The sequence below is a fragment of the Agrobacterium tumefaciens genome (assembly GCF_013337285.1).
Classification (GTDB): Bacteria; Pseudomonadota; Alphaproteobacteria; order Rhizobiales; family Rhizobiaceae; genus Agrobacterium; species Agrobacterium burrii.
In genome coordinates, this window is the sequence record NZ_SUPW01000008.1 from 57672 (window position 1) to 173014 (window position 115343).

100 protein-coding genes (2 of these 100 cut by a window edge) are annotated in these 115343 nt (G+C 60.4%); 52 read left to right on the forward strand and 48 right to left on the reverse strand.

The genetic code is table 11. The features are described 5' to 3' along the window. The 5 genes from FCH38_RS19365 to FCH38_RS19385 all read left to right on the forward strand — a co-directional run. Positions 1–1250, forward strand: partial view of an ABC transporter substrate-binding protein gene (locus FCH38_RS19365; protein ID WP_174374805.1) — the 3' portion only. It extends 277 nt beyond the left edge of the window; 1250 of the gene's 1527 nt are visible here — the last part of the coding sequence; the start codon falls outside the window, past its left edge; its stop codon occupies positions 1248–1250. A 105-nt stretch (positions 1251–1355) separates the two neighbouring features. Continuing rightward, complete coding sequence (locus FCH38_RS19370) at positions 1356–2297, forward strand: ABC transporter permease (protein WP_174009818.1); 942 nt, start codon at positions 1356–1358, stop codon at positions 2295–2297. Then, positions 2297–3172 carry an ABC transporter permease gene (locus FCH38_RS19375; RefSeq protein WP_149899135.1) on the forward strand — a complete coding sequence of 292 codons (876 nt, stop codon included), beginning with the start codon at positions 2297–2299 and terminating at the stop codon, positions 3170–3172. Before FCH38_RS19370 ends, FCH38_RS19375 begins: the two co-directional genes overlap by 1 nt. 1 nt (position 3173) lies before the next feature. Beyond that, positions 3174–4397, forward strand: coding sequence for an amidohydrolase/deacetylase family metallohydrolase (locus tag FCH38_RS19380; protein WP_174374806.1), 1224 nt, complete (start codon positions 3174–3176; stop codon positions 4395–4397). A gap of 81 nt (positions 4398–4478) precedes the next feature. After that, the gene (locus FCH38_RS19385; protein ID WP_020011822.1) at positions 4479–4973 is read left to right on the forward strand and encodes a RidA family protein; all 495 of its coding nucleotides are present in this window, start codon (positions 4479–4481) and stop codon (positions 4971–4973) included. Positions 4974–4979: 6 nt separating this feature from the next. Here the strand turns inward: FCH38_RS19385 and FCH38_RS19390 are convergent, their stop codons facing one another. Beyond that, complete coding sequence (locus tag FCH38_RS19390) at positions 4980–5816, reverse strand: IclR family transcriptional regulator (RefSeq protein WP_174374807.1); 837 nt, start codon at positions 5814–5816, stop codon at positions 4980–4982. Between the two features lie 88 nt (positions 5817–5904). Here FCH38_RS19390 and FCH38_RS19395 point away from each other — a divergent pair, with 88 nt between their 5' ends. Continuing rightward, positions 5905–7101: an aminotransferase class V-fold PLP-dependent enzyme gene (locus FCH38_RS19395; protein WP_174374808.1), complete on the forward strand. Its 1197-nt coding sequence runs from the start codon at positions 5905–5907 to the stop codon at positions 7099–7101. Positions 7102–7304: 203 nt separating this feature from the next. Then, on the forward strand, positions 7305–9140 hold the full coding sequence (locus FCH38_RS19400; protein WP_174374809.1) for a dipeptide ABC transporter ATP-binding protein: 1836 nt from the start codon (positions 7305–7307) through the stop codon (positions 9138–9140). Here the strand turns inward: FCH38_RS19400 and FCH38_RS19405 are convergent. Continuing rightward, positions 9137–9766 (reverse strand): glutathione S-transferase family protein, encoded by a 630-nt coding sequence (locus tag FCH38_RS19405; RefSeq protein ID WP_174374810.1) that lies wholly within the window; start codon positions 9764–9766, stop codon positions 9137–9139. The genes FCH38_RS19400 and FCH38_RS19405 overlap by 4 nt on opposite strands. Position 9767: 1 nt before the next feature. Further along, complete coding sequence (locus FCH38_RS19410) at positions 9768–10133, reverse strand: ArsR/SmtB family transcription factor (protein ID WP_065117652.1); 366 nt, start codon at positions 10131–10133, stop codon at positions 9768–9770. Positions 10134–10344: 211 nt separating this feature from the next. Between FCH38_RS19410 and FCH38_RS19415 the strand changes: the two genes are divergently transcribed. The 4 genes from FCH38_RS19415 to FCH38_RS19430 are packed head-to-tail and all read left to right on the forward strand — an operon-like array spanning position 10345 to position 15211. Further along, complete coding sequence (locus FCH38_RS19415; RefSeq protein ID WP_174374811.1) at positions 10345–11211, forward strand: ABC transporter substrate-binding protein; 867 nt, start codon at positions 10345–10347, stop codon at positions 11209–11211. After that, positions 11208–12335 (forward strand): LLM class flavin-dependent oxidoreductase, encoded by a 1128-nt coding sequence (locus FCH38_RS19420; RefSeq protein ID WP_174374812.1) that lies wholly within the window; start codon positions 11208–11210, stop codon positions 12333–12335. The genes FCH38_RS19415 and FCH38_RS19420 overlap by 4 nt, the downstream gene beginning before the upstream one ends. A 28-nt stretch (positions 12336–12363) precedes the next feature. Further along, positions 12364–14196 (forward strand): TRAP transporter large permease subunit, encoded by a 1833-nt coding sequence (locus FCH38_RS19425; protein WP_174374813.1) that lies wholly within the window; start codon positions 12364–12366, stop codon positions 14194–14196. A 16-nt stretch (positions 14197–14212) separates the two neighbouring features. After that, positions 14213–15211 (forward strand): TRAP transporter substrate-binding protein, encoded by a 999-nt coding sequence (locus tag FCH38_RS19430; RefSeq protein WP_153516623.1) that lies wholly within the window; start codon positions 14213–14215, stop codon positions 15209–15211. Between the two features lie 69 nt (positions 15212–15280). Here the strand turns inward: FCH38_RS19430 and aztD are convergent, their stop codons facing one another. Further along, positions 15281–16531 carry a zinc metallochaperone AztD gene (gene aztD / locus FCH38_RS19435; protein WP_153516622.1) on the reverse strand — a complete coding sequence of 417 codons (1251 nt, stop codon included), beginning with the start codon at positions 16529–16531 and terminating at the stop codon, positions 15281–15283. 287 nt (positions 16532–16818) lie between these two features. Further along, complete coding sequence (locus tag FCH38_RS19440; RefSeq protein WP_153516621.1) at positions 16819–18330, reverse strand: aldehyde dehydrogenase (NADP(+)); 1512 nt, start codon at positions 18328–18330, stop codon at positions 16819–16821. Positions 18331–18576: 246 nt separating this feature from the next. On the opposite strand from FCH38_RS19440, the gene FCH38_RS19445 reads away from it, so the two are divergent. Further along, positions 18577–18927 carry an antibiotic resistance protein VanZ gene (locus FCH38_RS19445; RefSeq protein ID WP_236776658.1) on the forward strand — a complete coding sequence of 117 codons (351 nt, stop codon included), beginning with the start codon at positions 18577–18579 and terminating at the stop codon, positions 18925–18927. Positions 18928–18955: 28 nt separating this feature from the next. Here FCH38_RS19445 and uxuA read toward each other — a convergent pair whose 3' ends face one another. The 6 genes from uxuA to FCH38_RS19475 all read right to left on the reverse strand — a co-directional run bounded on the left by uxuA (position 18956) and on the right by FCH38_RS19475 (position 25110). Continuing rightward, positions 18956–20164 (reverse strand): mannonate dehydratase, encoded by a 1209-nt coding sequence (gene uxuA / locus FCH38_RS19450; RefSeq protein ID WP_174374814.1) that lies wholly within the window; start codon positions 20162–20164, stop codon positions 18956–18958. 16 nt (positions 20165–20180) lie between these two features. Further along, a complete protein-coding gene (locus FCH38_RS19455; RefSeq protein WP_174374815.1) occupies positions 20181–21227 on the reverse strand; it encodes an L-idonate 5-dehydrogenase in 1047 nt (348 codons plus the stop codon). Between the two features lie 70 nt (positions 21228–21297). Then, complete coding sequence (locus FCH38_RS19460; RefSeq protein ID WP_149899119.1) at positions 21298–22704, reverse strand: TRAP transporter large permease; 1407 nt, start codon at positions 22702–22704, stop codon at positions 21298–21300. 3 nt (positions 22705–22707) lie between these two features. Continuing rightward, positions 22708–23283, reverse strand: coding sequence for a TRAP transporter small permease (locus FCH38_RS19465; RefSeq protein ID WP_174374816.1), 576 nt, complete (start codon positions 23281–23283; stop codon positions 22708–22710). Between the two features lie 74 nt (positions 23284–23357). Further along, entirely contained in the window at positions 23358–24332 is a 975-nt protein-coding gene (locus tag FCH38_RS19470) for a sialic acid TRAP transporter substrate-binding protein SiaP (protein ID WP_149899117.1), read from the reverse strand. Between the two features lie 61 nt (positions 24333–24393). Then, positions 24394–25110 (reverse strand): FadR/GntR family transcriptional regulator, encoded by a 717-nt coding sequence (locus FCH38_RS19475; RefSeq protein WP_174374817.1) that lies wholly within the window; start codon positions 25108–25110, stop codon positions 24394–24396. 206 nt (positions 25111–25316) lie between these two features. On the opposite strand from FCH38_RS19475, the gene FCH38_RS19480 reads away from it, so the two are divergent. After that, positions 25317–26189, forward strand: coding sequence for a methylated-DNA--[protein]-cysteine S-methyltransferase (locus FCH38_RS19480; protein ID WP_174374818.1), 873 nt, complete (start codon positions 25317–25319; stop codon positions 26187–26189). 232 nt (positions 26190–26421) lie between these two features. Here FCH38_RS19480 and FCH38_RS19485 read toward each other — a convergent pair whose 3' ends face one another. Then, the gene (locus FCH38_RS19485) at positions 26422–27408 is read right to left on the reverse strand and encodes a sugar-binding transcriptional regulator (protein WP_309574329.1); all 987 of its coding nucleotides are present in this window, start codon (positions 27406–27408) and stop codon (positions 26422–26424) included. 207 nt (positions 27409–27615) lie between these two features. Here FCH38_RS19485 and tal point away from each other — a divergent pair, with 207 nt between their 5' ends. Beyond that, positions 27616–28581, forward strand: a complete 966-nt coding sequence (tal, locus tag FCH38_RS19490; RefSeq protein ID WP_174374819.1) for a transaldolase — start codon at positions 27616–27618, stop codon at positions 28579–28581. A 106-nt stretch (positions 28582–28687) separates the two neighbouring features. Here tal and FCH38_RS19495 read toward each other — a convergent pair whose 3' ends face one another. Continuing rightward, positions 28688–29461: an IclR family transcriptional regulator gene (locus tag FCH38_RS19495; RefSeq protein WP_153516616.1), complete on the reverse strand. Its 774-nt coding sequence runs from the start codon at positions 29459–29461 to the stop codon at positions 28688–28690. 155 nt (positions 29462–29616) lie between these two features. On the opposite strand from FCH38_RS19495, the gene FCH38_RS19500 reads away from it, so the two are divergent. Next, positions 29617–30348, forward strand: a complete 732-nt coding sequence (locus FCH38_RS19500; RefSeq protein ID WP_174374820.1) for an SDR family oxidoreductase — start codon at positions 29617–29619, stop codon at positions 30346–30348. A gap of 58 nt (positions 30349–30406) precedes the next feature. Here the strand turns inward: FCH38_RS19500 and FCH38_RS19505 are convergent, their stop codons facing one another. The 5 genes from FCH38_RS19505 to FCH38_RS19525 form a co-directional block, all read right to left on the reverse strand. Beyond that, positions 30407–30580, reverse strand: a complete 174-nt coding sequence (locus FCH38_RS19505) for a DUF1328 domain-containing protein (RefSeq protein ID WP_003499086.1) — start codon at positions 30578–30580, stop codon at positions 30407–30409. Between the two features lie 109 nt (positions 30581–30689). Then, entirely contained in the window at positions 30690–31544 is an 855-nt protein-coding gene (locus tag FCH38_RS19510) for a metal ABC transporter permease (protein ID WP_174374821.1), read from the reverse strand. After that, positions 31541–32401 carry a metal ABC transporter permease gene (locus tag FCH38_RS19515; protein WP_174374822.1) on the reverse strand — a complete coding sequence of 287 codons (861 nt, stop codon included), beginning with the start codon at positions 32399–32401 and terminating at the stop codon, positions 31541–31543. The genes FCH38_RS19510 and FCH38_RS19515 overlap by 4 nt, the downstream gene beginning before the upstream one ends. Beyond that, the gene (locus FCH38_RS19520; protein WP_272872210.1) at positions 32382–33281 is read right to left on the reverse strand and encodes a manganese/iron ABC transporter ATP-binding protein; all 900 of its coding nucleotides are present in this window, start codon (positions 33279–33281) and stop codon (positions 32382–32384) included. The genes FCH38_RS19515 and FCH38_RS19520 overlap by 20 nt, the downstream gene beginning before the upstream one ends. Further along, positions 33278–34168: a metal ABC transporter solute-binding protein, Zn/Mn family gene (locus FCH38_RS19525; RefSeq protein ID WP_174374823.1), complete on the reverse strand. Its 891-nt coding sequence runs from the start codon at positions 34166–34168 to the stop codon at positions 33278–33280. The genes FCH38_RS19520 and FCH38_RS19525 overlap by 4 nt, the downstream gene beginning before the upstream one ends. A 287-nt stretch (positions 34169–34455) precedes the next feature. Here FCH38_RS19525 and FCH38_RS19530 point away from each other — a divergent pair, with 287 nt between their 5' ends. After that, complete coding sequence (locus FCH38_RS19530; protein WP_236776660.1) at positions 34456–35397, forward strand: hypothetical protein; 942 nt, start codon at positions 34456–34458, stop codon at positions 35395–35397. A gap of 55 nt (positions 35398–35452) precedes the next feature. Here FCH38_RS19530 and FCH38_RS19535 read toward each other — a convergent pair whose 3' ends face one another. From FCH38_RS19535 to FCH38_RS19560, 6 genes are all read right to left on the reverse strand, one after another. After that, complete coding sequence (locus FCH38_RS19535; RefSeq protein ID WP_423753176.1) at positions 35453–37153, reverse strand: patatin-like phospholipase family protein; 1701 nt, start codon at positions 37151–37153, stop codon at positions 35453–35455. 395 nt (positions 37154–37548) lie between these two features. Then, complete coding sequence (gene lysS, locus FCH38_RS19540) at positions 37549–39048, reverse strand: lysine--tRNA ligase (RefSeq protein ID WP_174374825.1); 1500 nt, start codon at positions 39046–39048, stop codon at positions 37549–37551. A 251-nt stretch (positions 39049–39299) separates the two neighbouring features. After that, on the reverse strand, positions 39300–40757 hold the full coding sequence (gene gltX, locus FCH38_RS19545; RefSeq protein ID WP_174374826.1) for a glutamate--tRNA ligase: 1458 nt from the start codon (positions 40755–40757) through the stop codon (positions 39300–39302). A 209-nt stretch (positions 40758–40966) separates the two neighbouring features. Continuing rightward, positions 40967–42739, reverse strand: a complete 1773-nt coding sequence (locus tag FCH38_RS19550; RefSeq protein ID WP_153516607.1) for an SLC13 family permease — start codon at positions 42737–42739, stop codon at positions 40967–40969. 165 nt (positions 42740–42904) lie between these two features. Then, on the reverse strand, positions 42905–43672 hold the full coding sequence (locus tag FCH38_RS19555) for a TerC family protein (protein WP_174374827.1): 768 nt from the start codon (positions 43670–43672) through the stop codon (positions 42905–42907). Positions 43673–43853: 181 nt separating this feature from the next. Beyond that, positions 43854–44540: a TetR/AcrR family transcriptional regulator gene (locus FCH38_RS19560; RefSeq protein WP_149899099.1), complete on the reverse strand. Its 687-nt coding sequence runs from the start codon at positions 44538–44540 to the stop codon at positions 43854–43856. Between the two features lie 159 nt (positions 44541–44699). Between FCH38_RS19560 and FCH38_RS19565 the strand changes: the two genes are divergently transcribed. From FCH38_RS19565 to FCH38_RS19595, 7 genes are all read left to right on the forward strand, one after another. After that, a complete protein-coding gene (locus tag FCH38_RS19565; RefSeq protein WP_174374828.1) occupies positions 44700–45902 on the forward strand; it encodes an HlyD family secretion protein in 1203 nt (400 codons plus the stop codon). A gap of 21 nt (positions 45903–45923) precedes the next feature. Then, a complete protein-coding gene (locus FCH38_RS19570) occupies positions 45924–47507 on the forward strand; it encodes a DHA2 family efflux MFS transporter permease subunit (RefSeq protein ID WP_149899097.1) in 1584 nt (527 codons plus the stop codon). 348 nt (positions 47508–47855) lie between these two features. Next, positions 47856–48878: a LacI family DNA-binding transcriptional regulator gene (locus tag FCH38_RS19575; RefSeq protein WP_153516603.1), complete on the forward strand. Its 1023-nt coding sequence runs from the start codon at positions 47856–47858 to the stop codon at positions 48876–48878. A 105-nt stretch (positions 48879–48983) separates the two neighbouring features. After that, positions 48984–50438: a xylulokinase gene (xylB, locus tag FCH38_RS19580; RefSeq protein ID WP_153516671.1), complete on the forward strand. Its 1455-nt coding sequence runs from the start codon at positions 48984–48986 to the stop codon at positions 50436–50438. A 238-nt stretch (positions 50439–50676) separates the two neighbouring features. Beyond that, complete coding sequence (xylA, locus tag FCH38_RS19585; protein ID WP_153516602.1) at positions 50677–51987, forward strand: xylose isomerase; 1311 nt, start codon at positions 50677–50679, stop codon at positions 51985–51987. Positions 51988–52360: 373 nt separating this feature from the next. Continuing rightward, positions 52361–53059 (forward strand): OmpW/AlkL family protein, encoded by a 699-nt coding sequence (locus FCH38_RS19590; RefSeq protein ID WP_149899094.1) that lies wholly within the window; start codon positions 52361–52363, stop codon positions 53057–53059. Positions 53060–53269: 210 nt separating this feature from the next. Further along, a complete protein-coding gene (locus tag FCH38_RS19595) occupies positions 53270–53713 on the forward strand; it encodes a glyoxalase superfamily protein (RefSeq protein WP_153516601.1) in 444 nt (147 codons plus the stop codon). Positions 53714–53784: 71 nt separating this feature from the next. Here the strand turns inward: FCH38_RS19595 and FCH38_RS19600 are convergent, their stop codons facing one another. From FCH38_RS19600 to ugpB, 4 genes are all read right to left on the reverse strand, one after another. Further along, positions 53785–54846, reverse strand: a complete 1062-nt coding sequence (locus tag FCH38_RS19600) for a sn-glycerol-3-phosphate import ATP-binding protein UgpC (RefSeq protein WP_174374829.1) — start codon at positions 54844–54846, stop codon at positions 53785–53787. Continuing rightward, positions 54846–55694, reverse strand: coding sequence for a sn-glycerol-3-phosphate ABC transporter permease UgpE (gene ugpE, locus FCH38_RS19605; RefSeq protein ID WP_149899091.1), 849 nt, complete (start codon positions 55692–55694; stop codon positions 54846–54848). Before ugpE ends, FCH38_RS19600 begins: the two co-directional genes overlap by 1 nt. Before the next feature lie 10 nt (positions 55695–55704). After that, on the reverse strand, positions 55705–56586 hold the full coding sequence (gene ugpA, locus FCH38_RS19610; RefSeq protein ID WP_035228177.1) for a sn-glycerol-3-phosphate ABC transporter permease UgpA: 882 nt from the start codon (positions 56584–56586) through the stop codon (positions 55705–55707). A 69-nt stretch (positions 56587–56655) separates the two neighbouring features. Next, positions 56656–57966 (reverse strand): sn-glycerol-3-phosphate ABC transporter substrate-binding protein UgpB, encoded by a 1311-nt coding sequence (gene ugpB / locus FCH38_RS19615; protein WP_174374878.1) that lies wholly within the window; start codon positions 57964–57966, stop codon positions 56656–56658. Positions 57967–58327: 361 nt separating this feature from the next. Here ugpB and FCH38_RS19620 point away from each other — a divergent pair, with 361 nt between their 5' ends. The 3 genes from FCH38_RS19620 (at position 58328) to FCH38_RS19630 (ending at position 60236) form a co-directional block, all read left to right on the forward strand. Continuing rightward, a complete protein-coding gene (locus FCH38_RS19620; protein WP_174374830.1) occupies positions 58328–59434 on the forward strand; it encodes a CobW family GTP-binding protein in 1107 nt (368 codons plus the stop codon). Continuing rightward, complete coding sequence (locus tag FCH38_RS19625) at positions 59431–59700, forward strand: hypothetical protein (protein ID WP_174374831.1); 270 nt, start codon at positions 59431–59433, stop codon at positions 59698–59700. Before FCH38_RS19620 ends, FCH38_RS19625 begins: the two co-directional genes overlap by 4 nt. Before the next feature lie 98 nt (positions 59701–59798). Further along, positions 59799–60236 (forward strand): YqaA family protein, encoded by a 438-nt coding sequence (locus tag FCH38_RS19630; RefSeq protein ID WP_149899088.1) that lies wholly within the window; start codon positions 59799–59801, stop codon positions 60234–60236. A 62-nt stretch (positions 60237–60298) separates the two neighbouring features. Here the strand turns inward: FCH38_RS19630 and FCH38_RS19635 are convergent, their stop codons facing one another. From FCH38_RS19635 to ytfQ, 5 genes are all read right to left on the reverse strand, one after another. Beyond that, positions 60299–61033: a FadR/GntR family transcriptional regulator gene (locus FCH38_RS19635; RefSeq protein WP_174374832.1), complete on the reverse strand. Its 735-nt coding sequence runs from the start codon at positions 61031–61033 to the stop codon at positions 60299–60301. 18 nt (positions 61034–61051) lie between these two features. Continuing rightward, complete coding sequence (gene yjfF, locus FCH38_RS19640) at positions 61052–62032, reverse strand: galactofuranose ABC transporter, permease protein YjfF (RefSeq protein ID WP_174374833.1); 981 nt, start codon at positions 62030–62032, stop codon at positions 61052–61054. Continuing rightward, positions 62029–63072, reverse strand: coding sequence for an ABC transporter permease (locus FCH38_RS19645; protein ID WP_174374879.1), 1044 nt, complete (start codon positions 63070–63072; stop codon positions 62029–62031). Before FCH38_RS19645 ends, yjfF begins: the two co-directional genes overlap by 4 nt. Then, positions 63072–64598, reverse strand: a complete 1527-nt coding sequence (locus FCH38_RS19650; RefSeq protein ID WP_174374834.1) for a sugar ABC transporter ATP-binding protein — start codon at positions 64596–64598, stop codon at positions 63072–63074. The genes FCH38_RS19645 and FCH38_RS19650 overlap by 1 nt, the downstream gene beginning before the upstream one ends. A gap of 292 nt (positions 64599–64890) precedes the next feature. Further along, entirely contained in the window at positions 64891–65850 is a 960-nt protein-coding gene (ytfQ, locus tag FCH38_RS19655; protein ID WP_174374835.1) for a galactofuranose ABC transporter, galactofuranose-binding protein YtfQ, read from the reverse strand. 522 nt (positions 65851–66372) lie between these two features. On the opposite strand from ytfQ, the gene FCH38_RS19660 reads away from it, so the two are divergent. Continuing rightward, on the forward strand, positions 66373–68184 hold the full coding sequence (locus tag FCH38_RS19660; protein ID WP_174374836.1) for an IlvD/Edd family dehydratase: 1812 nt from the start codon (positions 66373–66375) through the stop codon (positions 68182–68184). A gap of 45 nt (positions 68185–68229) precedes the next feature. Here FCH38_RS19660 and FCH38_RS19665 read toward each other — a convergent pair whose 3' ends face one another. The 10 genes from FCH38_RS19665 to FCH38_RS19710 all read right to left on the reverse strand — a co-directional run bounded on the left by FCH38_RS19665 (position 68230) and on the right by FCH38_RS19710 (position 76027). After that, positions 68230–68514 carry a hypothetical protein gene (locus FCH38_RS19665; protein WP_423753175.1) on the reverse strand — a complete coding sequence of 95 codons (285 nt, stop codon included), beginning with the start codon at positions 68512–68514 and terminating at the stop codon, positions 68230–68232. Positions 68515–68564: 50 nt separating this feature from the next. Next, positions 68565–68969: a VOC family protein gene (locus FCH38_RS19670; protein ID WP_174374837.1), complete on the reverse strand. Its 405-nt coding sequence runs from the start codon at positions 68967–68969 to the stop codon at positions 68565–68567. A gap of 14 nt (positions 68970–68983) precedes the next feature. After that, on the reverse strand, positions 68984–69430 hold the full coding sequence (locus FCH38_RS19675; protein ID WP_236776662.1) for a helix-turn-helix domain-containing protein: 447 nt from the start codon (positions 69428–69430) through the stop codon (positions 68984–68986). A gap of 106 nt (positions 69431–69536) precedes the next feature. Then, positions 69537–69725, reverse strand: a complete 189-nt coding sequence (locus tag FCH38_RS19680; RefSeq protein ID WP_174374839.1) for a hypothetical protein — start codon at positions 69723–69725, stop codon at positions 69537–69539. A 164-nt stretch (positions 69726–69889) separates the two neighbouring features. After that, on the reverse strand, positions 69890–71008 hold the full coding sequence (locus FCH38_RS19685) for a pyridoxal-phosphate-dependent aminotransferase family protein (protein WP_174374840.1): 1119 nt from the start codon (positions 71006–71008) through the stop codon (positions 69890–69892). A gap of 3 nt (positions 71009–71011) precedes the next feature. Beyond that, on the reverse strand, positions 71012–71797 hold the full coding sequence (locus FCH38_RS19690; protein ID WP_174374841.1) for an ABC transporter ATP-binding protein: 786 nt from the start codon (positions 71795–71797) through the stop codon (positions 71012–71014). Beyond that, positions 71794–72597 carry an ABC transporter ATP-binding protein gene (locus tag FCH38_RS19695; RefSeq protein WP_174374842.1) on the reverse strand — a complete coding sequence of 268 codons (804 nt, stop codon included), beginning with the start codon at positions 72595–72597 and terminating at the stop codon, positions 71794–71796. Before FCH38_RS19695 ends, FCH38_RS19690 begins: the two co-directional genes overlap by 4 nt. Continuing rightward, a complete protein-coding gene (locus FCH38_RS19700; protein ID WP_174374843.1) occupies positions 72594–73424 on the reverse strand; it encodes an ABC transporter permease in 831 nt (276 codons plus the stop codon). Before FCH38_RS19700 ends, FCH38_RS19695 begins: the two co-directional genes overlap by 4 nt. Continuing rightward, positions 73421–74410 carry an ABC transporter permease subunit gene (locus FCH38_RS19705; protein ID WP_174374844.1) on the reverse strand — a complete coding sequence of 330 codons (990 nt, stop codon included), beginning with the start codon at positions 74408–74410 and terminating at the stop codon, positions 73421–73423. Before FCH38_RS19705 ends, FCH38_RS19700 begins: the two co-directional genes overlap by 4 nt. Before the next feature lie 9 nt (positions 74411–74419). Continuing rightward, a complete protein-coding gene (locus tag FCH38_RS19710; protein WP_174374845.1) occupies positions 74420–76027 on the reverse strand; it encodes an ABC transporter substrate-binding protein in 1608 nt (535 codons plus the stop codon). Here FCH38_RS19710 and FCH38_RS19715 point away from each other — a divergent pair. From FCH38_RS19715 to FCH38_RS19725, 3 genes are all read left to right on the forward strand, one after another. Further along, on the forward strand, positions 76026–76271 hold the full coding sequence (locus FCH38_RS19715) for a hypothetical protein (protein WP_174374846.1): 246 nt from the start codon (positions 76026–76028) through the stop codon (positions 76269–76271). The genes FCH38_RS19710 and FCH38_RS19715 overlap by 2 nt on opposite strands. A 131-nt stretch (positions 76272–76402) precedes the next feature. Beyond that, entirely contained in the window at positions 76403–79162 is a 2760-nt protein-coding gene (locus FCH38_RS19720; RefSeq protein WP_174374847.1) for a DNA translocase FtsK, read from the forward strand. Positions 79163–79253: 91 nt separating this feature from the next. Beyond that, on the forward strand, positions 79254–80330 hold the full coding sequence (locus tag FCH38_RS19725; protein ID WP_174374848.1) for an Ldh family oxidoreductase: 1077 nt from the start codon (positions 79254–79256) through the stop codon (positions 80328–80330). A 17-nt stretch (positions 80331–80347) separates the two neighbouring features. Here FCH38_RS19725 and FCH38_RS19730 read toward each other — a convergent pair whose 3' ends face one another. Beyond that, positions 80348–82342, reverse strand: a complete 1995-nt coding sequence (locus tag FCH38_RS19730) for a putative bifunctional diguanylate cyclase/phosphodiesterase (protein ID WP_153516580.1) — start codon at positions 82340–82342, stop codon at positions 80348–80350. 316 nt (positions 82343–82658) lie between these two features. Between FCH38_RS19730 and FCH38_RS19735 the strand changes: the two genes are divergently transcribed. The 9 genes from FCH38_RS19735 to FCH38_RS19775 all read left to right on the forward strand — a co-directional run bounded on the left by FCH38_RS19735 (position 82659) and on the right by FCH38_RS19775 (position 95911). Then, positions 82659–83705: a class I SAM-dependent methyltransferase gene (locus tag FCH38_RS19735; protein ID WP_174374849.1), complete on the forward strand. Its 1047-nt coding sequence runs from the start codon at positions 82659–82661 to the stop codon at positions 83703–83705. Positions 83706–83989: 284 nt separating this feature from the next. Then, positions 83990–84814, forward strand: coding sequence for a bifunctional allantoicase/(S)-ureidoglycine aminohydrolase (locus FCH38_RS19740; protein ID WP_174374850.1), 825 nt, complete (start codon positions 83990–83992; stop codon positions 84812–84814). 168 nt (positions 84815–84982) lie between these two features. Beyond that, a complete protein-coding gene (locus tag FCH38_RS19745) occupies positions 84983–86485 on the forward strand; it encodes a sensor domain-containing diguanylate cyclase (RefSeq protein ID WP_174374851.1) in 1503 nt (500 codons plus the stop codon). Positions 86486–87039: 554 nt separating this feature from the next. After that, positions 87040–88242, forward strand: coding sequence for an efflux RND transporter periplasmic adaptor subunit (locus FCH38_RS19750; protein WP_369809579.1), 1203 nt, complete (start codon positions 87040–87042; stop codon positions 88240–88242). Positions 88243–88253: 11 nt separating this feature from the next. Then, entirely contained in the window at positions 88254–91388 is a 3135-nt protein-coding gene (locus tag FCH38_RS19755; RefSeq protein ID WP_174374853.1) for a multidrug efflux RND transporter permease subunit, read from the forward strand. A gap of 102 nt (positions 91389–91490) precedes the next feature. Beyond that, complete coding sequence (locus FCH38_RS19760) at positions 91491–92114, forward strand: TetR family transcriptional regulator (protein ID WP_149899065.1); 624 nt, start codon at positions 91491–91493, stop codon at positions 92112–92114. Positions 92115–92308: 194 nt separating this feature from the next. Next, positions 92309–93832, forward strand: a complete 1524-nt coding sequence (locus FCH38_RS19765; protein WP_174374854.1) for a sugar ABC transporter ATP-binding protein — start codon at positions 92309–92311, stop codon at positions 93830–93832. Positions 93833–93884: 52 nt separating this feature from the next. Further along, positions 93885–94886 (forward strand): ABC transporter permease, encoded by a 1002-nt coding sequence (locus FCH38_RS19770; protein ID WP_153516575.1) that lies wholly within the window; start codon positions 93885–93887, stop codon positions 94884–94886. A gap of 71 nt (positions 94887–94957) precedes the next feature. Continuing rightward, positions 94958–95911 (forward strand): substrate-binding domain-containing protein, encoded by a 954-nt coding sequence (locus FCH38_RS19775; protein WP_153516574.1) that lies wholly within the window; start codon positions 94958–94960, stop codon positions 95909–95911. 56 nt (positions 95912–95967) lie between these two features. On the opposite strand, the gene FCH38_RS19780 is transcribed toward FCH38_RS19775, so the two are convergent. Continuing rightward, complete coding sequence (locus FCH38_RS19780) at positions 95968–96861, reverse strand: LysR family transcriptional regulator (RefSeq protein ID WP_149899061.1); 894 nt, start codon at positions 96859–96861, stop codon at positions 95968–95970. A 538-nt stretch (positions 96862–97399) separates the two neighbouring features. Here FCH38_RS19780 and odc2 point away from each other — a divergent pair. From odc2 to FCH38_RS19830, 10 genes are all read left to right on the forward strand, one after another. Beyond that, positions 97400–98533 (forward strand): ornithine/lysine decarboxylase, encoded by a 1134-nt coding sequence (gene odc2 / locus FCH38_RS19785; RefSeq protein WP_149899060.1) that lies wholly within the window; start codon positions 97400–97402, stop codon positions 98531–98533. A 192-nt stretch (positions 98534–98725) separates the two neighbouring features. Further along, positions 98726–99295: a GNAT family N-acetyltransferase gene (locus FCH38_RS19790; protein WP_142842794.1), complete on the forward strand. Its 570-nt coding sequence runs from the start codon at positions 98726–98728 to the stop codon at positions 99293–99295. 148 nt (positions 99296–99443) lie between these two features. Next, positions 99444–99845: a MarR family winged helix-turn-helix transcriptional regulator gene (locus FCH38_RS19795; RefSeq protein WP_174374855.1), complete on the forward strand. Its 402-nt coding sequence runs from the start codon at positions 99444–99446 to the stop codon at positions 99843–99845. Positions 99846–99934: 89 nt separating this feature from the next. Continuing rightward, positions 99935–101230: an MFS transporter gene (locus FCH38_RS19800; RefSeq protein ID WP_174374856.1), complete on the forward strand. Its 1296-nt coding sequence runs from the start codon at positions 99935–99937 to the stop codon at positions 101228–101230. A 562-nt stretch (positions 101231–101792) separates the two neighbouring features. Then, positions 101793–103172 (forward strand): GH1 family beta-glucosidase, encoded by a 1380-nt coding sequence (locus FCH38_RS19805; protein WP_174374857.1) that lies wholly within the window; start codon positions 101793–101795, stop codon positions 103170–103172. 412 nt (positions 103173–103584) lie between these two features. Continuing rightward, complete coding sequence (locus FCH38_RS19810) at positions 103585–104214, forward strand: NAD(P)H-dependent oxidoreductase (RefSeq protein WP_174374858.1); 630 nt, start codon at positions 103585–103587, stop codon at positions 104212–104214. Positions 104215–104584: 370 nt separating this feature from the next. After that, entirely contained in the window at positions 104585–105625 is a 1041-nt protein-coding gene (locus tag FCH38_RS19815; protein ID WP_369809588.1) for a methionine ABC transporter ATP-binding protein, read from the forward strand. Further along, complete coding sequence (locus tag FCH38_RS19820; RefSeq protein WP_149899054.1) at positions 105615–106283, forward strand: methionine ABC transporter permease; 669 nt, start codon at positions 105615–105617, stop codon at positions 106281–106283. The genes FCH38_RS19815 and FCH38_RS19820 overlap by 11 nt, the downstream gene beginning before the upstream one ends. Before the next feature lie 33 nt (positions 106284–106316). Then, the gene (locus FCH38_RS19825) at positions 106317–107096 is read left to right on the forward strand and encodes a MetQ/NlpA family ABC transporter substrate-binding protein (RefSeq protein ID WP_174374860.1); all 780 of its coding nucleotides are present in this window, start codon (positions 106317–106319) and stop codon (positions 107094–107096) included. Between the two features lie 197 nt (positions 107097–107293). Beyond that, on the forward strand, positions 107294–109537 hold the full coding sequence (locus tag FCH38_RS19830) for a putative bifunctional diguanylate cyclase/phosphodiesterase (protein WP_174374861.1): 2244 nt from the start codon (positions 107294–107296) through the stop codon (positions 109535–109537). Between the two features lie 6 nt (positions 109538–109543). Here FCH38_RS19830 and FCH38_RS19835 read toward each other — a convergent pair whose 3' ends face one another. From FCH38_RS19835 to FCH38_RS19845, 3 genes are all read right to left on the reverse strand, one after another. Continuing rightward, positions 109544–109792, reverse strand: a complete 249-nt coding sequence (locus FCH38_RS19835) for a hypothetical protein (RefSeq protein ID WP_174374862.1) — start codon at positions 109790–109792, stop codon at positions 109544–109546. Positions 109793–109909: 117 nt separating this feature from the next. Then, positions 109910–111181, reverse strand: a complete 1272-nt coding sequence (locus FCH38_RS19840) for a glycerate kinase type-2 family protein (RefSeq protein ID WP_174374863.1) — start codon at positions 111179–111181, stop codon at positions 109910–109912. 4 nt (positions 111182–111185) lie between these two features. Beyond that, a complete protein-coding gene (locus tag FCH38_RS19845) occupies positions 111186–111542 on the reverse strand; it encodes a DUF1304 domain-containing protein (protein ID WP_149899049.1) in 357 nt (118 codons plus the stop codon). Between the two features lie 230 nt (positions 111543–111772). Here FCH38_RS19845 and FCH38_RS19850 point away from each other — a divergent pair, with 230 nt between their 5' ends. The 3 genes in view from FCH38_RS19850 to FCH38_RS19860 are tightly spaced (each overlapping or abutting the next) and all read left to right on the forward strand, a layout consistent with a single transcriptional unit that may run on beyond the window. Next, a complete protein-coding gene (locus tag FCH38_RS19850; RefSeq protein ID WP_174374864.1) occupies positions 111773–112537 on the forward strand; it encodes an ImuA family protein in 765 nt (254 codons plus the stop codon). Next, entirely contained in the window at positions 112452–113969 is a 1518-nt protein-coding gene (locus tag FCH38_RS19855) for a Y-family DNA polymerase (RefSeq protein WP_174374865.1), read from the forward strand. Before FCH38_RS19850 ends, FCH38_RS19855 begins: the two co-directional genes overlap by 86 nt. After that, positions 113966–115343, forward strand: the 5' end (the start) of a protein-coding gene (locus FCH38_RS19860) for an error-prone DNA polymerase (RefSeq protein ID WP_174374866.1). It continues 1898 nt past the right edge of the window; 1378 of the gene's 3276 nt are visible here — the first part of the coding sequence; the start codon lies at positions 113966–113968; its stop codon lies off the right edge, out of view. Before FCH38_RS19855 ends, FCH38_RS19860 begins: the two co-directional genes overlap by 4 nt.

The following is a 115343-nucleotide window of genomic DNA, read 5'->3' on the forward strand; positions in this document are numbered from 1 at the left end:
GCAAGGACATCAAGTTCCATGACGGCAGCGACATGACCTCGGAAGATGTCGTCGCCTCGCTCGGCCGCTGGATGAAAATCGCCTCGCGTGGCAAGCAGGCCGCCGGTTTCATCGGCAATATCTCCGCGCCTGATGCCGGAACGGTGACGATCACTCTCAAGCAGCCCTATGCGCCGCTGACCTCGCTGCTGGCTTTCAACAATTCCGCCGCGATCATCCTGCCGGCTGAAAAGCAGGCGGAGCCGATGGCTGAATTTGTCGGCACCGGTCCTTATATGCTGAAGGAACGCAAGGCGGACCAATATATCCAGCTCGTGCGTTTTGATGGTTACAAATCGCGTGATGGCGAGAGCGACGGTTACGGCGGTGCACGCCATCAATATCTCGACGAAATCCGCTTCGTGCCTGTGCCCGATCCGAATACCCGCGTCGAAGCTGCTGTTTCCGGGCAATATGACTATGTCGATTCCATTCCGGTGGAGTCCTTCGACAAGGTGAAGTCTTCGTCAGCCTCTCAGCCGATGATGCTGAAGCCTTTCGGCTTCCCGGTCTTCGTGTTCAATACCAAGGAGGGGCTTGCTTCCAAGCTCGAGGTTCGCAAGGCCGTGACCGAAGCTCTGAACATGGAAGACATGCTGGCGGCCGCGTTTGGCAGCACGGATTTCTATGCGCTTGACGGCGCCTATTACCCGGACAATTTCTCCTGGCACACGGAAGAGGGTGTCGAGGGCAATTATAATGTCGGCAACCCGGAAGCCGCTGCCGAAAAGCTGAAGGCAGCCGGTTATAATGGCGAGCCGCTGCGCATCCTCACCAGCCGCCAATATGAATTCCATTACAAGATGGCGCAGGTGGCGGCGGAATATCTGAAGCTTGCCGGCTTCAAGGTGGATATGCAGGTGGTGGATTGGGCGACGCTGACGCAGCGCCGCGCCGATCCGAAGCTCTGGGACATCTACATCAGCCACAGCCCCTTCCTGCCGGAACCGGCGCTGATGGGAGCGCTGTCCACCAGCTCGCCGGGCTGGTGGGATACGCCGGCACGCAAGGCGGCAGTTGACGCCTTCACCTCGGAAGCCGATCCGGAAAAGCGCCTCGCGCTTTGGGCCAATGTGCAAAAGACGATCTATGCCGAGCTGCCGCTCATCAAGATCGGCGACTTCAACGCAGCAGCAGCCAAGTCCAACAAGCTGGAAGGTGTCGATCCGGCTCCGTGGCCCTATTTCTGGAATGCCTCGGTCACGAAGTAAGACCGCTTGGTTGCCGGGTGCCGGTATTGCCGGCACCCATCGCAGTTTCGCTTCAACTGTCGCGCAGGCGTGGTCCGCCACGTCTGTCACCGGGAGCCTCTATTCGTGATACGGTATATTTTCCAAAGACTTGCAGGAATGATCGTGGTGATGTTCCTCGTCGTCACCATCGTTTTCGTCATCCTGCGCGTCACCCCCGGTGATCCGGCCGCCGTGATGCTCGGGCCGGATGCCACGGCGCAGGATATTGCGGAGCTGCGCACACGGCTCGGTCTCGATCAGTCGCTTGGCGTGCAATATGTCTATTATATCGGCCAATTGCTGAAGGGCGATCTCGGCCAGTCGATCTTTCTCAACATGCCTGTTGGATCAGCCCTGCTGGACCGGGCGGAGCCGACTTTCTTCCTGACGATCTTTTCGCTGCTGATTGCCAGCGTCATCGCGCTGCCCATCGGCATCTACGCCGCTTACCGGCGTGGTTCCTTCGTGGATCAGGCCGCGACCACCATTGCGATGCTGGCGGCGAGCATTCCGAGCTTCTGGCTCGGCCTCATCCTCATGCAGGTTTTTGCGGTGCGGCTGGATATGTTTCCGGTGTCGGGATATGGCGGGCCGGGCGCGAGCTTTCTTGAGCGTATGTATCACCTGACCTTGCCGGCGATTGCGCTCGGGCTTGTCTCCTCAGCCCTTATCCTACGTTTCACCCGCGCCTCGATGCTCGATGTTCTCGGCGACGATTATGTCCGCACCGCCAGAGCCAAGGGCGTCAAGGAGCGCCGGGTGGTGATGAAACATGCGCTGAAGAATGCGCTCATCCCCATTCTCACAGTGCTGGGCCTCACCGCCGCCGTGCTGATTTCCGGCGCGGTCGTCACGGAAACCGTCTTCGGCCTGCCGGGCGTCGGCAATCTCGTCGTGTCGGCCGTGCTCCGGCGTGATTATCCGGTCATTCAGGGCGCGCTTCTCATCATCGCCGGGCTTTACGTGCTCATCAATTTTGCAATCGACATGCTTTACCTGCTAGTCGATCCGAGGGTTCGTTACTGATGGCCGATATCGTTTCCACCACCCCGCCGGCGCGCAACCCGACCATCCTGTTTATTCGGCGTTTGCTGAAGCGCAAGACGGTCGCCGCCGGTCTCATCGTGCTTCTCATCTTCGTGCTGCTTGCGGTTTTCGCGCCGATGATCGCGCCCTATTCGCCGTCGAAGCTGTCGATCGTCAACCGCCTGAAACCGCCGAGCGAACTCTACTGGTTCGGCACCGATGAATTTGGCCGCGATGTCTTTTCCCGCACCATCTATGCCGGAAGACTGTCGCTTCTGGTTGGCGCGGCCGTTGTTTTCCTCTCGTCGGTCATCGGCATCACGCTTGGGCTGCTTGCCGGTTTCTTCCAGAAACTGGATACGCCGATTGCACGGTTGATCGACGCGATGATGGCGTTTCCGGATATTCTTCTGGCGATTGCGCTGGTCGCCGCACTCGGTCCGTCGCTGACGACGGTCATCATCGCGCTTGCCGTGGTTTATTCGCCGCGCCTTGCCCGCATCGTGCGTGCCTCGACGCTGGTAATCCGTGAGTTGCCCTATGTGGAGGCGGCCAAAGCGCTTGGCATCTCCACCTTCCACATCATGACGCGGCATGTGCTGCGCAATCTGGTCTCGCCGATCCTCGTGCAATGCACCTTCCTTTTTGCCAGCGCCATGCTGGCCGAGGCCGGGCTTTCGTTTCTGGGGCTCGGTGTCAGCCCCGAAATTCCCACCTGGGGAACCATGATCTCCGCCGGCCGCCAATATATCGGCCAGGCCGACTGGATGACCTATTTCCCCGGCTTTGCCATCATTCTTTCCGTGCTGTCGCTGCAAATGGTCGGCGATGGGCTGCGGGACATGCTCGACCCAAGACTGCGAAGGGATTTGTAATATGACGTCCGGCGAACAGGCAAAAACGCCTCTTCAAGCTCCCATTCTTCTCACCAATGTCAAACCCGTCGGTTTCGGCAAAGGTGCGCCACAGGCCTCGACTGATATTCTGATCGGCGGCGACGGCAAGATCGCTGCGGTAGGCTCTGCCCTGCAGGCGCCTGCGGATGCGCAGCGTATCGATGCCAAGGGAGCTTTCATCTCGCCCGGCTGGGTGGATTTGCATGTGCATATCTGGCATGGCGGCACCGATATCTCCATTCGCCCCTCCGAATGCGGGGCCGAACGCGGCGTCACGACACTGGTGGATGCCGGCTCGGCGGGTGAGGCGAATTTCCACGGTTTCCGCGAATATATCATCGAACCTTCGAGAGAGCGCATCAAGGCCTTCCTCAATCTTGGTTCCATCGGCCTTGTCGCCTGCAACCGGGTGCCGGAACTGCGCGACATCAAGGATATCGACCTAGATCGTATCCTCGAATGTTACGCCGAAAACAGCGAGCATATTGTCGGCCTGAAGGTGCGGGCGAGCCATGTCATCACCGGCTCCTGGGGTGTGACGCCGGTCAAGCTCGGCAAGAAGATCGCCAAGATCCTGAAAGTGCCGATGATGGTGCATGTGGGCGAACCGCCTGCACTCTATGACGAGGTGCTGGAAATCCTCGGCCCCGGTGATGTCGTGACCCATTGCTTCAACGGCAAGTCGGGCTCCAGCATCATGGAAGACGAGGACCTGTTCAACCTTGCCGAGCGCTGCGCCGGTGAAGGCATCCGGCTGGATATCGGCCATGGCGGCGCCTCCTTCTCCTTCAAGGTGGCGGAGGCGGCGATTGCGCGTGGCCTGTTGCCCTTCTCGATTTCGACGGATTTGCACGGCCACTCGATGAATTTCCCGGTCTGGGATCTGGCGACGACCATGTCGAAGCTGCTGTCGGTTGATATGCCTTTCGAAAATGTGGTCGAGGCCGTCACCCGCAATCCCGCCTCCGTCATTCGCCTCGATATGGAAAACCGTCTCGATATCGGCCAGCGCGCCGACTTCACCATTTTCGATCTGGTGGATTCCGATCTGGAAGCGACCGATTCCAATGGCGATGTGGCGCGTCTGACGCGTCTGTTCGAGCCGCGTTACGCGGTCATCGGCGCGGAAGCGATTGCCGCCAGCCGATATATTCCAAGGGCGCGCAAGCTGGTGCGCCACAGCCATGGTTATTCCTGGCGCTGAACCCGAATGGAACGGCGGGGCATACCCTCCGCCTTCCGCAGACACGACGGGATACCCATCCCGGCATTATGAGGAATTCGCGTGAAACAGTCTTCGCTTGATGCAGAAGGGCACCTTTCGCCCTATGACCGGCTCGCCGCGCTCGGCATCTCCCTGCCGCCGCCGCCGCCGCCAATCGCCAATTTCGTCACCCACGTGGTGGAAGGCAACATGCTTTATCTCTCGGGCCAGGGGCCGCGGGAGGAAAACGGCCATCTTTATGCCGGCAAGGTCGGCGCGGAAATCGGGCTGGAAGAGGCTTATAATCATGCGCGCCTCACCGGCATCAATCTGCTTGCCGTCATGCATGAGGCGCTGGGTGATCTGTCGCGGGTGAAAAAAGTGGTCAAGCTGCTCGGCATGGTCAATGCCGTCAGCGATTTCCGCGATCACCCGAGCGTTATCAATGGCTGCTCCGATCTCTTCATCGATGTGTTCGGCGATGCGGGACAACATGCTCGCTCCGCCGTCGGTTTCGGCTCATTGCCGGGCAACATCACCGTTGAGATCGAAGCCATCGTCGCGCTCAAGGGGTGAGGCCGTTTAATGGTTGCGCCAGCCCATCAGCTTTTCGATCCGTTCTGCCGAGACCCTGACCTGTTCGGTGTAATGGTTTTCGTCCGCCAGCACCTTCTGTTCCGGCAGCACGATGGAAATCGTCGCAACGCATTCGCCCCTGTTGTCGCAGATCGGCGAGGCGATGCAGGCGACGGCGTAATCGGATTCGGCGACCTGTATCGACAGCCGGTCATGGAAGGCGGCGCCTGCCGATTGCGACAGGGTCTCCGGGTTGATTTCCGCGCGGCCGGTGGGCGAGGTGCGGGCGCAGCGCTTGAACAGTTCGACACGCTCCGCCTCCGGCAGATGGCCGACGAGCAGGCGGCCGGAGGCCGTCCAGTTCAGGGGAACACGGGTGCCGACGCGCGACGCGACCTGAAAATGGCTTGGACCATCGGCCATGGCCAGAACAAGCATATGGTCGCCATCGCGGCCGCAAAGCTGCACGGTTTCGCCCGCATGGCGGCACAGATCATGCATTTCGTGGGTGGCGACGCCCATGAAATCCAGCGAGCGGGCATAGGCGAGGCCATAGTGATAAAGCCGCGCACCGAGCCAGATATTGCCATCGGCATTGCGTGCCAGCATGTTCTTTTCGACGAGATCGTCAACGATCACATAGACGGTGGAAAGCGGCGCCTTGATCGCCTTGGCAATCGCGTAAGCGCCGGCCGGCGATCCGGTTTCGTAAAGGTAATCAATAACCTGAAGCGCACGGTCGATGCCGCTGACGCGCGAGCGCTTGGCCGTCTTCGAGTCCGGATTTTCCTCCGTGGGAGACACGGTGGCTGAAGGCATTTCGTCCAGTCTATGGGCGTCCAATTTTGGCTCCTCATGAATTTCGAGAAGCTATTACATTATTATGGCATATATGTCGATGCCCATCGCATCGCAAAGATAGGAGAAAGATATGACCGCGGATATCAGAAGCAGGATCGGCCTTCGCCCGGTCATCAACGTCTCGGGCACCATGACCTCGCTCGGCGCGTCGATTGTCGTTCCCGAGGCCGTTCAGGCCATGGCGGACATCCTGCCGCAATTCGTCGAGATCAATGATCTGCAACGCAAGGCGAGCGCGATCATTGCAAGGCTGACGGGCGGTGAGGCCGGTTTCGTCACGGCGTCCTGCTCCTCCGGCATCAGCCTTGCTGTGGCGGGTGCGATTACTGGCAATAATCTGCTGGCCATCGAAAAGCTGCCGGATGTCGCGCCTGAGAAGAACGAAGTGCTGGTGCAGATGGGGCATGTGGTGAGCTACGGCGCGCCGGTGGATCAGGCAATCCGGCTTGCCGGCGGCAAGGTGGTGCTGGTGGGGCAGGCGACATCGACCCACCGCTTCCACATGGAAAACGCCATCACCGAAAAGACGGCGGCGGCGGTTTATGTCGTCTCGCACCATGTCGTGAATTACGGCTTGCTGCACCTTTCCGAATTTGTCGAGATTGCCCATGCCAGGGGCGTGCCAGTCATCGTCGATGCGGCTTCCGAATATGATCTGGAGCTGTTTCTGGCCACGGGTGCGGATGTGGTGATCTATTCCGGTCACAAGTTCTTGGGCGGCCCCACATCAGGCATCGTCGCCGGAAGTAAGGAACTGGTGCGTCATGCCTTCCTGCAAAATATGGGCATTGGCCGCGGCATGAAGGTCGGCAAGGAAAGCATCTACGGCGTCATGGCGGCGCTGGAAGCCTGGGAAAAGCGTGACCATGACGGCATTCGCGAGCGCGAAACCGGCTATCTCAACCTCTGGAAAAAGACGCTGGACGGACGCCCCGGCGTGACGGCGCTGATCGAGCCCGACCCGACCAACAACCCGCTCGACCGGCTGCGTGTCATCATCGACGCCGAAGAAGCCCATATCACGGCATGGGACCTGACGACGGCGCTGGCCAGAGGCAATCCGCCGATCATTGCCCGCGATCATGAGGTGGAACACCGTTATTTCTATCTCGACCCCTGCAACCTGCATCCCGGTCAGGAAACCATCGTGGCTTCCCGTCTGGCGGAAGAGCTGGACAAGGCGCGCGCTTCCAACGAGGTGATCGCCACGCCATTCGAAGACCGCAGCCGCCACCGTTTCGACGGCATGCTGCGCTGGCCGGACTAAGTGGAACGAGCGGGTGCGGCAGTTTTCTTCTCCCCGAGGGGGAGAAGTCCGCGGCAGCGGGATGAGGGGGCGAGGGTGCGGTCAATCGTTAACGTTGCCCCCTCATCCGACCCTTCGGGCCACCTTCTCCCCCTCGGGGAGAAGAAACTCGCGGCAACTGCCCGCCCAAGCATTGCAACCAGAATAAAGAAAAGGGAACGATCATGACCATGCCGCAGGCAGCACCGCTCGGTGCCGAAGATGCCGTGCTTTCCGTCCGCAATCTTACCACGTCCTTTCACGTGGATGGCGGCTGGAAACCGGTGGTGCGTGATATTTCCTTTGATGTCGGGCCGGGCGAGACGGTCGCGATCGTCGGCGAAAGCGGTTCGGGCAAAAGCGTCACATCGCTTTCCATCATGCGGCTGCTGGACCGCGAAAGCAGCAGGGTGCAGGGTGAAATCCTGCTCGGCGGTCGCAATCTGCTGTCCCTGTCTGAGGACTCCATGCGGCGAGTGCGCGGCAACGAGGTCGCGATGATCTTTCAGGAGCCGATGACCAGCCTCAACCCGCTATTCACCATCGGTGACCAGATTTCCGAGGCTCTGCTGTGCCACCAGCCGATGTCAAAAGCCGATGCGCGAGCCGAGACGATCCGCCTGCTGGAAAAGGTCCGTATCCCCTCGGCCGCCTCACGTTTCGATGAATATCCGCACCGCTTTTCCGGTGGTATGCGCCAGCGCGTGATGATCGCCATGGCGCTTGCCTCGCGACCAAAGCTCCTGATCGCCGACGAGCCGACGACGGCGCTTGATGTGACCATTCAGGGCCAGATCCTCGATCTCATCAAGACGCTTCAGGAAGAGGAGGGCACCTCCGTCCTGTTCATCACCCATGACATGGGCGTGGTGGCGGAAATTGCTGACCGTACAGTCGTCATGTATCGCGGCGAGCAGGTGGAAGTCGGCGCGACGGCTGATATCTTTCATCGCGGCAAACATCCCTATACCCGCGCGCTTTTATCCGCCGTCCCCGTTCTCGGCTCCATGACTGGTGAGGAAAGACCGCTCCGGTTTCCCATCGTCAACACCACGACAGGAGAAACGCAGGAACCGGCGCGTCCGGCCGATACCGTCGATCCCGCCGCGCAACCGGTGCTGAAGGTGGAGGGGCTGACCAAGCGCTTCGACATCCACTCCGGCCTGTTGGGGCGGCTCAGCGGCCGCGTTCATGCGGTGGAGAATGTGTCTTTCGATCTGAGGGCCGGTGAAACATTGTCGCTGGTGGGCGAAAGCGGCTGCGGCAAGTCGACCACCGGTCGTGCCATCATGCGGCTGATCGAGCCGGATGCCGGTTCGGTGGTGGTAAACGGCGAGAATATTCTTGCCCTCGACAAATCAGGCATGCGGGAAATGCGCAAGACGGTGCAGATGATCTTTCAGGACCCCTTCGCCTCGCTCAACCCGCGCATGACGGTGGGTGCGGCGATTGCCGAACCTTTTCTGGAGCATCGCATGGGCAGCGCCCGCGAAGCGAAGGATGTGGTGGCCGACATGCTGGAAAAGGTCGGCCTCTCGCCGGATATGGCGGCGCGTTACCCGCACGAGTTTTCCGGCGGCCAGCGCCAGCGCATCTGCATTGCCCGCGCGCTGGCGCTGCAGCCGAAAGTGATTGTCGCCGATGAAAGCGTCTCGGCGCTTGATGTATCGATCAAGGCGCAGGTCATCAACCTGATGCTGGATCTGCAGCAAAGCCTCGATCTCGCCTTCCTGTTCATCAGCCATGACATGGCGGTGGTGGAGCGCGTCAGCCACCGGGTGGCGGTGATGTATCTGGGCGAGATCGTCGAAATCGGCCCGCGCGCTGCTGTCTTCGACAATCCGCAGCACGACTATACCCGCAAGCTGATGGCCGCCGTGCCGGTGCCGGACCCGGACCGCCGGACCACGCGGCGCGGTGCGGCAAATGATGAGCTGAAAAGCCCGATCCGCGCGGTCGATTATGTCGTGAAGCCGCGTGAATATCGCGAAGTCTCGCCCGGCCATCTCGTCGCCTGTTAAAGGCCCGGTACGTCCGAGGTTGCAAAGGGGACGCGATAACCGCGCTTAAAACTTTCCCGCTGTCCAAGCTGGCGATACCACCGCTGCACCGCCGGAAAATCATCGAGATTGATTTTGTGGCGCGCGAAACGCGAGACCCATGGCCAGATGGCGATATCGGCGATGGAAAAATCGCTGGCCACATATTCCCGCCCCGTTAAACGGTCGTTCAATGTCCGATAGAGGCGCTCCACATCCGCGGCAAAACGCGTTTCGGCAAAGGGGGCCTCTCCGGCATGGTAAGTCAGGAAATAATGGGCATAACCGAGTGTCGGACCGAAATTGGCGGCCTGCCACATCAGCCATTCCATGACGATCAGTCGCTCGGTGGCGGATGCGGGCAAAAGTCGGCCGGCTTTTTCGGCGAGATAGATGAGGATCGCATTCGATTCCGTCAGGACGGTGCTGTTATCGGTATCGATGATTGCCGGAATTTTCGAGCCGGGATTGATACGGATATAATCGGCTGCGAATTGCTCGCCCTTTTCGATGTCGATGGCGTGGCTGCGATACGACAGGCCGAGTTCTTCCAGCGCAACCGAGATTTTGAGGCCGTTCGGCGTGATCCAGGTGTAAAGGTCGATCATGTCAGTCGAACATCGCCTCATCCAGCGGCAAGGCGCGCCTACCTTTCTTGCCCGTCACATCGGAAAGGTCCTTGTAAAGACCACGCAGGGTCAGAACCAGCTGGATAATGCGCGGGTCGGTGACACGATAGATCACCGCCTTGCCTTCCCGTGTGCCTTCGATGATACCGGCATCGCGCAATTCGGCTAGCTGCTGCGAAAGCGTTGGCTGCTGGATACCAAGTTCATATTCCAGTGCGGAAACGGAGGCCTCCGTTTCCATGAGATAACAGACGATGGCCAGACGGTTGGCGTTGGCGACAAGCTTCAAAAGCTCGCTCGCTTCCACCACGCTGCGGCAGATGAGATTGGAAACCGGTTTCGTCACAACTACTGGTCCCTGTTTCAGACTATAAAAAAGTAAATTGTATAGCGATAAATTTCAATGGCTTGATGCTGGTCGTTTTTAGTCGGCTGCAGAATTTTTAAAATCTACAGGATTAGTAGATTTCTCTTTCGCTTTCCGGCTGAGGATCGCCAAAACGTTCCTCGAAAACACTCTATAAAAAAGTAGATTGATTGCGAAATGAGGTGTCGACATGAAAATCGGGGTCCATCCCAACAATCTGCATTTACGGCTCGCCCGGCTCTGGCCCGGCGCTTTCGTGGCGTTCGAGCCGGAATTCGTGACCTATCGCGAAGGGCGCGATACGGCGGCTCTCCTCGAAAAGGGCGACATCCATTTTGGTGGCACCGGCTCGACGCCGCCCATCGAGGCGGATGCGCGCGGTCTTTCTGCAGCCTATATCGCGGCCTCGGCCCCGAGGCCGGCAAATGGCGCGATCCTCGTGCGGCGCGACAGTCCGATCCGTTCAGCCGCTGATCTCCAGGGAAAGCGCATATCGTTGATCGACGGATCGTTTCATACCTATCTTCTGGCGCGCAGTCTGGAAGGGGCGGGACTTGGCCTTGCGGACGTGACGCGGATTGAAAGCGGTGATAGTGACAGCCTGCTTGACCTCGTGGAAGGCCGTGTCGATGCCTGGGTGACGATGTCGCCACGGCTGGAAAAGGCTCTGACCCATGAGGAGATCAGCCTTCTGGTCCGCTGCGGTTCAACCATTCCCAACCGCTCGCTGTTCTGGACGCTGGCGCGTCACAATATAGCGCAGGAGACACGACAGGTGATTGCGGCCGAACTGGACCGCGTCGGCCGCGCCGTCATGGCGGATATCGACAGGGCCGCAGCCCTTCTCGCCGCCGAACCGGGCAGCGAGGGTGATGCGGCATCCTGGGGGAAGGTGCTGCGCTCACGCGATCTTTCCGTGGTGCCCGCCGCTGAAAATATCCTTGCCGAACAGCAGGAGGAGGCCGATACGCTTTACAGGCACGGCCATTTCTCTTTACCGGTTCAGACCGGGCAAAGCCCGGCCCCGCAATCAGCCAGCGTCGGAGGCGACAGATGAATGTTTTCTGGTACATGTGCGCGCCCGACGGCGCCTATCCCTGGCAGCCGGAAGGCTCCCGCAGGGTCGATCTCGGTTATTACAAGCAGCTGGCGCTGGCTTACGACCAGCTGGGTTACACCGGCGCGCTGTTTGCCACTGGCGCGCATGATGTCTGGGTTCTGGCGGGCGCACTGCTCTCCTATACCGAGCGGCTTAAACTGCTGGTCGCGATCCATCCGGGCCTGATTGCGCCGACGCTGCTTGCCAAGATGGCGGCGACGCTTCAGGAATTTTCGCGTGGCCGCCTGCTGATCAATGTCGTCTCTGGCGATGCGAAAATGCTCGGCGCTTACGGCATGACCATGCCACATGACGAGCGTTACGATATGGCGGATGAATATCTGCAAATCTGGCACCGGCTTTTCGCTGGCGAGACGGTGGATTTCAAGGGGCGGCATTTCCAGACCGAGGGCGCAAAGCTCGCACTGCCGGTGGGGCAGGGCATAGAACCACCGCCCTTGTGGTTCGGCGGTTCGTCGGAGAAGGCCATCGACGTTGCGGCCAAACATGTCGAGACCTACCTATCCTGGGGTGAAACGCCCGATCAGATCGGCGCGAAGGTCGATCTCGTGAAGGCGCGGGCGGAACAGCTTGGCCGCGAACTGGAATATGGCATTCGGCTCTATGTCATCGTGCGTGATACCGATGAAGAGGCCTGGGCCGCCGCCGCCGACCTTTACGGGCGCATGGATGAGCGCGCGATTGCCGCCAACCAGCGTTTTGTCGGCAAGACCGATTCCGTCGGCCAGCAGCGCATGACGGCGATGCATGGCGGGCAGAAACCGGAAAACCTGCGCGATCTGGAAATAGCCCCCAACCTCTGGGCCGGCATCGGGCTTGTCCGTCCGGGCCCGGGAACCGCGATTGTCGGTTCGCCGGATACTGTCATCCGCACGCTGGAAGCCTATAAGAAGGCGGGCGTGAACACCTTTATCCTCTCGGGCATGCCATTGCTGGAGGAAGCCTTCCGCTTCGGCGAAAAGGTTCTGCCACGTCTCGATGTATCGCGGGAAGTGTCAGCGGCAAAACAATTTACCTGGTCGACCCTGTTCGACCGCGACCTCTCGGCCAAGGCCTCCTGAGCATGGTGCGGGAGTGGAGAAGAACAACATGACGGCAAGTCCGGCAACAACAATCGCGCAACGGCGCTTCGGTCCACAACGCGTGGCCGAGCGGGCGCTTGCCGTTCTGGACAAGGCGCTCGGCGCGATTGCCGCCGCCATCCTTGCGACGCTTCTTGTGGTGGTGCTGGTCAATGTCACCCTGCGATACCTGTTCCATACCGGTTTCATCGGCGCGGAAGATCTGGGCATCTGGCTCAATGTGGCGATGATCGCGGTCGGCGCGCCGCTCAGCCTCAAGAGCGCTCTGGCCATGCGGCTGGATGTATTCGTGCGTTTCCTGCCGGAACGCTTTCATGCCGCAACCGAAGTTCTGGCCGATGCCTTCTCCTTCGTCGCAGCCCTCATCCTCGCTTTCGGCGGGGTGGAGATTGCGGCCATGCTGGGCGGCACGTCGCCAACGCTCGGTCTGCCGGAATGGGTGCGCTTCGGTTTTCTCGGTGCAGGCGGTGCGCTGATCTTTGTCTATCTGGCGCTTCAACGGGTCGGTGAAGGCAAGGCGCTTGCCGTTTTGCTCTCCGTCGCCATCGCGGTCGTTTCTTATGTCGGCCTGCCGGAACTATTTATCGATACGACCCTGCCGCCAAGCCTGTTTCTGGCACTCACGGCGGCCGTGGGGCTGGTTCTGGCCGCACCGCTTGCCCATGCTTTTCTCGCCGCCGCCTATGTGGCGATCGCCTTCGGCAGCACCTTGCCGGAGCCGGCCATCGTGTCTTCGACGGTGACGGGCATGTCGAAATTCCTGCTGCTTGCCATTCCCTTCTTCCTGCTGGCCGGAAGCCTGCTGACGGAATCGGGCGTCGCCAACCAGCTGGTTCGTTTTGCCGCCTCCATGGTCGGCCACCGGCGGGCGGGGCTGGCGCAGACGACGCTTTTGACCAGCGTGCTGTTTTCCGGCGCATCCGGCTCTTCTGTTGCCAACGCCGCCTTCGGCGCTTCCACTTTCCAGCCGGAACTGGTGAAGCACGGCTATCCGCCAGCGCAGGCGGGCGCGATCATTGCCGCCACCTCGGTGCTGGACAATGTCATCCCGCCTTCCATCGCCTTTCTCATCCTCGCAACGGCCACCAATCTGTCGGTGGGCTCGTTGCTGGTCGGCGGCTTCTTCGCCGGCGGGCTGATGGCAATCTGCCTTGCGGTGGCGATCCATCTCAGCGTGCGCAGTGTCGATACCTTGCCGCGCGCGACAGGCAGCGAACGCTGGCGCTCGGCCGTGGCCGCCATACCCGCCTTCGGGCTTGGCGTCATCGTAGTAGTCGGCATCCGCATCGGCGTCGTCACCACCACGGAGGCTGCGGCCCTTGCGGCGCTATACACGCTGTTTCTCGGCTTCGGTTACCGGCTGGGCGCGGGCCGCATTTTCGCGACCTTCCGCCAGTCGGCGGGTGAGGCGGCGGCCATCGGTCTTTTGATCGGCACGGCGGGGCCTTTCGCCTTCCTGCTGGCGGTGGACAATGTCTCCGGCCTCGTCACCGACTTTGTCACGCTTCTGGGCGGCAGCAAGATCGCGGTGCTTCTGCTCTCCAATCTCATCCTGCTCGCGGTCGGGCTGGTGCTGGATATTGGTGCTGCCATCCTGCTGTTCGGGCCGATCCTGTTGCCCGCTGCCGTGGCGGCCGGCATCGATCCCATCCATTTCGGCGTCATTCTTGTGGTCAACCTGATGATCCATGGCCTGACACCGCCGCTCGGCATGCTGATCTTCGTGGTCAGCGGCGTCACCCGCATTCCGGCGACAGCACTTTTCCGGGCCGTCGTTCCCTATCTCGTCTCGCTTCTCGTTTCCCTCGCCATTTTGTGCGCCTGGGCCATTTTCTTCTAAATTTGGGGTTTCAATCATGATTATTATCGATCGCCGCAATCTCCTCAAACTCTCCGCCATCGGCGCCGCAACGCTCGCCGCCCCCGCCTTTGTGCGCACGGCAAATGCCAGAACCCGCAGCCTCACCGTTGCCTCGCTGTTTGCCGATGACAAGCCCGAGACGAAAATCTGGGTGAAGATCAGCGAACTGGTGGAGGCGAAGCTGCCCGGCCGTTTCCGTTTCAACATCGTCAAGAGCGGTGCGCTGGGCGGTGAAAAGGAAGTGGCGGAAAATATCCGGCTGGGCTCGGTGCAGGCGAGCCTTTCGACAGTCTCCTCGCTTTCGGGCTGGGTGCCGGAACTGCAAATCCTCGATCTGCCTTTCCTGTTCCGCGATGCCGACCATGTGCGCAAGGTGGTGACGGGCGAGACTGGCACTGATCTGAAGACCAAGCTCGCCGCCCAGCAATTCATCGCCGCCGATTTCATCAACTACGGCGCGCGCCATCTTCTGACCAAGGAACCGGTAACCCGGCCGGAGCAGCTGGAAGGCAAGAAAATCCGCGTCATCCAGAGCCCGCTGCACACCAAACTGTGGAGCGCCTTCGGCACCACGCCGGTCGGCATCCCGATCACCGAGACCTATAATGCGCTGGCAACCGGCGTGGCTGATGCCATGGATCTCACCAAGTCCGCCTATGCCGGCTTCAAGCTTTACGAGGTCGTGCCGTATCTGACGGAAACCGGCCACATCTGGGCTTCAGGCGTGGTCTATTACGGTGCGACCTTCTGGAACCAGCTGGATGACGAAGAGAAGAAGGTTCTCCTGGAAGCATCGAGCGAAGGCGCGCAATATTTCAACCAGCTGATCGTCGAGGACGAAGTGAAGTCCGTCGAGCTTGCGCTTTCCAAGGGCGGTAAGGTGCTGCAGCCGGAAGCGCTGGACGAATGGCGCAAGGGCGCGCAGGGCGTCTGGCAGGATTTCGCCGGCATTGTCGGCGGCATCGAGAAGATACAGGCTGTGCAGTCGGCCTGATAATACGGGCCTTCAAAATCAGGAAACCCCGTGTGCTCTTCGGGCGCACGGGGTTTCTTTTGTTCGGTATCAGTGCGAAGCGCCGGAGCCGCCAACGGCAACGATGGAGTAGGGCTGGCCTTCCACCGCAAGCGTGCGGGTTTCCTTCAGGCTTTCCGCATCCACCACGCGCACCAGCGAATGGCGCGGATCGGAAATTGCGATCTGACCGTCGGCAACGGCGAGACGCGGACGCGGATCGCGCCAATGGCCATCCTTGCTGTAGGGTTCGGTGACCTTCGCCTTGCGGGTGATGGCGCCTTCCAGCACGTCAAGCACATGCAGGTCGCCATCTTCCGTCAGGATATAGGCATTGCGCGGATTGGCGGGGTCGAGGATGAAATCGACGCGCCGGGTCGGCAACTCCACCAGACGGAAGGCGTCCTTGCTGTCAGGATCGATCAGGACGACCTTGTCCTCACCGTAGTTTCCAAGGAAAAACTGCATGGATTTGCCGCCGAGCAGCGTGCCGGTATAGGCTTTCGGGAAATCTTCCGGATAGGCCAGCATTTCGAGCTTCGGACCATCCGTGCCGCCCGGCCGGGCAACGAGAATGCCTTCCTTGCAGCCAAAGGCCGCAAGCCGTGCGGATGTCGCCTCACCGTGCAGATCGGTGCATGTCGCCTGTTCACCAACCTGCTTGCCTTCCCTGTCAAGAACGCGCAGCCCGATGCGGGGCGGCAGCGTGTCGGGTTTGGTTTCGATCTGCGTGTTGGGTACGGACACCAGAACGTAACGGCCCATGGTCACCGCCACGCCATGATGTGGGGCGGTCGTATCGACGGTGCGGACCTTTGCCTTGCCGTCCAGCAGGGTGGCCTCATCGATGATCTCAGCCTTGCCGCCACGGTCGTAGAAGAGGATCGCATGGTCATCGTGGGGCACGACGTGGAACGGCCGTTTGCCTTCGAAGGTAACGGGCAGCAGCGCCGTATCTTCCACATCCAGATCGCGATGCTCGCCGTGGTCGGAAAAGACGATGCCGGTCTTGATCACATGCACGATATCCGAATCTGACTGTGTGGCGAAAACAGTCTTGCCGGAGGCGCTGGCGGTCAGTGCCGCATAGCCCTTGAGGTCGTAGTGTCCGAGTTCCTTGCCGGTTTCGAAATTGATGGCGCGCACCACCGGCTGGGTGTGATCGGCGATGAAGAGACGCCATTCCTTGACGCTGTCGCCGCTTTCTTCCGCCTGCGCCACGCCAGAGGCCAGCGGCAGGGTGAGGGCAAGGCACGTGGCAAGCGCGCTCATGCCAAGGTGCTGTTGAAGGGAAAATCTCATGGTGTTCCTTCCAGACGTTATCATCCCTGTGCGGATACGAACCGGTGTCGGCTCTGAAGGATGATTGTAATGTTATTACGTTACGAGATTGCGTATTAGCATTACGTGCGGGGTCGATGTCAACCGATGCGGACGTCTTGGTGCGGAAAAATCTGGATGGAGACAGTGAGGCGAGAAAAAGGGAGGCGGGAGGAGGCAAGTGACGCTTCAGCGTCAGGCCGTATTTCCCGAAGGGCTGTAAAGCCGGAAAAAAAGCAGGCGCATCGCTGCGCCTGCCTCCATCAGTTTTAGCGGATATCCGCAGGCAGAACGTCCGAAGGGATGTTCTGGTAGGAAACCGGACGCGTGAAGCGGCGGATCGACATGGTGCCAACCGAGGTTGCGCCGAAGTTCGTCGAAGCCGGGTAAGGGCCGCCGTGAACCATGGCTTCGGACACTTCCACGCCGGTCGGGAAACCGTTGGCGAGAACGCGGCCTGCCTTGCGCTCCAGGATCGGCAGCAGCTTGCGGCCGAGTTCGGCGTCGCCACCGTCAAGATGCAGGGTTGCGGTCAGCTGGCCTTCGAAGCTCTTTGCGACTTCCAGCATTTCTTCCGGGCTATCGACCGTGACGATCAGGCCGAGCGGTCCGAAAACCTCTTCGGCAAGCGCGTGGTTGGCAACCCAGTCCTTGCCCGAAACGCGGAACAGGTAGGGCGTTGCATTGCGCAGATCGCAGGTGGTGGTCAGCACGTCACGCACGCCGTTGCCGGCGGCGATACGATCGCGGCCGTCACGATAGGCAGCGGCAATGCCGTCGGTCAGCATGACCTGCGGGCCGACTTCGGAAAGAGCTGCACGTGCGGTTTCGGCAACCGCATCCGCCTGCGAGGCGAGAACGACGGCGATGCCGGGATTGGTGCAGAACTGGCCGGCACCCATGGTCAGCGAACCGGCCCAGCCCTTGGCGATGGCTTCACCGCGAGCGGAAACAGCTTCCGGCAGCAGGAACATCGGGTTCACGGAACCGAGTTCGCCGAAGAAGGGGATCGGCTCGGGGCGCTGGGCGCAGAGATCGAACAACGCGCGGCCGCCGGCGAGCGAGCCGGTAAAGCCGACCGCCTTGATGCGCGGATGCTGCACGAGCGCGGAACCGACATCGCGGCGGCCGCCCTGGATCAGCGAGAAGACGCCGGGATGCAGATTGTGCTTCTTGACGGCGGCCAAAACGGCTTCGGCAACGATTTCACCGGTGCCGGGATGGGCGGAATGGCCCTTGACGACAACCGGGCAGCCGGCAGCCAGAGCGGCGGCGGTGTCACCGCCGGCCGTGGAGAAGGCGAGCGGGAAGTTCGACGCGCCAAAGACGGCGACAGGGCCAATCGGGCGCTGCATCAGGCGGATATCCGGGCGCGGCAGCGGCTGGCGATCCGGCAGCGCTTCGTCGTGGCGGCGGTCGAGATAATCACCCTTGCGGATATGCGAGGCGAACAGGCGGAGCTGGCCAACGGTGCGGCCACGTTCGCCCTGCAGGCGTCCTGCGGGCAGGCCGGTCTCGGACGAGCCGATTTCGGTGATGGCGTCGGCGCGTGCTTCAATCTCATCGGCGATGGTGTCGAGGAATGCGGCGCGCTCTTCGCGGGTGGTGTAGCCATAGCTCCAGAAGGCTTCTTCAGCGGCTTCCGCAGCCTTGTTCACCAGATCGACCGTGCCGACCGAAAAATCGAAAGCCTCGCCATGTGCAGGCTCGCTGCGGAATTTTGCATCCGTTGCGACCCATTCTCCTGCAACCAGATGTTTGCCGTGCGGCTTGAAACTCATTGTGCTCATCCCTGAAAATCTGATCCTGTGTGGAAAATCCACCCGATACCGTGACATGGGACCGAAAGGCGATAGCGTCAACGCCATCAGCCGCGATCCTCGCCCGGTCGCCTTCTGCATTAGCCCGTGTGGGGCCGCAACGAAAGGCGGTTTCGCAACTATTTGATCAAAAAGTGTGATTAATTGGGCGAGACGTGAAAAAGACCCGCTTCCGTTTACGCGCACGGCGTTTTATATGACGTCATGATGACAAATAGACTTCCGAAATACATCGCCTGGTCGGTTCTTCTGCTGATCGTGATCGTTACAATCTGCCCGATCGGCTTTCGGCCTCACACGCTGACGACGGTGGGGATAGACCGTGCCGCCGCCTTCGCTTTCTGCTCGGCGGCTTTCGTGTTTGCCTATCCGCGCCACTGGCTCGCCGTCATCGTTGCGGGTGTCACTGCAGCTTTTGGTATCGAAGCGCTGCAGTTTCTGTCGCCCACACGTCATCCGCATCTGATGGATGCTGCCGTGAAAGCCGCCGGCGCCATAGCCGGCGGGCTTTTCACCATTACCTGTCTGCTGTTCAGGGGACGACTGACCGCCGGCTGACTGGGAAGCCTGCGGTCAATTATCTTGCTCAGCCTTGCCCGCTCGCCAGCCCGAAACGGCCATGCGACAGGGTGCGCTCGATACCGCGCAGCTCCGCCAGCCCTTTCAGCCGGCCGATGGCGGGATAACCGGGCTGCGCCCCGCGCGTCAGGTCGTCGAGGATTTCCTGCCCGTGATCGGGCCGCATCGGGATGGTGTGATCTTCACGGCCTTCGGCGCGACGACGGGATTCTTCCGACAGAAGTGCGGCGATGACGGCGACCATGTCGGTGCCGCCCTCCAGATGTTCATCCTCAAAGAAGGAGCAGGGCACGGTATCGGTGTCACGCGTCACATTGCGCAGATGCACGAAATGGATGCGATCGGCAAAACGGCTGGCGATGAAGGGCAGGTCGTTATCCGCCCGCGCCCCGAGCGAACCGGTGCAGAGCGTAACGCCATTGGCGCGGCTATCGACCTTTGAGAGCATATGGGCGTAATCGGCTTCCGTTGAGAGAATGCGCGGCAGGCCGAGCAGGGGCCATGGCGGATCATCGCCGTGAGCGCAGATATTGATGCCGACCTCTTCGGCAACCGGCGTCACCTCCGACAGAAAGTCGATCAGGTTCTGTTGCAGCCTTTCACGGTTGATACCGTGATAGGAGCGCAGTTTTTCGAGAAGCTGGGCGAGCGTATAACCATCCGCCGAGCCGGGCAGGCCCGCGCCGATATTGCGACCGAGAGCTGCGATTTTCGTGTCGGGCATGTCGGCGAAGCGTTTTGCCGCTTCCTCTACCAGCCACTCCGGATAATCGGCCTTCGCGGCGGGGCGCTTCAGAATATGAATGTCGAAGGCTGCGAAATCGGGAAGATCGAAACGCATCGCCTTTGCGCCGTGTCTGGTTTCCCAGCGCAGGTCGGTGCGGGTCCAGTCCAGCACGGGCATGAAGTTGTAGCAGACGGTGCGGATGCCGGAGGCGGAGAGGCGGCGCAGCGTCTCCTGCCAGTTGGCGATATGGTTTTTCCAGTCGCCGGTCTGCGTCTTGATCTCTTCGGAAACCGGCACGCTTTCGACCACGTCCCAATAAAGCCCGCCGGTCTTGATCGCCTCATGCCGCTTGGCGATCTCGTCCACCGGCCAGACATCGCCGGTGGTGATATGATGCAGCGCGCTGACGATGCCTTCCGCGCCTGCCTGAGCCGCATCCTGAACCGTGACCTTGTCGACCGGGCCGAACCAGCGCCATGTATGTCTCATGTTTAATCCTCAAATATCATTCTGCGGAAAATGTCAGTTGCACCTTGCAGGCGGCGGAGCGGTCTCCGGCCTGTTCGAATGCGGCTTTCGCGTCTTCCAGCGGGAAGCTGTGGGAAATGATCGGCCGCACATCGATCCCTCGCGAGGAGATCAGGCCGGCGGCGATGGCGAACTCCTCGTGGAAACGCTGTGAGCCGCGCCAGAGGATTTCCTTGCCCACCAGCGCATTGAGCGGAATGGTGATATCGCCGGTGACGCCCACCTGCACGATGGCGCCGCGGGGGCGCACGCAGGCAAAGGCCGTGCGAAGCGCGGGGCCGGCAGCGGAGCAATCGAAAATGACGTCGAAATAACCCTTGTTTTCCTGATAGGGCAAAAGCGCTTCTGCGTCCTTCGCGACATTGATGGTGCGGTCTGCGCCCATGGCGGGTGCGCGTTCCAGCGCCGCATCGCTCAAGTCGGTGGCGACGATGACGCTCGCGCCGGCATGGCGGGCGGCGGCGATGGTAAGAAGGCCGATGGGGCCAGCGCCGGTTACCAAAACCTTGGCCCCGGTCAGATCGCCTGCCTGGGCGACGGCATGCAGGCAGACGGCGAGCGGTTCGGTGCAGGCGGCCTCGGCGGGCGAGGTGGCGTCTGAAAATGCCGCGCATTGTTTGGCGGGAACCACCAGCCGGTCGCGGAACATGCCCTGCTCATGCGGCAGGCGCATGGCGCTGCCCATGAAGCGCATCTCGAGGCAATGGATCGGCTGGCCCTTCAGGCAGAAGTGGCAATGACCGCAGGGCTGCGAAGGGTTGACGGCGACGAGCTGGCCGATGGCAAGCCCGCTGACGCCCGCCCCCAAAGCCGCCACATGGCCGGATGCCTCGTGGCCGCAGATGATCGGCTCGCGCACCCTGACCGGGCCGAAACCGCCATCCTGATAATAATGAAGATCGGAGCCGCAGATGCCGCCGGCCGCCATGGTCAGCAGCACTTCACCGGGGCCGGGGCCATCGGTATCCTGTGTTTCGACGCGGATGTCCTTCGCGCCGTGTAGACGTGCCACGCGTGTCTGCATGACGGGGTCCTTTCGAATGCATTCATATCGGAAAAGCTGCGCGACGCCGGGCCGCGCAGGTCTGGTTCGATCAGCGGATGAGGCCGAGCTGGGTCGGTAGCCACAGCGTTACCGATGGTATGAAGGTGATCAGCGCCAGTGCCACAAAAAGCGGGATCATCCAGGGCAGGATGGCGAGCGTGGTCCGCTCCACCGACATTTTCGAAATACGAGACAGGACGAAGAGCACCATGCCGACAGGCGGGGTCAAAAGACCGATCATCAGGTTCAGCGTGACGATCAGGCCGAGATGCACCGGATCGATACCGTAGCGCGCGGCGACCGGCATCAGGATCGGCACCAGAATGCTGATGGCGGCGATGGTGTCGAGAAACGCGCCGACCACGAGAAGCAGGATGTTGACGATGATGAGGAAGGTCCACCAGTTGTCCGTCATCGCGAACATGAAGTCGGAGAACAGCTGGGCCGCCTGGCTCACCGTCAGCAGCCATGCGAAGATCGATGCGGCCGTGACGATGAAAAGAACCGAGGCGGTCGTCTCGATCGTATCGAAACTGGCCTTGGCCAATGTCTTGAATGTCATGGTACGGTAACGCACCAGCCCGAGGAAGAGCGACCAGAGGACCGCAGCGACCGCCGCTTCGGTCGGGGTGAACCAGCCCATCGTCATGCCGCCGATCAAAAGCACCGGCGTCATCAGCGCCATCACGGCTGAGAAGTCGTAGTACCAGTCCAGCGCGACAAGCAGGGCGAGGCCGATAAGGACCGCGACATTGAGCGACAGACCGGCAAGGATCATCAGATAGACAGCAACCGGAAAGCTCAGAACGATCACGATTTCCAGCGACGCAGAAAGAAGTTTTTTCAGTTCGAAGGGCGTGTCGGAACCCCAGCCCTTGCGTTTTGCGAAAATATAGACCGTCAACATCATCAGCACGGTCATGACGACGCCGGGAATGATGCCTGCCATGAACAGCGCGCCGATAGAGGCGTTGGCCATCATGCCGTAGATCACGAAGGGCAAGGATGGCGGAAAAATCGGCCCGAGCGTCGCCGAGGCGGCGGTGACGCCGACGGCCGCTTCGACCGGATAGCCGTGATCCTTCATGGCCTTGATCTCGATGGTGCCGATGCCTGCGGCATCCGCAAGCGCTGTGCCCGACATGCCGGAAAAAACCACCGAACCGATGATGTTGACCTGCGCCAGTCCACCCTTCATCCAGCCGACGAGCGCCAGTGCGAAGCGGTAGATGCGGCTTGTGACCCCTGCGATGTTCATCAGATTGCCGGCGAGGATGAAGAACGGCACGGCGATGAGCGGGAAGCTTTCGACGCCGGCGATCATGCGCTGGGCCGCGATGATATCGGGCGCCACGTCGTAGAGGATGAGATAAAGAAGCGAGCTGACGGCCATGGAAACGGCCACCGGCGTGCCGATGATGAGAAGCAGAAGAAATGAACCGATGAGCAAAAGCATGGTCTAGATTCCCTGTGTGCTTACGGCTTCCTGAGCCTTTTCACGCACGGTTTGCTTGCCGGTGATGTCCTTGATGAAATTGTGCAGGGCACGCAGGAACATCAGCGCGAAAGCGGCGAAAACGGTGTAGAAGACAATGCCGCGCGGCAGGTCGACGGTGACCATTCGCTCATCACCCACGATTTCGAGATAACGCCACATCAGCCAGGTGATGTAGGCGAAGAAACCGATGGTGATGAGATCGACGATCAACTCCAGAAAACGCCCGACGGGCTTCGGCACGAAGCGGTAGATCAGGTCGACGTGAATGTGCCGAAACATACGCACGCACATGACCGAACCCAGAAAAACGACGACGACGAGGCAATTGGCGGCAATTTCTTCCGTCCATGCGAAGCTGTCGTTCAACACGTAACGGGTGAAGAATTGCAGGAAGACGGAAAGGCCCATGCCCCAGAAAACGGCAAGGGTTATCCAGTCTTCCACGGCATAGGGCGAAAGATCGACGGGGCCGGTACCTTCTTCGAAGGCATGCGCCATTTCTTCCACACTGATGGGTGTGTTTTGATGGTCGGTCATTGGCGGGAACTCCAGTCCGAATGTCTCGGTTGAGGATATCCCGGCGCCTGACGACGCCGGGACAGGCTCACGCATTATTTGATGGCGCGGATGGCGTCCCAGTCGGCCTTTTCGTAGCCGAAGTCTTCAAGCTTCACCTTTTCGATGACGTTTTTCTCGAAGTCGGCCTTGTCCACCTCGGCGACAGTGATGCCCTTGGATTTGAACTCGTCGACCAGCGCCTTTTCACGGGCTTCGATCGTCTTCGTCGTGCGGGCCGCCGCTTCCTGCATCACCTCGGTGAAGATTTTCTTGTCTTCATCCGAAAGGCTCGCCCAGCGGGTTTTCGAGACGAGGGTGTTGAGGTGATCGACGATGTGGCCCGTCAGAACGATGTTCTTCTGGACTTCGTAGAATTTCTTCGCCTCGATCGTCGTCAACGGGTTTTCCTGCGCCTCGACGGTGCCGTTCTGAAGAGCCAGATAGACTTCAGCAAAGGCGATCGGCGTCGTGTTGGCGCCGCAGGCGCGCGGCATGGCCAGATAAGCCGGAACGTCGGGAACGCGCATTTTCAGGCCGGCCATGTCACCGCATTTTTCAATCGGCCGGTTGGATGTGGTGTGGCGCGTCCCATAATAGCTGACGGCGACGATGTGGTTGCCGGTCTTGTCCTCGTAGCCCTTGGCGAGCTTCTTGAAGACATCGCTTTTGGTATAGGAGATCAGATGACCGGGATCGCGGAAGATATAGGGAAAATAGGTGACGCCGATGGGCTTGTGATCGCGTGCGGCGAAGCTTGAACCCGAAATGATGATGTCAACCGTGCCGAGCTTCAGGCCCTGGTTGATATCGGCCTCCTTGCCCAGCTGAGACGCCGGGAAAACGTCGATCTTGTAGCGGCCGTCTGTCCGCTTGGCGATCTCTTCGGCGGCCCACACCGAATCCGTGTGGAACGGCTCCGAGGTCTCATAGACATGCGCCCATTTGAGCGCGGTTTGCGCCTGCGCCGCCATGGCCGAAAGCAGGATGGCAGCGGTTGCACCCATTAAAGTCGACAATCTGATTTTCATTCTTAACTCCTCCCGAATTAAAGCCAGATTTCTGTTTGTCCGTCACCGGTTGCGGCAACGGTCACTCTTCTCCGATCGTTTCCTCCCCGAAACTCTCGGAAAATCTCTTTTGCGACAGCGTCAGATGCTGTCGCATCGCCTCGCGCGCGCCTTCCGGGTCATTTGCCGCGATCGCGTCGCGGATCACCCGATGTTCCTGCACGGCGAGGATCCAGGTATGCGGTCCCTCGAAATAGCTGGCGAGCTTTTCGAAATAGGGTGAAAGGCTGCGCTCGTCATAGATCAGGCCGGTAAAGCGATTGAGCGTCGAATTGCCGATGATATCGGCGATAGCGGTGTGAAAGGCGCGGTCGAGATTGAGGGCCTGCGGCGAATTATCGAGCGCGCCGGCCATGCGTTCGATGATGTCGTCGAGCTTGACGATGAATTCCGGTGTGGCGAGCCTTGCGGCCTCTTCCGCAATAGCGCTTTCGATGATGCAGCGCGCCTGCAGGATTTCGAACGGACCATGCGCATCCGGCAGAGGCGGCTTTTGCGTGTCCGGTTTGCGCGATGCGTTTACATAGACGCCCGAACCCATGCGGATGTGGATATGGCCTTCCACTTCCAGCACGATCAACGCTTCCCGCACTGTCGGGCGGGATACGCCGAAGCGTTCTGCAAGGTCGCGTTCCGCCGGGAGGCGCTGACCATCCGTCAGTTCCCCGCTCTCGATGAGCAAGCGAATTTGTTCCGCGACCAGCCGGTAAAGGCGGCGCGGCTCCAGAGCCACAAACATGATACCCTCCCAGCGCGAAGGTCTCCCCCCATCGCGCAAGCGGTAAGATTGTCTTACCAATTTCATTAGGGAACATTTATGCGGTGCTGTCAATCGGACCGTGAGTGGAAAATTGCGTTGCTCCAGATCGAAGGATGTAAGAAGCAAGAAACGGGTGGAGACGAACGCGCTTTAGTGGTTTTCTGTGAGGCGTTAGGAGAAATGCAATGAACGCCAACATCATGCTGAATGAAGACATCACCCCCATTGGAACCGATTACGAGACGGTGCGCGGGGTTATCGAGCTTTTGACGCTGGATTATCGCGAGCAACCCTCCCTCGAAGCCATTGCCGCAAGGCTCGGCCAGTCGCCGACGCAATTGCAGAAAACCTTCACCCGTTGGGCGGGACTTTCGCCCAAGGCTTTCCTGCAGGCAGTGACGCTCGATCATGCCAAGAGGTTGCTGCGCGAGGAAGATCTGCCGCTGCTCGAAACCTCGATCGAGGTCGGCATGTCGGGGCCGGGCCGCCTGCACGATCTGTTCGTCACCCATGAGGCCATGTCACCCGGCGAATGGAAGGCCAAAGGCGGCGGGCTGACGATCCGTTATGGTTTCCACGCCTCGCCCTTCGGCCTTGCATTGGTCATGGTGACGGATCGCGGCCTTGCCGGCTGCGCTTTTGCCGATCCGGGCGAAGAAAGAGCCTGTTTCGAGGATATGGCCGGCCGCTGGCCGAATGCCGATTATGTCGAAGATCGCGAGACGACCGCGCCTTACGCCGCCCGCATTTTCGAGCCGTCTTTGTGGGCGGCGGACAGGCCGCTGCGTGTCGTGTTGCTCGGCACGGATTTTCAGGTGCGGGTGTGGGAAAGCCTGCTGAAAATCCCGATGGGCCGCGCCGTCACTTATTCGCATATTGCCTGCGATATCGGCCAGCCCACCGCATCCCGCGCCGTGGGTGCAGCAGTCGGCGCCAACCCGGTCTCCTTCGTCGTCCCCTGCCACCGCGCCGTTGGCAAAAGCGGGGCGCTGACGGGTTATCACTGGGGGTTGACCCGCAAGCGGGCGATGCTTGGTTGGGAGACGGGTAAGGTTTGAGCGGGTTGGATTGTCTTTATTGTGTCTGGCTTGGCCTCTTTGACCCCGGTTTGTATTGACAGGCTTCTTCATACGCGACGTCATCCTCGGGCTTGACCCGAGGACCCATGTCCCACCGCTTGTGGATCCTCGCCTCAAGGGCGAGGATGACGGTGGAGGGACAAGGCTGGCGTTGGGGGTGGCGAGCGGTGTCCTGCGAATGGCCTGCCGCCCGTAAATGGCCTGATGCAGCCTAAACCAGTTCCATCAACGCCCGCGCCGCCGCCTCATCCGTGATCAGCGTGTTGCAGCCGGTGCGTTTGATGGTGGCGCGAATGGCGATGGCGCGATGGGCGCCGCCGGAGGCGAGAACGATGTGTTTGGCCTTGCGCAGCGTATCGAGATCGATCGCCATGGCACGCTGGTTGATGGGGTGATCGACCGAGCGGCCTTCCGCATCGATGAAGTTGAACATCGTATCGCAGACGCAGCCGGCATCGATGAGTTCCCGCAACGTCTCCTTCGAAATGAAGCCTTCCGACAGCGAGGTGGAGTGCGGGCCGATATCGCCACAGGAGACGATGGCGATATCCAGTGTCTCGGCCAGATCGTAGAGCGTGGCAAGCCCGCATTTTTCGATCAGCGCCCGTTTGGTCTCGACGGAATCCACCAGCAGCGGGGCGAGAAACATGTAACATTCTGCGCCGAGCGCGCTTGCCAGCCGCCAGGTGTAATCGAGCGGGTTGGTCTGGTGCACGGCGACGATACCGCCGAGCAGCGAGACGACCTTACAGTTTTCCCGGCGCGGCGGGCGAAAGCTGGAAAGCGAGGCGGTCATGGTGCGGCCCCAGCCGACACCGATGGTGGCGCCGTTCGGCACCGCTTCGGAGAGAAACTGCCCAAGCGCCAGACCCACGGCCTTGGCCGTGCCTTCGGCGCTGGTCTTGCCAGAAGATTGGCCGGGGGAGGGAATGATCACCGCCTCATCCAGCCCGTAAGCCGCCTCCAGCTGGCCGGCCAGTGCAACGAAATCCTCGATCCCCTCGTTGATCCAGATCTGCACTTCCGAGCGCTTCATCGCTTCGTCCAGAAGCCGGATGACGGTGGAGCGGCTGATGCCGAGTTTCTCGGCAACATCTTTCTGGGTCATGCCCTGGTTATAATAGAGCCATGCGGCGCGCAGCCGCAGAGACGCCGCTTCCGAATAGGCCGTATGGGTTTCTCTTCTCAGTTTCGCCACGGTTTCCGCCATTCCTTATGTGCGGCCGAGTATCGCAGGCGTGAAACTTATGTCAATTGCGATGCGCAAATGTCTTGACTTTTGGCCCTGTCGCTTGCGATAGTCGGAGCCGGACAGAACCGCGATTTCGGCCTTGGGCGCACCCATGGTGCGGGAACGAAAAGACGGCTTGGCAAGTTTTGAAGAGATCATGAAGGATCATTCGGTATGACGTCTAAACTCGAACAACTTCGCGCCATCACAACAGTTGTTGCCGATACCGGCGATATCGAGGCGGTTGCGCGCCTGAAGCCGGTGGATTGCACCACCAACCCCACCATCGTTCTCAAAGCACTCGGCACACCGGCCTTTGCGGATGCGGTGAAAGAAGCCGTCGCATGGGGCAAGAAGCAGGGCGGCCAGTCCGACGCCGTTGTCGCAGCCGTTGCTGACCGTCTCGCCATTTCCGTGGGTGCGGCTCTCGCTGGTCTCGTTCCCGGCCGCGTCTCCACCGAAGTGGATGCCGACCTCTCTTTCGATACGCAGGCCTCCATCGCCAAGGCGCATCAGATCATCGCGTCCTATAAGGAGCGCGGCATCGAGCGTGAACGCATCCTCATCAAACTCGCCTCCACCTGGGAAGGCATCAAGGCGGCTGAGGTTCTGCAGTCCGAAGGCATCGACTGCAACCTGACGCTGCTGTTCTCGCAGGCTCAGGCAATTGCCTGCGCGGAGGCCAAGGCCTTCCTCATCTCGCCCTTCGTTGGCCGTATCCTCGACTGGTACAAGAAGTCGACCGGCGAGACCTACACTGCCGAAACCGATCCGGGCGTCGTGTCCGTGCGCAGCATCTATAATTATTACAAGGCCAACGGCATCAATACCGTCGTGATGGGCGCGTCCTTCCGCAACGTCGGCGAAATCGAAGCGCTGGCCGGTTGTGACCGGTTGACGATCAGCCCGGCGCTGCTGGAAGAGCTGGACAAGGACACCGGCACGCTGGTGCGCCAGCTTTCGCCTGATAATGCCAAGCCGGCGCCGCTGGAATCGCTCGACGAAAAGGCGTTCCGCTGGGCGATGAACGAGGATGCGATGGCCACCGAGAAGCTGTCGGAAGGCATCCGTCTGTTCGCCAAGGATCTGGTGTCGCTGCGCGACATGGTTCGCAAGGAACTGACGCTGGCTGCCGCCTGATAAAAAAAAGGGGAACAATCCACGTTCCCCTTGCGTTTACACAGCATAAATCTCCAGTCACTCAAAACGCGATCGGGCCCCTGCCGGTCGCGTTTTTTTGTGCGTTTCAGTCGTGTCCGTTTCCTGTCGCCACTTCGGAGATGCGCTTTGCCGCATCGCGGATCAGCGCCTCGCAGGCCTCGCGGGTCGGGGCCTTGCCGCCGAGCGGTGTGATATAGGGGCAGGTAATGACGGCAAGGGCGGTGCCGTCCAGCGTCAGCACCGGGGCGGAAATATTGCGCACGCCGGCGGTCTGAAGACTGTCCATGGATTCGAAACCGTTGCTGCGCACTTGCCGCAGCCGTTCGTCAAGGTCTTGAGGCACGGTTTCGCCGCTGCCGCGCACCTGCTCGGTGATCATGATCTGGCGTTGCGCTTCTGTCTGGAAGGCCAGCAGCACATGGCCGGAACCGGTGTGGAACAGGCTCATCTGCGCGCCCACGCGCAGGGACATGGCCCAATAGGTGGAGGATTCCTGCTGGGCGATGACGACGACGCTACCTCGATCGTAAACGGCCAGATGGCAGGCCTGCTGGGCGCTGGCTGAAAAATCGCGCATCACGGGTGCAGCAAAGGAGACGAGGCGGCGGATCGGCGCATGGAAATGCGCCAGGCCGAACATTTTCAGCGTCAGCGAAAACCGGTCACCCTCAAGCCGCTGCACATAACCGCGGCGCACCAGCCGATCCAGCATGCGGTAAAGCTCGTTGGGGCTCTTGCCGACGGCCTTGGCGATCTCGATCTGCGTCAGCCCGCCATCGGTGCGGGCGAGAAGCTCGAGAATGTCCAGCCCCTTGTCGAGGGCGGGAGCGCGATATCGTTCGCTGTCGTCGTCGGTCATGGAGCCTCGATGCGTTTTGCGCGGTTACGGCGCAAGTTTGCTTGACGTTATATGAATACCGCGTTTACATATGAATTGTCGATCCATATTTGAGATCATCGAAATTCGGCGGCCTGAACCACGAAGGACGGGCGCGCTATAGCGGGAGGCTATTCATGGTGCAGGATTTTAACGGCCGGACAGTGGTGATCACCGCCGCCGGTCAGGGTATCGGTCGGGCGACCGCCGAGCGGTTCATATCGCTCGGCGCGCGCGTCATTGCCACCGATATCAATGAACAGGCCCTTTCCACCCTGAAGGGTGCGGAAACCCGCGTGCTGAACGTGCTTGATGGCAATGGCGTGAAGGATTTCGCCGCCGATATCGGCCATGCGGATGTACTGTTCAATTGCGCCGGTTTCGTTCATTCCGGCACCATTCTCGACTGCGAGGAAAAGGACTGGGATTTCTCCTTCGATCTCAACGCCAAGGCCATGTACCGCACCTGCCGCGCCTTCCTGCCCGGCATGCTGGAAAAGGGCAAGGGCGCAATCGTCAACATGTCGTCTGTCGCATCAAGCGTGAAGGGCGTGCCGAACCGTTTCGCTTATACCGCCTCCAAAGCGGCCGTCGTGGGTTTGACGAAGGCCATCGCCGCCGATTTCGTTACCAAGGGTATTCGCTGCAACGCCATCTGCCCCGGCACGGTCGATAGCCCGTCCTTGCATGACCGCCTGCGCGCCACCGGCAATTACGAGCAGGCGCTCGCGGATTTCATTGCCCGCCAGCCGATGGGCCGCATCGCGACACCGGAAGAAATTGCCGCGCTCGTCACTTATCTTGCTTCAGATGAAGCAGGGTTCACCACCGGCCAGATCCATGTGATCGATGGCGGCTGGACGGGCTGAGCTTTTTCAAGGGAAAGAAGAGAGGCGACCGGCGTAAAAGCCGGTCGCCTTTTTTCATTCAGACGACGGCGCTTCCGGCCATCAGTGCAAGCACGAGGAAGACCAGGAAGATCACCACGGCGATGAAGAACAGGATTCGGGCCACGCCCGCCGCCGCTGCCGAAATGCCGGTAAAGCCGAATACGCCCGCGATCAAAGAAATAACAAAGAAAATAAGAGCCCATTTCAGCATGGAGCTTCCCCTTCTGCTTAATTTTCAAGAGTCTGCCACCTAGCAGCTGACTCTCGAAAATGACGCGCAAAAGGCGAAAATGTTCCATGCGCCCGCAAAAATCGTTGTTTTAAATCCCTTTTTCAGCCGCCGCGTCGATCCGGCGGGCTTTCCAGGTGGTGCGGATGAAGGTGGCGACGAAAGCAAGGCTCATGAACAGCACGATGGTGGGGGCCGGCGCACTGTCGATCAGGAAGCTCAGCCATATGCCTGACAGTGATGAGACGACCGCCACCATGATGGCCACGACAAGCATGGCGGAAAAGCGCCGTGTCAGCAGGAAGGCGATGGCGCCGGGGGTAACCAGCATGGCGACCGAGAGGATGATGCCCACCGCCTTCAGAGCGCCGACCACGGTGAGCGACAGAACCATCAGCAGACCATAGTGGAGAATGCGCACCGGCAGGCCGATCGCCTTGGCATGTTGCGGATCGAAAGCATTGACCAGCAGATCCTTGCGCAGCAGACCAAGAAACAGCGTGGCGAAAAGCGCGATCAGGCCGGTCTCCAGCATGTCCGAGGGCGCAATGCCCAGCATGTCGCCGAAGAGGATGTGGTCCAGGTGCATGTCGCTCTGCACCTTCACGTAAAGCACCAGCCCCAGCCCGAACATGCCGGAAAAGACGATGCCGAGCACCGTGTCTTCCTTTATGCGGCTGTTTTCCTTGATGAAACCGGTGCCGAGTGCGCAGATCATGCCGGCGATGAAAGCGCCAATGGACAGCGGAATTCCGACGATATAGGCAACCACCACGCCGGGCAACACGGCATGAGACACCGCATCCCCCATCAGCGACCAGCCCTTCAGCACCAGAAAACAGGACAGCATCGCCATGGGCACCGCGATCATCAGGGTGATCACGAAGGCATATTGCATGAAGGGCAGCTGAAACGGCAGGATGGCGAGTTCGAGATAATCGCTCATGGTGTTTCCCCCAATGCCTTGCGGGCCTTGGCTCTGGAGGCGAGCAGGCCGTGTTTGGGCGCAAATACAAAGGCTGTCAGGAAGATTGCCGTCTGTAGCACAACGATGACACCGCCGGTCGCGCCATCGAGGAAATAGCTGAGATAAGCGCCGAAGAAGCTGGTGGCCGCACCGATGATGAGGCTCATCAGGATCAGCCGCTCGAAACGGTCGGTCAGGAGATAGGCGGTGGCACCCGGCGTCACCACCATGGCAACGACAAGGAAAGCGCCGACCGTCTGCAAAGCCGCAACCGTGGAGGCGGCGAGCAGGGTGAAGAAGACCACTTTCAACAGTTCCGGTTTCAGCCCCACGGTGCGGGCGTGGTTCTCATCGAAGAAGACGACCATGAAGTCGCGCCATTTCACGGCCAGCACCAGCAGGCTGATGCCGCCGATCAGCGCCAGCTGGATGGTGTCTTCGGTGGTGATTGCCAGAATATTGCCGAGCACGATGGTCTGGATATTGATCGAGGTGGGCGATAGCGAGACCATGAACAGCCCCAGCCCGAAAAATGAGGTGAAGATCAAACCAATGATCGCGTCTTCCTTCAGCCGTGTCTTCTGGTTGAGGAAGAGCATGGAACCGGCCGCCAACCCGCCGGAAAGAAAAGCCCCAAGCGAAAACGGCAGGCCGAGCATATAGGCACCGGCGACACCCGGAACGATGGCATGGGACAGCGCATCGCCGATCAGCGACCAGCCCTTCAGCATCAGATAGGCCGACAGAAAACCGCAGACGCCGCCGACCAGCGCGCTGACCCAGATGGCGTTCAGCATGTAGCCATAGGTGAAGGGCTCAAGAAGGCTGTTTATCATCGGCTTTTTCCTTCGGAGCGCTGGGATCCTGCCCGTTCTTTCCGTAGATCACGAAGGGCCGCTCGTCATCGGTGATCACCTTCACCCGCCGCGGATCGGCATCGTTGTGCAGTTCGGCCCCGCCCAGAACGAAGTGGCGCAGGCTGCCGCCGAAGGCCTTCTGCAGGTTTTCTTCGTTAAAGGTGTCCTCTGTCTTGCCTGACGCCAGCACCGTGCCCTTGACGAAGACCGCGCGATCACAGAATTCCGGCACGCTGCCGAGATTGTGGGTGGAAACCAGCATGACACGGCCCTCGTCACGCAACGCCTTCAAAAGCGCGACAATCTGCTCTTCCGTCGTCACATCGACACCGGTAAAGGGTTCGTCGAGCAGGATCACCTGACCTTCCTGCGCCAGCGCGCGGGCCAGAAACACCCGCTTCTTCTGCCCGCCGGAAAGCTCGCCGATCTGGCGCTTGCGATAATCGAGCATGTTGACGCGTTTCAGTGCCTCCTCGACCATCTGGTGATCGCGTTTCGACGGGATGCGCAGGAAATTCATGTGGCCATACCGGCCCATCATCACCACGTCCTCCACCAGCACCGGAAAACTCCAGTCCACCTCTTCGGCCTGCGGCACGTAAGCAACGAGGTTTTTCTTCAGCGCCTCCTTCACCGGCAGGTCGAAGATCGAGACGGAACCGGCGGCCAGCGGCACGAAACCCATGATCGCCTTGAAAATCGTCGACTTGCCGGCGCCATTGACGCCGACAAGTGCAGTGATCGTTCCGCGGGGGATGGAAAAGCTGGCATTTCTTAATGCTGTGTGGCCGTTACGATAGGTCACTGTCGCATTTTGAACCGTCAGGCCACCTGCAATTTTTTTACCGCCCATTCTCATGAGGACAGACCCTTGGCAATGGTCTCGCTGGTGACGCGCAGCAGATCGAGGTAGGTCGGAACCGGGCCGTCTGCCTCGCTCAGCGAATCCACATAGAGTATGCCGCCATAGGCGGCGCCGGTTTCCTTGGCCACCTGTTCGGCGGGATCGGCGGACACTGTGCTTTCGCTGAAGATGACCTGGATATTGTGTTCGCGCATCGCGTCGATCACGCCGCGCACCTGCTGCGGCGTTCCCTGGCTGTCGGCATTGACGGGCCACAGAAACAGTTCCTTCAGCCCGAAATCGCGGGCGAGATAAGAAAACGCGCCTTCGCTCGTTACCAACCAGCGCTTGTCTTCGGGAAGGCTGGAAAGCTCATCGCGGATCGGTTGCACGGTGGCTCTGATCTTGTCCGAATAGGCCTTGGCATTGGCGGCATAAACATCGGCATGGGCAGGGTCGATTTCGGCCAGGCCCTTGCGAATATTCTCCACATAGATCAAGGCGTTATCGGGTGACATCCAGGCGTGCGGATTGGGCTTGCCTTCATAGGCGCCGCCGTTGATCGCCATCGGCGTCACGCCGTCGCTCACCGTGACGTTCGGCACGCTGGAGAGGTTGGCCAGGAATTTTTCGAACCACAATTCCAGATTGAGGCCGTTGCGCAGCACCAGATCGGCCTTGCGGGCTTTAAGGATGTCGCGCGGGGTCGGTTGGTAGTTGTGAATTTCAGCGCCCGGCTTGGTAATGCTTTCCACTTCGGCCGCATCGCCCGCCACGTTGCGGGCCATATCGGCGATGATAGTGAAGGTCGTCACCACCTTTGGTTTTTCCTGCGCGACGGCGGCTGCGGGAAGAAAAAGCGAGAAAGCAAAAACAGCATGCCGGATTTTCTGGAAGTTCACGTCTGTCACCGAATGTTTGTTGCGATTAATTCGCAATACCATCTGTTATAAAATCACACTTGTCAACGCTATTGCAAATCATTCGCAATTTAGCGGCATTTAAAAATGTCTGAAAATGGTGCGTTTTTGCCCGCGTTGCGCCGGGCTGGTTAAACTTTTTTCAATGAGAAAGCGGCAGTATCGCAAGGCTCGGACAGCGAGGTTGCGAGCTTTATCCCGCGTGTGTTCCTCATCATCAGAGCCACGTTTCGGGGTGAGGGCGATAAGGCGGGGTAGTTGATGTCAGGATGTTGCGGGTGAAGGCTGTATTCGGACGAATGCGGTTTTCGCGCAAACTCGTTGTGATCGTAGGCGGGATCCTGCTTTTGGCGGGTGCGACCGGTTCTGCTGCCGTGTTCATCGGCAGCGATCGGCTGCTTGGCCCATCCTATGCCTCCGCCAACGGGCTATCCTGCGACGCGGTCCAGACAGTCAACATCCGCAAGAACGGCTCCTTATGGGTGCGCAAATTTATTCGCACGGAGGGTGGCGACGGCACGGAGCGGCTGAAAACCGCGCTGCGTGTTGCCAAGGCAGTTTACGACAAACAAAAGCCCGATCTGGTGCAGGTCTCCGTACTCGACAAAAACGGTCCCCAACTGCGCTCGGAAATGCGCGGCCGCGCCATCGCCGCCCAGGTAGTCTTCATCGCTGATCCGGACAAGATTCCGCAGGGCGCCGATGCCCAGCGTTATTCGGCCTTTTATTACGATGGCGCCGCCAATGGCAGCGGCCAGTTTTATGGGCTGCGCATCGATCTGCCGCTGGAGGACGCCGAAACCATGGCGGCGAGCCTCAGCGATACCGCCGATTGCGTCACGCCGGCTTCGGATGCCGGTGCTGAAGGCCACGGTGGCAAGGCTGCAAAAGGCGCGGCTGGACACGGCGAAACCAAGGACGAGGGCACCGGCGGACATGGCGCAGCGCCGGCGGAAACGGATGAAGGCGGGGCCGGTGCGGAAGCGCAAGGCGGAACCGCGTCTCCCGAAGCGCAGGGCGAACCCGGTGCCGATGAACTGCTGACTTCGACACCGGAAGCCGATGGCGACAGCATCTTCAGCCTGGCCTATCTGAAATCGCTGATCTTCGGAAAGGGCTCAACGACCGCCCAGGCGGCGGAGGAAAAATCAGCCGCTGAGATCGCACCGGCTGAAGAGCCGGTTGGGGAGAAAAAGGTCACAGGCCACTAAGAGAGAACAAGTTGCTCTCCCTTGAGACCTTCTCGACGCTTATTCGCTTAACCGGTCAGGTGTCTGGCCCGATACGCAAGCGGCCAGCCGGATTTGGAAATTTCTTGCGCTTGTTGGCGATCGCTGGAGAGAAACTCTGTGAAAGGGCGGCAAAGGCGGCAATTCGGGCGATCAGTTTTTCGCGCTCACCCTTTGTCACGTCTTTGTAGCTTTCGATCCTGTCGATGTAACTTATCAGCCAGTCTTCATATTTGCCCTCATTCCAGAGGTGTTCGGTCGCAAATACCGTGTCTTCCAACCGATCATAGGCAACGAGCGTGCGTCGCCAGCGATGTTCGCCGAAATTCAGTGCGCCATTGGCGAAGAGTGACCCGACTTCGAGGCCGTAGCTCATCAGTTTCGCAGAGCGTTCCGGCGGCATGGTGAGATTAAGCCCGCCTTCCTCTTGGCTGAGGAAGACGCGGGCGATGCGCTCTCTTTGGCCCGGCATGGTAGCGAGGGATTGATCCTGCCAGTCCTTCGCTGAACTGAGGATGCTGCTTACAAAGCCGCCCATCTTTTCCAACTTGTGAACGGGCACGCCAATCCCTTCGCCTGCCCCTTGCGGGATAGTCACGCGCTTGCTGCTGCTGGCGACGGATTTAGGCAGCTCGTCAAGGCTGAGCGCGAAGGTGGGACGGGAGGGAAGCAGGGCATCAAAGAGGTGGATCGGAAAATTGCTGCTGATCCCGCCATCCGAGAACCAGATTTTCGCCTTCATGACTGGCGGCGCTTTATTGCCCGTCCGTCGCAGAATATCGAGCGTGCCGTGATCATTGGTAAAAGCCGGAATGGCCTTGAACAGAACCGGAAAACTCAGGCTCATGCGTGTTGCGATGATGATCGGCAACCTGGCGGGTTCCGGAAAAGCCTTGAGTTCGGGAAAGGGGCCGCCCGGCGTGGCGATCTGTTTCAGCCAGGCCATGACGGGGGCGGGAAAGAGACGGCTCCATTCTTTCGGGTCATAGGCCGCCATGAGATTGAGGCTTGGCAGCGTATGCGGCCGCCGCATTGACAGATTTGTCGTCACCATCTTCAGGTTTATGGATTTTTCCGGATCGTCGCCGAGCAGATCGCCAAAGGTCAGCGGCGGTGCTGTCGCGGCGTCGCTACCAAAAGCGATATCCTGGATCGATGCATGTAGCCATTCCGTCAGGCCGGGAGCATTGGCGCCGGGAACCGTCAATCCCGAGCAAAAACCGAACCCTTCCTGCGGCAACCGATGGAAGACCAGCCACAGGATTTGACTGAGGATACCGACGAGCAGCCCCACCAGCCCGCCAAGAATTGACCCGAAAATACCTCCACTCAGAGCCCATAACGCGCCGGCGCCGATGGCGATGCCGGCTATTGAGGCCAGCGGAAAAGCCATGGGCACTCCCAGAATCCTGCCCGGCCAGCCGCCGGCCTGCGCCCATAACAGGTAACGCATCAGCGGACGAAAACGGCGTTCCGGCTGGAAAAGCGTGCCAAGAATATCAGGTATCTTATCGCAATGGGCCTGCAGGCGAATGAACCCATCCGGATCGCCCCGGACGGTGCGGGAATACTCCGCCGCAGCGGCAAAAGCCGCGGCAATTGCCCCCGCCGATGTGCCGCCTATCGAACGGAAACGATATCGGCGGGCCAGTTCCAGAACCGCATAGGGATAAACGACGCCGGAGGTGATGCCGCCCTTCATGACGACATCGCATTCCTTGTCCGGCGTTGCAAACATATCGGACTGGTATTTGGGAAGCTCATTCTCGGGCATGCGTATCTCCCCCAACGGCCTAATCGAAAGCCGTCAAACACAATGCGAATGATGGAAAATGAGTATCATAAGTTGAGGCGATATCGCCAGTATATTCTACTAAAAGTTATATGAATTTAATCGATCTGTTCACCGGAACCCGGGTAATTACTTGCACGTGTCTTTATGGTGAGCGGAAAACCGACAGACAGACGGGGCGAAATCTCGCGACGCACTCCGGCGTCATCTTCGGGCTTGTCCCGAGGGTCTGTTACGGATTGATTTTGCTGGATGTGACTGCATGCCTGGGGCAAGCCCGGGCATGACCGGAAAATCGGGATGCTGCAGGCGGCCGCGAAGCCGCCTGCGGTTTTACCAGTTCAATCCGCCTTGTTGCGGCGGGCTGGGAAGAGGATAACGTCGCGGATCGACGGGGCGTTGGTGAGCAGCATGATCAGGCGATCGACGCCGATGCCAAGGCCACCGGCGGGCGGCATGCCCTGGTCGATGGCGTCGAGGAATTCCTCGTCCAGCTGCTTGTCCTTTTCGCCGCGGGCATGGGCTTGTTCCAGCTGCTCCACCATGCGGCGGCGCTGCTCTTCCGGATCGTTGAGTTCGGAAAAGGCGTTGCCCACTTCCCAGGCGTTGCAATAGCTTTCGAAACGCTCGACGAGGCGCGGCTCACCCGGCACTTCCTTGGCAAAGGGCGAGATGTCCTTGGGGAAATGCGTGACGTGGCTCGGCTGGATCAGCGTGCTTTCCACCTTTTCTTCAAAGATGAAGGCAAGGCATTCGCCCCAGGTCCAGTCCTTCTCGACGGCAAAGCCGGCAGCCTTGGCAGCGGCGCGGGCTTCTTCGTCGGTCTTGATGGCGAGGAAATCTATACCGGTTGCTTCCTTCACCGCGTCAGGCATCGGCACGCGCTTGAACGGACCCTTGAAGGAGATCGTCTGGCCCTGGAACTCAACCTCGGTGGTGCCGTGCAGGGCAATTGCCAGCGTCTCGAACAGCCGCTCCACGAGACCCATGATGTCTTCGTAGTCGGCATAGGCCCAATAGCACTCCATCATGGTGAATTCAGGATTGTGCCTTGTGGAAACGCCTTCGTTACGGAAGTTGCGGTTGATTTCGAAGACCTTGTCGGAAAGGCCGGAAACCAGCGTGCGCTTCAGGAACAGTTCCGGCGCGATGCGCAGATACATGTCCATCTTCAGCGTGTTGTGGAAGGTCTTGAACGGATCAGCCGTCGCACCGCCATAGATGGTCTGCAGCATCGGCGTTTCCACTTCGAGGAAGCCTTCGGCCTCCATGAAGCGGCGGATGCCGGAGAGAATCTTCGAGCGTTGCAGGAAACGCAGCTTGGAATCCTCATTCGCGAGGATGTCGAGGTGGCGCTTGCGGTAACGCAGCTCGATGTCGGAGACGCCGTGCCACTTTTCCGGCATCGGCAGCAGCGACTTGGTGAGCATGGTGATCTCTTCGGCGTTGATCGTCAGCTCGCCGCGCTTGGTGCGGCGCACCTTGCCGGTCACGCCGATGATATCGCCGATATCGATCATCGGCAGCAGGTTGCGGGCTGCTTCCGGCGTTGTGTCCTTGTGGGAGAAGATCTGCACCTTGCCCAATGCGTCATGGATGTCCATGAACATGCCGGAATTGCGCGAAGAATAAACGCGGCCCGCCACCGTCACCGTATCGCCGGTTTCGATGTCGGCTTCGATATCGGCGTATTTTTCCGAAAGTTCCGCATTGGTCAGCGTGCGGTGGAAATGCGCCGGATAGACGTCGCCGATCTGTTCGCGCAGCAGCGCGAGTTTCTGGCGGCGCACTTCTGTCGCGTCGGAGGAGAGGGCGGTGGTTTCGGTCTTGGTGTCGGTCATTGTTTTTTGCCTTAAGCGGGCTTGTTCGTTGCGTGTGGCCTTTGTGCGCTGGGCTTACCCCCCTCTGTCCTGCCGGACATCTCCCCCTCAAGGGGGGAGATCAGATGCCGCGCCCACCCGTTTCATGGGCAAGGTGTCAGCCGCTTGTCGATCTCCCCCCTTGAGGGGGAGATGCCCGGCAGGGCAGAGGGGGGTAACCCCAGGCAGAGGGCGTATTCTAGAATGCTGCCGTTGCCGCCAGCATCAAATTATCAGCTTCCACTGCCAACCAGCGTCGCCACAACGGCAATCGCCACCTTCAGGCGCTGGCGCACCACGGAGCGACCAAGCAGCGCCATACTGTCAAACAGCGGCAGCGAGCGCGAGGAGCCGGAGACGGCGACGAAGAGCGGCGGTGTCACCACGCGCAGCTTCTTGCCCGTGCGTTCGGCAACATCGCGCAACTCGGCCTCGATGGCTTCCACGGTCCAGTCAGGCATTTTTTCAAGGTCGGCGGCAACCGTGGTGAGGATCTCGTGGATTTCCTCCGGTTTGCTTTTCAGGCCCGCAAATGAGGCAGGCGTCAGGCCGACATCGCTCGAAACCAGGAAGCCGGCAAGGTTCGGTAATTCGCCGAGCTTGGAAATGCGGCTCTGGGAAAGCTTCAGGCCTTCGGTCAGGCGCGAATTTTCCATCGCCCAGTCCAGCGTGCGGGCGATGAATTCTTCCGGTGACAGCTTCTCGCGCAGCCAGCGGCCGTTCAGCCAGTCCAGCTTCTGGATATCGAAGATGGCGCCGGCCTTGGACAGCGCTTCCGGGTCGAACTTCGCCGCCAGCTCTTCCATGGTCAGCAGTTCTTCGCCATCGCCGATCTGGATGAAGAACAGGCCAAGGAAGTTCATCAGCGCTTCCGGCAGATAGCCGAGCGCGGAATAATAGGAAATCGACGTCGGGTTCTTGCGCTTGGAAAGCTTCGACTTGTCGGCGTTGCGCATCAAGGAGAGATGCATGAACGTCGGCTGGTCCCAGCCGAAATAACGGTAAAGCAGAATGTGCTTCGGCACAGATGCCAGCCATTCCTCGCCGCGCGCCACATGGGTGATCTTCATCAGATGGTCGTCGATGACGTTGGCCATATGATAGGTCGGCATGCCGTCTGCCTTGACCAGCACCTGCATGTCGACCGAGTCCCACGGGATCGACACATCGCCGTAAACGCCGTCATGGAAATCGCACGACCCTTCGGTCGGGATTTTCATGCGCACGACATTGGCCTCGCCGGCGGCGACGCGGGCGGTGACTTCTTCGGCCTTGAGGGTAAGGCAATGGCCGTCATATTTCGGCGGCTTGCCGCTAGCGCGCTGCGCCTCGCGCATTTCTTCCAGCCGCTGCGGCGTGCAGAAACAGCGGAAGGCGTGGCCCTTCTCCAGCAGCTCTTCGGCATAAGGCCAGTACATCGGCTTGCGCTCGGACTGGCGGTAGGGACCGTAAGGGCCGCCGACATCGGGGCCTTCCGACCAGGTGAGGCCGGTCCAGCGGAGTGCTTCCAGAACCTTCTGCTCATATTCGAGGGTCGAGCGGGTAGCGTCGGTATCCTCGATACGCAGGATGAACTCGCCGCCATGTTTCTGGGCGAAGAGATAGTTGAACAGGGCGATATAGGCGGTGCCAACATGCGGCTCGCCGGTGGGGGAAGGTGCGATGCGGACGCGAACGCCGGAAGTGGTCATGAAATTCACTCGTCGTGACGGGTCAGTGACATGGGTGGCTTCACCCGTATATCACGAAGTTTTCGTTTGGATGCGGCAGGAAATCATGTCGAAAGGCACAAATAAAGCGCCTTTTGCACATTCCCGTTCGGCATCGGCTTAGGCCATATTATGCCGCAGGCGTCAAGGAAATAAGGAGCTTGTGCCATCTTCCCCGAGGCGAGCCGCGCCTAGTTGACTGGCCAGACGTAAAGCAGCATCGGAATGCTGGCAATGACGATCATGATCGACAGCGGCAGGCCAAGTCGCGGATAATCGCTGAAACGGTAACCGCCCGGACCCATGACCAGCGTATTGCATTGGTGGCCGATGGGGGTGAGGAAATCGCAGCCGGCGCCGATCGCCACCGCCATCAGAAAAGCCTCCGGCCGGAAGCCGAGCGTGGTGGCGAAACCGGCGGCGATGGGGGCCATGACCAGCACGGTGGCGGCATTATTGAGGAAGGGCGTCACCGCCATGGCGGTCAAGAGGATCATGCCGAGTGCGGCAAACGGCGGCAAGCCCTGCGCCGCATGGCCGAGCCAGGCGGCGATCAATTCGCTGGCGCCGCTGGTGCGAAGGCTATCGCTGACGGGAATGAGGGCGGCGAGCATGACGAGGATTGGCCCGTCGATCGATTTATAGACTTCGGCAAGCGGGATCGCGCCGACGACGATCATCAGGAAGGCGGCGGCGAAAAAGGCGACGGAGACCGGCACCAGCCCGCTGCCGGCGGCAAGCATGGCGCCAGCAAGCACGATGACCGGCAAAAGCGCGCGGCGCTGTACACCAAGCAGAATTTCCCGCTGCGCCAGGGGCAGCAGGGAGAATTCCTGCAACACCTGCGGCAGGTTCTTGCGGCTTCCCTGCAACAGAATGACGTCACCCGCCTGCAAGGTCAGGTCGGAGAGCCGCTGGCTGACCCGCTGGCCACGGCGGCTGACCGCTATCAGATTGACGCCGCGCGTATAGGACAGCGAAAGCTCGCGCGCGGAAATGCCTGTTAGCACCGATTCATTGCTGATCACCGCTTCCATGGAGATGAGATCGGCAGATTTCTGGCCGTTTTCCATCAGCGGTTTGCCTGATAGCAGCAACTTCGCCTGCGAGACGATACGGTCCAGCCCCTCCGGGCTGCCTTCGAGCAGAACGGTGTCGCCGGCCTTCAGCTTGACGTCGGGGAAGGGGGCGATGCGCCTCGGTCCGCGCAGGATTGTGCTGGCGATCACATCGCCATCGGCCTGTTTCAAAAGTTCGCGCAGCGGCCTGTCGGCAAAGGTGCTGTCGGCCGGCAGCGTTGCCTCCGCCGTATAGGCCGCCTGGTCGAGAGCATCTTCCACCGATGCCTGCTGACGGTTGCGCACTGGCAGCAGCCGGTAACCAAAGGTCAGGAAGATGATGCCGATCACCGTCAGCCCGGCGCCAACGGGGGTGAAATCGAACATCGAAAAACTCTGCCCGGTCATTTCCTCGCGCAGCCTCGAAACGACGATGTTAGGCGAGGTACCGATCTGCGTCATCAGCCCGCCCAGAAGCGCGGCAAAGGCCATCGGCATCAGGTAATAGGAGACCGGGCTGCCGGATTTGCGGGCGAACTGGAAAGCGACCGGCATCATGATGGCGAGCGCGCCGATATTCTTGATGAAGGCCGACATGATGGCGACGACGACCATCAGAAAGGCCAGTTGCAGGCTCTTGGAATGCATTTCCGGGAAATATTTCTTGATCGTCATATCGACGACGCCCGAACGGGCCACGGCCGAACTGACGATCAGCGCACTTGCGACAATGATGACGATATCGTCGGAAAAACCGGAGAAAGCCTTGTTGAACGGCACGACGCCAACCGCCACCGCCGCCAGCAAAGCGCTGCAGGCGATGACGTCGTAACGGAACCTGTCCCAGATGAACGCGACCATCATGCCGGCGATCACGGTGAAGGCGAGGATCTGGTCGGTCGTCATGCTTGCTCATGCTTTCGAAGGAGAGAAATGCGCTGTCTCCGCCTCAATCGGCGGGGATGCGTTGAAACGCAAGCCCGGGTCATACGGTTCCGGGGAAGAGCCAGTCCATGAAAAAGGCCCGCCTTGCGGCGGGCCTCGATCAACGGTGTGACAGTTACGGCAACATCAATGTCTGGTGCCCGCTGCAGCGGAAGCTGCCTTCTTGCGCTGCCTGGCGTTGCGCGCAAACATGTTGAGCACTTCCACCAGCGCTGAAAACGCCATGGCGGCATAGACGTAGCCCTTGGGAACATGGAAGCCCATGCCTTCGGCAATCAGCGTCGTGCCGATCATCATCAGGAAGGCGAGCGCCAGCATGACGACGGTGGGGTTGCGCTCGATGAAGTTGGCAAGCGGGGTCGCGGCCAGAAGCATCACGGCGACGGCGAAGATGACAGCGACGATCATGATCGGCAGATGCGGCGTCATGCCGACGGCGGTGATGATGCTGTCCACCGAGAAGACGAGGTCGAGCAGCAGGATCTGGCCGATGGCCGCGCCGAAATTCATCGCCACAGGGCCGCCAACCATGTCTTCCTTGTGATCTTCGGGGTCGACGCTGTGGTGAATTTCCTTGGTGGCCTTCCACATCAGGAAGAGACCACCGGCGATCAGGATCATGTCCTTCCACGAGAAGGGATGGCCAAAGACTTCAAACACCGGCGTGGTGAGCTGCACGATCCAGGCGACGGTGCCAAGCAGGCCGAGGCGCATGACGAGCGCAAGGCCGATGCCGATCTTGCGGGCTTTTTCGCGCTGTTCGGGGGGAAGCTTGTTGGTCAGGATCGAGATGAAGATCAGGTTGTCGATACCGAGCACGACCTCCATGACGATCAGCGTAACGAGCGCCACCCAGGCGGCGGGATCGGACAGAAGCGGGAGAACGGACTCCATCAGGCAAATTTTCCTTTCAGCAACAAGGCCACCCGAACATTCGGTGGATGAGATTTATAGCGCATGACGCGAGAAACAAGCGGCTAATGGCTGTGATGAGCCGGATTTCACCGAAATTTCACGCAAAAGGCGCATTGGCGCCGTGCCGTTGCCGGTCCGCTCACCTCGTTGCTGAATGAACTCAGGCCTTGTCGGTTCCGTAAGCCGCCATGAATACGTTGATGGCGCTGGCGATCACCCGGTTCAGTTCTTCTTCCGGCACCGGGCCGTCCAGTTCCCCAAACAGGCGCAGTTTGAAGAAGGTGCCGGTGGCGAGTTCGATATATTGCCGGGCAGCCAGTTCGGGGTCATCCACCTTCAGATGGCCGATTTCGACCTGATGTTCGATGAAATCCAGAAGCACCGTGCGCACATTGTTGGGCGCGGAGAGGAAAAAGCGCTGCGCCAGCTTCGGCATGCGGTCGAGAACGCCGATCACCGAACGCATGGCGGGGATCATGTCGGAACAGATCATCTTGTTGGCAAAGGCCTTGCCGAATTGTTCCAGCCCCTCGCGCACCTCTTCGGTGCCCTCAAGAATATGGCGCATGGAGATGGCAAATTCGTTGCGGTGATGGTCGACAAGCGCAACGAACAAATCTTCCTTGTTGGAAAAATAGACGTATATGGTTCCCTTGGAGACACCCGCTTCCCGGGTGATGTCGTTCATGCTGGCGGCGTCGAAACCCTTGCGTTTGAACACGCGCCAGGCCCCCGCGAGAATTTGTTCGCGTTTGGCCGGGTCTTCCCCTGCCGCAAACCGACCCGCCGCATTCCCCGCGCAGCACGTTTCCAACTCCAGCTCCGTATCCATGTCTTCCCCTGCCATCGCTCCCGCCTCCTAGTACCACAATGGCGTAAAAAAAATTAACCAGACGTCGAACCAATCGGTTCGATAGCACTTGATATGTGTCAGGAAAGAGATTATGTCAATCGAACCGAACGGTTCAGTTCGAAAATTTTTCTTCAATTATCACGGTATACTCTCATGTCGGCCCAGAAGAATAGCGCGGTTCGCGCCGTCAACGATGCGGAAGAGGCGGACATCTCCGCCAAGGCCGAGACCTCTCCGGCAAAGCCGGCAGACGCCCCACCGCAACAGCCGCCCCAGGTAACCGCCGCACCGAAGCAGAAGAAGCGTTCGAAGCTTCTTCCTGTCATCGCCATCGCTGCTCTCGCCGGTGCCGGCTGGTACGGTTACAACTGGTGGATCGATGGCCGTTTCATGGTCTCGACTGATGATGCCTATATAGAAGGTGACATCGCCGTCATCGCGCCCAAGGTGTCGGGTTACGTTGCCAAGGTCAATGTGGTCGAAAACCAGGAAGTCAAGGCGGGCGATCCGCTTGTGACACTCGACGATGGCGACTACCGCATCGCGCTCGATCAGGCCGAGGCGCAGATCCGCACCGAGGAACTGTCGCTGAAGCGTATCGATGCGCAGATCATCGGCGGCGAAGCCTCGCAGGAACAGGCCGTTGCCCAGAAGGGTGCGCTGGATGCCGCCCTTCGCGGTGCCGAAATCACCCAGAAGCGCGCCAGCGAATTGCAGGCGAAGGACGTCGGCACCGTTGCCGCTTCCGACAATGCGCAGGTCGCACTTGATCAGGCACGAGCGAATGTCGTGGCCGGCGACGCGGCGATTTCGTCGGCAAAAGCCAATGTCGAACTTCTGCGCGCCCAGCGCGAGGAGGCCGAAAGCACCATCCGCTCGCTTGAACTTTCCCGTGACAAGGCCGCTCGCGACCTGTCCTTCACCGTGCTGAAGGCGCCTTATGACGGCGTCATCGGCAATCTGGCGGTGCAGACCGGCGACCTCGTCTCGGTGGGCAAGCGTCTGGCGTCGCTGGTGCCGATGAACGAGCTTTATATCGATGCCAATTTCAAGGAAACGCAGCTGGCCAGCGTGGTGCCCGGCTCGAAGGTGCGCGTCCATGTCGATGCCTTTGACGATGCGACCATTGAAGGCACGGTGCAGTCGATCTCGCCCGGTTCTGGCTCGGTCTTCTCGATGCTGCCGCCGGAAAATGCCACGGGCAACTTCACCAAGGTCATCCAGCGCGTGCCGGTGCGGATCGTCTTCTCGAAGGACGATCTTGCCAGGCACAATCTGCGTGCGGGCCTGAGCGTCGTCGTTGATGTCGACACGCGCACGGCGCCTGAAAATACGAAAACGGCGCAAGCCAAGTAAAGCGTCGTCGAGGGCAAGATCATGGCGGCTACGGTTGTCGGTACGGGCGGGGCATCTGTCCCCGTCGATCCTCCGATGGACAGGCGCAGGCTCATCGCGTTTTTCGCGATGGTCTTCGGCATGTTCATGTCCATTCTCGATATTCAGATCGTTTCCGCCTCGCTGGCGGAAATTCAGGCCGGCCTCGGTGCGGGCTCAGATGAGATCGCCTGGGTGCAGACCTCCTATCTGATCGCCGAAGTCATCATGATTCCGCTGTCGGGCACGCTGGCGCGCATCCTGTCCACGCGCGTGCTCTTCGCCACCTGTGCGGCGGGCTTTACGATTTCGAGCGCGCTCTGCGCCACCGCCACCAATATCGACCAGATGATCGTCTATCGGGCGATACAGGGCTTTATCGGCGGCGGCATGATCCCCTCCGTCTTCGCGGCCGCCTTCACGATCTTCCCGCCGTCGAAGCGCTCCGTCGTCTCGCCGATCATCGGTCTGGTCGCCACGCTTGCGCCGACCATCGGCCCGACGGTCGGCGGTTATCTCTCCAATGCCTTTTCCTGGCACTGGCTGTTCCTCGTCAACATCATTCCCGGCATCATCGTCACCATCCTGACCTGGAGCCTGATCGATTTCGACAAGCCGGAACACTCGCTCTGGAAGAAGTTCGACTGGTGGGGGCTGATCTCCATGGGGGTCTTCCTCGGCTCGCTGGAATATGTGCTGGAAGAGGGCAACAACAAGGACTGGTTCAACGATGAACGTATCGTCATTGGATCCGTCGCCATGGTCATCGGTGCGGTGGTGTTCTTCTGGCGCGCCTTCAAGGTGGAATTCCCGGTCGTCGATATCCGCGCCTTCGCCGACCGAAACTTCTCCATCGGCTCGCTGTTTTCCTTCGTCATGGGCATCGGGCTTTACGGGCTGACCTATCTCTACCCGCTCTATCTCGGTCGGGTGAGGGGATATGATGCGCTGATGATCGGCGAGACCATGTTCGTCTCCGGCCTTGCCATGTTCTTCACCGCGCCGATCGCCGGCAAGGTCTCCACCAAGCTCGACCCGCGGGCAATGATGGCCATCGGCTTCATCAGCTTCGGCTGCGGTACGTGGATCATGACCTATGTGACGACCGACTGGGACTTCTATGAATTGCTGATCCCGCAGATCCTGCGCGGTTTCGGGCTGATGATGTGCATGGTGCCGATCAACAACATCGCGCTCGGCACGCTGCCGCCTGCCCGCATCCGCAATGCGTCGGGCCTGTTCAACCTCACCCGTAACCTTGGCGGTGCGGTTGGCCTTGCCGTCATCAACACCATGCTGTCGCAGCGCACCGACGATCATTATGTGCGGCTGGCGGAACATATCAGCTACTCCAATCCGCAGGCGCTGGAGTGGCTGAACAATGTCGGTGCAAACTATGATTCCTACGGGCTGGACGGCGCATCCGTCGCGATCAAGAAACTGGTCGGCATGGTCTCGCAGCAGGCATGGATCCTGGCCTTCGCGGATGTGTTTTTCGCGCTGACGCTTTTGTTCGGCAGCCTGATCTTCATGACGATCCTGATCCAGAAACCCAAGGCAGCGCCGCCGCCAGACGCGGCGCACTAAAAAAATCCCCTCCCATCCACCGCAGAGCTGGGGCCGTCGAAAATGACGGCCCCTTTTTTTGCCTGCTGGCTCAGTGGGGCGAGCGGTCGCCGCTTGTTTCTTCTCCCCGAGGGGGAGAAGTCCGCAGCAGCGGGATGAGGGGGCAAGGGTACTGTCAATCGCGAACGTTGCCCCCTCATCCGACCCTTCGGGCCACCTTCTCCCCCTCGGGGAGAAGAAATGCGCGGCACCGTTTTGCGAAGAGCCACTCAACCCGATACCGCCTTTCGACGAAATATGAGGTACGTACATCATTTTTCGGTTTACCTCGACCCCAAAGCTGGATATTCAAAGGCGAGGGGAGGAGCCATGAAGCCGACAGTTCATGATATTGCCGAGCGCGCGGGCGTCAGTCTCGCCACCATCGACCGGGTGCTGAACATGCGTCCGGGCGTTCATGCCGCCACCCGCGCCCGCGTGGAGGCGGCGATTGCCGAGCTTGGTTATGTGCGCGATATCGCCGCCGCCAATCTGGCCAAGGGCCGTAATTATTCGCTGGTCTTCATCCTGCCGGGCAATGACAATTCCTTCATGGCGACGCTGAGGGCCGAGGTGCGGGCTGCCGCCTCCCGCTCCCATCTGGAGCGCACGGCGATCCGCATCATAGAGGTGCCGCCCTTTAATGCCGCAGCACTGACCGAGGCCCTGGAAGTGGCGCGACGGGAAAAGCCGTCGGGTGTGGCTTTCGTCGCCACCGATTCGCAAGATGTGGCGGAAGCCGCCGACCGGCTGGCGGAAGACGGCATCGCCACGGTGACGCTGGTTTCCGATCTTTCCGGCTCGCGCCGCGACCACTATGCCGGTGTCGACAATGCCGCGGCGGGACGCACGGCGGCGAGCCTGATGGGACGTTTCCTCTCCAGCCGTGGCGGCGATATCGCTGTTGTCGCCGGTTCCATGCTGGTGCGCGACCATCGCGAACGTCTGGAAGGTTTTCGCGCCGTCATCGAAGCCGAATTTCCGCAATTGCGGCTTCTGCCGGTGCTGGAGGGCAAGGATGATCCGGCAACCGTCGAGGCGCTGGTCGCCGGAGCGCTCGGCAATGCTGCGCTGTCAGGCATCTACAGTCTCGGCGCCGGCAATCGCGGCCTCATCCGGGCGCTCAGAGCTTTGGATGGCGAAAGGCCGCTGTCTGTCATCGCCCACGAACTGACGGAAAACACCGCCAATGCGCTGCGGGAAGGCGTGCTCGACGCCGTGCTCAACCAGGATGCCGGTCATGAGGTGCGCAGCGCGATGCGCGTATTGAAGGCCCGCGCCGATGGCCAGCCGGTCATCGCCGCGCAGGAACGTATCCGTATCGACATATTCCTCAGGGACAATCTGCCCTGACGAGAGCATTTCCAGGAAAAGTGGCCGCCGGTTTTCCGTCCGGAAATGCGGTAACTTTTAAAAAACGCTGAAAGTGGCGCATGGAGCGCCGGAATGGAGAAATACATGTATCTCGGTCTCGATCTTGGCACTTCAGGCATCAAAGCCCTGCTGATGGATGGCGATCAGAAGATTGTCGGTTCGGCCAATGGTTCGCTGGAGGTTTCGCGTCCGCATCATGGCTGGTCGGAACAGGATCCGGCCGACTGGATCGCCGCCGCGAAAACCGCCGTCGCCGGCCTGAAGCAGAAATTCCCGAAGGAGCTTGCCGCGGTGAAGGGCATCGGCCTTTCCGGCCAGATGCACGGCGCGACGCTTGTGGATGCGGCCGGCAAGGTGCTGCGCCCCTGCATTCTGTGGAACGACACGCGTTCCCATGCCGAGGCTGCCGCACTGGACGCCGATCCACGTTTCCGCAAGATAACAGGCAATATCGTCTTCCCTGGCTTCACCGCGCCAAAGCTTGCGTGGGTGGCGAAGAACGAGCCTGAAATCTTCGCGAAAGTGGCGAAGGTGCTGCTGCCGAAGGATTATCTCCGTCTGTGGCTGACGGGCGAATATATCTCGGAAATGTCCGACTCCGCCGGCACCTCGTGGCTGGATACCGGTGCACGTAAATGGTCTTCCGAACTTCTCGCCGCCACCGGCCTTGATGAAAAACACATGCCGTCGCTGGTGGAAGGTACGGATGAGGCGGGCGTGCTTCGCTCTGAACTTGCTGCTGAATGGGGCATTTCCGGCCGCACCGTGGTAGCCGGTGGCGCGGGTGACAATGCCGCTTCCGCCTGCGGCATGGGCACGGTGAAGGAAGGCCATGCTTTCGTCTCGCTCGGCACATCAGGCGTGCTCTTCGCCGCCAACGCCTCCTATCTGCCGAAGCCGGAAAGCGCCGTGCATGCCTTCTGCCATGCGCTGCCCAACACCTGGCACCAGATGGGCGTCATCCTCTCCGCCACCGATGCGCTGAACTGGTATTCGCGCCTCACCGGGCAATCCGCCGCCGATCTGACCAGCGAACTGGGAGAGGCGCTGCTTGCGCCGACCGGCGTTACCTTCGCGCCTTATCTCTCCGGCGAGCGCACGCCGCATAATGACGCGGCCATTCGCGGCTCCTTCATAGGTCTTTCGCATGAAAGCGACCGTAAGGCGCTGACTCAAGGTGTGCTGGAAGGCGTGACCTTTGCCATCCGCGACAACCTCGAAGCGCTGAAATCTGCCGGCACCTCGATTTCGCGGGTTACCGCCATCGGCGGCGGTTCGCGTTCGGCCTATTGGCTGGCGTCGATCGCTACCTCGCTCGGTGTGCCGGTGGATATTCCGGCGGAAGGTGATTTCGGTGCGGCCTTCGGTGCTGCCCGTCTTGGTCTCATTGCTGCGACCGGGGCCGACCCGGTTGCCGTTTGCTCACAGCCGGAGACGGCGCGGACGATTGAGCCGGTGGCTGATCTGGCTGGGGCCTATGAGGAGGCTTATCGGCGGTATCACGCGCTTTATCCGGCTATTCGGGCGCTTTCGCATTGAGGCTTCGAGTTCGCCGCTCACCCCCCTCTGTCCTGCCGGACATCTCCCCCTCAAGGGGGGAGATCAGCAGGACGCGATCTCTCGCTCCATCTTCAACCTCGCGTGAGGACAAGACGTAACCACGAGTCGATCTCCCCCCTTGAGGGGGAGATGTCCGGCAGGACAGAGGGGGGTGAGCGGCGCACGCCAACCCTGAAATTTCAGAACACCATCTAAACCCACCACAGGAGGACCCACCATGAGCACAGGTTTTTTCGGCGATATCGCCAAAATCAAATATGAAGGCCCCGACAGCACCAACCCACTGGCCTTCCGCCATTATAACCCCGATGAAATCGTCGCCGGCAAGCGCATGGAAGACCACCTGCGTTTCGCGGTGGCCTACTGGCACACCTTCACCTGGCCGGGCGGCGACCCCTTCGGCGGCCAGACGTTTGAGCGTCCGTGGTTCGAAGACACCATGCAGGCTGCGAAGCTGAAGGCCGATGTGGCTTTCGAATTCTTCTCGCTGCTCGGTTCGCCATTTTATTGCTTCCATGACGCCGATGTGCGCCCGGAAGGCAAAAACTTTGCTGAGAACACGAAGAACCTCAACGAAATCGTTGATTATTTTGCCGAAAAGCAGGCCCAGACTGGCGTGAAGCTCCTGTGGGGCACGGCGAACCTGTTCTCCAACCGGCGTTTCATGTCCGGTGCGGCAACCAATCCGGACCCGGATGTCTTCGCTTTCTCCGCCGCCACGGTGAAGACCTGCATGGATGCCACCAAGAAGCTCGGCGGCGCGAACTACGTTCTGTGGGGCGGCCGCGAAGGTTACGAGACCCTGCTCAACACCGATCTGTCGCGTGAACTCGACCAGCTGGGCCGATTCCTCAATCTGGTAGTGGAATATAAATACAAGATCGGCTTTGAGGGCACGATCCTGATCGAGCCGAAACCGCAGGAGCCGACCAAGCACCAATACGACTATGACGTCGCCACCGTTTATGCCTTCCTGCAGAAAAACGGGCTGGAAAAGGAAGTGAAGGTCAATATCGAGCAGGGCCATGCCATCCTTGCCGGCCATTCCTTCGAGCATGAGCTGGCCATGGCCAATGCCTTCGGCATTTTCGGTTCCATCGACATGAACCGCAACGATTACCAGTCCGGCTGGGATACCGACCAGTTCCCCAACAACGTGCCGGAAATGGCGCTCGCCTATTACCACGTTCTTGCCGGTGGCGGCTTCAAGAATGGCGGCACCAATTTCGATTCCAAGCTGCGTCGTCAGTCTCTCGATCCGCAGGACCTGCTGATCGGTCATATCGGTGGTATGGATTGCTGCGCCCGCGGCCTGAAGGCGGCGGCGAAGATGGTCGAGGACGGCGCGCTGTCGAAGCCGCTGAACGAGCGCTACGCCAAGTGGGATTCCCCCGAGGCCCAGAAGATGCTGCGCGGCGAGTTGAAGCTCGACGAGATTACCGCGCTGGTGGAGCGGGAGGATATCAATCCCGAGCCGAAATCCGGTCGTCAGGAATATCTGGAAAACGTCGTCAATCGTTACGTCTGACGCGCAAGTCCGTTGCTGAAAAAGCGGGGCGGGGGATCATCTCCCGCCTTTTTTGTGCGCTGTCCCATGGCGATTTTGCGCCGGTCTCCCGCCTCCTGCTGTTGCGTAATTGTCACAATCCTCGCCCGTCAGCCGTCTGCACGCCTCAATGCTGCAACGGTTTGATCCATCTCAATCGGTGTCTCCTGCCCTTCGCCATAGTGGCCGTGACGGTCGTGGCAGCGCCAGATTCGCAGCCCACCCTCACCAGCCGTTTTCGGGGTTCCCGGTGACGGCTGTGGCATCGGCAAGCACCGATGCGCCGGTTCGAGAAGGTGAGACGCGCCCTGGGGAATGTCCGAACGGATACAGGCTGCGCTAAAGGAGAGATGGAATGACGAACAGGAACAAAAGAACCGCCTTGCTTGCCAGCGTCGCGGTTAGTGTTGCGGCAATGCTGGTGTCGGCCAATGCCATGGCCGCCGATCTGGCCCCGGCAGCACCGGCGCCCACCGCCGAAGAGGCGATTGCGGCGGCAAGCCCGTGGATGCTGCGCGTGCGCGGTCTCGGCGTCATCACCAATGACAGCGGCAGCGTCGACGGTGTGCCGGGTGCCGGCCTCTCCTATTCCGATACGGTGATCCCGGAACTCGACATCACCTATTTCTTCACGCCGAATTTTGCCGCTGAACTCATTCTCGGCACCACCTATGCCAAGATCAATGGCGAGGGTGTGCTGGCCGGCACGCCGGTCGGCAAGACATGGCTGCTGCCGCCAACGCTGACGCTGCAATATCACTTCACCGATTTCGGCGCCTTCAAGCCCTATATCGGTGCCGGCGTGAACTATTCGCTGTTCTACAACCAGTCCGAACAGCCCGGTTTCAGCAATCTCGATGTCAAGAACAAGCTAGGTGCTGCCGTGCAGGTCGGTTTCGACTATATGCTCGACGAGCATTGGGGCGTGAACTTCGATGTGAAGAAGATCTTCCTGAAGACCGACTGGACCGCCGAACTGGGCGGCACGCCGATCAGCGGCAAGGCGAAGCTCGATCCCTGGCTGATCGGCGCCGGTATCACCTATCGCTTCTGATCCCGGTACGGATTTCAGCGCCGCCTTTGACGGGCGGCGCGTTCTGAGTTATACGGACGCCACGGGCAGAGAGCCCCGGCCGTCCGCAGGCATTTATGCCCCTGGTGAAGCTCTTATCCCTGATAACGGTCATCCCCATGTTTTGCATGTCGTCGATGGCAACGCGGACCCCCTTCGGAAAATTCGGCATGTCAATGTTGGAGAACCGTTATGAACGTGTCCAAACCGCTTCCCGCCCTTGAGGGGCTGAAAGAACAGGCAAAACGCCTGCGCGCCGCCCTTGAAGAACAGGGGCAGGCAATCACCCACTCAAAGGCGCTGGAACTCATCGCCGCGCAATATGGCTTCCGCGACTGGAACACCCTGCACGCAGCAGCCGGCAACCGCCCCGCCTTCAATCCCTATCTTCTGGGTTCCAGGGTGGAAGGCCTTTATCTCGGCCAGCCTTTCGTCGCCTCCGTGCTCGGCGTCCAGGCGCTTGGCGGTGACCCGGAACGCTATCGGCTCACTCTGCATCTGGACGACCCCGTCGACGTCGTGACCTTCGAAAGCTTCTCCGCCTTCCGGCAACGCGTCCACTGCAATATCGATGCCTCCGGCCGCACGGTGGAGAAAACCTCCAACGGCCGGCCGCAGGTGGAGCTGGTGTGGTAGGGAACTGCCGGAGGTTTTAGCGATACCAGAACACCCGCCGAATGGCGGGTGTTCGATTTTCATCGATAAGTTTAAATCCGCTTGCCCGTCGCATCGAACAGATGGAAATCCTTGGCCTGCGCGGCGATCTTCAGCGTTTCGCCGATGCGCAGCTGCGAACGGCCGGGAACGCGGAAGACGATGGTGGTGGCATCGGCGAAGGAGCCGTGCACATAGCTTTCCGCCCCCACCAGTTCCACGGCGTCCACCTGCACGTTGGCGGTGAAGGCGGCATCGGCGGGTTCTGCTTCCGCCAGCGTGATGTCTTCCGGGCGGATGCCAAGCGTGGCGGCGTTTTGCGGTAGTGCTGCGGCGCCATTCACCGACCAGCCGGTCAAGCCATTGGAGGAGGCCGCGGCATGGGCCAGAAGGTTCATGGAGGGTGAGCCGATGAAGGTAGCGACGAAGGTGGTGGCCGGCTTTTCGTAAAGCTCGATCGGCGTGCCCATTTGCTCGATGCGGCCGGCATTCAGCACCACCAGACGGTCGGCGAGCGTCATGGCTTCCATCTGGTCATGGGTGACATAAACACTTGTCGTGGCGAGCGAGCGTTGCAGGCGGCGGATTTCGACGCGCATCTGCACACGCAGCTTGGCATCGAGGTTGGAAAGCGGCTCATCGAACAGGAAGGCGGCCGGCTTACGCACGATGGCGCGGCCCATGGCCACGCGCTGGCGCTGGCCGCCGGAAAGCTGGCGCGGTTTGCGCTCCAGGAACTGTTCGATCTCCAGCGCCTTGGCCGCCTCGGTGATGCGCCGTTCGATCTCTTCCTTCGGCGTGTTGCGGTTCTTCAGGCCATAGGCAAGGTTCTGGCGCACCGTCATATGCGGATAAAGCGCATAATTCTGGAACACCATGGCGATGTCGCGGTCGGAAGGTTCGAGATCGTTGACGACGCGGTCGCCGATGGAGATTTCACCGCCCGATATGCTTTCCAGCCCGGCGATCATGCGCAGCAGCGTGGATTTGCCGCAGCCGGAGGGGCCGACCAGCACGATCATTTCACCATCGGCGATGTCCATCGATACGCCTTTGATCGCATCGACATTGCCGCCATAAACCTTGCGGACGTCTTTCAGCGCAATTTTTGCCATTATTTTTCGGTCTCCACCAAACCTTTGACGAACCAGCGCTGCATCAGCACCACAACCATAACAGGGGGGATGATGGCGAGGATCGCCGTCACCATCACATAATTCCAGGGCGTCGAAGCATCGGTGAAATCCACCATGCGCTTGAGGCCGATGATGATCGTGTTCATCTTGGCGTCGTTGGTGACGAGCAGCGGCCAGAGATACTGGGTCCAGCCATAGATGAACAGGATCACGAAAAGCGCGGCGATATTGGTTCTCGACAGCGGCAGCAGAATATCGCGCATGAAGCGGAACGGACCGGCATTGTCGATACGCGCCGCCTCGACCAGTTCACCGGGAATAGTCAGAAAGAACTGCCGGAACAGGAACGTCGCCGTCGCAGACGCCATCAGCGGCAGCGTCAGTCCCGCATAGGTGTCAATCAGCCCAAGATCGACGATGACCTTGTAGGTGGGCAGGATACGCACCTCCACCGGCAGCATGAGTGTGATGAAGATCATCCAGAAAAAGCCCATGCGGAATGGAAAGCGGAAGAAGACGATGGCGAAGGCAGACAGGAACGAAATGACGATCTTGCCGATGGCGATGGCGAGTGCCACGACGAAGCTGTTGAACAGCAGCCGTTCGAGGCTGACGCCGACCACTCTCTCGACACCGCCGACCATGGCCTCGGTGTAGTTCTCGGTCAGATGGTCGCCGGGCAGCAGCGACATCGGCGGGCGGATAATGTCGTTCGACGTCATGGAAGAGGCGACGAAGGTGTAGTAGATCGGGAAGGCCACAACGATGATGCCGAGAATGAGCATCAGATGGGCGACCATGCGGGCGACCGGGCGATTTTCAATCATTGTGAAATCCTCAGCCGTAGTGCACGCGCTTCTCGACGAAGCGGAACTGGAAGGCGGTGAGCGCAATGACGATCACCATCAGGATGACCGATTGCGCGGCGGAAGAGCCGAGGTTCAGGTTCACGAAGCCATCATTATAGACCTTGTAGACCAGCGTTTCCGTCGCCTTGGCGGGGCCGCCGCCGGTGACGGCATGGATGATGCCGAAGGTGTCGAAGAAGGCGTAAACCGTATTGACGACCAGAAGGAAGAAGGTGGTCGGCGCCAGCAGCGGGAAAACGATGGTCCAGAAGCGCCGCGAACCGCGCGCGCCATCAATGGAGGCCGCTTCCAGCAATGATTTCGGAATTGCCTGCAAGCCTGCGACAAAGAACAGAAAATTATAGCTGATCTGTTTCCACGCAGCGGCTGCGACCACCAGCAGCATGGCCTGATTGCCGTCGAGCAGCGGGTCCCACATGATGCCGTTGCGGCGCAGGATATAAGAGAAAGTTCCCATGGCCGGGTTGAACATGAACAGCCAAAGCATACCTGCCACGGCAGGCGCCACGGCATAGGGCATAATCATCATCGTGCGATAAAACCCCTTGCCGCGCACCACCCGGTCGGCGGCGGTCGCCAGAAGCAGCGCCAGCCCCATGGAGACAAGCGCGGTCAGCACGCTGAAAATCACCGTGACGTGCAGCGAATTGAGGTAGCTTTCATCCGAAAGTACCGCAGAGAAATTGGCCAGACCGACGAAATTGCTGCTCAGCCCGAAGGCGTCCTCGCGCATGGTCGACTGGTAGAGTGCCTGACTTGCCGGCCAGAAAAAGAAGACCACCGTGAGGATGATCTGCGGTGCGACCAGCAGATAGGGCAGGATCTTGTTGGGGAATACGACGCTTTGCACGGCGATCTCCTGATGAAATGGAAACGCCGCCCGCACCTTGTTGGGATGCGGGCGGTGGCAGGGATCGTATTAGTTGCCGGTGGCCTGCTTGATGGCCGCATCACCGCGCGTCACGATCTTGTCGAGTGCGGCCTTCGCGTCCTGCTTGCCGGCCAGCATCGCCTCGAACTCTTCGTTCATGATGTCGCGGACCTGCGGCAGGTTCACGAGGCGAACGCCCTTGGAGTTTTCCGTCGGCGGCTTGCCCATCATCTGCAGTAGCGGCGTTTCGCGGGCAGGGTTCTTGTCGTAGAAGCCGGATTTCTTGGTTTCCTCATAGGCCGCGATCGTCACTGGCATATAGCCGGAGACCTGATGCAGACGAGACTGGATCTTGGTCTGAGAGAGGAAATGGAAAAATTCGGCAACGCCCTTATATTCGGCGTCGCTCTTGCCGCCGAACACCCAGAGGCTGGCGCCGCCGGGAATGGTGTTCTGCGGGCCGTGACCCTCGTAATAGGGCAGTTGGCCAATGCCGTAATTCATGCCGGTCTTGACGATATCGCCGAGACCACCGGAAGATTCGGTCAGGATACCGCATTCGCCGGACATGAACAGCTGCTTGGCTTCCGAGGTGCGGCCGCCATAACGGAAGGTGCCGTCCTTGGCGAGATCGGCAATCGCCTGGAAATGCTCGACGAAGAGCGGCGCATTCACCGCAAGCTTCACATCGGTGCCACCAAGCCCGTTTTCATTGCTGCCATAGGACACGTTGTTCCAGGCGGCGAAGTTTTCGGTCTGGATCCAGGTGAGCCATGTGGAGGTGAAACCGCATTGCGATGCACCGCTGGACTTGATCTTCCTGGCGGCTTCGAAAACTTCGGGCCAGGTCTTCGGCGGGTTGGCCGGGTCAAGGCCTGCCTTCTGGAACGTGTCCTTGTTGTAATAAAGGATCGGTGAGGACGAATTGTAGGGGAAGGACAGCATGGTGCCGTCGGGCTTGGAATAATAGGCGACGATGCCAGCCAGATATTCATCCTTGTTGAAGGTGTAGCCACCTTCCTTCAGCACATCCGCTACCGGCTTGATGGCGCCGGCGGCGCCCATCATCACGCCGGAACCGGCGTCGAAGACCTGAATAATGGCCGGCGGCTGCTTGGCGCGGAAGGCGGCGATGCCGGCATTCAGCGTTTCCGGATAAGTGCCCTTGAACACGGGCGTGATCTTGTAGTCTTTCTGGCTGTCGTTGAACTCTTTCGCAAGCGCGTCCACGACCTCGTTATTGGCGCCGGTCATGGCGTGCCACCACTGGATTTCCGTCGCAGCGAAAGCATTCGATGTGACAAAAAACGAAAGCGCGGATGCCGCAGCGAGGCGGTAGCTGAGTTTTTTCAAGGTGATTCCTCCCATTTTAAAAACAGTAAAAGATACAGCCCCTTATTGCAGCCTATCCTCCTCGATCAAGCTGCGGGCCATCTTTTCTGTATTAGCAGTTGGAATTAAAAACGAACTTTAACGAAAATGCAAGAGCGCGTGGAACGAATAAAACGAAAGTGAAAGAAACGATTTTATTATTCCATTTCCTCTCTCTTATGGTTTTTTCATGCGTCCGAAAGCAGGTGCTCCGGGCTAGATGATTTTCGCAGCCGGGTAACGACAATTGCGTCGAACCGAAAACTCGCGAAACGCTATTGATATGTTATTACATAACATAATAAGTTACCGCTGATTTTATGAGTTCGAAGGTGCGGATGTGTTCGGAATGAAGCGGAAGCAGGCGGTGGCGCGAGGAGACGATTCGGCTGTCTCGCCATCTGTCAGGACAGTGCCGGTGACCCTGCTGACCGGCTTTCTGGGGGCGGGAAAGACCACGTTGCTGAACGAGCTTCTGAACGAACCGGCCATGCTTGACGCCGCCGTCATCGTCAATGAATTCGGATCTGTGCCCATCGATCACGATCTGGTGCGCACCGGCTCGGAACGGTATTTCAGAACCACGACCGGTTGCATCTGCTGCAACGCGACCAGCGATATCCGTACCTCGCTTTACGAATTGCATCAGACCTTTCTGGAGGGGGTGATGCCGGAAATATCGCGTGTCGTTATCGAAACGACGGGACTTGCCGATCCCGCGCCGATCATCAACAGCCTGATTGCCGGCGGCACACCGGCGCTCGGCCTGCGCGACCACATCGTCGCCCGGCACTTTCATCTTTCGGGTGTGGTCACTGTTTTCGACGTCACTTCCGGCCGGGCGATGCTCGACAGTTTCATCGAAGGCTGGAAACAACTTGCCTTTGCCGACCATATTGTCCTGACGAAAACCGACCTTGCCGATGCGACCGCGATGGACCGTGAAGGCCTTACAGACCTCAACCCCGCCGCCCTGTTGCATGACCGCAATGCGGCCGGCTTTGATCTCATGTCGCTTTTTGCAACGAAGAACTACTCGCTACGCGGCAAGCCGGAGGATGTGCCGGGATGGCTGGCGGCCGACAGGCTGAGCCTGCATGCCGGCCATGTCCATGATATCAACCGTCATGGTGTCGGCGTCGAGGCTTTTGATCTCACTTTCGACGGCGCTCTTGATCCGCAGATGATCGTTACCTTTCTCGAGCTCGTCACCAGCAACGTGCATTCCGGCCTGTTGCGGCTGAAAGGTATTTTCCAGGCGACGGACGATCCGGATCGGCCGGTGGTTGCCCACGCCGTGCAGCACCGGCTTTATCCGCTGGCAAGGCTGGAAAGCTGGCCGGATGGCAACCGTGCAACCCGTCTCGTGCTGATCGGCATGGATATGCCGCAACAGCCGATCCGCGATCTTTTCGATACATTGGCCTCGCAGGCGAGGCGAAAGGGTGCTTCATGACCAACCCCCTTGCGCGCAGCGGCTCGGCGATCGTCTCGCAGGCCCGGCTTCTGAAACAATGGGCGCGCAACCTGCTAAATCTGCATGCCGATGACATTGTCACCGTCAGCGAGCTGTCCTGTGCCCTGCCGGATTGCCCTCCACGCGAAACGGTGATCGTCATCCTGCTTGCGTCCGGTGATATCAGGCAATTGTCCATTCACAAGGCGCTGCTGGAGGTGGATCATGACGACATTGTACGCGCCATTGCGGCGAATTCGGCCTGATATCCCCTCAGTGATGTCAGGGGGGTGCTTGACGGTGCGCGCCATCATCCGGCACTTCAGGGGCCGCGGCGGGATTCGCTGGTGATGAAGGGCGGGCAATGGCCGATCTGGCGGTTTATACGGGTTTGTTTCTGACGGCCTTTGTGGCGGCGACTATTCTGCCCATGCAGTCGGAGGCGGCGCTGGCCGGTCTCATCCTCTTGAAATCGCAACCGGTCTGGTTGCTGGTGGCCGTTGCCAGTGTCGGTAATGTGGCCGGTTCCTTCGTCAACTGGCTGCTTGGCCGCGGCATCGAACGGTTCCGGCACAGGCGCTGGTTTCCCGTTGGCGAGGCGGCGCTGCAACGTTCCCAGAACTGGTATCGGCGTTATGGCCGCTGGTCGCTGCTTTTAAGCTGGGCGCCATTGATCGGCGATCCGCTGACGGTTGCGGCCGGCATCATGAAAGAGCCGCTGCCGATCTTCCTGCTGCTGGTCACGGTAGCCAAGGTGGCTCGTTACCTTGTGCTGGCGCTGGTGACGCTGAATTTTCTCTGATTCTTTTCAGGGCGTTAAGGCCCGTTCGTCGCTTCAGAAGACAGGGAAGGCGCAAGCCCTCTTCAGGGCGTCTTGATCGCCTTCTGCGTCCGGTCCTTGCCCACCTCGATCACGTGGCGCATGGCTTTCACGGCGGCATCGGTATCACGCGCGGCGATGGCGTGAACGATGCGCAGGTGGTTGGACGCAATCTCGGCGATGGTGCCGGGCGAGGCGGCCGGTGACGAAAGCTGGAAGGAAATGGCGAGGGCTGCTTCGATCAGCCCGCTTGCCGACCGCATGAAGGGATTGCCGGACATGTGCGCCACGGCAAGGTGGAATTCGAGATCGACCTTGGCGATGCTTTCCGGCGTATGCTTCGGATTGTCGAATTTGGCGGCGATGACGTAAAGGGAAACGATATCATCATTGGAGGCCTGCAGGGCCGCCGCAGCTGCCGCCGCCGGCTCCAGCGCCAGACGGATTTGCGCCAGATGCGTGACGAATTCCTCGTCTATGCCGGCCTCGCAGCGCCAGCCCAACACGTCAGGATCGAAGAAATTCCAGCTTGAGCGGTCAAGAACGCGGGTGCCGACCTTGGCTTTCGGTTCCACCAGCCGTTTGGCCGCCAGCGTCTTCATGGTTTCACGCAGCACGGTGCGCGAAACCCCGAACCGCATGGACAGTTCGGCGTCATTGGGCAGCAGCGAGCCTTCCGCTATTCTGCCCGAGACGATGGCGCTGCCGAGTTCGGAGACCACGTGGGCGTGGCTGTTCCGGCGTTTTCGCCCGCTTATCGTCGTTTCGAGCAGCCCCAAGCAAGCCTCCGTGTGCGGTTATGCCGGGTGTGGCCCGGCCAGTCTCCTGTTTGAATACCAGATGATTGCGCGCTGCAACACGATGAAGACGAAAAGCAGCACGCCAATGACGATTTTCGTCCACCAGGACGACAGCGTTCCGTCAAAAACGATATAGGTCTGGATCAGTCCCTGGATCAGGATGCCGATGAAGGTGCCCGCCACCAGCCCCGTGCCGCCCGTCAGCAGCGTGCCGCCGATGACGACGGCGGCAATGGCGTCCAGCTCCACGCCCACCGTCGCCAGCGAATAACCTGACGAGGTGTAGAGTGTATAGACGATGCCGGCGAGGCCTGACAGGAAACCGGACAGCGCATAGATGCCGATGGTCGTCGCGCCGATCGGCACGCCCATCAGCTCGGCCGATTGCGGGTTGCCGCCCAGCGCATAAACATTGGCGCCAAAGCGGGTGCGGCTGGCGAGCAGCATGCCGGCGGCAAAGACGATGAGCATCAGTATGGCGAGCGCCGTCAGCCTGCCACCTCCGGGAAAGCGGAAATAAAAGCCCTGTATAGCATCGATGAACGGGTGCGATATCGGCACCGACTGCGTCGAGATAAGATAGGCAGCACCACGCGCCAGAAACATGCCCGCCAGTGTCACCACGAAAGGCGGGATCGACAGGAAACGGATCATCGCCCCCATCAGGCAGCCGAACAGCGTCGAGACCACAAGCACGATGGCGAAGGCCAGCAGCGGATGGATATTATAGGTGCCCACCATCACCGCCACGAAGACGCTGGTAAAGGCGATGACCGAACCGATGGAGAGATCGATGCCGCCCGAAAGGATCACGAAGGTCATGCCGACGGCAGCGATGCCGAGAAAGGCGTTGTCGGTCAGAAGATTGCCGATTACCCGCGTCGACAGGATCGCCGGATATTGCAGCACGCAGAGAAGATAGGCGACCACGAAGATCGTCAATGTGGTGAGGAAGGGAAGATTGCGGCTATGGATCATCGCGCGGTTCCTTCCTTGGTCATGCCGTTGGTGGCTGCCGGTTTGGCGTGTGGTTTGGGTGGTCTGACGAAGCCCAGCACCGCCATGATCGCCGGCGATTGCAGCGTCAGCACCACCATGATGATGCCGGCCTTGATGATGAGGTTGAATTCCGGCGGAAAGCCCGAGACCAGAATGCCGGTATTGATGGTCTGGATGATGAGCGCGCCGATCAGCGAGGCGGTGATGGAGAAGCGCCCGCCATTCAGGGAGGTGCCGCCGATCACGACAGCCAATATGGCGTCCAGCTCCAGCCACAGCCCGGCATTGTTGGCATCCGCGCCGCGAATATCGGCGGTCACGATCATGCCGGCGATGGCGGCGCAGAGGCCGGAAACGGCATAGACGAAAAACAGCAGGAAGCGCGCCCGCACACCGGCCAGCGCTGCCGCGCGGCGGTTGATGCCGGTTGCCTCGATCAGAAATCCCAGCGCGCTCTTGCGCACCAGAAGACCGATCAGAAGTGCGGCCGCCAGCCAGATGATGACGGGCAGGGGAATGCCGGCGAAGGAGCCGGAACCGATGGCGGAGAATGTGTCATCGTTGAAGGTGAGAATGACACCTTCAGTGATGAGCTGGGCGATGCCGCGCCCCGCCACCATCAGGATGAGGGTGGCGATGATCGGCTGTATGTCGAGAAGGGCGACCAGCACGCCATTCCACAGGCCGCAGGCAATGCCGACCGCAAGCGAGATGGCGATGACGGAGGGGATGGAGTGGCCGTTGCTGATGAGTGTGGCGGCCACCGCCCCGCAGATGGCGATGACCGCGCCGATCGAAAGATCGATGCCCTTGGTGGCGATGACCAGCGTCATGCCGATGGTCAGGAGCGCCACGGGCGCGGCGCGCACCAGAATATCCACCAGGCTGCCGTAGAGCCGACCGTTCTGGAACGAAACATTGAGAAAGCCCGGCGAAACGATTGTAATCGCGGCCAGAATGACGAAAAGCGCGGCAAGCTGGGGAGCAAGCCTTTTCAGGCGTCGGGTCACAGCCACCATCATGCCGCCTCCGTTTTGGCTGCCGCATCGGCAATTGCCCGCATGATGTTGTCGGCGGTCACGTCGCCGCCCTTCAACTCGCTGACATGGCGACGATCCGAAAGCACGACGACGCGATGCGCCACGGCGGTCAGTTCTTCCAGTTCCGAGGAAATGACGACGAGCGACATGCCTTCGGTACAGAGTTTTTCGATCATTTTCAGAATTTCCGCATGCGCGCCGATATCGATGCCGCGTGTCGGCTCGTCGAGGATCAGCAACCGGGGATGCGTGGCGAGCCAGCGGGCCAGAATGGCCTTCTGCTGGTTGCCGCCGGACAGGAATTTGATCGGCCGGTCGGGATCGGCCGGGCGAATGTCGAGCGACTTGATGAAGCTTTCGGCAAGCTCCACCTTCTGCCTTCGGGAAATGGGCCGCGCCCAGCCCTGCCGGGCCTGAAGGGCGAGCGCGATATTATCGGTGACGGAAAAATCGCCGATGATGCCATCCGTCTTGCGCTCCTCCGGACAGAAGCCGAAACCGGCGGTAATGGCGGCTTCCGGCGAAGAAATCGCCACCGTCTGGCCATCGATGACAGCTTTTCCGGTATCCGGCCTGTCGATGCCGAACAGCAGGAAGGCGGTTTCCGTGCGGCCCGAACCGAGCAGCCCGGCGACGCCGACGATCTCACCGGGGCGGATGCCGAGATCGAAGGGGGCGATGCTGCCGCGTTTGCCGTAACCTTCGAAACGGATCGGCGGTTCGCCCTCGACAACGGTATCTTCGGTCGCCTGATGTTCGTGGGTGATGTGCTGAAGCTCACGGCCGAGCATCATCGAGATCAGTTCGGATCGCGGCAGGCTGCCGATATCGCGGGTGCCGACGAGGCGGCCATTGCGCAGCACCGTCACCCGGTCGGCGATATCATAGACCTGATTGAGGAAGTGGGTGATGATGACGATGCCGATGCCGCGCGCCCGCAGGTTTCTCAAGACCCCGAACAGCATCTCGACCTCATGGGCGTCGAGGCTGGCGGTCGGCTCGTCCAGCACCAGCACCTTGCCGGAAAGATCGACGGCGCGGGCAATGGCGATGATCTGGCGGATGGCGACGGAATAGCTGGAGAGAAGCGCGTTGACGTCAATGGACAGCCCGTATTGGGCAAGCAGCGCCTGCGATTGCTTCTGCATCGTGCTGCGGTCGATCAGTCCGAAGCGGCGCGGCTGGCGTCCGAGAAACAGGTTTTCGGCAACCGTCAGGTTTTCGAGAAGGTTCACCTCCTGATAGACCGTGCCGATGCCCAGCGCCTGCGCTTCGCCGACATTGGCGGGTGAAATCTCGCTACCTTCCAGAAAGATCGAGCCGCTGTCGCGGTGGTAAACTCCGGTCAGGATTTTGATCAACGTCGATTTGCCCGCGCCGTTTTCACCGAGCAGCGCATGGATTTCACCGCGCCCGAGCGAAAAATCGACGCTGTCCAGCGCCGTGATCCCGAGAAAGGATTTACCGATGGCGCGTGCTTCCAGAAGTGGTGCCGTTTCGGACATTAAGCAGGTTCCGTATCGAAATGGGTATCGGTGAAGTGATCGCGTCGGGAGCGGCGGGTTTCTTCTCCCCGCCGGGGAGAAGGTGGCCCGAAGGGTCGGATGAGGGGGCAACGCCAGCGATTGACCACACCCTCGCCCCCTCATCCCGCTGCCGCGACCTTCTCCCCCTCGGGGAGAAGAAGCAGGCGGCACACGCTCGCCCCATATGCGATCATTCGGTGTCGGGCTTGCGCCCCTCGTTTAACCGAAAGAAACGGCGCAACTTTTCGCGCCGTTCCTCAAAAGACAGGCCTTAGTAACCCAGGCCCTTCTTCGCCTCGTAAACCTTCATCGGATCATCGGATGCCGTATAAAGCTTGGATTCCGTCTGGATCCACTTCGCAGGCGCCTTCTTGTCCTTCAGATAGGCTTCAAGCGCATCGAAGGCCGGGCCGGCCATGTCAGGCGTCAGTTCTACGGTGGCGTTGGCTTCACCGGCGGCCATGGCCTTGAAGATATCAGGTACGGCATCGATGGAGACAACCTTGACGTCGGTACCGGGCTTCAGGCCCGCTTCCTTGATCGCCTGGATCGCGCCGACGGCCATGTCGTCATTATGGGCGTAGACGGCACAGATATCCTTGCCGCCGCCTTCGGCCTTGATGAAGCTTTCCATCACTTCCTTGCCCTTGGTGCGGGTGAAGTCACCCGTCTGCGAGCGCACGATCTTGATGTTCTTGTGGGATTCGATGGCCTGCTCGAAACCCTTCTTGCGGTTGATGGCGGGCGAGGAGCCGGTTGTGCCCTGCAATTCCACGACCTTGCAGTCCTTGGAGCCGACATCCTTGACCAGCCAGTCGCCGGCCACCTTGCCTTCGTGCACCTGATCCGACGTAACGGCGGTCAGGTAAAGATCATCCGGCGCCTCGATCTGGCGGTCGAGCAGGATGACAGGGATTTTCTCTTCCTTGGCTTCCTTCAAAACGGCGTCCCAGCCGGTGGCGACCACAGGGGCGATCAAGATCGCATCGACGCCCTGCGCGATGAAGCCGCGAACGGCCTTGATCTGGTTTTCCTGCTTCTGCTGCGCGTCGGCGAATTTGAGCGTGACGCCGCGTTTTTCGGCCTGCTGTTTGGTAACGGTGGTTTCAGCCGCGCGCCAGCCGGATTCCGAACCGATCTGCGAGAAGCCGACGGTAAGCGATTGTGCGGAAACACCGGATGCAAGGCACAGCGAAACGGCGACAGTAACTGTCGCGAGAGCTTTTCTCATCTTATTCCTCCCAGAGATGATGTCAGCGTGACGGCAACACTATGAGCATATAGTAATACTCTTGGAAAGTGGTTTTTTGGCGTTTCCGCAATTTGCCAGATGTCGGTTTGACTTGAATTTTGCCATAAAATGCAATGAATCAATAGGTTATATGCACATAAATCGATTTTTCTGTTGTTGAAAGCATACCGGAAATGGGGTTTGATCCAGCTTGACAGGCGATGTCCGCATCTAATAGTAATACAAATAAAGACATCAGGTCGTGACGGAGCATGAGGCCATGAGGCCGTTGTTTTCCGGAATGACAGGGAGGGAGAGACCGTTGCGCTATGCCGCCATCGTCGTAAGCACCGAAAAATATTCGGTTAAAGCCGAAGAACAGCCCCAAATCACTCGTCTGGGCCTGCTCTGTCGGTTATGCGTGATCCCGAAAAGCTGATTCCATTTTCCTTGCGCACAACATAAGCTTGTCGCATTTCGTAATATTTTACCGTTGGCCACTTCCGGCTGGAGACCTGCATCATGACCAAATCCGACAATCTGCCCGCCACAAAAGGCAAGTTTCGTTCGCGCGCGTGGTTCGACAACCCCGCCAACGCGGATATGACGGCGCTTTATCTCGAGCGTTACATGAACTTCGGTCTCAGCCAGGCCGAGCTTCAGTCCGACCGCCCGATCATCGGCATTGCGCAGACCGGCTCGGATCTTTCACCCTGCAACCGTCACCATCTGGAACTGGCCAACCGCCTGCGTGAAGGCATCCGTGAAGCCGGTGGCATCGCCATCGAATTCCCGGTCCATCCGATCCAGGAAACCGGCAAGCGCCCGACGGCGGGCCTTGACCGCAACCTGGCTTACCTCGGCCTCGTGGAAGTGCTTTATGGCTATCCGCTCGATGGCGTCGTGCTGACCATCGGCTGTGACAAGACCACGCCTGCCTGTCTTATGGCGGCGGCCACCGTCAACATTCCGGCCATCGCCCTGTCCGTCGGCCCCATGCTGAACGGCTGGTTCCGTGGTGAGCGCACCGGCTCCGGCACCATCGTCTGGAAGGCGCGCGAACTGCTGGCCAAGGGCGAGATCGACTATCAGGGCTTCGTCAAGCTCGTCGCCTCGTCGGCGCCCTCCACCGGCTATTGCAACACCATGGGCACGGCAACAACCATGAATTCGCTTGCCGAAGCGCTCGGCATGCAGCTTCCCGGCTCCGCCGCCATTCCGGCGCCTTACCGCGACCGTCAGGAAGTTTCCTACCTCACCGGCCTGCGGATCGTCGAAATGGTCAAGGAAGACCTCAAGCCTTCCGATATCATGACCAAGGACGCCTTCATCAACGCCATCCGCGTCAACTCGGCTATCGGCGGCTCCACCAATGCGCCGATCCACCTCAACGGCCTTGCTCGCCATGTCGGCGTGGAGCTGACCGTGGATGACTGGCAGACCTATGGTGAAGACGTGCCGCTGCTCGTCAACCTGCAGCCGGCCGGCGAATATCTCGGCGAAGATTATTACCATGCCGGCGGTGTTCCCGCTGTCGTCAACCAGCTGATGACCCAGGGACTGATCATGGAAGACGCCATGACCGTCAACGGCAAGACCATCGGCGACAATTGCCGTGGTGCGATCATCGAGGACGAGAAGGTCATCCGCCCCTATGAGCAGCCGCTCAAGGAGCGCGCCGGCTTCCGCGTTCTGCGCGGCAACCTGTTCTCCTCGGCCATCATGAAGACAAGCGTGATCTCGGAAGAATTCCGTGGCCGCTACCTCTCCAACCCAAATGACCCGGAAGCCTTCGAAGGCCGCGCCGTGGTGTTTGACGGTCCGGAAGATTACCACCACCGCATCGACGATCCGTCGCTGAAGATCGACGCCAACACCATCCTGTTCATGCGCGGCGCCGGCCCGATCGGTTATCCGGGTGCGGCAGAAGTGGTGAACATGCGTGCGCCGGATTATCTTTTGAAGGAAGGCGTCAATTCGCTTCCCTGCATCGGTGATGGCCGTCAGTCCGGCACGTCGGGCAGCCCGTCCATCCTCAACGCTTCCCCGGAAGCAGCGGCCGGTGGCGGTCTCGCCATCCTGCAGACAGGTGACCGCGTTCGCATCGATGTGGGCCGTGGCACGGCCGATATCCTGATTTCCGGCGAGGAGCTGGCCAAGCGTTACGAGGCGCTTTCTGCCGAGGGTGGCTTCAAATTCCCCGATCACCAGACTCCATGGCAGGAAATCCAGCGCGGCATCGTCAGCCAGATGGAAACCGGCGCGGTTCTGGAACCGGCGGTCAAGTACCAGCGCATCGCCCAGACCAAGGGCCTGCCGCGCGACAACCACTAAAGGCGGGACCGTTCCGGCTGGCCGCTTTTAAAAATCAGCTAAAAATCAGCCCCGGGGTGTGCCGCCCCGGGGCTGAAATATTTTCGGACATCCGAGCGCCTCGTCGCCCTCCTGCTTACTCCTTCGATGGGGAGAGCGGCTTTCCAGATAAGGCAGGAAGAACATGTAGAGCCCGCTCCCGATAAGCAAAGTCAGCGGAAGAAGCGGGGCATAAACGATCACCGGTGGTGTCGGGCCGAAAGCCATCGAAGCGAAGTTCGCCAGAATAGTGACGGTCAGCAGAATGCCCAGCCACCGATGGCTCTGCCTTATCCATTTTTGCAAGATCAAAGTCGCCCCCAAGAAAAAGCATCCATGATGGAATGTGACACACGGTTGCCTCAACGGGCCTGAACGAGCTTCCAGCCATTGCCGGAAGGATCGCGGAAACTCGCATCCACCGAGCCGTAACGCGTGATCGGTTCCTGGGTGAATTCGACGCCGCGTTTGTGCATGGCGTCAAAGGCCTTCTGGCAATCCTCGACCACCAGAACCAAAGGCGGCATGGCGCCCTTGGCCACGGCTACGTTCAAATCCTGCGCCGTCGCCTCGTCAACGGTCGGGGCCTGCGGCCGAAACAGGCCGAGCTGGAAATCCGGCTGGTCCGGATGCTGCACCGTCAACCAGCGATAATCGCCGTTGCGTGCGTCCGTATGGACACGAAATCCGAGTTTTTCGACATAAAATTGCAGCGCCTCGTCCTGGTCATGAACGTAAAGCCCGACAACTTGAACACCATTTTTCATGAGCTATCTCCCTTTCACTCACTGTGCCTACCGCCTTTCGCCTGTCGGCGCTTCTCCGAAACTGCGATTGTGAGATTGGGGCGGTGTGCGGCGCTGACGAAGCAATGGGGAACCTGCTCGAGATCGGCAGGGGAAAGCCGCATTTGTCGCCGCACTTCGCTTGGGCTCTCCCCGGTTACATCGCGGAAAACGCGGCCAAATGTGCCGATGCTGTTCCAGCCGGTTTGCAAGGCGATGTCGATGATGGGAAGGCTGGTGTCACGCAAAAGCGCCACGGCGCGCTCCACCCGGCGGGTCAGCAGATAGCGGTGAGGGGGTATGCCGAAGGCATCGCGAAACGATCTCGCGAAGTGCGCCTGCGAGGCGCCGCTGACTTTTGCAAGGCGTGAAACGGGCCATGCCTCATGCGGCGCGGCATCCATATGATCCCTGGCGCGCAGCAGGCGGCGTAACAGCTTCAAGTCTCTGTTTGCAGAGTTCTTTTCATTTCCAGACCGCATGCGGCAATCATTGAATGAACCTGCCGTCCTTGGCAAGGTTCATGCCCGGCTAGCCACTGCGGGTGATTTAGATCACCGGATAAAGCGACCAGAAGAACAGTTCATATTCCTGATCGCGGTCGTCATCATGCGGTTCGTCATCCGGTCTGCGCGGCGTCTTGTCCTGAAATTCGAGCTCGACCCGCTCATTGACGACGGGCATTCTTCGGCCGATGCCAAAGAGGTCAAAGGAGAGCATATTGAACCCTGCTACCATGGCCAGTTCCCTTCTTCACGCGAGTTAACGGTGTGTTAAGTTTCGCGCGTTGCCATGATTTCGTCAAGATTGGCCGCGGAATTTGTCTACTATTTTTAACAACAATGTCGTGATTGGCGTTTCACCGGTGCCGGATTTCACGCAATGAATGTTTGTCGGCCCCGTCAAACCTCTTTCGAAGCGGCCTCCGAATAGCTCTTTGCGGCCGCTTCCAGCGCGGAATCGGTATCGACGGCATGGCCGAAGTTTTTCAGGGCGCTTGAGACGGCTGCGATATTGGCTTTCACCGCCTGCGGATGCGCGCGCCGGCCGGTGTGGTTGAGCCTTATCAGCCGTTCCGCGCCGGGGCCGACGCCGGCGGAAATATCCGCGCCATGCTCTCTGGATACAGCGGCGAGAAACGCTCCGGCTTCGACGGTATCCGGCAGGATTGCCGTGGAAACGAGAGCTGAGGCATGCGCTTCCTCCACCCAGTTGGCGATGCCGAGCGCCCTGATGCCATGACGGGTGGCCGCCGCTGCCCGCTCGTGGCGCGCAGTGGCGGCTGGTAGACCCTCCGCCTCGATCCTGTCGAGCGCGGCCTCCAGCGCATAAAATTCCAGCGGCGCCGGCGTTCCGGGCAGCGCCCCTCTGCCGGCATCCAGCCAGAGCATCTTCTGGTCGAGAAGCGAGAGCATGGAGTTGGTGGGCGCCCTGTCGTGCGAAAGCAGCTGCCATGCTTCTGGGCTGACTGAAATGGCCGATATGCCGGCCGGGCCGGCCAGCGCCTTCTGCGGCCCGATGACGGCAATATCGATGCCCAGTCTGTCAACCTCGAAGGCATGGCCGCCAATCGAAGCGACGGCATCAACCAGCGTAACGACGCCTTTGGTTTTCGCCAGCGCGGCAATGGCGGGCAGGGGGTTGAGAATACCGCTTGCCGATTCCGCATGCACGATGGCGAGAAGATCGAAACCCGGCCCGTCATCGAGCGCCCGTTCAACCTCGGTGAGCGTCACCGGCTTTGCCGGGCTGGCTGTCAGATTGCGCACCGTCGCCCCGCCGCGTTCCAGCCAGCCGCCGAACCATGCACCATAGGGGCTGGTGACGATGTTGAGCGCCTTCAGCCCCGGCCGCGCAAGGCTTGTCGCCGCCGCCTCCAGCGCCAGCACGGCTTCCGCCTGTATCAGCAGCACGTCGTTTTTCGTGCCCATCAGGGCCGCCAGCCGGTCGGCCAGCATGGCGTAGCGCTCGGCGGGGAAAGCGGGCGGGTCGAGAAGCAATGCATAATCCGGGGCGGGCATGTCTTATCCTTGCACGGTGGTGATGAGCCGCGGGGCAGCGGCGATCAGGCCTCTGGCGGTCGAGGATTGCGGCGCGGAAATGATCGCTCCGGTTCCGCCGATTTCAACGATCCGACCCGCCTCCATGATCGCGACACGGTGGCAGACGGCGCGGATGACGGCGAGATCGTGGGACACGAAAATACAGGAAATCGCCGTTTCCCGCTGTATTTCCACCAAAAGTTCGAGAATCTGCCGGCGAACCGAAACGTCAAGCGCCGAGACCGCTTCGTCCAGAATGAGAAGCGACGGTTTGAGCGCGATGGCTCTGGCAATCGCCACACGCTGCCTTTGCCCGCCCGAAAGCTCGAAGACCGAGCGGCCGGCATAGGCGGCGGGTAGGCCGACACGGTCGAGAAGGCGGCGGATTTCCGCCGGGCGGTCGCGTCTTTGAACGACGCGGTGAATGCGCAACGGCTCGCCTATGGCATCTTCGACGGTGGCGCGTGGGTTGAAGGCGCCATGCGTATCCTGAAACACCATCTGCATCTGTTGCCGGGCGGCGCGCAACGTGCTGCCGCCAAGTGCAAGCCAGTTGCGGTTTTCGAAACGAACAGTGCCTTCGTCGGCGGGGATCAGCCGCATGAGGATGCGCGCCAGCGTCGATTTCCCGCAGCCGGAAGGGCCGGCAAGCCCCAGCGTCTCGCCGCGCTTGAGCGAAAACGAGATATCGGAGAGTGCCGTCACCGTTCTTGCGCCGGTGCGGTAGGTCTTGGAAAGGCCATCCACGCTCAGAAGGGTTTCATTCATGGCACGGCCTCGCTGACGAGCGGCGGGGTCGACAGATCGAGGTAATCGGCAAGCAGCGCCCGGGTGTAGGCATGCGCGGGCGCGGAAAGCACCCGCCGGGCCGGGCCGTGTTCCACCAGTTCACCGGCGCTTAAAACCGCGATGTCGTCGGCAAGGCTGGAGGCAAGACCGATATCATGGGTGATGAATACCAGCGTTCTTTCTTCCTCGCGCACGAGATCATCCAGAAGGGTGGCGATGGCCGCCTGGGTCACCGTGTCGAGCGCGCTCGTCGCCTCGTCGGCAATCAGGATCGAAGGGCGCGCTGCAATGGCGGCGGCAATCGCCACACGTTGTCGTTGCCCGCCGGAAAGCTGGTGCGGATAGGCGGTGAGCAGATGGGAGGGATGCGGCAGCCGCACTTTTTCCAGAAGATCGCGGGCAAGTTCGCGCGCCGCCTTCCATGAGAGGCCGAGATGCCGCACAGCGCCTTCCGCTACCTGTTCGCCGATGGTCAGAACCGGGTTCAGCGTTGCGCCGGTATCCTGAAAAATCGTGCCGATATCGCGCCCCGGCATCGGCTTGCCGCTGAACAGGCCGCTGTCACGGCTCCAGGATATATCGCCCGCGACCCACGCGGTCTGCGGCAGAAGCCCGGCGATCGCCTTGCCGAGCGTCGATTTGCCCGAGCCGCTTTCGCCGATGATCGCCAGCCGCTGCCCCTGCCTTATCGTCAGGGAAACCTTGCGCAGCGCCGGCGCATCGGCCGCGGCATAACGGACGCTGAGATCGTCGATCCGGCAAAGGGCGTTGCCGCTCATGGCTCCTGCCTCCTCGTCGCCATTGCCCGTTTGATGCCTTCTCCGAAAAGATAGACACCGAGCACGGTCACCAGCAGACCGATGCCGGGGATGACGGACAGGAACGCGGCCGAGCGGAGCACGTTGCGTCCTTCCGCGATCATCGAGCCCCAGGTGACGATATTGGGATCGCCAAGCCCGAGGAAGGAGAGCGCTGCCTCGGTGAGGATGGCCGCGGCAACGATGATGGCGGCCAGCGCCAGAACCGGCGGCAGGGCATTGGGCAATATTTGCCGGAAGGCGATTTCCAGCGGATGCATGCCGATGGCGCGGGCAGATTGCACATAGTCACGCTCGCGGATGCTCAACACCTGCGCCCGCATCAACCGCGCCGGATCCGCCCAAGCGCCGAGTGCAATGGCCAGAATGACTGTCGGCATCGAGGGGCCGATGGTGCTGACGAAGGCAAGCGCCAGCAGGAAATTCGGCACGATCTGAAAGGCATCGGTGACGCGCATCAGCGCCTCATCCACGAGGCCGCCGGCAAAACCGGCAATCGTGCCGATGACGGTGCCGACAACAAGTGCTGCTGCGGCAGCACCCATGCCGACGAGCAGGGAGGCCTGCGCGCCATGGGCAAGTTCGGCCAGCACATTGCGGCCCAGCCGGTCGGTGCCGAGCGGCAGGGCGGCATCCGTAAAGGGCGCTATCAGCGGCTCGCCGACGATCGCCAGCGGATCGCCGGGGAACAGGAGGGGTGCGGAGAACGCCGTCATCGCCAGCAATGTGAGGATGACGGTGCCCGTCACACCTTCGAAATTGCGCAGGAGCCGGAGAACGAAGCTCATGCCGCACTCTCCCCGCTGCCAATGCGCGGATCGAGAATGGAATAGAGAATATCGACCACGAGATTGACGAGGATGACGAAGACGGCGCTGGTGAGGATAATGCCCATCAGAAGCGGCGTATCGCGACCGCTGACGGCCTCCTGCGCCAGCCGCCCGAAACCCGGAATGGCAAAGACGCTTTCAATCACCACGCTGCCGCCAAGCATGGTTGCGGCCTGCAGGCCAAGTACGGTGATGAGCGGCAGCGCCGCGTTGCGGGCAACATGGCGCAGCACGATGCGTCGTCTGGAAAGCCCCTTGGATTGCGCAAAAAGCACGAAATCCAGCGGCCAGACCGCCGCCATGGCGGTGCGCATGACGCGCAGGAACAGCGCCAGATAGATGAGGCCGAGGCTGGCGACGGGCAGCACGAGATGGCGGGCAATATCCAGCGCCCGTGCAAATCCCTGTTTGCCCGAGGCGATGGTTTCGATGCCCGACGTCGGCAGCCATCGCAGCTGCACGGCAAAGACGATGGCGAGAACGAGGCCGAGCCAGAAACCGGGCGTGGCGTAAAGCGTGAGCGACAGCGTTGAAAGCACCCGGTCGGTCAGTCCGCCGGGACGTGCGCCGGCGATGATGCCGAGCGCGGTGCCGGTGATGAAGGCGAGTGCGGTGGCGCTGCCCATCAACAAAAGCGTGTTCGGCAGCCGCTCGAGGATCAACCCCAGCACCGGCCGGTCAAAGGCAAGCGACCAGCCGAGATCGAGCCGCAGCACCGAGCTTGCATAGAGCCAGAAACGAGCGAGCATCGAGCCGTTGAGACCATATTGCTCGCGCAGCGCATCCCGCAGCCCGGCATCGCCTCCGCCGATGGAAACGAGATAGGCATCCACCGCATCACCGGAGGCATTTTCAAGCAGGACGAAGGTGAAGATGAGAACGATCAGCAGCACCGGAATGGCGCTGATCGCCCTTCGCCGCAGCAAAGACGTCGCACGTTTCACGGCGCGGCCTCAGCTATCGACCGCGGTATCCGCCCAGTTGGAAACTGCCCAGCGCGGATTGCTGGCGACATGTTTGACCGTATCGCGCGCCACCGTGATGAAACCCCATTCGGCGACGTTGATGAGCGGCAGATCGGCTGTAACCTGTTTCTGGAAATCCTTGTAGAGTGCTGTCCGTGCAGTCGTATCCACGGTTTCCGCCGCCTTGTCGATCAGCGTATCGAGCGCCTTGTTCTCATACCCGCCCTGATTGGAGAAGCCGACGCCAGCGGGAATGCCGGATCGCACGAGAATGGTGGTGGAGATTGCGGGATCGCCACGGAACACCGGGGGAGCAACGGCCAGATCGAAGGCGTGGTCGGTATAGACGGCCTTCTGGTGTGCGGCGGCATCATTATTTACCAGCTCGGCATCGATGCCGATTTCCTGAAGCGCCTGACGAAGATAGGAACCGAATTGTTTGGTTTCGTTGAAATAGGGCGCAGGCAGAAGTTTTAGCGCAAAACGCTTTCCGTCGGGTCCGCGGGCATAACCGGCTTCATCCAGCAGGGCATTGGCCTTGGCCACGTCGAAATCATAGGTCTCGACGTCGTCGGTGTAAAACTGCGGCGCATTCTTCGGCACGGGACCGGTGGATGCGGTGGCATAACCGAGGAACACCTTGTCGATGACGAATTTTTTGTCGATGGCGTGGGCGATTGCCTTTCTGACCTTCAGGTCGGCCAGTTCCTTGCGGCGGTGGTTGATTTCCACCACGAGCTGATAGGTCAGTGCCTCGTAACCATCGGCAATCACCTTGATGCCCGGCACCTTGGCGATGCGGGCAAGATCGGCGAGCGGCACGGCGGAGAAGGCGGCCAGCTGGATTTCTTCCGCTTCCAGCGCCGAGGCTGCTCCCGCACGATCGGGCAAGACGCGATAGATGATTTCTTCGAGCTGCGGCTGGTCTTTGCCCCAGTAATTAGGGTTGCGGGTCAGGCGGTAATATTCGCCGGGTTTGTATTCGGCAAAAACGAATGGCCCGGTACCAACCGGTTTGGTATTGGCCGGATTGGTGGCGATATCGGTGCCTTCATAGAGATGTTTCGGCACGACGCTGGTGACGACAGGCAGTGCATTGCGGATGAGCTGGAACGGCGTGGGCTTTGAGAAACGGAAGACGGCCGTGTGGTCGTCAGGCGTTTCCACCTTTTCGAGATTGGCAAAGACCAGCCGGCCGAGGTTCTGCAACGGTTTCCAGACGGAAAGCGCTGAAAAGGCCACGTCCGCCGAGGTGAAGGGTTTGCCGTCATGCCAGGTCACGCCTTCGCGCAGCTTGAAGGTGGCGCTCAAGCCATCATCCGATCCCTGCCATTCGGTTGCAAGCCGCGGCTCCAGCCCGTCCTTGCCATCAAAAGAGGCTTCCGCCAGCGGCTCGACGATCTTGCTGGCGATATAAAACACGCCATTGGAGGCGACGATGGCCGGATTGAGGTTTTTCGGCTCCGAATCGGCCGCGACGATCAGCCGCCCGCCGGATTTTTCCTGCGCTGCGGCAATTCCCGCCAGTCCCGTGGTTGCGGCAAGAGCAAGCGAGGTCTTGAGAAGCGAGCGGCGGGAAAGCTGGACAGGCGACATGAATTTCACTCCGGAAATGAGGGCGAGACGGGCCTTTCCGCTTGGCCCGCGGCACGCCGATCTTAAGACTGCAACCTCGGCAGTGTCCACGTTAATTCGCGCCCTTTACAGCAATGATTTTACGTTGCGGACGAGTTTGAAGAAACAATATGCCTCACCCACGCCAATCTCGTTTTCTCCGGTTGCCGCAGAAGGTGTCCAGTCCATCGAAAAACGATTTAATAAAACAAAAACAAAATGTTGATCTTCAATTTTGCTGCGGGCGCATACTGAAACGTGACTGTGGGTGACGTGAAATCTGTCGCCGAGGCCCCGTTTGGAAAGGGGTAATTAACCTTTATTTTCTATTTCAGGGAGACCGAAATATGTACGTTTATGATGAGTGTGCACGCTGCCATGAGCTTCTCCCGATCCAGATTCCAGAATTCGTCCAATAACGCCGGGGAGGGGAGCGAAAACGCCCGTCATGCCGGCGGCAAGGCGGTTGCCGGGCAGCAGACGGCGATGAAGGCAAGTGCCGCGCCCCGGCCCAATGCCGATGTCAGCGCAGCAGACGCCATTGAAGGCCGTGCCGAAATGCCCGGCTGGCAGAATGCTTTTGTGCTTGGCCCGAATGTGCGCTTTACCCGCACGCCGGAAAGCGCCTTTAGCCGGCGCATGCCGGTAGAGACGCCGAATATTCCGGAAGAAATCCATATTCCCGAAGAGGAAGTCGTGGCAGTCGCTCCGCCGGAACCGGTGGAGCCGGAGCCGGCGGCGCAGCAGGCTGTCGCACATGAGGACGCTGCTGTCATATCTCAGCCGATCGTAAAACCGGCGGAGCAGCGCGTGCCGCCACAGCGCATGCCGTTCCTGCCGCAGCCGCCCGATGCGCGCGGTGCCAGGGCGCTGACCTATAAATTGCGTCTCGAGCTTGCCCGCAAGCAGGCGGAAGAAGCCGCTGCCGCCGCACTGGCGCCGCCCCAGGCTGTAACGGCCACGCCTATTGCGGAAGTGCCGGTACAGCGGGTATTTGCCTCCGTTCAGCCGCAGCCTGCTGTCCAGCCAGTCGCTGTGGCGCAGGCCGCCATACCGGCTGCGTCCGTTCCCGCCTTTGCCGCCCACCTGCCGGATGAGCTGTTCTGGGAAGTCATGACGCTTGATCTGCCGGGGGCAGCGGTCGAGGCCGTTCCCGCCTATCTGCGCGCCAATTTTGCCGATCCGGCCCTTGCAAATTCCACTCTGGCAAACCCGGCTTTGACGGAGTCCATGCCCGTCGTTTCCGCGTCGACGGTCGCTGCCGTCGTGCTTTCAGCCGAGCCTCCGGTCGTCACCGTGCCGGGCGGCTCCGCGATCCGGCTTTACCGGGAAATCGGCGTGCGTCAGGCTGTCGTTCCGGTCGCCACGCCGGCGGCAGAACAGGAAATCGCGCCGCAGCCGGTGGCGGAGGCACCCGTCTTCGTCGAGCCGCAGCGGCCGGTCGAGCAGGCCCATCCGATTGAAAGCCAGCCGGCAGCACGAGTGGCGGCGGAGCCGCGTTTCACACCGCGCGCACCTATTCAGGCTTCGCAGCCGATGTTCCGCGAAGCGCCGGTTTTTGCCGAGGGAGAATATCAATATCCCTCCATCGACCTTTTGCAGCAGGCACGCGTCCAGCAGACCACGACCATGACGCCCGAAGCGCTGGAACAAAGCGCCGGGCTTCTCGAAAGCGTGCTTGAGGATTTCGGCATCAAGGGTGAGATCATCGATGTCCGCCCCGGCCCGGTTGTGACGCTTTACGAGTTCGAACCCGCCCCCGGCGTGAAGTCTTCGCGCGTCATCGGTCTGTCGGACGATATTGCCCGCTCCATGTCGGCGCTGTCCGCCCGTGTCGCCGTGGTGCCCGGCCGCAATGTCATCGGCATTGAACTGCCGAACCCGGTGCGCGAAACTGTCTATCTGCGTGAACTGATCGAAGCGACTGACTACGCTGAGACCCGCCAGAAGCTAGCGCTTTGCCTCGGCAAGACCATCGGCGGCGAACCCGTCATCGCCGAACTGGCGAAGATGCCGCACCTGCTGGTCGCCGGCACCACCGGCTCTGGCAAGTCGGTCGCCATCAACACCATGATCCTGTCGCTGCTCTACCGTATGAAGCCGGAAGAATGCCGCCTGATCATGGTCGATCCGAAGATGCTTGAACTTTCGGTCTATGACGGCATTCCGCATCTCCTGACGCCTGTGGTCACCGATCCAAAAAAAGCGGTCATGGCGCTGAAATGGGCCGTGCGCGAAATGGAAGACCGCTATCGCAAGATGTCGCGTCTCGGCGTGCGCAATATTGACGGTTATAATGCAAGGGCCGCTGCCGCCCGCACCAAGGGTGAGACGGTGCTCTGCAACGTGCAGACCGGGTTCGACCGCGCCACGGGCGAGGCTGTCTACGAGCAGGAGGAAATGGACCTCACGGCCATGCCCTATATCGTCGTCATCATCGACGAGATGGCCGATCTGATGATGGTCGCCGGCAAGGAGATTGAAGGCGCCGTGCAGCGTCTGGCGCAGATGGCCCGTGCCGCCGGTATCCACCTCATCATGGCCACGCAGCGTCCGTCTGTCGATGTCATTACCGGCACCATCAAGGCCAATTTCCCGACCCGCATCTCCTTCCAGGTGACCTCGAAGATCGACAGCCGCACCATCCTTGGCGAACAGGGCGCGGAGCATCTGCTCGGTCAGGGTGACATGCTGCACATGATGGGCGGCGGCCGCATCGCCCGTGTCCACGGCCCGTTTGTGTCGGATGAGGAAGTGGAAAAGGTCGTTGCGCATCTAAAGACGCAGGGGCGTCCGGAATATCTGGGTACCGTCACGGAAGACGCCGAAGAGGCCGATGACGAGGTGGAAGAGGATACGGCCGTTTTCGACAAGACCTCGATGGGCGATGACGATAGCGACGATCTCTATGAGAAGGCCGTCAAGGTGGTGATGCGCGACAAGAAGTGCTCGACCTCCTATATCCAGCGCCGTCTGTCAGTTGGTTATAACCGCGCCGCTTCGCTGGTCGAGCGCATGGAGCAGGAAGGCATTGTCGGACCTGCCAACCATGTCGGCAAACGCGCGATTATCGCCGGCGAGCGCGATCCTTACGACGCCATGGGTGCGGACGACTGATTGATCATTCGGGGCGCGATATTCGGTTGCAAAAACGCGCCCCGTGAATAGCCTGTGCGGCATGGATTCTGGTACCGGGAGGGTTCCCCGCATGTCGCACAGCAATGAAAACGTCACCGTTCTCGCAAGGCTGGATGAGCTCGAGCGGTTCTGCCGCAGTGTTTTCCTCGCCGCCGGCACGGATGAAGAGACGGCCGATGCCGCAACTCGCGCCATGATGCATGGCACAAGGCTCGGCGTTGACAGCCACGGCGTGCGCCTGCTTGCCCACTATATCACTGCCCTTGAAGGCGGACGTCTCAATCGGCGGCCGCAGATCCGCCGCGTCTCCGGTTTCGGCGCGGTGGAAACCGTCGATGCCGACCATGCCCATGGCGCGCGCGCCACCTATGCGGCCATGGACAATGCCATGGCGCTGGCCGAAAAATTCGGTATCGGCGCGGTGGCGATCCGCAATTCCTCGCATTTCGGTCCGGCCGGCGCCTATGCGCTGGAAGCGGCGCGGCAGGGTTATATCGGCCTTGCCTTCTGCAATTCCGACAGTTTCGTGCGCCTGCATGATGGCGCGATGCGGTTCCACGGCACCAATCCCATCGCCGTCGGTGTGCCGGCGGCTGATGACATGCCGTGGCTTCTGGATATGGCCACCAGTGCTGTGCCCTATAATCGCGTTCTGCTTTATGGCAGCCTTGAACAGCAATTGCCTGATGGTGTGGCGTCTGACGGTGACGGCGTCGACACGCAAAATCCCCATGCCGTTGAAATGCTGGCACCACTCGGCGGCGCATTCGGCTTCAAGGGCGCGGCGCTGGCTGGCATGGTCGAGATTTTCAGTGCCGTTCTCAGCGGCATGAAGCTCAGTTTCGATATAGATCCGATGGGCGGGCCGGATTTTTCCACACCGCGTGGCCTTGGAGCCTTCGTTCTGGCGCTGAAGCCGGAAGCCTTCCTTGAACGGGAAGTGTTCGACGAGGGCATGAAACGTTATCTTGAAGTGCTGCGCGGCTCGCCCGTACGCGAAGATTGCAAGGTCATGGCGCCGGGTGATCGGGAATGGGCGGTGGCGGCAAGACGCGAAAGGGAAGGTGCACCCGTCGATCCCGTTACCCGCACGGCCTTTGCAGAACTGGCGTCGAAATTCTCGATCACCCCGCCCGCTTATCATTAAGGCGGGTCTGCGCTCCGTCAGGCGGGGCGCAGCAGCATGTTGGGACGCGGATAGGGGGCTTTCGCCGCACCAAGTCTTTCAGCAACCACCGGGCGTCCGAGATAATAGCCCTGCGCATAATCGATCTCCAGCTGGCGCACCAGCCGCAGTTGTTCTTCCGTCTCCACGCCTTCGATCAGAATCTTGTGGCCGCGGTTGCGGATGAGGCGGATCATGTCCTGCAGCATCGCCCGGCCGCGCGGCGTGTTGCTGTCATGCAGGAAGGAGCGGTCGATCTTGACGGTGTCGAAATCGGTCATGCGCAGCCAGGAAAGGCCGGCAAATCCGGTTCCGAAATCATCGAGCCAGATGTTGATGCCGAGCGTTTTCAGGTCGTTCAGGCAGCGCAGCAAATCCGAATGTATTTCCATATCCAGACCTTCGGTGATCTCGAAGGCGAGCCTGTTGCCGGCGATGCCGGCCTCGACGAGGATCGCTGCAACCGAAGTGGCAAAGCCGGGATTTTTCAGCTGCATGGGGGATACGTTAACACTGACAACGCCCACCCGGTCATCGGCAAGAATCTGCTTGCAGACGGTCTTGATAGTCCACAGGCCAAGTTCCATGATCGTGCCGGTGCGTTCGGCGATCGGAATGAAGATGCCGGGCGAAACGGCGCTGCCATCGAGCAGGCGAAGCCGCATCAGGGCTTCCGCTCCCGGTGTTTCATTGGTCGAGACGTTCAGGATCGGCTGATAGACAAGTGAAACGAGGTTTTCCGCCACGGCGATTTTCAAAAGTGCTGCGATATTTTCCGTCTCGTCGCTGGTCTGCGGATCGTCCGGGTCGAACAGTTTCATGCAATTGCGGCCGTTGGCCTTGGCGATATAGAGCGCCCGGTCGGCCTCGTTGATGATTTTCTCCAGCTTGCCGTCCGGATTGGCGCGGGTGAAGGACGCGCCGATGCTGACGGTGACGACGAAGGTACCGTCGCGGCGCTGGTCGTGGGCCAGCGACAGGTCTTCGACGGTGTGGCGGATCGTCTCCGCCAGCTCGCCTACCTGCTGCCTGGATTTGAACGGCACGAGGACGATGAATTCCTCACCGCCATAACGACCGATGGAAGCGCCATGCCCGGCGATTGCATCCTGCAGCGCATTGCCCACCGTCACCAGGCACTTGTCGCCTTCCTGGTGGCCATAGCGGTCATTGTATTTCTTGAAGAAGTCGACATCGATGAGGAGAACGGCAAAACCCTCCTCCTTCTTGCTCCAATTGTCCCACAGCAGACGCAGCTGATGGTCGATGGCGCGGCGGTTCTGCAGGCCCGTGAGCGAATCCGTATTCGAAAGCCGCAGCAGCGCCTGGCCGCGCTCATCCGCCGCCTTCTGCTGGGCCTTGGCCTCCAGCGCGTTGAGAAAGACGTGATAACGTTCCCGGTTCAGGTTCCAGTTCACATAGGAGGTGAAGACGAAGCAGGAAATGTAGAAGGTGCCGAAAGCCACCTTGTAGAACACATCTTCGGGAAACTGCGTCAACGCCAGAAAATAGGTGACGAGAATGATACCTGATGACACGAGCGACAGATGGAAGCGGAAGGTGAAGAACAGGTTGGCGCCCATCATGAAGATCGCCCCGAAAACCATGTAATAGGACATGTTTTCGAGGTTGTCGGTCAAAAGCGAAGGCAGCAGCCAGCCAATATAGCCCATGACAAGCGCAGTGGCGCAGGTGAGGTCGAGCGCTGCGGTGCTGGCGCCCCTGCGCAGCTGGATCTCCAGCGTCAGCAGCGATGAGACGACCACGAGCAGGCGGGCGATGATGGCGTAAAACGCGACGTCGGGGATTAGAATAATGTCGGTGACGGCAAATAGCAGATAGATAAAAACGGCCGTCCACAGGCCCTGTCTGATCGAGCCACGGCGGCTGCGCTCACCTTCCTGCTGGTAAAGGGCAAGAAGTTCATCAGAAAACCGGGAGTCCGGCCGCCGATAGTCTTGCTGTCCATTCACCTCTCCCAACGTGTGCCTCATGCACTTTCCCATAGTGTTGCGTATACTTTTTTAAGTAACTGCTTATTCCACTTTTCCGTGTGCTCACGCACCCGGTGCGGGTTCCTGCCGATCTCTGCCGATATGTGTGCAGAACCGGGAAAGGAAGAACGCATCATACGTTCGCAACATTAAGTTTCACTAAATCGCGTATCCGCTTTCTCCTCCGCCCACGAGTGTGACCAAAAAAATACGCTAATGTAGAAATCTATCCCTACACCGCTCAAAAATTGAAAGCGAGTGGCGTTCCGTCTTCCAGAAACGTATAGTTAACAATGTGTTAATACTGGAGGCTGAAGTGGTGCGGGTAAAGAAGAAAAATCTGGACGGGGCAAGTCTGATCACCCCTGATACTGTCGCAAAAGAGATTTTTGCACGCAGAACCGAAACATTCGATGAGCAGTTCGCAGTTGCGAAAGCAGAGATCGCCATCATTCTCGAATTGGCACAGCAGCAATTCGACAATGGTGTTTTAGCGCATGAGATAATACATCGGACGGCGGGTGCGCTGCATGGATTGCGAGATAAACTCCACTCCAGCGTGTGGGCAGAACTGATCCCGCTGGTACAGAATCACTCGGTATCGGAGCATTTTCTCGAAGATCCCTTCACCCGGTGGTCGTTCGAAAAGCCGAGGGGCTATTCCGGCGACGCCCAGTTGCTCGATTTCATCTACGGTCACGACAGCGTTGCCGGGCTGGTGAAAAACGCCTCACCGCTGGGTGCTGCCCTTTACGATTACACAAAGGATGCCAGTTCTTCGGTTGCCGTGCGCGAGCGGCGGGACCTGCTGACGCGGTTCGTTGACGAGGCCGCCGCCCGGCACGGCGAGGAGACGGAAATCCTCACCATTGCCTCCGGCCACCTGCGTGAGGCCGATGCTTCGGTGGCGCTGAAGGAGGGCATGATCAAGCGCTGGGTGGCGCTCGATCAGGATCCCTTGAGCGTCGGCGCGGTCGCCCGTGATTTCGGCGGCCGCGGCGTGGAGGCAATTGACGGTTCGGTGCGCGACATCGTGCTGCGCACGCAGGAACTCGGCAGCTTCGATCTCATCTATGCGGCCGGCCTTTATGATTATCTGAACGACCGCGTGGCGATCAAGCTGACACGGCGCTGCATGGAGATGCTGAAGCCCGGCGGCATGTTCCTCTTCGCCAACTTCTCCGAAGATATCGTCGTCGACGGCTATATGGAGACCTTCATGAACTGGGCGCTGCTGCTGCGCTCGAAGGCGGATATGTGGCGGATCGTCAATGCCAGCGCCGATCCTGCAAGTATCGAGGCGGAGGTGTTCTTCGGCGAGAACCACAATATCGTCTATGCGACGATGCGTAAGAAGGGCTGAGATAGAAAGCCGCGCTCGTTATTCCTTCGTGGGAAGCGAGCGGATGCCACTTGTCTCTTCTCCCCGCCGGGGAGAAGTCCGCGGCAGCGGGATGAGGGGGCAAGGGTGCTGTCAATCGCTGGCGTTGCCCCCACATCCGACCCTTCGGGCCACCTTCTCCCCGGCGGGGAGAAGAAATGCGCGGCGACGTCGTCCCCATTTCGTCACCCGTCCCTCGCCAATAACCATTTGATTAAACCATATCGCAGGCCTAAGAATCCGCGCCGAATGGATTGCAGAATGGAATGGCTGAAATGAAGAGATATTATTCGGATATGGGCGGTCTGCCGGGGCAGACGGAACTGCTGTCGAGCAAGGCTGTTTTCAAGACCGCCTATGCGGTCATCCCCAAGACCGTGATGTCCGATATCGTGACAAGCGTGCTGCCGCACTGGACCGGCACGCGGGCCTGGATCATCGCCCGGCCGATGACGGGTTTTTCCGAGACTTTCGCGCAATATATCGTCGAAGTGCAGCCGGGTGGCGGCAGTGAGCGGCCGGAGCCGGACGAGCGGGCGCAGGCGGCCATCTTCGTTGTCGAAGGCGAAATGGTCGTGACGTTCGAGGGCGCGCAGCATGCGCTGCGGGAGGGCTCGTTTGCCTACCTGCCGGCCGGTGCGCGCTGGCAGGTCCAGAACTCCGGCAAGGCGCCCGTCAAGTTCCATTGGGTTCGCAAGGTGTTTCAGGCGGTTGACGGGCTGGAAATCCCGCCGGCGATCTTTTCGCATGAAGACGAGATCGCCATGTCGGCCATGCCCGATACCGAAGGCAAATGGGCGACGACCCGCTTCATCGATCCCGAAGACGTGCGTTACGACATGCACCTCAACATCGTCACCTTCCAGCCGGGTGCGACCATTCCCTTCATGGAAACGCATGTGATGGAACATGGTCTTTACGTGCTGGAGGGCAAGGCGGTCTACCGGCTGAACGAGGACTGGGTGGAAGTTGAGGCCGGTGACTTCATGTGGCTGCGCGCCTATTGCCCGCAGGCCTGTTATGCGGGCGGCCCCGGCCGGTTCCGTTACCTGCTCTACAAGGATGTGAACCGTCACGTGAAGCTCTGGTAAAGGGCATTCCGGCGGCGAAATCCGTGAATTATCGCGCAATCCGGCGGCTTGCGCGATAAATGCTTGCGTTAAATCGAATATCCCTAATAAATCCCGATATGCGGACGGTCGTCGCCGTGCCGCACCGTTTGGCATCCGCCTGCATCTACCCTTGAGAAGACTGCCCGTATGAGTGAGACGATCGATACCAATATCTTCAATCTCGCGCCCGTGGCGATGTGGATCGAGGATTTCAGCGCAGTTAAGAACCAGTTCGATATCTGGCGGGCTGAGGGTGTCGAGGATTTCAGGGCGTTTCTTCTCGAAGATTTATCGCGGGTGGCGGCCTGTTCGCAGAAAATTCGCGTTATCAAGGTCAACGCCAGGACGCTGGAACTGTTCGAGGCGCGCGATCAGGCGCATCTCGTCGACAATCTGCACCGGATTTTTCGCGACGACATGCTGGAAAGCCATGTGAATGAGCTTTCCGAACTCTGGGCCGGCAAGACGGAATTCACCAGCAATGCCGTCAACTATTCGATCGGCGGCAAACGGCTGGATATCCAGCTGCGCGGCGCGGTCATTCCCGGCCACGAAGCGACGCTCGGGCGGCTGCTTTTGACCACCGAGGATGTGACGGAACGGGAGGAGGCTCGCCGCAAGGAGCTTTTCAATCGCCGTTATGCCGAGGGTATGTTCAAACATTCACCGGTTTCGCTCTGGGTGGAAGATTTCAGCCGCGTCCGTCGATTGATCGAGGAGGTCAGGGATCGCGGCATTGTCGATTTCCGGGTGTTCACGGATGTGCATCCGGAATTCGTGCGGCAATGCATGAGCGAAATCCGTGTCATCGACGTCAATCGAGCCACGCTCGACCTGTTCTGCGCGCCGGACCGGCAGGTTCTGCTGCAGCGGCTCGGCGATATTTTCCGCGGCGAGATGGAAAAGCCGTTCCGTGAACAGCTGATGGAGCTTTGGAACGGCAATCTCAACCACCATCGCGAGGTGGTGAACTATGCGCTTGATGGCTCGGAGCGGCATGTTCTCCTGCATTTTTCCGTCTTCCCCGGCCATGAGCAGGACTGGTCGCTGGTGCAGGTGGCGCTGACGGACATCACCGCCCGCAAGAAGGCTGAAGCCTATCTCGAATATCTCGGCAAGCACGATGTGCTGACCAAGCTGCACAACCGCGCCTTTTATTCGGACGAGTTGAACCGGCTGGAGCGCAACGCGCTCAGGCCCGTTTCCGCCATCGTCATCGATCTCAACGGCCTGAAGGAGGCCAATGACAAGCTCGGCCATGATGCCGGCGACGCCCTGCTGCGGCGGGTGGGAGAGGTGCTGAATGGCGTGGTCACTGCGCCGAACCATGCGGCGCGCATCGGCGGTGACGAATTCGCCATCCTTCTCCCCGGCGCCGACAAACAGATTGCCGCTGCCATGGTCGAAACCGTCTATGAGCTGCTGAAGATCAACAACCAGTTTTATTCAAGCGCGCCGCTCAGCCTGTCGCTGGGAGTGGCGACCAGCGAAGCCGGCGAGACGATGGAATCGCTGGTGCGCCGGGCCGATATGAATATGTACGAACATAAGAACGCCTACTATGCGGCCCTGCGCAACAGACCTGCCGATAATGGCGAGACGACGAAGAACAACCCGTCCGAGGCCGCCCCGCTTAAGCGTCTGTTCTGAGGAAAGGCGCGGGCGCTTCAAGGTGCGGGGGGCGTTCTAGCCTTCTGCGACGATTTACATCATCTCGACGTCATCCCTGGGCTTGTCCCACTCCTGTCCGGTTTAAATTTCCGGGCAGGTCGCAGTCTCTTTGAAGTCGGTGATGAAGGGTGAACATTCCCTCAACGTCATCCTCGGCCTTGTGCCGAGGATCTGACCACGTCGAATAAAATCAATACGTTGGCAGATCATCAGGACAGGCCCGAGGATGACGTCGGCGCAATTGGCATGACTTTCCTTCCCGTCGGACGCCGCCGCTCTTGAGAGTCTTGTGCCTTGTCCAGAAATTTAAACGGGACAGGAGTGGGACAAGCCCGGGGAGGACGTTGGTGCGATTGGCCCGACGCTCCCTCCCGTTTCACGATTCCATTCCTCCTTGGTGTTCTGTCGGGGCCGTACGCATCTTCACAAGCGCGTGAGACAGCTGTTGCGCTGCAACATTTCCATTGCCCGAATTTTACATACGTCTTAGTATGTATGTAAATATGACCTTTTTTGTGGATTCGGAGCGCAGTATGGCGAAGAAATTGGGGCAGATCGTGGCGGTGTTGTTGACGGGCATCGTTCTGGTCGGATGTAGCGACGAGCAGGCCTCTGCGCCCGCTGCGCCGCCGCCCGGCGCGGTGAAAGTCGTGACCGTGAAACAGGAAGAGCTGCCCATCACCAACGAATTGCCGGGACGCATCGCGCCGACACGGCTTGCCGAAGTGCGCCCGCGCGTTTCCGGCATCATCGTCGAGCGGGTGTTTGAACAGGGCTCGCTGGTGAAGGCGGGCGACGTTCTCTACCGGATCGATCCTGCGCCGTTCCAGGTGCGCGTCGACAGCGCCGAGGGAACATTGCGTCGGGCGCAGGCTGCACAGCTACAGGCGCGGCAGACGGCCGACAGGCAGCAGCAGCTGCGTCGCTCCAATGTCGGCTCGCAGCAGGAATTCGACAATGCCATCGCCCTGCTGGCGCAGGCTGACGCCGAGGTGGCCGTTGCCGAAGCTGGCGTCGCGGAAGCCAGGCTCAATCTGCAATATGCCAATGTGACCGCACCCATCAGCGGCATGATCGGCCGTGCGCGCATCACCGAAGGCGCGCTCGTCAGCGCCACCGGCTCGGAAAATCTCGCGACAATCCAGCAGCTCGATCCGATTTATGCCGACTTCACCCAGCCGGCCGCCGATCTCATCCGGCTGCGCAAGGCCCTGCAGGAAGGCCAACTGATGACTGGCCCGAACGAGGCCGAAGTCAACCTGCTGTTCGATGACGGCAGCCGTTATCCGCTTTCGGGCCGCCTGCTGTTCTCAGAGGCGGCGGTTGACGAAACCACCGGCCAGGTGACGCTGCGCGGCGAATTCCCCAACCCGAACGGCGATCTGCTGCCGGGCATGTATGTCCGTGTCCAGATCCAGCAGGGCATCCAGAAGGCGGCCTTTGCCGTGCCGCAGCAGGCGGTGCAGCGCGATGCGGGCGGGCAGGCGAGCGTGCTTGTGGTGAACGCTGAAGACACCGTCGAGCAGCGGCGCGTCAGCGTCGGTCGCTCCATCGGCGATCGCTGGGTGATTTCGGAAGGGCTTGACGATGGCGACCGCGTCGTTGCCGAAGGTTTTCAGAAAACCGCGCCCGGCGCCAAGGTGAAGCCCGAGCCGTGGTCTGACGAGCCGGATGTCGCTGCCGCCGCCGGCAGTGACGGCGCTGCCGCTACCGAGACCCCGGCCGCGAAGCAATAAGGACCGATTTCATGGCACGTTTTTTCATCGATCGGCCCATTTTCGCCTGGGTCGTCGCCATCTTCATCATGCTGGCGGGCCTGCTTGCCCTTCCCATGTTGCCGATTGCGCAATATCCGAATGTGGCCCCGCCGCAGATTTCGATTGCGACCACCTATCCCGGTGCTGCGCCCGAAGACATCTATCAGAGCGTCACGCGGCCCATCGAGGAGGAGCTGAACGGGGTTCCGGGTCTTCTCTATTTCGAATCGACTTCCGAATCGTCAGGCAGCATCTCCATCAACGTCACCTTCGCGCCGGGCACCAATATCGGTGAAGCGCAGGTCGAGGTGCAGAACCGCATCGCCCGCGTTCAGCCGCGTCTGCCGCAGGCGGTGACGCAGCAGGGGCTGCGCGTCGAACAGGCGGGCACCTCGTTCCTGATGATGGTCGCGCTCACCTCCGTCGACGGCAATACCGACGCCATCGGCCTCGGTGATTATCTCAGCCGCAACGTGCTCGGCGAATTGCGCCGCGTGCCGGGCGTCGGCAGCGCGCAATTATTCGCCACCCAGCGCTCCATGCGCATCTGGATGGACCCGGACAAGATGCTCGGGTTGAGCCTCACCTCGTCCGACGTCATCTCGGCCATTCAGGCGCAGAACTCGCAGGTTGCAGCGGGCCGCATCGGCGCGTCGCCGAACCCCATCGGTCAGCAGATTTCGGCCACCGTCAACGTGCAGGGCCAGCTGACTTCGCCGGAAGAGTTCGGCTCCATCGTGCTGCGCGCCAATCCGGACGGCTCGTCCGTGCGGTTGCGCGATGTGGCGCGGGTGGAAGTGGGCGGCGAAAGCTACGCGTTTTCCAGCCGTCTGAACGGCAAGCCGACGGCGGCCATCGGCGTGCAGCTGTCGCCCACCGGCAATGCGTTGCAGACCTCGGACGGCGTGCGCGCCACGATGGAGGAGCTGTCGCGGTATTTCCCGCCGGGTCTGGAATATGAAATTCCCTACGACACCAGCCCCTTCGTGAAAATCTCCATCCAGAAGGTGATCAATACGCTGGTCGAGGCGATCATCCTCGTCTTCGTGGTGATGTTCGTCTTCCTTCAGAACATCCGCTACACGATCATCCCGACACTGGTGGTGCCGGTGGCGCTGCTCGGCACCTGCGCCATTATGTATGTCTCGGGTTTCTCGATCAATGTTCTCACCATGTTCGCCATGGTTCTCGCCATCGGCATTCTGGTCGATGACGCGATCGTCGTCGTCGAGAATGTCGAGCGCATCATGGCGGAAGAGCATCTGTCGCCCAAGGAAGCGACCCGCAAGGCGATGGGCCAGATTTCCGGCGCCATCATCGGCATCACGCTGGTGCTGACGGCGGTGTTCGTGCCCATGGCTTTCTTCCCCGGCGCGGTCGGTATCATCTACCAGCAGTTCAGCCTGACCATGGTGGTGTCCATCCTGTTTTCGGGTTTCCTCGCGCTGTCGCTGACGCCAGCGCTCTGCGCGACGTTCCTGAAGCCGATCAAGGCCGGACATCACGAGAAGAAAGGTTTCTTCGGCTGGTTCAACCGTGGCTTCGACAAAGCCTCGCATAAATATTCCTCGTCGGTCGGCAGCATCATCAAGCGCTCCGGCCGTTTCATGGTCATCTATGCGGCGCTGCTTGCCGGTCTCGGCTGGGCCTATATGCAATTGCCAAGCTCCTTCCTGCCCAATGAGGATCAGGGTTATCTGATCGTCGATATTCAGGCGCCGGCGGAAGCCAGCAGCGAACGCACGCTTCAGTCCATCCAGCAGATCGAAAAAATCTTTCTGGCGGAACCGGCGGTCGATCGCGTCATCGCAATTTCGGGCTTCTCCTTCTCCGGTTCCGGCCAGAATGCCGGTCTCGCCTTCGCAACGCTGAAGGACTGGAGCGAGCGCGGGCCGGAAGATTCCGCATCCGCCATTGCCCAACGCATCAACGGCCAGCTGTGGGGCCTGCCGGGCTCCATGTCCTTCACACTGTCGCCGCCGCCCATTCAGGGTCTTGGCAACTCCAGCGGCTTCACCTTCCGCCTGCAGGACCGCGCGGGTGCTGGACAGACGGCGCTGAGCGCCGCCGGAGCACAGTTGATGGCGGCGGCGCAGAAAAGCCCAGTTCTGGCCGGACTGCGCGTTGAAGGCATGCCGGATTCACCGCAGGTCAATCTCATCATCGACCGTGAAAAGGCCAATACCTTCGGTGTGACCTTCAGTGACATCAACGCCACCATCTCGGCCAATATGGGCTCGTCCTACGTCAACGACTTCCCCAATGCCGGCCGCATGCAGCGCGTGACGGTGCAGGCGGAGCAGGGCCAGCGCATGAAGACGGAGGACCTGCTGCACCTCAACGTCCGCAACGCCAATGGCGGCATGGTGCCGGTCAGCTCCTTCGCCACGGTGGAATGGGTGCGCGGTCCCTCACAGGTGGTAGGTTACAACGGCTATCCGGCGATCCGTATCGGCGGCCAGTCGGCACCCGGCTATTCCTCCGGTGACGCGATTGCCGAAATGGAGCGTCTGGCCAGTGAGTTGCCGAATGGTTTCGGTTTCGAATGGACCGGTCAGTCGTTGCAGGAAATCCAGTCCGGCTCGCAGGCGCCGGCCCTCATCGGCCTCAGCATCCTGTTCGTCTTCCTGCTTCTGGCGGCGCTTTACGAAAGCTGGTCCATTCCGCTCTCCGTCATGCTGGTGGTGCCGCTCGGCGTCATCGGCTCGGTGGCGGCGGTGATGATGCGCGGCATGCCGAACGACGTCTACTTCCTCGTCGGCCTCGTCGCCATCATCGGGCTTTCGGCGAAAAACGCGATCCTGATCATCGAATTCGCCAAGGATCTGCGGGCGGAGGGCAAATCCACCTATGATGCGACGGTGGAGGCGGCCCACCTGCGCTTCCGGCCGATCCTGATGACCTCGCTCGCCTTCTCGCTCGGCGTGCTGCCGATGGCGATTGCCTCGGGTGCGAGTGCGGCCAGCCAGAACGCCATCGGCACCGGCGTTCTCGGCGGCATGATCTCGGCGACGATCCTTGCGATCTTCTTCGTTCCCGTCTTCTTCGTCTTTGTCATGAAGTTTTTCGGGGATCGGAAGAAGGACGACAAGATTGCTGCTGACGCCGTGTCGCCGGCGGAATAAAACGGATGTGAAAGCCGGATCATGTTCATGTGACTGACAGTCCGGCAATGCAGAAAGGCACGGTGCGAAAGCGCCGTGCCACGATTGGAAGGAGACATCAGCATGCGCCGTACCAAGGCCGAGGCAGAAGAGACGCGTCAGGCGATCCTTGCCGCTGCCGAGCGTGTGTTCTTCAAAAAGGGTGTGGCCAATGCCTCGCTGGACGAGGTAGCGGTTGCGGCCGGCGTCACGCGCGGGGCAATATACTGGCATTTTTCCAGCAAGACCGACCTTTTTATCGGCCTTTACAAATCGGTGGCGTTGCCCGAATCGGATCTGCTCGATTTCGGTGATCCTGATCTGAAGGGGTTGACCTTGCTGGCCAAGATCGAGGAGGCGGCCTGCAAGTGGCTGGCGCTTCTGGCGCAGGACGAACAACGCCAGCGCATCATGACCATCAGCCTGCGTACAAGCTATTCAGACGAATTCGCGCCTGTCCTGCATGCGCAGGAGGAACTGGACCGCTACCACAAGGATCGGCTGGAAGCGGCTTTCGAGCGGGCGCAGGCGGAAGGTGCGTTCAACGACAACTGGACAGCGGAATCGGCGCTCGGGGCGCTCTATTGGCTGCTGAAAGGCATCTGTTCCGACTGGCTGCTGTTCGGCAAGCGCTTCGATCTTGCAAAAGAGGGCGGCGAGGCCGTGCATAGCCTGATGAAAGGTTTCAGGCGCGCCGCAAATCCCTGATCCGATCCGCCATCAGGCCAGGAAGCCCCCTTCAAATTTCAGTGTATTCTAAAAGACGAGCGAAATTTGCTTTACGTACCTCAAAACGGACGTTAGCTTCTTCTCAGAGCTTTGGGAGGAGTTCGCTTATGGTCAAATCAGGAAAAATCGAGGGGCAAAAACCGTTCGTTCTCACCGGCTGTCGGTGACGGCGCATGGCTTCTGCTGACGAAACTTCAGACCCCGTTCTTATCCGGACGGTTAGGCTGTCCAAATCCTTCGGGCCGGTTCAGGTTCTGAAGGATATCGAGATAGCGGTGCGCGCCGGCGAGGTGCACGCCATCATCGGCGAAAACGGCGCCGGCAAATCGACGCTGATGAAGCTGCTGGCCGGCAATGAGAAGCCGACGGGTGGTGAAATTCTGATCGATGGTGCGGCGGTTACGCTTGGCGGACCGGTGGATGCCGAACATCGCGGCATCGTTCTCGTGCATCAGGAAATATTGCTGGCGCCTGATCTGACGGTGGCGCAGAACATCTATCTCGGCCGCGAATTGCATAAAGGTCCTGTTATGGACGACCGCGCAATGCGCGATGGTGCGCGCAGGGCCGTCGGCGATCTCGGCGGCACGATCGATCCCGACGCCATCGTCGGCAGCCTGTCGATTGCCCAGCGGCAGCTGGTGCAGATCGCCCGCGTTCTGCTGGTGCCGCATCGTGTGGTGATTTTCGACGAGCCGACCGCGAGCCTCACACCCATCGAGACCGATGCGCTGCTGAACGTCATCCGCGACATCAGGGCGAAGGGTGTGGCTGTGCTCTATATTTCGCACCGCCTGCCTGAAGTGAAGGAGATCGCCGACCGTGTGACAGTGCTGCGCGACGGCAGGCTGGTCGCCTCGCATCCGGCCTCAGAGCTGGAGCCGGCTGATATGGCGCGGCTGATGGTGGGGCGCGATGTGGCGAAGCTCTATCCCGACCGCAATGCCGGCGGTGAGCGCGAGCCGGTTCTTGAGGTGGAGCACTTTAACGTTCCCGGTTATGCGCAGGATGCCGGTTTCCGCCTGCGCAAGGGCGAAATCCTCGGTTTCGCCGGTCTGGTCGGGGCGGGCCGGACGGAACTGATGGAGGGCGTTCTGGGCCTGCGGGCCGGGCGGGGAACGGTGCGCCATCTCGGGCGTGCGGTGCATTTTGCCAAGGCCGAAGACAGCCTGAAGGCGGGCATCGTTTATTTAAGCGAAGATCGCAAGGGCAAGGGACTGCTGCTCACCAAGGATTTGCGGGTCAATCTGACGCTTGCTTCGCTGAAGAAATTCAGCCGGCTGTTCCAGATCGACACCCGTCGGGAGACCTCGGCGCTGGACGATGCAGTGCGCGATTTCGATATCCGCACTGGCCGCAAGGATCTGCTGGCGGGCCAGCTTTCCGGCGGCAACCAGCAGAAACTGTTGCTCGCCAAGATGATGCTGCTCGATCCTTCCATCGTCATCATCGATGAGCCGACGCGTGGCATCGATATCGGCACCAAGCAGCAGATTTACCGCTTCATCGCCGGGCTTGCGGAGGAGGGACGCTCGATCATCGTCGTTTCCTCGGAAATGCCCGAGCTGATTGGCATTTGCGACCGCATTCTGGTGATGCGTTCCGGCCGGATCGTCGGTGAGGTGACGGGTGAGCGTATGACTGAAAACGATATCGTGGCGCTGGCGACCGGCGTTCACACGCAGGAACTCGCCTGAGGCTGCACGTTCCGAAAGAGTTGGCCTGAAGAAAAGACAATTGAGGGGAAATATGACCGAGGCCGCAACTGACACCGGCAAGACGCCGAAGACCTCGAAGGACTGGGACCTGCGCGCCGTGGCGCCGTTCGTGGCGCTGGCCCTGCTGCTGGTTCTCGGCACCATCGCCAATCCCAATTTCATCGGCATCGACAATCTGCTGAATGTCGTCACCCGCAGCGCCTTCATCGCCATCATCGCGCTTGGCGCAACCTATGTCATCACGTCAGGCGGGCTCGATCTTTCGGTCGGGGCCATGGTGGCATTCGTCGCCAGCCTGATGATCCTGTTCATGAACAGCGGCGTCATCGCCAGCCCGCTTCTGATGCTGCTTGCCGCCATGGCGCTGGCGCTCGCCATCGGTGCGGCCTGCGGGCTGGCCAACGGCCTTATCACCACCATCGGCCGCATCGAGCCCTTCATCGCCACGCTCGGCACCATGGGCATCTATCGCGGGCTGACCACCTGGCTGTCGCAGGGCGGCGCGATCACGCTGCGCAACCCGGAAATCCAGACGCTCTATCGCCCGGTCTATTTCGGCAATGTCTTGGGCGTGCCGGTGCCGATCGTCGTCATCTTCGTCACCGCTGCCATCGCCGCCTTCGTACTTTATCGCACCCGATATGGCCGGCATCTGACAGCGGTGGGGTCCAGCGAGGATGTGGCGCGTTATTCCGGTATTTCGGTCGCCCGGGTCCGTACCATCGCCTATGTCGTGCAGGGGCTCTGCGTTGCGGTGGCGGTGCTGCTTTATGTACCGCGTCTCGCCTCCACCTCGGCTACCACAGGCATGTTGTGGGAGCTGCAGGCCATCACCGCCGTCGTTGTCGGCGGCACGGCGCTGCGCGGTGGGGTAGGGCGCATCTGGGGCACGATCTGCGGCGCCTTCATTCTGGAGATCGTCGGCAACATCATGATCCTGTCGAACTTCGTCAGCGAATATCTGATCGGCGCCATTCAGGGGGCCATCATCATCATCGCCATGCTGGTGCAGCGCTCGCTCAGCCGCAGGTGACGTATCACGCCGCGCCAGTGGGGCAGGTGCGGTTGAAGGAGGAACGCCCCGGTCTTGGGAGGAAAGAGACTATGCGTAGAAAATTCATCGGCGTGGCATTGGTCGCGCTGGCTGCGGTGATTGCCGGTTCTGCGAATGCGCAGGACAAGAAGGTCACCATCGGCGTATCCATTCCGGCAGCCGACCATGGCTGGACGGCGGGCGTCGTTTATCACGCCGAACGCGTGGCCAAGCTCTTGATGAAGGAGCATCCGGGCCTGAACGTAATCGTCAAGACCTCGCCAGATGCTGCCAATCAGGCCAACGCGCTTCAGGACCTTGCCGTGCAGGGGCTGGACGCATTGGTGGTGCTGCCGTCGGATCCCGATCCGCTGGTCAACGCCATCAAGGAGATCAAGGATAAGGGCACCTTCGTCGCGCTGGTGGACCGTGCGCCGAGCGTCAACGACAATTCGATCCGCGATCTCTATGTTGCCGGCAACAACCCGGCGCTTGGCCAGGTGGCGGGCGAATATATCAAGAAGACCACGCCTGACGCGGAAGTGGTGGTCATTCGCGGCCTGCCGATCCCCATCGATCAGCAGCGCCAGGATGGCTTCGACAAGGGCATCGCCGGCTCCAACGTCAAGGTTCTCGACCGTCAATACGGCAACTGGAACCGCGACGACGCCTTCCGCGTGATGCAGGACTATCTGACCAAATACAAGAAGATCGACGTGGTCTGGTGCCAGGATGACGACATGGCGATCGGCGTGCTGGAGGCGATCCAGCAGGCGAAACGTACCGATATCCAGTATATCGTTGCGGGCGCCGGTTCCAAGGACATGATCAAGAAGGTCATGGACGGCGACAAGCTGGTGCCGGTTGACGTGCTTTACCCGCCGGCGATGGTGGCGACCGCCATGCAACTGACGGCCGGGCATTTCTACGATCAGGTGCCGGTTGCCGGCAATTATATTCTCGACGCGACCCTGATCACCAAGGACAATGCCGAGCAGTTCTACTTCCCGGATTCGCCGTTCTGATCTGATCTTCAGCTAAAACCGACGCCCGCCGCAAGGCGGGCGTTTCATTTGGCGGCTCACCCGTTCTTCTTGAACCACGCCGAAAGATAATCCACGAAGCTGCGCACCTTGGCCGGCAGGTAACGGCGATGCGGATAGACCGCGTAGATGCCCCTGTCCTTGGAAATATAATCGTCAAAGAGCGTTACCAGTTCGCCGGACTGGATATAGGGCCGGGCGATGAAGTCAGGGACCATGGCGATGCCAAGCCCGGCGCGGGCGGCGCGCAGTGTCGCCTGCGGGCTGTTGACCTCGATCGGCCCGCTGATGGTGACCGAATTAGAGCCGCCATCCGGCTCCAGATATCGCACCGTATTGTGAAAGCGGGTATTGGTGTCGATGATGAAGGGAACACGGGAGAAATCCTGCGGCCCGTCGAGCGGCCCGTGCTGGGCCACGAAATCCGCCGTCGCCACCGCATAGACCCGGAAATCGGAAAGCTTGCGGGCGATGAGGCCCGAATCTTCCAGCCGGGTGATCCGGACCGCAAGGTCGAAGCCTTCCTCGATCAGATCAACGAATCGGTCCTCCGCAACGATTTCCAGCGACAGTTCAGGATTTTCCTTGGCGAAATCGATCAGGCTTTGGCCGACATCGGCGTCGATGAAGGTACGCGGAACCGAAATCCTGAGCTTGCCCTTCAGATCGGCATTTTTCTCGCGCACCAGATCGGCAAGGTTGTCGATCTCCTTCAAAATGTCGGAAGCGGTGCGATAATAGGTGTGTCCCGCCTCGGTCATCGAGAATTGCCGGGTGGTGCGGTTGAGGAGCAGCGCGCCGAGATCATCCTCCAGTTCCCGGACATATTTGGACAGAAGCGCCTTGGAACGCCCGGTCTTGCGCGCGGCGGCGGAAAAACCCTCCGCCTCGACAACATCGATAAAGGCGCGGATGCGGGTCAGGGTGTCCATGAAAATCCTCCGGTTCGTTCCATATAATTGAACGCTGGAGGGTGACTGTTCAACCCGTAAAATGACTGCTGAAAAAATCCGCTAAATGGTGAAAAAAACCTCTTGATTATGACTGCGAATATTCTTATCTCCCGTGCTGCCCAAAGTCGCACGTGCCCATGTGTGTCCGCCGAGTCCTCGATGTGGTGAGGATTTAGGTAAGGTACCTGGAACTAACCCCTCCAGTCGCTATTCCGGCCAACCGGGAAATGCGAGGACATATGAAGCAACGACGGTGCGGGCCTTTCTGGTTCTCTGCCGGCTTTCCATCAGCCGGGGTACTGAAGAGGCACACCATCATTGCCTGAAGTGCGGTCGGGTCAATCCCTCCAATCGATGGCAGACAAAGCCGAATGATGCTCTGGCAGGGCATCGTTCATATTCACGCCTTGAGCGTATGCTATCGATTCTGCGCCTCCACCGGCTGATTCGAATGCATATCTCGAGCGTCCTTTGTCCTCCGGATTTTTCCGGAGTCGGTTTTATAGGGAATATATCGATGACGACTGCACGCATTCTCGACTTCATCAAAACCCGACGTCCCGAAGGCCCTTGCCTTGTGGTTGATCTCGACGTCGTGCGCGACAATTTCAACGCGTTCCGGCATTCCCTGCCGAACAGCGCGATCTATTATGCCGTCAAGGCAAACCCGGCTCCGGAAATCCTGAAGCTGCTTGCTGGCCTCGGCTCCAACTTCGATTGCGCCTCCGTGGCTGAAATCCAGATGGCGCTCGATGCCGGTGCGACTTCCGACCGCATCTCCTACGGCAATACCATCAAGAAGGAACGCGATGTCGCCCGCGCTTACGCGCTCGGCATTGATCTCTTCGCCGTGGACAGCCATGAGGAAGTCGAGAAGGTTGCCCGTGCCGCTCCTGGCGCGCGCGTGTTCTGCCGCGTGCTGACGGATGGCGAAGGCGCCGAATGGCCGCTGTCGCGCAAGTTCGGCTGCGTGCCGCAGATGGCTGTCGACGTTCTGGTCTATGCCCATCAGCTGGGTCTGGAATCCTACGGCGTTTCCTTCCATGTCGGTTCGCAGATGATGAATCTCGACGCATGGGATGCAGCACTTGCCGATGCCAAGCGCGTCTTTGCGTCGCTTGCCAAGCAGGGCATCCACCTGCAGATGGTCAATATGGGCGGTGGTTTCCCGACCAAGTACCTGCGCGACGTTCCTGCTGCCGAAGAATACGGCCAGGCGATCGACTCGGCGCTGCGCAAGCACTTCGGCAACCAGATCCCGAAGACGATCATCGAGCCGGGCCGCGGCATGGTGGGCAATGCGGGCGTCATCAAGGCGGAAGTCGTTCTTGTCTCGAAGAAGTCCGACAACGACAACCACCGCTGGGTGTTCCTCGACATCGGCAAGTTCGGCGGTCTCGCCGAGACGATGGACGAGGCTATCCGTTACCCGATCCGCACGACACGCGATCAGGACGAGATGTTGCCCTGCGTTCTGGCCGGCCCGACCTGCGACAGCGCCGACGTGCTGTATGAAAAGAACATGTACCCGCTGCCGGTCTCGCTGACCATCGGCGACGAAGTTCTGATCGAAGGCACAGGCGCTTACACGACCACCTATTCGGCGGTCGCCTTTAACGGCTTCGAGCCGCTGAAGTCCTACGTCATCTGATCCGAACGCCGCCCGCTGAACAGGGCGGCGTCTCGACCAAGCTTCCGTTCCGGCCCTGCCGATTGTGCTGTTGCGCAAATCCCTGCTTGCTGCTCCTCTTCCAGCCGAGGAAAGCGTGTCGGCGGGCCGGAACGGTTTCACCATTTTTCATCAAGGGCCGCGTGTGGGCGGTTGTGTGACGGGAGGCCAAGGATGGCCGCTCTTTTGAATTCGGTACGGGCATTTTTCACGCCGCAGACATTTCATGTCGATCAGGAAAATCCGGGCGATGTCGTCGCCCGTGAGAACCTGCTGGACCGCGCCATGGGCGCTGGCCGCCGCCGCAAATCTTCCGAAAAGCTGCGCGCCGGCCGCGTTCCGGCCGAAGGCCTGGCGCTGGTTGCCCGTGATGAGGACGGCCATGTCATCGCCACGGTGCGCCTGTGGAATGTCGAAGCCGGCATTTCGCGCGAAGGCCGCGCCGTCGAAGCGCTGCTGCTCGGCCCGCTGGCCGTCGATGCCGCCCATGAGGGCAAGGGCATCGGTTCGGCGCTGATGCGTGCGGCAATCGCCGAAGCCACCAGACGCGGCCACGGCGCCATCCTTCTGGTCGGTGACGCGCCCTATTACGAGCGCTTCGGTTTCTTCGCCAACAAGGCGCAGCACCTGATCATGCCCGGCCCGTTCGAGCGCAGCCGTTTCCTGGCGCTGGAGCTGAAAGCCGGCTGGCTGGAAGGCGCTGCCGGTCTCTTGGTCGCAAACGGCCGCAGGCTCTCGGCCTGAGGCGAGCCCCGCTGCTAATATCAAACCCCGGCTCAACGTCGGGGTTTATTCTTTCTACCATATGATCTGTGCAGACGACCTTTCCCCCGCCGACATTTTTCCGAACATCTCTTGCCTGTGACGATTTGCGGGTATATACCCGAGACAAATGCCAAATGATCGCTGCCATTGCATTCTGTTGCGCAAAGCATCCCGCAAGGTCTCGTCCTATTATGACGAGGCGCTGGCGCCGCTTGGCGTCAATATTGGCCAGTTCAGCCTGTTGCGGAATATCAACCGTACTGCGCCGGTGTCGCTGACGGATCTCGCCGCGCGGGTGGAGCTGGATCGCTCTACCGTCGGCCGCAATACCAAGGTGCTGGCGCGCATGGGCCTTGTGGCGATCGGTCACGGCGAAGACCAGCGCGAGGCGATGCTGACCGTGACGGCGGAGGGGCAGGCAATCCTGAAGACGGGCGCGCCGCTCTGGGACGGGGTGCAGGATGAGATCGAGGCTCGGCTGGGGCCGGAAAAGACCGCGCAATTGCAGGAACTGCTCGCAGCCCTGTAATTTTTTGATCATGAAGCGGGTATCTACCCACAAAATCGGGCATATACCCGGAATATCCGGCCGCTGGCCGCTGGAAAGGGATTTTGAACATGCTCTCCACACGCCTTGCCGGATGGATGGCCGGCAGAAACCTGCATTATGGTTGGGTTGTCGCCGCCACCACCTTTCTGACCATGCTGGCCACCGCCGGCGCCATGGGGTCTGCGGGGGTGATGATCCAGCCGCTGCATCAGGAGTTCGGCTGGGATATCGCCGATATTTCCACCGCCATGGCCGTGCGGCTGGTGCTTTTTGGCCTGCTCGGACCTTTCGCCGCCGCCTTCATGAACCATTTCGGCATCCGGCAGGTGGTTTCAACGGCGCTCGCGCTGATCATGGGTGGCATCGTTGCCTCGTTCTTAATGACCGAGGTCTGGCAATTGCTGCTGCTGTGGGGCGTGGTGATCGGCGTCGGCACCGGCATGACGGCGCTGGTGCTGGGTGCGACGGTGGCGTCGCGCTGGTTTTCCAAACGTCGCGGACTGGTGATCGGCCTGATGACGGCAAGCAACGCCACCGGTCAGCTGGTTTTTCTGCCGCTTTTGGCGGCCCTGACGGAGGCCTATGGCTGGCGAACCGCCCTGACGCTGACCGTTGCGGTGATTGCGGCGGCCATGGTCCTCGTGCTTTTGCTGATGCGTGACCATCCCGCCGATGTCGGCCTGCCGGCCTATGGCGAGACCGTGGTGGCGCACCCGCCGAAACAGGACCACAAGTTCCTTGCAACGCTGGTCTCGCCGATTTTGACCCTGAAAAGTGTCTCCGGCAACCCGGTCTTCTGGGTGTTGTTTGGCACCTTCTTCGTCTGCGGGCTGTCCACCAACGGCCTGATCCAGACCCACTGGATTTCCATCTGCGGCGATTTCGGCATGGCGGCGGTCACCGCCGCAGGCACGCTGGCGGTGATCGGCATTTTCGATTTCTTCGGCACGATCTTTGCCGGCTGGCTTTCCGACCGTTTCGACAATCGTTTCCTGCTGTTCTGGTTTTACGGTCTGCGCGGCCTGTCCCTGCTTTATCTCTCGTTTTCCGGGTTCAGTGTCGTGGAGCTTTCGGTCTTCGCCGTATTCTACGGGCTGGACTGGGTGGCGACCGTGCCGCCGACGGTGAAACTGGCCGCCGAGAATTTCGGCCGCGAAAAGGCCGGGCTGGTGTTCGGCTGGGTGTTTGCCGGCCATCAGCTGGGGGCCGCCACTGCCGCCTTCGGTGCCGGGTTCCTCAAGAGCGACTTCGACACCTATATGCCGGCGCTGCAGATCGCCGGGCTGATGTGCATGATTGCAGCTGTCTCGGTGCTGTTGCTCAGAAAGCCGGGCGCTGCCAACCTTGCGCTGCAGGCCGCATAATCGATACCCATCAACAAAGTTCACATTGAACGGGCGGCGGATGATTTTCCGCCGCCACCTCTTTTCGCCCAATCACTTGCGGCAAAATTGCTCCCCGCTTTTCCCCGCCGTCGCTTTCGGCCGCATCATGGTGCCTGCAACCGGAACGGAAGGATGATACGCGCGGCGTCCTTCGCGAACCGGTGGCCGGCATCAACAAGCATGGTTCTGGCAGACCATGTTTCGGAAAGGGCGCCCCGCAATGCCAGAAGCGGGGAGGGGCCGATCCGATAGGTGCCGTGAAAATGCCTTCAGCGACACGGGCCGGCATTACGGTCGGCAAGACGCGGTCCGGCAAATGCAAGACTTCCCCACACTCCCATCCCATCCGCATTTGCCGGACCGACGCTTCGCCCCGCTGCCTTGCCGCTGCGGCGAATTCCTGTGGGCAAAGCGCTTTGGACTTGTTAACTGCGCAGCCTGAAACGTTGTAGATTCCTCTGGCCCGGCTGTACCTCTTCGCCGACATGGTCTAAACCGCTGTCATCTTTTCACGCTCGATGGATATGAGAAGGCCTCTCCGATGATCGATCCCAAAGCGCTTGCAGCCCGTTTTCCCGGTGATTTCCTGTTCGGCGTCGCAACCGCCTCCTTCCAGATCGAAGGCTCCACCAAGGTGGATGGCCGCAAGCCCTCCATCTGGGATGCCTTCTGCAACATGCCGGGTCATGTCTTTGGGCGTCACAATGGCGATATTGCCTGTGACCATTATAATCGCTGGGAAGACGATCTCGATCTCATCAAGGAAATGGGTGTCGAGGCCTATCGTTTCTCCATCGCCTGGCCGCGCATCATCCCTGATGGTTTCGGGCCGATCAACGAAAAGGGGCTGGATTTTTACGATCGCCTCATCGATGGCTGCAAGGCGCGCGGCATCAAGACCTATGCGACGCTTTACCATTGGGATCTGCCGCTGACACTGATGGGCGACGGCGGCTGGGCATCGCGCTCCACCGCCCATGCCTTCCAGCGTTACGCCAAGACCGTCATGGCCCGCCTCGGCGACCGGCTGGATGCGGTGGCGACCTTCAACGAGCCCTGGTGCGCGGTCTGGCTCAGCCATCTTTACGGCATCCATGCGCCGGGCGAGCGCAACATGGAGGCAGCCCTTGCCGCCATGCACCACATCAATCTCGCCCATGGTTTCGGCGTCGAGGCATCCCGCCATGTCGCGCCGAAGGTGCCGGTAGGGCTGGTGCTGAACGCCCATTCCGTCATCCCGGCATCCGACAGCGAGGCCGATCTGAAAGCCGCCGAGCGGGCATTCCAGTTCCACAATGGCGCGTTTTTCGATCCGGTCTTCAAGGGTGAATACCCCGCTGAAATGATGGAAGCGCTGGGCGATCGCATGCCTGCCGTGGAGGCGGAAGACCTCGCCATCATCAGCCAGAAGCTCGACTGGTGGGGCCTGAATTATTACACGCCGATGCGTGTCGCCGACGATGCGACGCCGGGCGCGGAATTCCCGGCCACCACACCGGCCCCGGCGGTCAGCGCTGTGAAGACCGATATCGGCTGGGAGGTTTATGCGCCGGCGCTCAAATCGCTGGTGGAGGCGCTCTACAAGCGTTACGACTTGCCGGATTGCTACATCACCGAAAACGGCGCCTGCTATAATACGGGCATCGAAAATGGTGAGGTGAACGACCAGCCGCGTCTCGATTATTACGCCGAACACCTCGGCATCGTCGCCGATCTCATCAAGGACGGCTACCCGATGCGCGGTTATTTCGCCTGGAGCCTGATGGACAATTTCGAATGGGCCGAGGGTTATCGTATGCGCTTCGGTCTCGTGCATGTGGATTACGACACACAGGTGCGGACATTGAAGAACAGTGGGAAGTGGTACAGCGCGCTGGCGTCGGGGTTTCCGAAGGGCAACCATGGTGTGGTGAAGGGGTGAGGCTACGCCTCAGGACACTGGCCTCTCGCCATCGTCAGCCTTCGAACAATGCGCGCTCCTCATCCCTGTGCTTGTCACAGGGATCCAGCCAGCCCAAGTCCTTGGGCTGAAAGGAGTCTTTCCGCCACGCGGACGCGTGTCGGCTGGATTCCTGTGACAAGCACAGGAATGAGGGTGGGAGACCGGCTGATGCGTGAATTCACCCTCGGCTCCTGACGGGCGAGGGCACGAAGCCTATCCGCAATAAAGTCTGTCTCCTTATTATCAGTTTTCCAAACTTTCTTATCGGTTACCTGGCGGTGCCTGCTTGTGCCCGCCATCCCGTCCCTTATGTCAGGCAAGCTACGAAGCGTAGCGCCCGTTCTGTCGCCCAAGGGGCAGGGCGGGCTGGTCCTCCCAAGGGAAAACGAACATGCTTATCGAAAAACTCAACTGGCGTTATGCCACCAAGAAAATGGACCCTTCCAGGACGGTGTCCGAAGACAAGGTCGAGCGCATCCTCGAGGCGGCGCGGCTGGCGCCAACCTCCAGCGGCCTGCAGCCTTTCGAGGTGATCGTCGTTACCGATCCTGAAGTCCGTGCGAAAATCCGTGAGATCGCCTGGAACCAGGCGCAGGTCACCGATGGCTCGCATCTGCTGGTGTTTGCGGCGTGGGACAACTACACGCAAGAGCGGATCAACCATATGTTCGATCTGGTCAATGAAGAACGCGGCATCAAGAATGAAGGCTGGGAAGCCTATCGCCAGATGCTGCTTACCACCTATCCGCAGCGCGACGAGCAGGTGAATTTCGAACATGCCGCCCGTCAGGCCTATATCGGTTTCGGCATGGCGGTGGCGCAGGCCGCTTTCGAGGGCGTTGATTCCACCCCGATGGAAGGTTTCGACCCGGCCAAGCTGGACGAGATTCTCGGCCTTCGTGAAAAGGGCCTGCGCTCCGTCACCATGCTGCCGCTCGGCTACCGCCAGCCCGATGGCGACTGGCTGGTGAACCTGAAAAAGGTGCGCCGCCCGCTCGAGGAATTCACCAGCCGCGTGTGATTTTCATATCGTTACGAAATCTTGACTGCCGCAGGGCCGCCGAGGTGGCTTTGCGGTAGATTTTTTCTCTCTTTTCAGATAATTGAAAAAACATCCCTGTTAAAAGATGGCGCCTGCGGGCAAGTATGCGCCATCGAATTGCCGATCCCCGGCATTTCTGAGTGAAAGCCTGACGAAATGACCCGGAAAATCAGCTGTCATCGAATGTGCCCCTAGGCTGCATGAAGAGAGCGGTCTCGTACCGCAGCAGGATTTTTTGAGACCCGATCCGTCACGCGTTTTCCCAGAGTTTACAATGAATTTTCCATCATCCGCGGCACCGCCCGCGACCCGGCCACAGGCGGCCCTGGAGCGGGCGGTCAACGACCCGATGGTCACGTTTGAAGGCGTGACCAAGACATTCGGCGGCGCCGATGGCAAGCCCGGCTTTGCAGCCCTTGCCGGTGTCGATTACGTCGTGCCGAAAGGCTCGATCACCGGCATCATCGGCCGCTCCGGTGCCGGCAAGTCGACGCTCATCCGTCTGGCCAACGGTCTTGAAAAACCCTCGTCCGGCCGTGTGGTCGTCGATGGCGTCGATGTCGCGGCACTCGATGAGAAGAACCTGCGCACGCTGCGCCGTTCCGTCGGCATGATCTTCCAGCACTTCAATCTCCTGTCGTCGCGCACTGCTTTCGACAATGTGGCGCTGCCGCTCGAAATTGCCGGTCTGGGCAAGAAGGAGATCGAGACCCGCGTTGCACCGCTGCTCGATCTCGTCGGCCTTTCGGACAAGGCGAGGCGTTATCCGGCCGAACTTTCCGGCGGCCAGAAGCAGCGTGTCGGCATTGCCCGCGCGCTTGCCACCCAGCCGAAGCTGCTTTTGTCTGACGAGGCGACCTCGGCGCTCGATCCCGAGACGACCCAGTCCATTCTCGAACTCCTCAAGCGCATCAATGCCGAACTGGGCCTCACCGTGCTGCTCATCACCCACGAAATGGAAGTGGTGAAGACCATCGCCTCACAGGTAGCTGTCATTGACAGGGGCCTGATCGTTGAAGAAGGCACGACCTTCGATATCTTCACTGCGCCGAAACACGAGACGACCCGCAGCCTGCTGTCGTCCTCGGTCGGCGTGAAGCTGCCGCACTGGGTCACTTCGGGTCTCAAGCCGCAGGCGACGGACGGCGACCGCGTTCTGGTGCGTCTGGTCTTCTTCGGCGAGACGGCGTTTCAGCCGCTGACCGCCCGTCTGGTCGCTGAAATCGGCCCTGACGTGAACATTCTCGCCGGCACCATCGAGGAAATTTCCGGTGAGCCTTTCGGCTCGCTGGTGGTCTCCTATCCGGCCACGGCGGAAATCACCGCCCGCGCCGGTCGCTTTTATGCGGAAACCGGTCTTCACACGGAGGTGCTCGGTTATGTCGCCTGATATGCTGTTCAACCTTCTATTGAAGGGCCTGTTGCAGACACTGCATATGGTCGCGGTCGCCGGCATCGTCGGCTCCATCATCGGCGTGCCGATGGGCGTTTTCCTCGCTACCAGCGGCAAGGGTGAACTGTTTCCAGCACCTATGACCAACCGCATCCTCGGCCTCATCGTCAATGCGGCGCGCTCCACACCCTTCATCATTCTTGTCGTGGCGATCATTCCGTTCACCCGGCTGGTGGCCGGCACGTCGATTGGCACCAGTGCAGCCATCGTGCCGCTGACGGTCGCGACCGTGCCCTTCATTGCAAGGCTGGTGGAAGCGGCAATCCGCGAGGTGGACAAGGGTCTCATCGAGGCTGCCCGCGCCATGGGCGCCACCCCGCTGCAGATCGTCACCAAGGTTCTGCTCGCCGAAGCCAAGCCCGGCATCACGCTGGCGCTCACGCTCACGCTGGTCAGCCTCATCGGTTATTCGGCCATGGTCGGCGCGGTCGGCGGCGGCGGGCTGGGCGATCTCGGCATTCGTTATGGTTACCAGCGCTTCATGCCTGACGTGATGCTGGTGGTGGTTCTGGTGCTCATCGTGCTGGTGCAGCTGGTGCAGAGCGCCGGCGACCGGCTGGCGCGCAGCTTCGACAAGCGGACCCGCAAGAATTAACTGCGTTTATAATAACAACCCAAGGAGACACCCATGAAGAAACTCATCCTCGCGGCTTCGCTCGTCGCCCTCTTCACCGCCGGTCAGGCGCTGGCCGAGACCATCAAGATCGGCGTCACCCCCGCCGAGCACGCGCAGATCATGGAACAGGTGAAGAAGATCGCGGCCGCCAAGGGGCTGGATATCGATATCATCGAATTCTCCGACTATGTCGTGCCGAACCAGGCGCTGAATGATGGCGAGTTGCAGGCCAATTCCTTCCAGCACCAGCCTTACCTTGACAACCAGATCGCTGACCGCAAGTTCGATCTCGTCAGCGTCGGCACCACCATCACCACCCCGATGGGCGTTTATTCGAAGAAGGTGAAGAACCTTGACGAGCTGAAGGACGGCGCGACCATCGGCATTCCGAACGATCCGACCAATGGCGGCCGCGCGCTTCTGGTTCTCGCCTCCAAGGGTGTTCTGAAGGTGAAGGAAGAAGCCGGCCTGAAGGTAACGCCGGCCGACATCACCGAAAACCCGAAGAACATCCAGATCGTCGAACTTGACGCCGCCCAGCTGCCGCGTTCGCTTGACGACACCGACGCTTCGGTCATCAACACCAACTATGCGACGGCAGCAGGCCTGAACCCGAAGAAGGACGCCATTGCTGTCGAAAGCGAAAAGTCTCCTTATGCGAACATCATCGCCGTTCGCACGCAGGACAAGGACAAGCCCTGGGTGAAGACGCTGGTGGAATCCTACCACAGCCCGGAAGTGAAGGCCTTCATTCTGGAAAAGTATAACGGCACGGTCATCCCGTCCTGGTAACCCTGTTCGCCCTGGCGAAAGTTTTGGCCTCTCCCGTTCGCGGGGGAGGTTTTTTCTTTGCGGCGTGGGTTTAAATCCGTCTTTTATGAAAAACCCCCGGTATTTTATGGAAGGATTTTTCAGGTTCACGGCCAGACTGTCGTTTTATACCCGTATCTTTTTGGGGCGGCGTCACAATGCCGTTTAACGGCTTTTGAATGTTTCCTTCGCAAGATGATGCTTTCGAAGGGGAATTTATGCGGATTGCGCCGCGAAACATTGGGGAATATTTGCCGGTCGGGCGCAGAACCGCCGTCGGCATCGTATTGTCCACCTTTGCGCTGGTGCTTCTCATCGTCACCGCGCTGGTCCTGTCCGCCCTCAGCCAGGTCCGGGAAAAGGCGAACCTGCTTGACAATGCCCGCTCACGCGAGACCACGGCGGGCGCTCTGGTCACCTTCCGCGAGCAGCTTGGCGCTACGCTGAATGACTACGCCGCCTGGGACGATGCCGCCGAATATGTCTATGCGCCTGACAGGTTCGACTGGATAGCCAGCAATTACGGCGACATGACGGTCAACAACGATCTCTTCGATACCGCTGTCGTTCTCGATGAAGATGGCAGAGTTCGCATGGCCTACCAGAACGGCAAGCCCGTCACATGGGCGCCTGACGCCTATTTTGCCGCAGGTCTGGAGGAGATGATCGAACGTGTGCAGGCCATGCGTCCGGACATCACCTCGCAGGTCACCGGTTTTGTCAAAACCGATGATGGCGTTGCTGCCGCAGGCGTCGCGCTGGTGCGGCTGAAGTCCGGCGCTCTGCCGTCCGTCGGCGCGGAGCGGCGTTATCTGATTTTCGCCCGCCATCTCAAACAGGCGACGGTGGACAAGCTTGCCCGCAACTACGTCATCGACGGTCTGGAGCTGCAATATGGCGACGCGCCTTCAGTCAACCATGTGGATATCGTCAATCCGCTCGGAGACGTGCTGGCGCGGCTCGTCTGGCGCTCGCATTTGCCGGGAGATGTCAGCTTCCACGAGGCGCGGCCGGTCGTCTTCACCGCGCTCGGCATTGCCGGCACGTTCTTTCTGGTGCTTCTCATCATCGGCTCGGCCACGCTTGACCGGCTGAAGGCGGATGAGGCGGCGGCAAGGGAGGAGGCGCTGCGCGATCGTCTGAGCGGGCTCAGCAACCGCGCCGGTCTGTTTGCCAGGCTGAACCGCATGGTGGGCAAGGCCCGTCACGACAGAACCGATATCAAGCTGCTCTACCTCGATCTCGACGGTTTCAAGGAAATCAACGATTCTTACGGCCATGCCGCCGGTGACCGGCTGATCAAGGGTGTGGCGGCAGCACTTCGGGTGCTGGTGCCGGAAGGCGCGGTGCTGGCGCGGCTCGGCGGCGATGAATTCGCCATCGCCATTCAGGGCAATGATGTCTGGGCGGAAGGCCGCAAGCTGTGTCTGGCGCTGCTCGAACTTTTCACCGAACCGTTCAGCATCGGTGAAAGGGTGGCGAGCATCGGCTGCAGCATCGGTACTTCGGTTTCCCGTGCCGGCGATATCAATGGCGAGGAACTGCTGCGCCGCGCCGACATGGCCATGTATCAGGCCAAGGAGAACGGGCGCGGGCGTTACGTTTCCTATGAGTTGAAGATGGATGCGCTGCGCGAGGAAAAGCTGCAGCTCGAGGCCGATCTTCGCTGCGCCATCCTCAACGACGAGATTACGGTGGTCTATCAGCCGGTCGTCAGCGCCGCAACGCGCTGCATTACCGGGGTGGAAGCGCTGGCGCGCTGGCAAAGGCCGGGACATGGCTTCGTGCCGCCGGATATATTCATCGCGGCTGCCGAAACCAGCGGTCTCATCGACCGGCTTGGCCTTATGGTTCTGCGCAAGGCTTGCGAGACGGCGCGGCAATGGCCCTCCATCAAGTTGTCCGTCAATATCTCGCCCGTGCAATTCCGCAATCCCGCCTTTTCCGGTTATGTGGCGGATATTCTCGCGGCCACACAGACGCCATCCGAGCGGTTGCGGCTGGAAATGACGGAAGGCTATTTCATCCAGCATCCCGAGCGGGCAGGTGCTGCGATCGACAAGCTGAAACAGCTTGGCCTGCATATTGCGCTTGATGATTTCGGCGCCGGATTTGCAAGCGTCGGATATCTGCGCCGCTTCGGCTTCGACCGCATGAAGATCGACCGGTCACTGGTCGTGGCGCTGGAACATGGCGGGCGCTCTCTGGAAATGCTGCAGGCCACCGTGGCGCTGGCGAAATCGCTCGATATTCCGGTGACGGCGGAAGGCATCGAGACCGAGGAACAGGCCGCCATCCTGCATCTGTGCGGCTGCGATGAGTTGCAGGGTTACCTGTTTTCGAAACCGGTGGCCGCCGAAGACATCACCATTATGGTGGAAGCGCAGAACGCGCCGCTCTTTGCACTTCGGGCAGGGGCGTAAACGACATCAATTGATGCGTATCGACTGTTGCGGCAGCCGTTGTGTTATGGGGCAACCGTCCTGAACCTTGGTCCATGACGAGACGTTGAGCTTCATCTCGCAACGCGCGAGATAGGAGCCGCCATCGACCTTCAGACAGGATGTCTGGCCGAGTTCGAACATGGTGCCGCGATTTCGGCATTTGCAATTGTGAGCATCCGCCAAGGTGGGTATGAGGGCCATGATCAGGCCAAGCACGAGCACTCCAGAACGCATGGCTGAAGCTCCAAAGGATACACCTCCAGATTATACCTGTCCGATACTATAGTCAAAATGGCCTTGCCTGAGGATGTGCACACCGGGCGGCAATGGCCAGACGGAACGCAGCCGTTTTCAGCCGATCAAAATCGCCCTGATATCATTGACATTGGTCAGCGTCGGCCCCGTCACCACGAGATCACCCACCCCTTTGAAAGCGGTATAGCTGTCATGGCCCACGAGCGACTGGCGCGGATCGACACCGGCAGCGCGCATGCGGGCAAGCGTATCCGGTGTCACCACGGCACCCGCCGCATCCTCCACGCCGTCTATGCCGTCGCTGTCGCCGGCAATGGCCCAGATGCCGTCTGCGCCCTTCAGCGTCAGCGCAAGGCTCAGCAGGAACTCCGTGTTGCGGCCGCCCTTGCCGGCCGGGCCTTTGCCGATCGTGACCGTGGTTTCACCGCCGGAAAGCAAAACGGCCGGGCCTTTGACCGGCAGACCCTTGCGGCTGGCGGAAAGGGCGATACCGGCCATGACCGCGCCGACATCCCTGGATTCGCCTTCAAGGGAATCGCCGAGGATGAGCGGCGTAAGGCCGAGCTTCACCGCCTCTTCCGCCGCCGCCTGCAGGGCAAGCGAGGGGGCCGCGATCATCCTGACATCCTCGTCGATATCGCCGGCCTTCGGTGTTTCCTCGCCCTTTTCCAATACCCTGCGCACGGTTTCGGGAAGATCGAGCTCATAACGCGAGACGATTTCCCGCACGGTTTCAATGTCGCTTGGATCGGCAACCGTCGGGCCGGAGGCGATCTCGGAGGGGTCGTCGCCCGGTACATCGGAAATCAGCAGCGAAACAACCTTGGCCGGTTTGGCGGCCAGCGCCAGCCGCCCGCCCTTGATGCGGGAGAGGTGCTTGCGCACGGCGTTCATTTCCGAAATCGTCGCACCGCTGGCCAAAAGGGCACGGTTGACGGCCATCTTGTCGGCAAGCGTCATGCCTTCGGCGGGGGCGACCATCAGCGCCGAACCGCCGCCGGAAATCAGCGCGATCACCATGTCCTCGGCGGTCAGGCCCTCAACGGCAGCGAGAATACGTTTGGCCGCCTCAGCACTTTTGTCATCAGGCACTGGATGCGAGGCCTCGATGATCTCGATGCGACCGGCCGGAACGGCATGGCCATAACGGGTCACCACCACACCGGAGAGATCGACATCCGCCCAGGCCTTGTCGAGCGCTGCGGCCATGGCGGCCGAGGCTTTGCCCGCCCCCACCACCACGCAGCGGCCTTTGGGCGGGGAGGGAAGGTGGTGTTGCAGTACTTTTGCGGGGTCGGCGCTTGCGACTGCCGCCATGAAAATCCGGTTGAGGGCGTCTTTGGCGCGGCTGTCATTCCATGCGGTCATCGGTTCATACTCCAATCCAGAGCGCGCCAAGCGCCAAAATGGCGGGCAGCGCCTGAATGAACAGGATCTTCATGGTATTGGCGGTAACGGCGCCGAAAATGCCGGCCACCAGAACGCAGATAAGGAAAAACACCTTGAAGCTCAGCCCGGTATCGCCCTGCATGAGCCCATAGATCAGCCCGGCCGCCAGAAACCCGTTATAAAGCCCCTGATTGGCGGCCAGCACTTTCGTCTGCCGGGCGAAATCCGCCGAGAGACCAAAGGCCTTGCGGCCGGCCGGCTTTTCCCACAGCAGCATTTCCAGAATGACGATGTAGATATGGATGGCCGCAACCACGGCAATCAGAATGCTGGCGATCATCGGCGGTCTCCTCCAAAACCCTGATGTCCGTGGCTCATCGGTTCTCGTGAGAAGAACGGCAGCGAGCGGACAATTCCGTTTTAACGGCGGGACGAAGCGCTGCAAGGGCTTAATCCTCTCTTCCCGTGCAAACTGTTGATGAGCGACAGCCTGTTGCTTGACTCTTTGCTGAAATAGGAACAAAACAAGAACAGTAAGATTGAAAATCCGGAATTGAAAACCGTCATGCCATGCAAAAGCGCGCGGACCAGTTGCTCGTTGTCGAAGAGCTGCGTGAAAGGCTGGAAAGGATCGGTAACGGCCCTGAACGGCTGCACGAGACCTTGCCTTTCGGCGTGGATGCCATCGACCATCACCTGCCGGGAGGCGGGCTGAAGCTCGGTTGCCTGCATGAGCTGAGCGGCGGCGGCAATGGCGCTGCCGATGGTGCGGCGGCAGCGCTGTTTGCTGCCGGTGTGGCGGCACGGCTTTCCGGCAAGGTTTTATGGTGTGTCACCCGACGGGATCTGTTCATGCCGGGTCTGACACAGGCCGGCCTGTCGCAGAACCGGCTTATCATCGTTGAATGCCGCGATGAGAAAGGCGTGCTCGACTGTTTTGAGGAGGGCTTGCGCTGCAACGGCTTCGGCGCGGTGATGGGTGAATTGGCGAAACTGCCGATGACCGCCTCGCGGCGGCTGCAGCTGGCGGCGGAAACCTCAGGCGTTACCGGCATCGCCATCCGCCGCTTCCGGCGTCAAGCCGATGCGGCGCTGTTCGGCGAGCCGACGGCGGCGGTGACCCGCTGGCGCATCTCCGTGCGGCCTTCATCACCCCTGCCGGTGCCGGGAGTGGGCAGGCCGCGCTGGTTTCTCGAACTTTTGCGATGTCGCGGCGGCGAAAGTGCCGAATTTGAAGTGGAAGCCTGTGATGCAAAGGGTCGTCTCGCTCTACCTGCCGACATGGTCGACGGATCGTTTCCGGCGTCTTTCGGGCAAGAACGCGCCGCCGGTTGAAAAGCCGCTGGTCATGATCGGCCGCCAGGGCAGCCGCCGGCTGGTACTGGCGCTCGACAAGGCGGCAAAGGCGGCGGGCATCCGCCCCGGCACGCCGGTCAGCAAGGCGCAGGCGCTGGTGCCGGGTCTTCTCGTTGAAGATCTGGATGCGGCTGATGATGCCCGCGCCCTGCAACAGCTGGCCTTTCATTTCCTGCGCATCTATGCCCCGATCGTCGCTGCCGACCCGCCGGACGGGCTGGTGCTGGACACATCAGGCGCGGACCATCTGCATGGCAATGAGACGCTGATGTTGAGCGGCATGGTCAACCGCCTGCATGCCGCCGGTTTCTCTGCCCGCGCCGCCATTGCCGGTAGCTGGGGTGCGGCCCATGCGCTGGCGCGTTTTGGCCGTGAGGAGATCAACATCGTGCCGCCGGGCGGGCAGCGGGCGGCGATCAGCGCTTTGCCGCTTGCTGCGCTCAGGCTGGAGGAGCGTATCGTTTCCGGGCTGAAGGTGCTCGGCTTCCGCAGCATTGGTGAGCTTGCCGAAGCCCCGCGCGCGCCGCTGACCCTGCGTTTCGGCCCCGAACTCGTCCGCCGTCTTTCCCAGGCTTTCGGCGAGATCGGCGAACCCATCGAACCGGTGCGCGTGGCTGAACTGGTGGAGGTGCGGCGCGCCTTTCCCGAACCCATCGCAGCGGCGGAAACGATTGCCCGTTATAGCCAAAAGCTGGTTGCCGAACTTTGCGTCGCGCTGGAAAAGCGCGGCCTCGGCGCGCGCCGGGTCGATCTGGTGCTGCACCGGGTGGATAGCGGCCTGCAGGCCATACGGGCGGGTACGTCCAGACCGGTACGCGATGTCAAACAGCTTGTCCGGCTTTTGACCGACCGTATCGACACCATCGATCCCGGCTTCGGCATCGAGATGATGGTGCTGACCGCCACCCATGCCGAGCCGCTTGTCGCCGCGCAGGCCCGTTCCTCGCTTCTGGAGGAAGGCCGTGCGGACATCGCCGATACGGTCGATGTCATCCTCAATCGCGGCCACCGGGTCTATCGTTATGTGGCGGTGGCAAGTGACGTGCCGGAACGCTCCCTTACTTCAGTTGCGGCGCTGGCGCCTGATGATACGCTCGGCTGGCCCGGCCACTGGCCGCGTCCGGTCAGGCTTTTTGCAAGGCCGGAACCCATCGAGACTTTGGCGCTGCTGCCCGACCATCCGCCGCGTTATTTCCTCTGGAAAGGCGTGCGCCACAATGTGCGGCGCGCCGACGGGCCGGAACGGGTGTTTGGCGAATGGTGGAAACGCGACCGGGAAAAGGCCGCCGTGCGTGATTATTTCATGGTGGAAAACGAAGGCGGCGAGCGCTTCTGGATTTTCCGCTCCGGTGATGGCGAACATGCCGAAACGGGCTCGCAGGGCTGGTTCATTCACGGGGTCTTCGCATGAATACGCCCCGTTATGCCGAGCTGCAGGTGACGACGCATTTTTCCTTCCTGCGCGGGGCAAGCTCCTGCGAAGAGCTTTTCGAACAGGCCAAAAGCCTCGGCATCGAGGCGCTTGGTATCGTGGACCGCAACAGTCTTGCGGGCATTCCCCGGGCTTACGAAGCCGCCAATAATCATGGCATCCGTCTCATCATCGGTTGCCGGCTGGATCTGGACGATGATCTTTCCGTGCTCGCCTATCCCATGGATCGCCCGGCTTACGGGCGGCTTTGCCGGCTGCTTTCCGTCGGCAAGAAAAGGGGCGGCAAGGGCAAATGCCGGCTGGCTTGGGATGATCTCGTTGCCTATGGCGAAGGCCTGATCGTCGTGTTGCTCACTGACCTCGCCGATGATCTTTGCGCACTGCGGCTGCGACGTCTCAAAGCTGCTTTTGCCGACAGGGCCTATATGGCGCTGAGCCTCCGAAGACGTCCCAACGACCAGATGCGGCTTTTCGAACTGTCAGCTATGGCCGAAGCGGCTGGTGTGCCGACCGTGGTGACCAATGACGTGCTGTTTCATGTGCCGGAGCGGCGCATGCTGCAGGATGTCGTCACCTGTATCCGGCACAATTGCACCATCGACGAGGCGGGTTTTCGCCGCGAGCGCCATGCCGACCGCTATATGAAGCCGCCAGAAGAGATGCATCGGCTATTTGCCCGTTATCCCGAAGCGCTTTCCCGCAGCCTTGAAATTGCGAAACGCTGTAAATTTTCGCTGAAGGAACTGGTCTATCAATATCCAGAGGAGCGCACCCTGCCGGGGCTGACGGCGCAGCAGGCGCTTGAAAAGCTGGTCTGGGATGCTGTGTCGGATCGTTATCCGCATGGCGCGCCGGAAAAGGTGGAAAAGGCGCTGCACCACGAACTTGGCCTGATCGGAAGGCTGGAATATGCACCCTATTTCCTGACGGTGAATGCCATTGTTCGCCATGCGCGCTCATTGGATATTCTCTGCCAGGGGCGCGGCTCGGCGGCCAATTCGGTGGTCTGCTACGTGCTTGGCATCACCGCCATTGATCCCCTCAAGGTTGACCTCCTGTTCGAACGTTTCGTTTCGGAAGAACGGCGCGAACCGCCTGATATCGACGTAGATTTTGAGCACCAGCGGCGAGAGGAAGTCATTCAGTGGGTTTATGATACCTATGGTCGCGACAAGGCCGCACTGTGTTCGGTCGTCACCCGTTATCGCGGGCGTGGGGCGTTGCGCGATGTCGGCAAGGTTCTGGGTCTGCCGGAAGATTTGACGAAACTCCTTTCGTCGCAGGTCTGGCGCTGGAGCGAGGGAGTGGGTGAAAAGCAGGTGAAGGAACTGAACCTCAATATGGAGGATCGCC

Coding starts and splice junctions, on each gene's coding strand:
- FCH38_RS19570 (WP_149899097.1), top strand. CDS start 45,924: ATGGCGGCTACGGTTGTCGGTACGGGCGGGGCATCTGTCCCCGTCGAT.
- FCH38_RS19625 (WP_174374831.1), top strand. CDS start 59,431: ATGACCAACCCCCTTGCGCGCAGCGGCTCGGCGATCGTCTCGCAGGCC.
- FCH38_RS19840 (WP_174374863.1), bottom strand. CDS start 111,181: ATGACCGCATGGAATGACAGCCGCGCCAAAGACGCCCTCAACCGGATT.
- gltX (WP_174374826.1), bottom strand. CDS start 40,757: ATGACCACTTCCGGCGTTCGCGTCCGCATCGCACCTTCCCCCACCGGC.
- FCH38_RS19810 (WP_174374858.1), top strand. CDS start 103,585: ATGCTTATCGAAAAACTCAACTGGCGTTATGCCACCAAGAAAATGGAC.
- FCH38_RS19750 (WP_369809579.1), top strand. CDS start 87,040: ATGGCGAAGAAATTGGGGCAGATCGTGGCGGTGTTGTTGACGGGCATC.
- FCH38_RS19455 (WP_174374815.1), bottom strand. CDS start 21,227: ATGCAGACACGCGTGGCACGTCTACACGGCGCGAAGGACATCCGCGTC.
- FCH38_RS19835 (WP_174374862.1), bottom strand. CDS start 109,792: ATGCGTTCTGGAGTGCTCGTGCTTGGCCTGATCATGGCCCTCATACCC.
- FCH38_RS19480 (WP_174374818.1), top strand. CDS start 25,317: ATGAACGCCAACATCATGCTGAATGAAGACATCACCCCCATTGGAACC.
- FCH38_RS19820 (WP_149899054.1), top strand. CDS start 105,615: ATGTCGCCTGATATGCTGTTCAACCTTCTATTGAAGGGCCTGTTGCAG.
- FCH38_RS19375 (WP_149899135.1), top strand. CDS start 2,297: ATGGCCGATATCGTTTCCACCACCCCGCCGGCGCGCAACCCGACCATC.
- FCH38_RS19775 (WP_153516574.1), top strand. CDS start 94,958: ATGCGTAGAAAATTCATCGGCGTGGCATTGGTCGCGCTGGCTGCGGTG.
- FCH38_RS19430 (WP_153516623.1), top strand. CDS start 14,213: ATGATTATTATCGATCGCCGCAATCTCCTCAAACTCTCCGCCATCGGC.
- FCH38_RS19595 (WP_153516601.1), top strand. CDS start 53,270: ATGAACGTGTCCAAACCGCTTCCCGCCCTTGAGGGGCTGAAAGAACAG.
- ytfQ (WP_174374835.1), bottom strand. CDS start 65,850: ATGAGAAAAGCTCTCGCGACAGTTACTGTCGCCGTTTCGCTGTGCCTT.
- ugpE (WP_149899091.1), bottom strand. CDS start 55,694: ATGATTGAAAATCGCCCGGTCGCCCGCATGGTCGCCCATCTGATGCTC.
- FCH38_RS19405 (WP_174374810.1), bottom strand. CDS start 9,766: ATGATCGACCTTTACACCTGGATCACGCCGAACGGCCTCAAAATCTCG.
- FCH38_RS19730 (WP_153516580.1), bottom strand. CDS start 82,342: ATGAGGCACACGTTGGGAGAGGTGAATGGACAGCAAGACTATCGGCGG.
- FCH38_RS19800 (WP_174374856.1), top strand. CDS start 99,935: ATGCTCTCCACACGCCTTGCCGGATGGATGGCCGGCAGAAACCTGCAT.
- FCH38_RS19630 (WP_149899088.1), top strand. CDS start 59,799: ATGGCCGATCTGGCGGTTTATACGGGTTTGTTTCTGACGGCCTTTGTG.
- FCH38_RS19425 (WP_174374813.1), top strand. CDS start 12,364: ATGACGGCAAGTCCGGCAACAACAATCGCGCAACGGCGCTTCGGTCCA.
- FCH38_RS19645 (WP_174374879.1), bottom strand. CDS start 63,072: ATGGTGGCTGTGACCCGACGCCTGAAAAGGCTTGCTCCCCAGCTTGCC.
- FCH38_RS19495 (WP_153516616.1), bottom strand. CDS start 29,461: ATGACCGACGACGACAGCGAACGATATCGCGCTCCCGCCCTCGACAAG.
- FCH38_RS19575 (WP_153516603.1), top strand. CDS start 47,856: ATGAAGCCGACAGTTCATGATATTGCCGAGCGCGCGGGCGTCAGTCTC.
- FCH38_RS19755 (WP_174374853.1), top strand. CDS start 88,254: ATGGCACGTTTTTTCATCGATCGGCCCATTTTCGCCTGGGTCGTCGCC.
- FCH38_RS19560 (WP_149899099.1), bottom strand. CDS start 44,540: ATGGCAGGGGAAGACATGGATACGGAGCTGGAGTTGGAAACGTGCTGC.
- yjfF (WP_174374833.1), bottom strand. CDS start 62,032: ATGATCCATAGCCGCAATCTTCCCTTCCTCACCACATTGACGATCTTC.
- FCH38_RS19565 (WP_174374828.1), top strand. CDS start 44,700: ATGTCGGCCCAGAAGAATAGCGCGGTTCGCGCCGTCAACGATGCGGAA.
- FCH38_RS19470 (WP_149899117.1), bottom strand. CDS start 24,332: ATGAAAATCAGATTGTCGACTTTAATGGGTGCAACCGCTGCCATCCTG.
- FCH38_RS19715 (WP_174374846.1), top strand. CDS start 76,026: ATGAATTTCACTCCGGAAATGAGGGCGAGACGGGCCTTTCCGCTTGGC.
- FCH38_RS19855 (WP_174374865.1), top strand. CDS start 112,452: ATGCAAAGGGTCGTCTCGCTCTACCTGCCGACATGGTCGACGGATCGT.
- FCH38_RS19850 (WP_174374864.1), top strand. CDS start 111,773: ATGCAAAAGCGCGCGGACCAGTTGCTCGTTGTCGAAGAGCTGCGTGAA.
- FCH38_RS19440 (WP_153516621.1), bottom strand. CDS start 18,330: ATGAGTTTCAAGCCGCACGGCAAACATCTGGTTGCAGGAGAATGGGTC.
- FCH38_RS19670 (WP_174374837.1), bottom strand. CDS start 68,969: ATGAAAAATGGTGTTCAAGTTGTCGGGCTTTACGTTCATGACCAGGAC.
- odc2 (WP_149899060.1), top strand. CDS start 97,400: ATGACGACTGCACGCATTCTCGACTTCATCAAAACCCGACGTCCCGAA.
- tal (WP_174374819.1), top strand. CDS start 27,616: ATGACGTCTAAACTCGAACAACTTCGCGCCATCACAACAGTTGTTGCC.
- FCH38_RS19770 (WP_153516575.1), top strand. CDS start 93,885: ATGACCGAGGCCGCAACTGACACCGGCAAGACGCCGAAGACCTCGAAG.
- FCH38_RS19720 (WP_174374847.1), top strand. CDS start 76,403: ATGATGAGTGTGCACGCTGCCATGAGCTTCTCCCGATCCAGATTCCAG.
- FCH38_RS19620 (WP_174374830.1), top strand. CDS start 58,328: ATGAAGCGGAAGCAGGCGGTGGCGCGAGGAGACGATTCGGCTGTCTCG.
- uxuA (WP_174374814.1), bottom strand. CDS start 20,164: ATGAGACATACATGGCGCTGGTTCGGCCCGGTCGACAAGGTCACGGTT.
- FCH38_RS19825 (WP_174374860.1), top strand. CDS start 106,317: ATGAAGAAACTCATCCTCGCGGCTTCGCTCGTCGCCCTCTTCACCGCC.
- FCH38_RS19415 (WP_174374811.1), top strand. CDS start 10,345: ATGAAAATCGGGGTCCATCCCAACAATCTGCATTTACGGCTCGCCCGG.
- FCH38_RS19400 (WP_174374809.1), top strand. CDS start 7,305: ATGACCATGCCGCAGGCAGCACCGCTCGGTGCCGAAGATGCCGTGCTT.
- FCH38_RS19555 (WP_174374827.1), bottom strand. CDS start 43,672: ATGGAGTCCGTTCTCCCGCTTCTGTCCGATCCCGCCGCCTGGGTGGCG.
- FCH38_RS19505 (WP_003499086.1), bottom strand. CDS start 30,580: ATGCTGAAATGGGCTCTTATTTTCTTTGTTATTTCTTTGATCGCGGGC.
- aztD (WP_153516622.1), bottom strand. CDS start 16,531: ATGAGATTTTCCCTTCAACAGCACCTTGGCATGAGCGCGCTTGCCACG.
- FCH38_RS19680 (WP_174374839.1), bottom strand. CDS start 69,725: ATGGTAGCAGGGTTCAATATGCTCTCCTTTGACCTCTTTGGCATCGGC.
- FCH38_RS19815 (WP_369809588.1), top strand. CDS start 104,585: ATGGTCACGTTTGAAGGCGTGACCAAGACATTCGGCGGCGCCGATGGC.
- FCH38_RS19760 (WP_149899065.1), top strand. CDS start 91,491: ATGCGCCGTACCAAGGCCGAGGCAGAAGAGACGCGTCAGGCGATCCTT.
- FCH38_RS19745 (WP_174374851.1), top strand. CDS start 84,983: ATGAGTGAGACGATCGATACCAATATCTTCAATCTCGCGCCCGTGGCG.
- FCH38_RS19650 (WP_174374834.1), bottom strand. CDS start 64,598: ATGTCCGAAACGGCACCACTTCTGGAAGCACGCGCCATCGGTAAATCC.
- FCH38_RS19660 (WP_174374836.1), top strand. CDS start 66,373: ATGACCAAATCCGACAATCTGCCCGCCACAAAAGGCAAGTTTCGTTCG.
- FCH38_RS19790 (WP_142842794.1), top strand. CDS start 98,726: ATGGCCGCTCTTTTGAATTCGGTACGGGCATTTTTCACGCCGCAGACA.
- FCH38_RS19465 (WP_174374816.1), bottom strand. CDS start 23,283: ATGACCGACCATCAAAACACACCCATCAGTGTGGAAGAAATGGCGCAT.
- FCH38_RS19380 (WP_174374806.1), top strand. CDS start 3,174: ATGACGTCCGGCGAACAGGCAAAAACGCCTCTTCAAGCTCCCATTCTT.
- FCH38_RS19510 (WP_174374821.1), bottom strand. CDS start 31,544: ATGAGCGATTATCTCGAACTCGCCATCCTGCCGTTTCAGCTGCCCTTC.
- FCH38_RS19550 (WP_153516607.1), bottom strand. CDS start 42,739: ATGACGACCGACCAGATCCTCGCCTTCACCGTGATCGCCGGCATGATG.
- FCH38_RS19535 (WP_423753176.1), bottom strand. CDS start 37,153: ATGTTTGCAACGCCGGACAAGGAATGCGATGTCGTCATGAAGGGCGGC.
- FCH38_RS19500 (WP_174374820.1), top strand. CDS start 29,617: ATGGTGCAGGATTTTAACGGCCGGACAGTGGTGATCACCGCCGCCGGT.
- FCH38_RS19520 (WP_272872210.1), bottom strand. CDS start 33,281: ATGAGAATGGGCGGTAAAAAAATTGCAGGTGGCCTGACGGTTCAAAAT.
- FCH38_RS19530 (WP_236776660.1), top strand. CDS start 34,456: ATGTTGCGGGTGAAGGCTGTATTCGGACGAATGCGGTTTTCGCGCAAA.
- FCH38_RS19795 (WP_174374855.1), top strand. CDS start 99,444: ATGCCAAATGATCGCTGCCATTGCATTCTGTTGCGCAAAGCATCCCGC.
- FCH38_RS19780 (WP_149899061.1), bottom strand. CDS start 96,861: ATGGACACCCTGACCCGCATCCGCGCCTTTATCGATGTTGTCGAGGCG.
- FCH38_RS19685 (WP_174374840.1), bottom strand. CDS start 71,008: ATGCCCGCCCCGGATTATGCATTGCTTCTCGACCCGCCCGCTTTCCCC.
- FCH38_RS19515 (WP_174374822.1), bottom strand. CDS start 32,401: ATGATAAACAGCCTTCTTGAGCCCTTCACCTATGGCTACATGCTGAAC.
- FCH38_RS19590 (WP_149899094.1), top strand. CDS start 52,361: ATGACGAACAGGAACAAAAGAACCGCCTTGCTTGCCAGCGTCGCGGTT.
- FCH38_RS19805 (WP_174374857.1), top strand. CDS start 101,793: ATGATCGATCCCAAAGCGCTTGCAGCCCGTTTTCCCGGTGATTTCCTG.
- FCH38_RS19695 (WP_174374842.1), bottom strand. CDS start 72,597: ATGAGCGGCAACGCCCTTTGCCGGATCGACGATCTCAGCGTCCGTTAT.
- FCH38_RS19830 (WP_174374861.1), top strand. CDS start 107,294: ATGTTTCCTTCGCAAGATGATGCTTTCGAAGGGGAATTTATGCGGATT.
- xylB (WP_153516671.1), top strand. CDS start 48,984: ATGTATCTCGGTCTCGATCTTGGCACTTCAGGCATCAAAGCCCTGCTG.
- FCH38_RS19710 (WP_174374845.1), bottom strand. CDS start 76,027: ATGTCGCCTGTCCAGCTTTCCCGCCGCTCGCTTCTCAAGACCTCGCTT.
- xylA (WP_153516602.1), top strand. CDS start 50,677: ATGAGCACAGGTTTTTTCGGCGATATCGCCAAAATCAAATATGAAGGC.
- FCH38_RS19690 (WP_174374841.1), bottom strand. CDS start 71,797: ATGAATGAAACCCTTCTGAGCGTGGATGGCCTTTCCAAGACCTACCGC.
- lysS (WP_174374825.1), bottom strand. CDS start 39,048: ATGACCGACACCAAGACCGAAACCACCGCCCTCTCCTCCGACGCGACA.
- FCH38_RS19700 (WP_174374843.1), bottom strand. CDS start 73,424: ATGAGCTTCGTTCTCCGGCTCCTGCGCAATTTCGAAGGTGTGACGGGC.
- FCH38_RS19460 (WP_149899119.1), bottom strand. CDS start 22,704: ATGCTTTTGCTCATCGGTTCATTTCTTCTGCTTCTCATCATCGGCACG.
- FCH38_RS19725 (WP_174374848.1), top strand. CDS start 79,254: ATGTCGCACAGCAATGAAAACGTCACCGTTCTCGCAAGGCTGGATGAG.
- FCH38_RS19395 (WP_174374808.1), top strand. CDS start 5,905: ATGACCGCGGATATCAGAAGCAGGATCGGCCTTCGCCCGGTCATCAAC.
- FCH38_RS19765 (WP_174374854.1), top strand. CDS start 92,309: ATGGCTTCTGCTGACGAAACTTCAGACCCCGTTCTTATCCGGACGGTT.
- FCH38_RS19845 (WP_149899049.1), bottom strand. CDS start 111,542: ATGATCGCCAGCATTCTGATTGCCGTGGTTGCGGCCATCCATATCTAC.
- FCH38_RS19475 (WP_174374817.1), bottom strand. CDS start 25,110: ATGTTTGTGGCTCTGGAGCCGCGCCGCCTTTACCGGCTGGTCGCGGAA.
- FCH38_RS19740 (WP_174374850.1), top strand. CDS start 83,990: ATGGCTGAAATGAAGAGATATTATTCGGATATGGGCGGTCTGCCGGGG.
- FCH38_RS19420 (WP_174374812.1), top strand. CDS start 11,208: ATGAATGTTTTCTGGTACATGTGCGCGCCCGACGGCGCCTATCCCTGG.
- FCH38_RS19445 (WP_236776658.1), top strand. CDS start 18,577: ATGACAAATAGACTTCCGAAATACATCGCCTGGTCGGTTCTTCTGCTG.
- FCH38_RS19600 (WP_174374829.1), bottom strand. CDS start 54,846: ATGGCAAAAATTGCGCTGAAAGACGTCCGCAAGGTTTATGGCGGCAAT.